Below are 95957 nucleotides of genomic sequence, written 5' to 3'. Positions count from 1 at the left end.
GCCTGAGCAGTGCTTGCCTTATGACCCAGCCCACCCCCTGCTACCACTGCGCCCTGCCCGTCCCCGCCGGCAGCCGCTTTACCGCCGTGGTCCTCGGTGAGCCCCGGCAGTTCTGCTGCCCGGGCTGCCAGGCGGTGGCTGAGGCGATCGTCGCCGGTGGCCTGGAGCACTACTACCAGCACCGCAGTGACAACAGCGCCAACCCCGAGGCCCTGCCCAGGCAGTTGCAAGACGAACTGGCCCTGTACGACCGCAGCGACGTGCAGCAAACCTTCGTCCGCCACCAGGGCGAGCTGGCCGAAACCACCCTGCTGGTCGAAGGCATCAGCTGCGCCGCCTGCGGCTGGCTGATCGAGAAGCACCTGCGCAACCTGCCCGGCGTCGCCGAGGCGCGCCTGAACCTGTCCAACCACCGCCTGCTGCTGAGCTGGGACGACAAGCAACTGCCGCTGTCACGCCTGCTCGCCGAATTGCGCCAGATCGGTTACGCCGCCCACCCTTATCAGCCCGACAAGGCCGCCGAGCAACTGGCCCAAGAGAACCGTAGCGCCCTGCGCCGCTTGGGCGTGGCCGGGCTGCTGTGGTTCCAGGCAATGATGGCGACCATGGCCACCTGGCCGGAATTCAACATCGACCTGTCACCTGAACTGCACACCATCCTGCGCTGGGTGGCACTGTTCCTGACCATCCCCATCGTGTTCTACAGCTGCGCGCCGTTCTTCAAAGGCGCGGCACGCGACCTGCGCACCCGCCACCTGACCATGGACGTTTCGGTGTCGCTGGCCATCGCCCTGGCCTTTGGCGCCGGCATCTGGACCGCCATCACCGGCAGCGGTGAGCTGTATTTCGACACCGTGGGCATGTTCGCCCTGTTCCTGCTGACCGGTCGCTATCTGGAGCGCCGCGCCCGCGAACGCACTGCCGCAGCCACCGCGCAGTTGGTCAACCTGCTGCCCGCCTCGTGCCTGCGCCTGGACGCCTTTGGCCGCAGCGAACGCATCCTGCTCAGCGAGCTGCACTGCGGTGACACGGTGCAGGTGCTGCCCGGCGCAGTGATCCCCGCCGACGGGCGCATCGTCGAAGGCCGCTCCAGCGTCGACGAGTCGCTGCTGACCGGCGAATACCTGCCACAACCGCGCCGCGTTGGCGAGCGGGTCACCGGCGGTACGCTGAACGTCGAAAGCTCCTTGAACGTGGAAGTCGAAGCCCTCGGCCATGATTCGCGGCTCTCGGCCATCGTCCGCCTGCTGGAGCGCGCCCAGACCGAAAAACCGCGCCTGGCCGAAATCGCCGACCGGGCATCGCAGTGGTTCCTGCTGTTCTCGCTGCTGGCTGCCGTGGCCATCGGCCTGTGGTGGTGGTACCTGGACCCTGCACGGGCATTCTGGATCGTGCTGGCCATGCTGGTCGCCACCTGCCCTTGCGCGCTGTCCCTGGCCACGCCAACGGCACTGACCGCCGCCACCGGCACCCTGCACAAGCTGGGCCTGCTGATAACCCGCGGCCATGTCCTGGAAGGCCTGAACCAGATCGACACAGTGATTTTCGACAAGACCGGCACACTGACCGAGGGCCGCCTGACCTTGCGCAGCATCCGCCCGCTCGGCAGCCTGCCCGCTGACCGCTGCCTGGCCCTGGCCGCCGCCCTGGAAAACCGCTCCGAACACCCCATCGCCCGCGCCTTCGGCCGCACCGCCATACCCGCCGACGATGTACAGACCGTGCCAGGCCTGGGCCTGGAAGGACTGGTCGACGGCCACCGCCTGCGCATCGGCCAGGCCACCTTTGTCTGCGGCCTGAGCGGTGCGCAAATCCCCAGCGTGCCGGAACCACGCGGCCAGTGGCTGCTGCTGGGTGGCCGCCAGGGGCCGCTGGCCTGGTTTGGCCTGGACGACCGCCTGCGCGACGACGCCCCGGCCCTGCTCGCCGCCTGCAAGGCCCGTGGCTGGCGCACACTGTTGCTGTCGGGCGACAGCTCGCCGATGGTCGCCGAAGTGGCCGCGCAACTGGGCATCGACCAGGCCATTGGCGGCCTGCGCCCGGACGACAAGCTGGACCGGCTGAAGGCGCTGCAGGCGGCCGGGCGCAAGGTGCTGATGCTCGGCGACGGAGTCAACGACGTGCCGGTGCTGGCCGCCGCCGACATCAGCATCGCCATGGGCAGCGCCACCGACCTTGCCAAGACCAGCGCCGACGCCGTGCTGCTGTCCAATCGCCTGCAGGCACTGGTGCAGGCCTTCGACCTGGCCCGCCGCACGCGCCGCATTATCCTCGAGAACCTGCTGTGGGCCTCGCTGTATAATGGCCTGATGTTGCCGTTTGCCGCGCTTGGCTGGATCACCCCGGTGTGGGCGGCCATCGGCATGTCGGTCAGCTCGCTGATCGTGGTGCTCAATGCCCTGCGCCTGACCCGCATGCCGCTGGCATCGGGCTTGCCGAAAACCGAAGCACCCCTGCCCGGGAGGAAGTCGCCATGCCCGCCCTCTATGTCATGATCCCCGCAGCCCTGCTGCTGGTCGGCGTGGCCGTGTACATCTTCTTCTGGGCGGTGGACAGCGGCCAGTACGACGACCTCGAAGGCCCCGCCCACAGCATTCTGTTCGACGACCAGGACCCGCGCCACCAGGCCGCGGTGAAGCCTGACGACACCCCGGCCGACGCCGACAAGGAACCACCACCCCGTGCCTGACCTGCTTCCCCTGCTGGGCTCGGCGCTGGTCCTTGGCCTGCTTGGCGGCGGCCACTGCCTGGGCATGTGCGGCGGCCTGATGGGCGCGCTGACCCTGGCCATCCCGCCAGAGCAGCGTGGCCGGCGCTTGCGCCTGCTGCTGGCGTACAACCTTGGGCGCATTCTCAGTTATGCCAGCGCCGGCCTGTTGCTCGGCCTGGCCGGCTGGGCCGTGGCCAGCAGCCCGGCAGCATTGGCGCTGCGGGTGGTGGCAGCGCTGCTGTTGATCGCCATGGGGCTGTACCTGGCCGGCTGGTGGAGCGGCCTGACCCGCATCGAAGCCCTGGGGCGCGGGCTGTGGCGGCATATCCAGCCGGTGGCGTCGCGCTTGTTGCCGGTGTCCAGCCTGCCCCGGGCATTGCTGCTGGGCGCCCTGTGGGGGTGGCTGCCGTGCGGGTTGGTGTACAGCACCCTGCTGTGGGCGGCCAGCCAGGGCAACGCCGGGTACAGCGCGGCGTTGATGCTGGCGTTCGGGCTGGGGACCTGGCCGGTGCTGCTGGCCACCGGGTTGGCTGCTGAACGGGTGAATGCCTTGTTGAGGCGGCGCAGCGTGCGAGTGGCTGGCGGCGTGATGGTGATGCTGTTTGGGGTGTGGACCCTGCCCGGGCCGCACCAGCACTGGCTGATGGGGCATTGACGGGAGCCGCACACACCTGTGGGAGCGGCCTTGCGTCGCGATTGGGCCGCACAGCGGCCCCCGCCTACACCCCCGGTGCTCCTTGATGCAAATCAACACCGATTCCTACAGACAGCCATAGACTCCGGAACACTGCTGCTCTTTCCGGGGACCGCCCTCATGCTCGACGACCTTCGTTGGGATACCGACCTGATCCGCCGCTACGATCTGGCCGGGCCACGCTACACCTCCTACCCGACCGCCGTGCAACTGCACAGCGAGGTGGGCTCGTTCGACCTGCTCCACGCCCTGCGCGAGAGCCGTCGTGCCGTGCGCCCGCTGTCGCTGTACGTGCACGTGCCGTTCTGCGCCAACATCTGCTACTACTGCGCCTGCAACAAGGTCATCACCAAGGACCGCGCCCGCGCCGCGCCGTACCTGCAGCGCCTGGAGCAGGAAATCCAGCTGATCGCCTGCCACCTGGGCCCCAAGCAGCGGGTTGAGCAGCTGCATTTCGGCGGCGGCACCCCGACTTTCCTCAGCCATGTGGAACTGCGCCAGCTGATGGCTACCTTGCGCCAGCACTTTCACCTGCTGGACGACGACTCCGGCGACTACGGCATCGAGATCGACCCCCGTGAGGCCGACTGGTCGACCATGGGCCTGCTCCGCGAGCTGGGTTTCAACCGCGTCAGCCTGGGCGTGCAGGACCTCGACCCGGCCGTGCAGCGCGCGGTCAATCGCCTGCAGAGCCTGGAACAGACCCGCACACTGATCGAGGCTGCCCGCACCCTGCAGTTCCGCTCGGTAAACCTGGACCTGATCTACGGCCTGCCCAAGCAAACCCCGGAAGGCTTTGCGCGTACCGTCGAAGAAGTGATCCGCCTGCAGCCCGACCGCCTGTCGGTGTTCAACTACGCCCACCTGCCCGAGCGCTTCATGCCCCAGCGGCGCATCGACAACAACGACCTGCCCAGCCCGGCCGCCAAGCTGGAGATGCTGCACGCCACCATCGACCAGTTGACCGCCGCCGGCTACCGCTACATCGGCATGGACCACTTCGCCCTGCCCGACGATGAACTGGCCGTCGCCCAGGAAGAAGGCACCCTGCAGCGCAACTTCCAGGGCTACACCACGCACGGGCACTGCGACCTGATTGGCCTGGGGGTGTCGGCCATCAGCCAGATCGGCGACCTGTACTGCCAGAACAGCAGCGACCTCAACACCTACCAGGAGAGCCTGGCCAACGCCCAGCTGGCCACCCAACGCGGCCTGGTGTGCAACCACGACGACCGCGTGCGCCGGGCAGTCATCCAGCAACTGATCTGCCATTTCGAGCTGGACTTCGAACCGATCGAACAGGCCTTCACCCTTGATTTTCGCGGCTACTTCAACGACCTCTGGCCAGAGCTGCTGACCTTGCAGCGCGACGGCCTGATCAGCCTGGACGACAAGGGCATCCGCATCCTGCCCGCCGGGCGCCTGCTGGCACGCTCGGTGTGCATGGTGTTCGACGCCTACCTGGCGATGCACAACCGCCAGCGTTTCTCGCGGGTTATCTGAAAACCGAGTCGTTCAACCGCATGGACAAGCCTCCTTCCCAGGGACAATATGGGCACACAAGGACTCCCGGCAGGCCACCTGCCGGGGTTTCGCCAGGGCGCACCAAAAACGCGCACGCTGGCCTACACCCTACGTCGTGAGTTACCCTTACGACTTATGTGTGCTTTCCCACAAGGATCGATTCAAATGTCCGAGCCAGTCAAACTGCGCCCACACAACCAGGCCCATTGCAAGGATTGCAGCCTGGCCCCCCTGTGCCTGCCTCTTTCACTGAACCTGGAAGACATGGATGCACTGGATGAAATCGTCAAGCGTGGCCGGCCGCTGAAAAAAGGCGAGTTCCTGTTCCGCCAGGGTGACAATTTCGGCTCGGTCTACGCCGTACGTTCCGGTGCCCTGAAAACCTTCAGCCTCAGCGACAGCGGCGAAGAGCAGATTACCGGCTTCCACCTGCCCAGCGAGCTGGTCGGCCTGTCAGGCATGGACACCGAAGCGTACCCGGTGTCGGCCCAGGCGCAGGAAACCACTTCGGTGTGCGAAATTCCCTTCGAGCGGCTTGACGAGCTGTCGGTGCAACTGCCGCAGCTACGTCGCCAGCTGATGCGGGTAATGAGCCGGGAAATCCGCGACGACCAGCAAATGATGCTGCTGCTGTCGAAAAAGACCGCAGACGAACGCATTGCCACCTTCCTGGTCAACCTGTCGGCGCGCTTCCGCGCCCGCGGTTATTCGGCCAACCAGTTCCGCCTGAGCATGTCGCGCAACGAAATCGGCAACTACCTGGGCCTGGCGGTGGAAACCGTGTCGCGTGTGTTCACGCGCTTCCAGCAGAACGGCCTGCTGCGCGCCGAAGGCAAGGAAGTGCACATCCTTGACCCGATCCAGCTGTGCGCGCTGGCCGGTGGCGCAATCGAAGCCTGAGGCCGGCGTTTAGCGGGTATACTTGGGCATTCGTTTTCCCAGGATACCCGCACCAATGCACAGCGACGCCTTCGACCTCAAAGCCCTGATCCGCCCGGTAGTGGACTTCCCCAAACCGGGCGTGATCTTTCGCGACATCACCCCGCTGTTCCAATCGCCGCGCGGGCTGCGCTATGTGGCCGACCAGTTCATCGAGCGCTATGTCGAGGCTGAGTTCAGCCACATTGGTGCCATGGACGCGCGGGGCTTTTTGATTGGCTCGATCATCGCCCACCAGCTGAACAAGCCGCTGATCCTGTTCCGCAAGCAGGGCAAGCTGCCGGCTGACGTGCTGAGCGAGGGTTACCAGACCGAATACGGCGAAGCCTTCCTGGAAGTGCATGCCGACAGCCTGTGCGAAGGCGATTCGGTGCTGATCTTCGATGACCTGATTGCCACTGGCGGTACGCTGCTGGCAGCAGCCAACCTGGTGCGCCGCACCGGGGCACAGGTGTTCGAGGCGGCGGCGATCATTGATCTGCCGGAACTGGAAGGGTCGCGCCGGCTGCAGGCCGCGGGTGTACCAACCTTCTGCCTGACCGAATTTACCCTCAGCGAATACTGAGTATCAGGGGGCGCTTTGCGCCCCAATCGCCGGCAAGCCAGCTCCCACAGGTACAGCGCTGCCTTCAGGCCTGAGGTGATCCTGTGGGAGCTGGCTTGCCGGCGATTGGGCTGCAAAGCAGCCCCGGCAATTTCGAGTCAGAGCGAAATTGGCCGGCGCCCTGCAATGGCATGGGCCAAGGTCCCGCCATCCACCATCTCCAGCTCGCCGCCCAGCGGCACGCCATGGGCAATGCGCGACGCCATCAACCCCTTCTCGCTTAGCAGCTGCGCGATGTAATGCGCCGTCGCCTCCCCTTCCACCGTCGGGTTGGTCGCCAGGATCACCTCGGTGAAGGTGCCCTGCTCCTCGATGCGCGCCATCAGCTGCGGAATGCCGATTGCCTCCGGCCCCAGGCCGTCCAGCGGCGACAGGTGGCCCTTGAGCACGAAGTAGCGGCCACGGTAGCCAGTCTGCTCCACCGCATACACATCGGTCGGCCCCTCGACCACGCACAGCTGGGTATCGTCACGGCGCGTGTCGGCGCATTGCGGGCACAGCTCCTGCTCGGTCAGGGTGCGGCACTGGCGGCAATGGCCCACCCCTTCCATGGCCTGGGTCAGGGCCTGGGCCAGGCGCAGGCCACCGCTGCGGTCGCGCTCCAGCAGTTGCAGGGCCATGCGCTGGGCGGTTTTCTGGCCGACACCTGGCAAGATGCGCAGGCCGTCGATCAGTTGGCGGATGAGAGGGCTGAAACTCATGGGGATGGCCTGACAAATCAATAAGAGGCGGTTTATACCCAGCGGGGGCAGTGGCGTCAAATCACATCACCCAAAGCCTGCACGGTCCCTGTGGGAGCGGGCATGCCCGCGAAAAATCCTGCGCGGTGGATGGCACCGGCTTCGCCGGTGTTCAATCTGGGAAAAAAAAACCGCCGCTGATGTCAGCGGCGGTTTTGGGTATCACAATGCCCTTAGAACGGCATCTTGAAGCCCGGTGGCAGTTGCATGCCGGCGGTCATGCCGCCCATCTTGTCCTGGCTGCTCTGCTCGATCTTGCGCACGGCATCGTTCAGCGCGGCGGCGATCAGGTCTTCCAGCACTTCCTTGTCGTCCTCGTCGGTCGACATCAGGCTTTGGTCGATGCTGACGCGCTTGACGTCGTGACGACCGGTCATCACCACGCTCACCAGGCCGCCACCAGACTGGCCGGTGACTTCGGCGTTGGCCAGCTCTTCCTGCATTTTCTGCATCTTTTCCTGCATCTGCTGGGCCTGCTTCATCAGGCCGGCCATGCCACCTTTCATCATGGGGGTATACCTCGATTGGGTCATGTGATGCGGCCCGGCGCAGGGCCAGCCGCATGGTTATCCGTTACTGGCCCTGTTTGGCCAGGGCCTCTACAGGCTCAATAGTATCCTGCCGCACCTTGGCACCGAACAACTTGATCATCTGCTGGATCAACGGATCCTGCTCGATCGAGGTGACCGCGTCCTGCTGGCGCTCTGCACGCCTGCGCGACGCCGCCTGGGCCGGGGTTTCCTGCTCGGGCAGGATCAGCTCGATACGCAGGTTCAGCGTGCGCCCCAGGTGCTGGTTGAGCGCATCGTTCAGGCGCCGCTGCTGGGTGGTGTTGAACAGCGCGCCCTGGCCAGGGTCCAGGTGCAGCAGCCAATCGTCGCCATCGGCGGCAATCAGCGTACAGTTTGCCGCGATGTTGCCTGTCATCCCGGACACAGGCAACTGTGGGAATAATTCCAGCCATTGCAGGGCCAGCCCGGTGGCCGGCTTGGCTGCTGGCAGCGGTTCGGCGGCCGGTTTGGACACGTCTTCCTGAACATGTTCGGCCAACTCGTCCAGGTAGCTGAAACCGACCGGGTCGCTTTCACCGCCGTAATAGTCTTCGTCCAGCGGCGGCTCATCGTCGCGGTCCATGCCGACGTCGGCGTAGGCAGATGGGTCGAAGGGCGGCGCGTCGTCGTGCGCCGGCGCAGCCTGTGGGGCTGCAGAAACTGGCACGGGCACGGGCGCTGGCGCCGGCTCAGGCTCGGCCACCGCCACGGCAGGCGCTGCTGCGGGTTCTTCCCATGGCAGGTCGATAACCGGCGCAGCGGGCTCCGGCTCTGGCTCGATTACAGGGGCAGGCTCAGGCTCAACTGCCACAACTGGCTCGGCTACAGGCTGGGGTGGTGTTTCGACCGGCGCAGGGGCCTGTGGCGCGGCAATGGCTGCAGCAGGCTCCACGACAGGCGCTGATGGCGCCATGGCAACCGCGGGCGCTGCCACCGGCGTTGCAGGATCAGCTGTGGCCTGGCTGATCCCCACTGGCTTTAGCACCGGTTTCGGCGCATCGTCGGTATCGGCCGGGCGGAACGCCAGCATGCGCAGCAGGACCATCTCGAAGCCACCACGCGGGTCCGGCGCCAACGGCAGGTCCCGACGGCCGATCAAGCCCATCTGGTAATAGAACTGCACGTCCTCTGCCGGCAAGGCCGAAGCCAGCGCCAGCACGCGCTCACGGTCGCCCTGGCCGTTGTCCACCGCCTCAGGCAGCGCCTGGGCAATGGCCACACGGTGCAGCACGTTAAGCATTTCGGCCAGCACACCAGCCCAGTCCGGGCCCTGCTCGGCCAGGTTGCGCACCGCCTCCAGCAAAGCCCGGGCATCGCCTTCGAGCAACGCCTGCAACACGCCGTAGACCTGGCCGTGATCAAGGCTGCCAAGCATGGCCCGCACATCAGCGGCCAGTACCTTGCCTTCACCAAAGGCAATGGCCTGGTCGGTAAGGCTCATGGCGTCACGCATCGAGCCATCGGCCGCGCGACCCAGCAGCCACAGGGCATCCGGCTCGAAAGGCACGTTTTCGGCAGCCAGTACGTGGCTGAGGTGTTCAACCACCCGCTCCGGGCTCATGTTCTTCAGCGAGAACTGCAGGCAGCGGGACAGGATGGTGGCCGGCAGCTTCTGCGGGTCGGTGGTGGCGAGGATGAACTTGACGTAGGGCGGCGGCTCTTCCAGCGTCTTGAGCAAGGCGTTGAACGAGTGGGTCGAGAGCATGTGCACTTCGTCGATCAGGTAGACCTTGAAGCGCCCACGGCTCGGGGCGTACTGCACGTTGTCCAGCAGTTCGCGGGTGTCCTCGACCTTGGTGCGGCTGGCGGCGTCGATCTCGATCAGGTCGACGAAGCGGCCTTCGTCGATTTCACGGCACACCGAACAGGTGCCACACGGCGTCGATGTGATGCCGGTCTCGCAGTTCAGGCACTTGGCGATAATACGGGCGATGGTCGTCTTGCCCACGCCCCGGGTACCGGTGAACAGGTAGGCGTGGTGCAGGCGCTGATTGTCCAAGGCATTGATCAAGGCCTTCAGCACATGGGCCTGGCCGACCATTTCGCGGAACGAGCGCGGACGCCATTTACGTGCAAGAACCTGATAACTCATCGAAAAACCATCGTAGCCTGATAGAGCGGAAGATCGCTAATGCTAGCGGAGCGGGGGCAAAATTGCACCCTGCGCGAGTCGTCTAAGCTGTGAGGCAGGCGCGTTGTTCAGGGAGGATACGCCTTTGCGAAGATTGCTGGCCCTGCTATTGCTCTGGAGCACCCACGGCGTGGCTGAACAGCCGGTACTGCGCTTTTCCGTGGCCGAGAGCTGGGGCATGCCACTGGTGCGCCTGGAAGGCGACCAGCCGGTAGAGGGGTTGCTGTATGACCTGATGCAGGCGATGGCCAAGGAAGTGGGCGCACGCCCCCAGTACCAGGTCATGGCCCGCCTACGCCTGGAAGAGGCCATGAACAGCGGCGATATCGATGTGCGCTGCTATGTCAGCACCCGCTGGTTGAACGACCGGCCGGGAGATTTTGTGTGGAGCATTCCGCTGATTCACCAGCGCGACGTGCTGGTTGGCCGCGTGAGCGACAGCACCCCTATGCCCCCGGAGCAACTGCCGCCCCAGCCTATCGGCACGGTGCTGGGCTACACCTACTCAACCCTGCAGCCGCTAATGGACCAGGGCCGGTTGCACCGGGAGGACAGCCGCAGCCAGTTGCTGGTGCTGCAGAAGCTGCATGCCGGGCGGTATCGGCATGCGGTGAGCAACCAGCTGTCGTTGCAGTGGTTCAACCAGGGCTTGCCCGCTGAGCAGCAATTACAGTCGCTGGCGGTGCTGGAGGAGCAGGACCTGGGGTGCATGGTGCGCAACGACCCGGCGATACCGACACAAGGGCTGTTGCGGGCGCTGGTAAGGATGAAGCAGTCGGGGGAGATCGAGCGTATCTTGCAGCGATATGGGGGAGCGGGCGACCCGGACAATCTGTCTGTGGCCCACCCCTGATCCGGTACACATGATGGAAGGCAAATAGCTCGCGAAGCCTGCGCGTCCCCTGTGGGAGCGGGTTCACCCGCGAACACCGGCAAAGCCGGTGCCATCCACCGCGTTGCCTTCTTCGCGGGTGAACCCGCTCCCACAGGGTTACTCGATATCCCTGATATCTCCACTTACTCCAAGGCAGAAATCACTCGCCTCTACGCTCAAAAGCCAAGCTGACAGCATCCGCCTGCCCCCAGGCAATCTGCATGGCCCGCAGCCCATGCTCCAATAACTGCCTGGTTTCTTCGTCCTGAATACGCTCAAGCGCCCGACGGCTGTCGCTGTAGGCGAACATCAGATAGTGGGAAACATTCATCAGCGCGAACTCCATCGGCACGATGCCTTCGCTGATGGCGCGGGAAAGGGATTTACCCTGGGGCAGATCGAAGACGTGGGGTGGATCGGGGACCAGTTTTTTCATGAATTCACCATACCGGGCTGAGAACACCCTTTCGCTTCCACACGTAGGGTGACAGTTGTACGCGGGGTGGAAGACCAGGGGTATGGCGAACCCGGCAGGCCCGAAGGCCTCCCACGCACAACTGTCATATCGACAGCCGCCAAACCACCCGGGCTTCCACACCCGATCGCTGAACCGACAGCGACCGCAAAAGCCTAGTGGGCGAGGTTGACCGGGACAATCAGACGGGAGTCGACGGAGATCGTAGGATAATTCGCTGCACTTATACGGGCCGTAGGAGTTTTCTCAGGCTGATGTCAGATCCATCTAAAAACACACCATGCCTGCGATTGCCAAGGTTATTGCAGGCATCATTCCCCTAGTCATCCACCCGCAAGGAAGCGCAAATGCGCCGCACCACCCAAGTACCCGCTGAGAACATGAAGAGCGAAGCCGAGATACTCGACGAGGAATTGCGCAAGCTCAGAGCATATTCGCCCTGGATGGACGTGCTCCTATTCTGCATCGGCGCAGTTTCTACAGTGGGAATGCTGTTTGCGGGGATATTCATTGCAAGATGGCTCTGACCAAATTGGTCGCACTCACACCAATGCCAGCAAACCCGCACTCAAGAACATCCCCACCCCAAACACAAAATGCGTAACCAGGCTCTTCAGGCAGTTCCGCGCAGGCGTCGGCGTTCTGGACGCAAAGAACCCCGCCCCCATCACCGGCTGCATGAAGCACAGCGGCGCCACGACCGTACCTACGCCAACAACTACTGCAGGTAACAAAGTAGGCGACAGCAACCACCCCTCTCCTACGACCGCAACCAGCAGCATCGCGAACAGCACGCCGATGGCGTAATGAATTCCCCATCCCCACGCCAGCTCATTTCGTACCGGTTCGGCCTTGGCAATCGCTTGATGCCGTACGCGCCCGTTGAGCAAATGCCCCGCCCAACGCCCGACCATGGCGAAGTTCAGTGTGGCGACACCCAGCCGCCTCAGCAGTAACCCCCAAAGATCCATCACCACAGTGGCACCGATGCCAATCGGCAATGCAGCTAAAAACATCGCAGTAAACGTCATTGAACAAGCCCTCGAAGGTTGACGGTCATCACCATGCAGCGCAGCATAGAAGTTGAAGTCAACTTCAAGTCAAGGGCCCGAAATGGATATTGCCGACGTCGCCAAACGCACAGGCGTACCCGCATCGACACTGCGTTACTACGAAAAGAAAGGCTTGCTCAAGTCACTCGCCGGCCGCGGCCAGCGGCGGCAGTTTGCAGCCGATGTGGCGGACAGGCTGGCATTGATCGCCTTGGGGCAAGCTGCGGGGTTTTCGCTGGATGAAGTGGGGGCGATGCTGGTGGACCTACAGGTCGACCGGCAAATGCTGATCGCCAAGGCGGACGAGCTCGATGCGCGGATCAAGCGCTTGCAGGCGATGAGCAAGGGCTTGCGGCACGCAGCGCAATGTCCCGAAGAGGATCATTTGGCATGCCCGAAATTCCAGAGGCTGATGAAGCTCTCCGCGGCGGGGCTTGGGAAAAACAGGGGGGACATCGCCCCAGTCAGATGATGGCACAATGATTCTAATGCGCCACTACTAAGTGTAAAGTTACGCGCCTCGACGCCCAACCGTGCGCGAGAACAGCACTTACACTTAGGAAATGTTGCATGTCCACAATTAGAAATCTGACCGCTGCCACCCTGATAACGTTGAGCGCTGGCTGCGCTACCGGCCTCAATTCGGCCCAAGAGTCGGAACTTGCCAGCTACCGCGCCAAAAACCTCGCGGTTGAAGAAAAAAGCCCTGGGCTTGCTGCCGGCCTTGGGCTACTTCCGGGTGGCGGTTCGTTCTATGGCCGCGCCTACGGTTTTGGCGTGGTAAACCTGCTGTTCTGGCCGCTTTCCATTCTCTGGGACCCAGTAAGCGGGCATGACGCGGCAGAGTTCATCAACTACCAAGCCACCAAAGCTCACGTTGCAACGCTGAAAAAGCACGACATGGACGAACTTGATACCAAGTTGGAGTCTGACGCGATCGACCTCAAGCGCTACACGCTCGACAAACGCAGGGTCGATGAAAAGTACAACCTGTAAAGGCTCTGCCAATCGGCGCAACGCTCGGCATGAGGCATACACGTTTCAATGATGCTGCCCAAGGCGGGCGTTGAAACCACTGAGGCCATACAAGAGGTATGGCTTCTGTCTTGTGTGACTGACATACCATTCAAGGATTATTCGAGTGACCTACTTCCGTCTGTTTCTAGCCTCGGCATTTATTGCGCTTTGCACAGGGTGTGCTTCACCTGCCCAGATCTCCGGGATGTCCGTAACATCCGATCAAACCGATGCGCAATTCTATGACCACCGCCTGCACAGCAACATCCAAGTGACCGAGGTAAATGGCGGAGACACCACCAACCCTCTCTGGACTTCGGAAATTGACGGCCCCGACTTCGGCGCCGCACTCAAGCAATCACTTGCCAATGCCGGCCTGCTGAGTGAAAAGCCCGCTGCTTACACCCTGCGGGCCAGCCTGCTACGCGTCGACCAACCCCTATTTGGTCTGGACTTTGAAGTGACTTGCGAGGCCGAGTACACACTGACCGAGTCGAGCTCAAACACGGTTGTCTTTCGAGAAGTTGTTCGAACTCCATTTACTGCTGGCGTCGGTGACTCCCTTATCGCGATCAAGCGACTTCGCCTGGCCAATGAGGGCTCAGCGCGTACCAATATAAGCACACTGCTGAAGCGTCTCAAGGCGCTAAATCCAGAGGCCAAGCAAGTTTCTTTACAACAATGAGTGCCTGCTGAGGTCGCGGTGGGGCGGCAGCTAGCTGCCGTTCCAACCGCGACCGGCGACCCTACCTATTTCTCTGACTCGCTGAATACCCATGCCGAGGCCACCTACCTGCCCCGGCACGATGAGCAAGCCTTCTTACTCGTACAAGGAGATGGCGCCTTTCAATTGCTCCGCGAACCCATAAATTTCATCCAGCGAGGCGATAGGATGTCGAGTCTCGTTCTTGTCAGCATCGAATAGACCGATATACTTTTGGCTCCGATTGAAGTGCAACCGGCAAATCGGCTTACGGTTATTGTCATCGAGTAAAATACCAAAATAACTCTTGGTATCACGGTGAACGATTCGCTTCGCATCAACAACCGCCCTAACGATTGCCTTGACCATATGAAACCCTTCCAGTTCCTCAAGCGTCGTCTGGATCTGGTCTTCAGCACTGTCTTCAGCAGGCTCCGAAACCGTGCTACTTTCGACAGCCTCCATAGCATACGAAGGCTCCACTGCACCGCTCATGGCAGACTTCAGGCGGTCATTGATCTGATCCCCCAAGAACTGGATCGCAGCTTTACGGGTCAGGGTCGTGAACTGCTCCCTAACCTTCTGAGTGATGATCCCATCGTAGACCCGAGTAGCGAAGAACTTAACGAAGTCATCGCTTGGCTGACTGAATTGGGAAGCCATCTCTTTTTTAATCTGCCCAACGTACTTCAGCTCACCCGCGGCACTGATAATCGAGTCTACATCAAATGCGGACTTGGTTAGCTTCTGCAGCTCAGGGAGAGCGTGTTCATCTATATCTAGAAGATCCAGCTCCAAGAATGGCTTCTCATCCATCTTGTTAGGGGCATCAAGATCAGTAAAGAACCGATAAACCTGACCGTTGGTAAGGATCGAGATACGGGCTGTAGTGACGTGGAAGTACCGGAAAAGCTGACTTGCATGATTGATGTGCAGTGGCTCACCAATCTTCTTGCACTCAATCAGAATCTGGATTTCGCCATTTTTCATGATGGCGTAGTCGATCTTCTCTCCCTTTTTTGTTCCAACGTCGCAGACGTACTCTGGGGTCACCTCCGAGGGATCAAAGACGTCGTAGCCCAAGACGGAGTTGATGAAAGGCATGACAAAGGCAATTTTGGTTGCCTCCTCAGTCTGGATAGCAGGACCCTGCTGGCGGATTTTGGCTGATAACGCGTTCAGTCGCTCTACGAATTCCATCTCTAGCTCCTCGCTCAGATGCCACATCCTAGTAGCACTGCGCCATGCTGGCAATTACCAATCATAACGAAGCGAAGTAAACGAGCTAAGCAAGATAAAGCGTGGAAAGCACTGGAGAGAAGGCAAGACGGAACAACAGTTCTCGGTATGATGGACCGGTAAGGCACACCCAAGCACTGTTCAACTGCGAGTTCATTAAGCGAGAAATCCTTGAGAATTCAAGGACCTGAAATGGAGGCGGCCCCACCAGCCACACCCCGGCACTCGATGTTCCCGCTATGGCTGCTCCCTTCCGGGCCTGACCAGGTTAACGGGTAATCAATGCGGGGGGACCGATGGGGCCACCACTACATACCTCGCTGAGCAGCGAGTGGCGCCATTGTACCGGTCTTGGGAGCAGATACAACCTCTGAGGGAGAAAAAGTCATCATTTCTCAATGACTTGTCAGGGATGAGGTGGCCTGGGCCGGCCTCTTCGCGGGTGAACCCGCTCCTACAGGGGTAGCGTTGATGGCAAGGCCTGCGCATGACCTGTGGGAGCGGGCATGCCCGCGAACACCGGCGCAGCCGGTGCCATTTATCGCGTCGCCTGCTTCGCGGGCATGCCCGCTCCCACAGTGATGGCATCTGCCTTTAGCTTTTGTGCAAGACAGTGCCCCACAAGGATTGCGCATGCCTCCGGAGGCTGGCTTCAGCCTCTAGACTGCGATGCCCTGCTCGGCCAGGAATGTGACGAAGGCATCTTCGTCCAACACCTTCACACCCAGCTCAGCAGCCTTGGCCAGCTTGGACCCTGCCCCTGGCCCTGCCACCACGCAGTGGGTCTTGCCAGACACCGAGCCGGCCACCTTGGCCCCCAGGCTTTCCAGCTTGTCCTTGGCGATGTCGCGGCTCATGCGCTCCAGGGTGCCGGTCAGCACCCAGGTCTGGCCGGCCAGCGGCAAGCCTTCGGCTACTTTCTTCTCGCTGTTCCAATGCATGCCGAACGCCAGCAACTGGGCTTCGATGTCTCGCGCCAGCTTTTGATTCGCTTCATCCTTGAAGAACTCACGGACTGCGTCGGCCTGCTTGGCCGCCAAGGCCTGGCGCAGGTCGATGCCGTCGGCGGCGATGATCTTGTCCAGGCTGTCGAGCTTGGCCACCAGCTTCTCGGCACCGGTCGGGCCGACCGAGGCGATGTCGAGCTTGGCGATCATGCCGGCCAAGGTGGTGCTGGCGGCGAATTCGGCAGCCAGTTCGCCTTCGTCCTGTAATTGCATGCCGCTGGCCAGAAGCTGTTCAATGACCTTCTGGTTGTGCTCGTCTTCGAAGAAGTTGTGAATCTCGTAGGCCACTTCCAGGCCGATGTCCGGCAGGTAAGTGAGCACCTGCGGCAGCGCCTGCTGCACGCGCGCCAGGCTGCCCAGCGAGCGGGCCAGCACCTTGGCGGTCTCTTCGCCTACGTCGGGAATGCCCAGGGCGTAGATGAAGCGCGCCAGGCTCGGGCGCTTGCTGGCTTCGATGGCGTCCAGCAGCTTCTTGCTGGACACCTCGGCAAAGCCTTCAAGGCCGACGATCTGCTCGAACTCCAGCTTGTACAGGTCCGCCGGTGAGCGGATCAGGCCTTCGTCGACCAGTTGCTCGACGCTCTTCTCGCCCAGGCCGTCGATGTCCATGGCACGGCGCGACACGTAGTGAATGATCGCCTGCTTGAGCTGGGCGCCACAGGCCAGGCGGCCGACACAGCGGTACACCGCACCTTCGCTGGTGGTTTCCTTGCCTTTGCTGCGCTTGACTAGCTGGGTACGCTCGACCTGCGAGCCACACACCGGGCACTCGCTCGGCACTGCTACCGGGCGGGCATCTTCCGGGCGGCGCTCCAGCACCACCTGCATCACCTGCGGGATCACGTCACCGGCACGTCGGATGATCACCGTGTCGCCAATACGCAGGCCCAGGCGGGCGATTTCGTCCATGTTGTGCAAGGTGGCGTTGGACACGGTCACACCGGCAACCTTGACTGGCTTCAGGCGCGCTACAGGCGTTACCGCGCCCGTGCGGCCAACCTGAAACTCGACGTCCAGCACCTCGGTCAGCTCTTCCATGGCCGGGAACTTGTGGGCGATCGCCCAGCGTGGCTCGCGGGCACGGAAGCCCAGCTCGCGCTGGGCCGCCAGGTTGTTCACCTTGAAGACTACACCGTCGATTTCATACGGAAGGCTGTTGCGCCGCTCGCCGATGTCGCGGTAGTAGGCCAGGCATTCATCGATGCCAGCAGCATGCTTGAGCTCGTGACTGATCGGCAGGCCCCAAGCCTTGAGCTGCTCAAGGATGCCGATGTGGCTGTCGCCAATGCTCTGGGACACCTGGCCGACGCCATAGCAGCAGAACTCCAGCGGGCGGCTGGCGGTAATCTTCGAATCCAGCTGACGCAGGCTGCCGGCGGCGGCGTTGCGCGGGTTGGCGAAGGTCTTGCCGCCGGCTTCGGCCTGGGCAGCATTGAGCCGGTCGAAACCGGCCTTGCTCATGTACACCTCGCCGCGCACTTCCAGCACTGCGGGCCAGCCTTCGCCCTGCAGTTTGAGCGGGATGTTGCGCACGGTGCGCACGTTGGCGCTGATATCCTCGCCGGTGGTGCCGTCACCCCGGGTGGCGCCCTGCACCAGCTGGCCATCGCGATACAGCAGGCTCACTGCCAAGCCGTCGAGCTTGGGTTCGCAGCTGTAGTCGACCGCACCGGGCTGGTCCAGGCCTTCTACCACGCGGCGGCCGAATTCACGCAGGTCAGTTTCTTCGAAGGCGTTGCCCAGGCTGAGCATGGGCACTTCGTGGCGCACCTGGCTGAATGCGGACAAAGCCTCGCCACCGACGCGCTGGGTTGGCGAATCGGGGGTTACCAGGTGGGGGTGTTCAGCCTCAAGCGCCTTGAGCTCGTTGAACAGGCGGTCGTATTCGGCATCGGGCACGCTGGGCTCGTCGAGCACGTAGTAGCGGTAGTTGTGCTGGTCGAGTTCGGCACGCAGTTCGTGGATACGGGTTTCGGCAGTCATTTTCAGGTTCTCTTGCAAAGCAAAAAGAGCAGCCTGGTGATGTCTGGGGTTCAAGGCCTTGATTGCCTGTACCGGCCTCTTCGCGGGCAAGCCCGCTCCCACAGGAACTGCACACCTCTCAAGGGCGGTGCAGTACCTGTGGGAGCGGGCTTGCCCGCGAAGAGGCCGGTACAGGTAACAACGATACCCGAACCGACCAGCACGCCCTCAGGCTGCTCTTTCGTCTGGATCTGTCAGCGCTTCTGGGTCAGCGCGCGGCGCTCGAACTCGACGATACGCTGGCGGTAGTGCTCGATGGTCTGGGCGGTCAGCACGCTGCGCTGGTCGTCCTTGAGCTCGCCGTTGAGTTCGTGGGCCAGCTTGCGTGCTGCGGCCACCATCACGTCGAAGGCCTGCTTCGGATGACGCGGGCCCGGCAGGCCAAGGAAGAAGCTCACTGCACGGGTGCTGAAGTGGTCGATGTCATCCAGGTCGAACACGCCAGGCTTGACCGCGTTGGCCATGGAGAACAGCACTTCGCCGTGGCCGGCCATGCTCTCGTGGCGGTGGAAGATGTCCATTTCGCCAAAGCGCAGGCCGCTTTCCAGAATGTTCTGCAGCAATGCCGGGCCCTTGAAGCCGCCTTCGTCACGGGAGATCACGCTGATCACCAGTACTTCCTCGGCCGGTGGCAGCTCCTTGAGGCTGGTGGCAGGCGCGGGTCCACTGCTGCGGGTGTTGTCGGCAGCAAAGTCGTCATCGCTGTCGGCAAACAGGTCGGGCTCGCGCGGGTCGGCACTCAGGTTCAGGTCACCCTGCTGCACGTCAGCCGCTGCGGTGGCGCGCTTGTTGCGCTTGCTGGCCTTGGCCGGCTTGGGCTCGCGTTCGCGATCACGCGAAGAAGCACTGAGCGACGGCAGGTCGCTTTCGTCAAGCTCAGGCTCTTTGTGGGCATCCAGCACCCGCGACGGGCCGAGCACTTCGGCGCTGCCACCCTCTTCGTCCGGCGGGTTGGTATAACTGCGATCCAGACGGAATTTCAACTTGCCTTTCCCGCCGCGCATGCGGCGCCAGCCGTCGAAAAGAATCCCGGCAATGACAATGATGCCGATGACGATCAGCCACTCGCGCAGACCGATTTCCATGTAATCCCGTGCCTCTATAAAAATATGCTTGAAAACAAAGGGTTCAAAGCCCTTTAACACGTGGCGCCAACTCTATGTTCTGACAGGCGTTTTACCCACGCAAAAAACGAGTGACATTAAGCTAGCACGACCAAAGACAACTTTACACCGTCTGTCGCACATGACGGGGGCATTTCGCTACAGAATGTGCCCCCATCTTCGCGCATCAAGCGTCGACCATGGCCATGGCCGCCTCCACATCAACTGCAACAAGACGTGAACAACCCGGTTCATGCATGGTCACCCCCATCAATTGGTCCGCCATCTCCATGGCAATCTTGTTATGCGTGATGTAGATGAACTGCACGCTTTCACTCATTTCCTTGACCAGGCGCGCGTAGCGCCCGACGTTGGCATCGTCCAGCGGTGCATCGACTTCGTCGAGCATGCAGAACGGTGCGGGGTTCAACTTGAAGATGGCAAACACCAGCGCCAACGCGGTCAGTGCCTTCTCGCCGCCGGACAGCAGATGGATGGTGCTGTTCTTCTTGCCCGGTGGTCGCGCCATGATCGTCACCCCAGTATCGAGTAGATCTTCGCCCGTCAGTTCCAGATAAGCGCTGCCACCACCGAAAACTTTTGGGAAAAGTGCCTGTAATCCGGCATTTATCTGATCAAAGGTATCCTTGAAGCGGTTGCGCGTTTCCTTGTCGATCTTGCGGATGACGTTTTCCAGGGTCTCCAGGGCTTCGACCAGGTCGGCGTCCTGCGCGTCCAGGTAGCGCTTGCGCTCGGACTGCTGCTCGTATTCCTCGATGGCGGCCAGGTTGATCGCGCCCAGGCGCTGGATGCGGGCTTCAAGCTGCTCCAGCTCCTGTTCGGTGCCCTGCTCGCTGGCTTCGGCCTCCAGGGTGGCGAGGACGCCTTGCAGGTCGTAGCCATCGGCCAGCAACTGCTCCTGCAGGGTTTTGCGTCGCACATCCAGGCCCTGGCACTCCAGGCGCAGTGTTTCCAGCTGGCCGCGCAGCAGTTGGGCTTGCTGCTCGGCCTGGGTGCGGCGTTTTTCGGCATCACGCAGTTCGCGGTCGGCTTCGTCCATGTGCAGGCGGGCCTTGCGCATTTCCTCGTCGACGCTCATGCGCCGCTCCAGCAGCTCTTCAAGCTTCAGGCGCAGTTCTTCCTGTGGGGCCTCGCCCTCTTCCAGGTTCAGACTCAGTTGCTCCTGGCGCTCGGTCAGGCGCGCGGCCTGCTGCTCCAGGCGCTCCAGGGCCTGATGGGTGGAGTCGTGCTGGGCGCGCAGCGAACCCAGGCGCACGGCCAGCTGGTGGGCGTGGTCCTTGTGCTGGCGAGCCTCCTGGCGCACCCGGTCGAGGCCTTCGCGCAGGGTGTCGCGGCGGGCCATCAACTGCTCCCGCTGCTCAGTGTCCTGGGCCATCAGCTCCAGGGCCTCCTGCAGCAGCAAGCGCGCTTCACCTAACTGCTCATGCTCCAGAGCGCGCTGCTCTTCCAGCTCGGCCAGCTCTTCAAGCAGGCGTCGACGGCGTAACTCCACCTGCTCGGCACGGGCACGGCTGGCCGACAGGCTGGCGTTCAGTTCGCCATGCAGACGGTTTTCTTCCTGGGTGCGGCGGCGCAGCTGTTCGCGCTGCTCTTCCTGGTCCAGCTGCTGCTCGCGCAGGGCCTGCAGCTGTTGCTCCAACTGCTCCAGTGCCGCTTCCTGCTCATGTTGTTCCTGGCCCAGGCGCTCAATCTCCTGGCCGCGCGCCAGCACGCCGCCTTCGGCTTCACCGCCACGGCGCACCCGCAGGAAGTGCCGGCCAACCCAGTAGCCATCGCGGCTGACCAGGCTCTGCCCTTCGCCAAGCGACGCGCGCTGCGCCAACGCCTGGGCCAGGTCTTCCACCGGTTTTACCTGGCCCAGCCAGGGCGCCAGGTCGATACGGCCCTCGACCTTTTCCAGCAGGCTGCCGGGCAACGACGAGCCATTGCCGCTGGCCTGCAGCAAGCGCAGCTCACCTTGCTCCAGGCCGTTGAAATCGAGCGTGTTGAAATCGTCCACCAGCACGGCCTGCAGATCGGCGCCAAGCACCGTTTCTACCGCCAGCTCCCAACCCGGCTCTACCCGCAAGCCCTCAGCCAGGCGTGGCTGGTGCTCCAGACCTTGGCCTTGCAGCCAGCCTGCAGCGCCAGCGCCCGGTTCCAGGGCGGCCTGCTGCAAGGCTTCGAGCGAGGCCAGACGGCCACCCAGGCGCTGCAGGTCGCCCTGCGCCTGCTGCTGGGCCTGGGTGGCCTGTTGCAGTTGCTCGCGCGCGCTTTCCAGGCGCTCGACTACCTGTTCCTCAGACAGTCGGAATTCTTCCAGCAGCATTTCACTGCTGGCCAGCTGCTCGGCCAGTTCGAGCATGGCCGCGTCCTGCGGGTCGCTACCCAGTTGCTCGCGCTCCTCGCCCAGCTTGCGATGGCGCTCGGCCAAACGCTCCAGGCTGGCTTCCAGCTGTTGCAGGCGCGCCTGTTGTACTTCGGCCTGGCGGCGTGGTTCGGCGGAGCGGCTGTTGAAGCTGTCCCACTGTTCCTGCCAGCCGTGCATGCCCGACTCGGCCTCTTCAAGGGCTGCGGCGGCCTCTTCGGCGGCGGCCAGGGTCATTTCCTGCTCGGGTTCGAGCATGGCCAGCTCTTCGCCCAGGGTGGCCAGCAAGGTGCGGTCGTGGCCCAGGTGCGACTCGGTCTCCAGGCGCGTGCGCTCGGCCTCTTTGAAGTCGTCCTGCAACTGGCGCAGGCGCTGCTGGCCGTGCTGGATACTCTGCTCGACCCGGGCGATGTCACCGGCTACCGAGTAGAAGCGGCCCTGCACCTGGTTGAAGCGTTCGGACAGTTCATGGTGGCCATCGCGCAGGCGTTCGATGCTGGCATCGGCATTGCGCTGCTCGGCCACCAGTGCCTCATGGGACACACCCTGGTCGCCAATCACCGACTCGCGCTGGCGCACCTGCTCGTCCAGGCCGCGCCAGCGCAAAGCCGACAGGCGTGCCTTCGACTGGCGCTCCTGGGCTTTGTACTCGCGGTACTTCTCGGCCGCCTGGGCCTGGCGGTGCAGGCGCTCCAGCTGGCGCTCCAGCTCTTCGCGCAGGTCGGTCAGGCGCGCCAGGTTTTCCTGGGTGCGGCGGATGCGGTTTTCGGTTTCACGGCGGCGCTCCTTGTACTTGGAGATGCCGGCAGCTTCTTCGATGAAGTTGCGCAGTTCCTCGGGCTTGGCTTCGATCAGCTTGGAGATCATGCCCTGCTCGATGATCGAATAGCTGCGCGGCCCCAGGCCGGTGCCGAGGAAAATATCGGTGATGTCGCGCCGGCGGCACTTGGTGCCGTTGAGGTAATAGCTGTTCTGCCCGTCGCGGGTGACCTTGCGGCGGATCGAAATTTCGGCGTAGGCGGCGTACTCGCCGACCAGAGTGGTTTCGCTGTTGTCGAACACCAGCTCGATGCTGGCCTGGCTGACCGGCTTGCGGCCGCTGGAGCCGTTGAAGATGACGTCGGTCATCGACTCGCCGCGCAGGTTTTTAGCCGAACTCTCGCCCATCACCCAGCGCACCGCGTCGATGATGTTGGACTTGCCACAGCCATTGGGGCCGACCACGGCGGCCATGTTGCTGGGGAAATTGACCGTGGTCGGGTCGACGAACGACTTGAAGCCGGCCAGGCGAATGCACTTCAGGCGCATCGGTCAGCCTCGGGCCAGCGCCGCCAGCACCAGTTCGCAGCTGCGCTGGCCGTAGGCAGTGAGCACCTCGCGAATGCGCGGCAGGTCGCGGGCGACCACGGCGTCGAGCAGGCGGGCGAACAGCTCCAGGTAGTCGATCATGTTGGCCTGGCGCTGGTCCAGCGACAGGTAGTAGGCACGGCTCATGGCCGGCTGCAGGTTTTCCACGGTTTCCTGCAGGAACGGGTTGTCGGCGAACGGATAGGCCGCGCGCATCACCGCGAAGCTGTCGGCGACAAACGTCTTGATGTCGAGCTGGTCATGGGCACGCTGCAGGCGCTGCTGAATATCCAGAAACGGGCGCAGGTCGGCATCGGTGCGCCATTTTTGCGCAACCGCGTTGCCCAGCAGGATGTAGAACTCGCCCATCAAGGAACACAGGCTGCGCACGCTGCGCTCGTCCAGCACAGTCACGTGGGCACCCCGACGCGGCAAGATCGCCACCAGGTGCCGGCGTTCGAGGATCAACAACGCTTCGCGCACCGAGCCACGGCTGACGTTGAGGGCCAAGGTAACCTTCTGCTCCTGGATACGCTCGCCTGGCGCCAGCTCGCCGCGGATGATGCGTTCGGCCAGGTAATCGGCAATCTGCTCGGAGAGGCTGTCCGGGGCCTTGAACGTCATGGTTTTCCTTCAAAATCATTGAACTGGGCACAAGAGGCGGATTGTAGCGTACTTGGGCGGTAATCGCGCAGAGGGGCCAGGCGGTTTATTTGACTTGCCAGACAGCCGCGCGCCCGGCGCGATCTATGCTTGTTATAGAGGCAATGTGTTCGGCCGGGCGTTGATCTGAGCAATTTCCTGACCTTTGAGTCAGAAAAATATTGACCTGATAGACAGGTGTTGCTTAGAGTCCGCCCAACAACAATAAAACCATTGCGAGGCCATCCCCGTGATCCAGTTTCTCGTCAACCAGGAGCTGCGTAATGAGCACGCCCTGGACCCGAACATGACGGTGCTGCAGTACCTGCGCGAGCACCTGGGCAAACCCGGCACCAAGGAGGGCTGCGCCAGTGGTGACTGCGGCGCCTGCACCGTGGTGGTCGGCGAACTGACCCAGGACGAACAAGGCAACGACAGCCTGCGCTACCGCAGCCTCAACTCGTGCCTGACCTTTGTCTCGTCGCTGCACGGCAAGCAACTGATCAGCGTCGAAGGCCTCAAGCATCAGGGCCAACTGCACAGCGTGCAACAAGCCATGGCTGATTGCCATGGCTCGCAATGCGGCTTCTGCACCCCAGGCTTTGTCATGTCGCTGTTCGCCCTGCAAAAGAACAGCAGCGGCCCCGACCTGCATCAGGCCCAGGAAGCCCTGGCCGGCAACCTGTGCCGTTGCACCGGTTACCGCCCGATCCTCGACGCCGCCGAGCAGAGCTGCCGCCAGCCCTGCCGCGACCAGTTCGATGCCCAGCAGGCGCAAACCATCAGCCGCCTCAAGGCCATTACCCCGACCCAGACCGGCGAGCTGAACAGCGGCGACAAGCGTTGCCTGGTGCCACTGACCGTGGCCGACCTGGCCGACCTGTACAGCTCGCACCCCGAAGCCCGCCTGCTGGCTGGTGGTACAGACCTGGCCCTGGAAGTGACCCAGTTCCACAAGACCTTGCCGGTGATGATTTATGTCGGCCACGTGGCCGAGCTCAAGCGCATCGAAAAAACCGCCAGCCACCTGGAAATCGGCGCGGCCACCCCGCTTACCGACTGCTACGGCGCACTCCACGAGGAATACCCGGACTTCGGCGACCTGCTGCACCGCTTCGCCTCGCTGCAGATCCGCAACCAGGGCACCCTGGGCGGCAATATCGGCAACGCCTCGCCCATCGGCGACTCGCCTCCTTTGCTGATTGCCCTGGACGCGCAGATCGTCCTGCGCCAAGGCGAGCGCCAGCGCACCATGGCACTGGAAGACTACTTCATCGACTACCGCATCACTGCCCGCCAGGACAGCGAGTTCATCGAGAAGATCATCGTGCCTCGCGCCACCAGCGACTGGGCGTTCCGCGCCTACAAAGTGTCCAAGCGCCTGGACGACGATATTTCTGCCGTGTGCGCGGCCTTCAACCTCAGCATCGAAGACGGCGTGGTCAGCGGTGTGCGCATCGCCTTCGGCGGCATGGCGGCCATCCCCAAACGCGCCCGCGCCTGCGAAGCAGCGCTGCGCGGCAAGCCGTGGAACCAGGCCGCCATCGAGCGTGCCTGCCAGGCCCTGGCCGAGGACTTCACCCCGCTCAGCGACTTCCGCGCCAGCAAGGAATATCGCCTGCTGACCGCGCAAAACCTGCTGCGCAAGTACTTCATCGAACAGCAAACGCCGCACATCGAAACCCGGGTGACCGCTTATGTCTGACCATCACGTAGCCAAAAGCCAGGCCGAGATGGCCGAGCTGTTCAGCCAGGACCTGACCACCGGGGTCGGCCGCAGCGTCAAACACGACAGCGCCGACAAGCATGTATCCGGCGAGGCGCTGTACATCGACGACCGCCTGGAATTCCCCAATCAGCTGCACGTCTATGCGCGCACCGCCGACCGCGCCCATGCGCGCATCCTGCGCATCGACACCGCGCCGTGCTATGCCTTCGAGGGTGTGCGCATCGCAATTACCCACGAGGACATCCCCGGCCTGAAGGACATCGGCCCGGTAGTGGCCGGTGACCCGCTGCTGGCCATCGACAAGGTCGAGTTCTTCGGCCAGCCGGTGCTTGCCGTGGCCGCCCGCGACTTGGAAACCGCACGCCGCGCCGCCATGGCCGCCATCGTCGAATACGAAGACCTGGAACCGGTGCTGGATGTGGTCGATGCGCTGCGCAAGAAGCACTTCGTGCTCGACAGCCACACCCACCAGCGCGGCGATTCCGCTGCTGCCCTGGCCAGCGCCCCGCACCGCATTCAGGGCACCCTGCACATCGGCGGCCAGGAACACTTCTACCTGGAAACCCAGATTTCCTCGGTGATGCCTACCGAAGACGGCGGCATGATCGTCTACTGCTCCACGCAAAACCCCACCGAAGTGCAGAAGCTGGTCGCCGAAGTGCTCGACGTGCCGATGAACAAGGTGGTGCTGGACATGCGCCGCATGGGTGGCGGTTTTGGTGGCAAGGAAACCCAGGCCGCCAGCCCGGCCTGCCTGTGTGCGGTAGTTGCGCGGCTGACCGGCCAGCCGACCAAGATGCGCCTGCCGCGGGTCGAAGACATGACCATGACCGGCAAGCGCCACCCCTTCTACGTTGAATACGACGTGGGCTTTGACGACACCGGCCGGCTGCACGGCATCAACTTCGACCTGGCCGGCAACTGCGGTTACTCACCCGACCTGTCGGGTTCGATCGTCGACCGCGCCATGTTCCACTCCGACAACGCCTACTACCTGGGCGATGCCACCGTGCATGGCCATCGCTGCAAGACCAACACCGCCTCCAACACCGCCTACCGCGGCTTTGGCGGCCCGCAGGGCATGGTCGCCATCGAGCAGGTGATGGACCATATCGCCCGCCACCTGGGCCGCGACCCGCTGGCGGTGCGCAAGGCCAACTACTACGGCAAGACCGAGCGTAACGTCACCCACTACTACCAGACCGTCGAGCACAACATGCTCGAAGAGATGACCGCCGACCTGGAAGCCAGCAGCGACTATGCCGAGCGCCGCGAGTCGATCCGCCGCTTCAACGCCAACAGCCCGGTGCTGAAGAAGGGCCTGGCGCTGACGCCGGTCAAGTTCGGCATTTCGTTTACCGCCACCTTCCTCAACCAGGCCGGGGCGCTGATCCACATCTATACCGACGGCAGCATTCACCTGAACCACGGTGGCACCGAGATGGGCCAGGGCCTGAACACCAAGGTGGCACAGGTGGTGGCGCAGATCTTCCAGGTGGATTTCAGCCGTATCCAGATCACCGCCACCAACACCGACAAGGTGCCCAACACCTCGCCAACCGCTGCCTCCAGTGGTGCCGACCTGAACGGCAAGGCGGCGCAGAACGCGGCCGAAATTCTCAAGAAGCGTCTGACCGAGTTCGCCGCACGGCACTACAACGTCACCGAGGAAGATGTCGAGTTCCGCAACGGTCATGTGCGCATGCGCGATCAGATCGTCAGCTTCGAGCAACTGGTGCAGCAGGCTTACTTCGCCCAGGTGTCGCTGTCGACCACCGGCTTCTACCGCACGCCAAAAATCTTCTACGACCGCAGCCAGGCACGCGGCCGGCCGTTCTACTACTACGCCTTCGGCGCCGCCTGCGTGGAAGTGATCGTGGACACCCTGACCGGCGAATACAAGATGCTGCGCGCCGACATCCTGCACGACGTGGGCGACTCGCTTAACCCGGCCATCGACATTGGCCAGGTGGAAGGCGGCTTCATCCAGGGCATGGGTTGGCTGACCACCGAAGAACTGGTGTGGAACGCCAAGGGCAAACTGATGACCAACGGCCCGGCCAGCTACAAGATCCCGGCCGTCGCCGACATGCCGCTGGACCTGCGAGTGAAGCTGGTGGAAAACCGCAAGAACCCGGAAGACACCGTGTTCCACTCCAAGGCCGTGGGCGAACCGCCGTTCATGCTCGGCATTGCTGCCTGGTGTGCGATCAAGGATGCCGTGGCCAGCCTTGCCGACTACCGCGTGCAGCCGAACATCGACGCGCCGGCGACACCGGAGCGGGTGCTGTGGGGGTGTGAGCAGATGCGCAAGGTGGTGGCTGAAACCCAACCTGCCGAACAGGAACTGGAAACCGTCACCCAGTAACGCCGCCGCTCCGCGTTTTCTGTGGGAGCGGCCTTGCCGGGGCGCCGGACCGGTCGGAAAGGGTCGCGAAGCGGCCCCAGAATTTGTGAAACAACATAGTTTTTTGGGGCTGCTGCGCAGCCCTATCGCGACACAAGGCCGCTCCCACAAAGAAGCGGACCGCGTTGACCTGAAGAGGAACTGCATCATGCACCAATGGATCAACGCCCTCGCCGACCACCAGTCCCGTGGCGAAGCCTGCGTGCTGGTGACCATCATCGAGGAGCGCGGCTCGACCCCGCGCAACGCAGGCTCGAAGATGGTCGTCAGCGCCAGTGGCCTGTTCGACACCATCGGCGGCGGCCACCTGGAATACAAGGCCCTGCACATCGCCCGGCAAATGCTTGAAGAACAGCGCACCACCCCGCACCTGGAGCGCTTCAGCCTTGGCGCGAGCCTGGGCCAGTGCTGCGGCGGCGTCACCGTGCTGCTGTTCGAGCCGATGGCCGCCGTGCAGGCGCAGATCGCCGTGTTCGGCGCGGGCCATGTCGGCCGGGCTCTGGTACCCTTGCTCGCCGCGCTGCCCTGCCGGGTGCGCTGGATCGACTCGCGCGAACAGGAATTCCCCGAGCTCATCCCCAACGGGGTGACCAAGGTCGTCAGTGAGGAACCGGTCGACGAAGTCGCAGACCTGCCACCAGGCAGCTACTGCATCGTCATGACCCACAACCACCAGCTCGACCTGGAGCTGACCGCCGCCATTCTCAAGCGCAACGACTTCACCTGGTTCGGCCTGATCGGCTCGAAGACCAAACGGGTCAAGTTCGAGCACCGCCTGCGCGAGCGCGGCTACGACGATGCCGTGCTGGCACGCATGCGCTGCCCGATGGGCCTGCCCGAAGTAAAGGGCAAGCTGCCCATCGAAATCGCCGTGTCCATCGCCGGCGAAATCATCGCCACCTACAACGCCTGCTTCGGCCAGCACGATGCTGCTGCCAATGCCGGCCCCATTGCCCAGTTGCTGCCGCCCTCCCGGCGCAGCCAAGCTATTTGACGAGTGTGTTATGACCGTTACCCGCAAAGCCTACCGTGCCGCCATCCTGCACAGCATCGCCGACCCGGCCGAGGTGGGCCTGGAGGCTTCCCATGAGTACTTCGAAGACGGCCTGCTGGTGGTCGACGATGGCCGCATCAGCGCCATCGGCCATGCCAGCGACCTGCTGCCGACCCTGGACGCCGGCATCCCGGTGGAGCACTACCAGGACGCGCTGATCACCCCGGGCTTCATCGACACCCATATCCATTTCCCGCAGACCGGCATGATCGGCTCTTACGGCGAGCAACTGCTGGACTGGCTGAACACCTACACCTTCCCCTGCGAAAAGCAGTTCGCCGACAAAGCGCACGCCGACCAGGTGGCGAAGATCTTCCTCAAGGAACTGCTGCGCAACGGCACCACCACCGCGCTGGTATTCGGTAGCGTGCACCCGGAATCGGTCAATGCGCTGTTCGAAGAGGCCGAGCGCCTGGACCTGCGCCTGATCGCCGGCAAGGTGATGATGGACCGCAACGCCCCGGACTACCTGACCGACACCGCCGAGTCCGGCTATGCCGAGAGCAAGGCGCTGATCGAGCGCTGGCATGGCAAGGGCCGCCTGCACTACGCGGTTACCCCACGCTTCGCCCCGACCAGCACGCCGGAACAGCTGACCCTGGCCGGCCAGTTGCTCAAGGAACACCCGGGCGTGTACATGCACACGCACCTGTCGGAAAACCTCAAGGAAATCGACTGGGTCAAGTCGCTGTTCCCCGAGCAGAAGGGTTACCTGGACGTGTACGACCACTTCGAGCTGCTGGGCGAGCGCTCGGTGTTTGCCCACGGCGTGCACCTGTGCGACGACGAATGCCAGCGCCTGGCCGAAACCGGCTCGGCCGTGGCCTTCTGCCCCACCTCCAACCTGTTCCTGGGCAGCGGCCTGTTCAACCTGCCCCAGGCTGAGCGCTTCAAGGTCAACGTGGGCCTGGGTACCGACGTCGGTGCCGGCACCAGCTTCTCGCTGCTCAACACCCTGAACGAAGCGTACAAGGTGATGCAGCTGCAAGGCGCGCGCCTGCACCCCTACAAGTCGCTGTACCTGGCCACCCTCGGCGGCGCCCGCGCCCTGCGCCTGGACGACCGCATCGGCAGCCTGCGCCCGGGCAACGATGCCGACTTCGTGGTGCTGGACTACAAGGCCACGCCGCTGCTGGACTACCGCATTCAGCAGTCCAACAGCATCGAAGAGACCCTGTTCGTGCTCACCACCCTGGGCGACGACCGCACTGTGCGTGAAACCTACGCCGCAGGGCGTTGCGTGCACCAGCGCTAAGGTTCTTTTGCAAGGCCCCGGTAAAGCGCGCCGCCGATTGCAGCACCGATCAGCGGCGCCACCCAGAACAGCCACAGCTGTTGCAGGGCCCAGCCACCGACGAACAAGGCCGGCCCTGTGCTACGCGCGGGGTTGACCGAGGTATTGGTCACCGGGATGGAGATCAGGTGGATCAGGGTCAGGGCCAGGCCGATGGCAATGGGCGCAAAGCCTGCCGGCGCACGGGAGTCTGTGGCACCCATGATCACCACCAGGAACATCGCCGTCATCACCACTTCACTGATGAAACCCGCACCCAGTGTGTAGCCGCCGGGCGAGTGGTCGGCGTAGCCGTTTGAAGCCAGCCCCGAAGACAACTCGAAACCGGCCTTGCCGCTGGCGATGAGGTAGATCACCCCGGCCGCCAGGATGGCGCCAATCACTTGGGCGATCACGTAGGGCAGCAGCTCTTTGGCAGGAAAACGCCCGCCCACCACCAGCCCGAACGACACGGCAGGGTTAAGGTGGCAGCCAGAGATATGGCCGATGGCGAAGGCCATGGTCAGTACTGTGAGGCCGAAGGCGAAAGCAACACCGAGAACGCCGATACCGAGAGGGGAGCTGGCAGCGAGTACCGCACTGCCACAGCCACCAAGGACCAGCCAGAAGGTGCCGATCAGTTCGGCACCCATGCGTTTACCGAGGGACATGCTCATGAATCCATTCCTCAAGAAGTTGAACGCAACGAATGCGCAAGCCCAACTGCTTGATGAAGGTTTGCTCACAAGAATTTAGCAGACCTTTGGCTGATGGCGAGGAATGGCAATGATCTCTGTGGGAGCGGGCGTGCCCGCGAAGCAAGCACCACGGTGGACGGCACGGGCGCTGCCCGTGTTCGCGGGCACGCCCGCTCCCACAGATTCTGCCCATGCCTGGCTTACGCGGTCGCCCTTCAGTCACCCAGGCAAACGATCAACCTTTGGCCGAAACCTTGGGCTTTTTCAGCAAATGCGAGAACACCGCATGCAGATCGTCCGAGGCACTCTCCTCGTCCAGGTTCAGCTTGCTGTCGATGTGGTCCATGTGGTGCATCATCAGGCTCACGGCCTGCTCGGCATCACGCGCCTCGATGGCATCGATCAGTTGCATGTGCTCGTCATACGAGCAGTGCGAGCGGTTGCCGCTTTCGTACTGGGCAATGATCAGCGAAGTCTGCGACACCAAGCTGCGCTGGAAGCTCACCAGCGGCGCATTGCCAGCAGCTTCGGCCAGCTTGAGGTGGAACTCGCCGGAAAGACGAATACCGGCACCGCGGTCACCGCGCGAGAAACTGTCGCGCTCTTCGCGCACCATCTGCCGCAGTTCGTTGAGCTGATCCAGGGTGGCGTGCTGCACGGCCAGTTCGGTAATGGCCCGCTCCACCATGCGCCGCGAGAAGAACACCTGGCGCGCCTCTTCTACCGTCGGGCTGGCCACCACTGCACCGCGGTTAGGCCGCAGCAGCACCACGCTTTCGTGGGCCAGGCGCGACAGGGCGCGGCGGATGATGGTGCGGCTGACGCCGAAGATTTCGCCCAGCGCTTCCTCGCTCAACTTGGTGCCCGGCGCCAGGCGCTGCTCGAGGATCGCCTCGAAAATGTGCGCGTAGACGATGTCGTCCTGGGTACCACTGCGGCCGGCCTTGCCGACACGTGCAGGTTTCTTCAGAGGTTGCAGCTGTTCGTTCATGGGCTCTCGAGGCACGAAGAGAAAGTATGGCGCCATTGTACACAGGCTGAGGCGATTCCGCAGGGGGCGTTTTACCTATATAGCCGTTGTACGACGCATTGCGCACACAAAACATAAAACATTATTTGCATTCTTTGTACACAAAAGCATAATCCACCGAGCAACTTCTTGACCCGCGAGTCAATAAAACGGTCAGACGTCTGCCTTCCCTCGTGGGGCCACCAAGTGCATCGCTCAGGAAACTGGCCCCAACAACAACAAGAAAGACTTGAGGAGTACTCGCTGTGGAAAGCCGCAAATCCGAAGCCCCTACGCTGGATCTCGCCCCACCGCTCGAAACAAGCTGGCTGGAGCGGATTTTCAAACTCAAGCAACACGGCAGCACCGTCAAGACCGAAATGATCGCCGGGGTGACCACCTTCATCACCATGGCCTACATCATCTTCGTCAACCCCAACATCATGGCCGACGCTGGCATCGACCATGGTGCCGCTTTCGTCGCCACCTGCATCGCCGCCGCGCTGGGCTGCCTGCTGATGGGCCTGTACGCCAACTGGCCGGTGGGCCTGGCACCGGGCATGGGGCTTAACGCCTTCTTCACCTACACCGTGGTCGGCACCATGGGCTACAACTGGGAAACCGCGCTGGGGGCGGTGTTCGTCTCCGGGGTGCTGTTCATGTTCCTGACCTTGTCGAAAGTGCGCGAATGGTTGCTCAACAGCATTCCGGTCAGCCTGCGCCATGCCATGGGGGCCGGCGTCGGATTGTTTCTCGGGCTGATCGGCCTGAAGACGGCTGGCATCATCGTCGACAGCCCGGCCACCCTGATCAAGCTGGGCTCGCTGCATGAGCCAGGCCCGCTGCTGGCGGCAATCTGCTTCCTGCTGATCGCCATCCTCAGTTACAAGCGCGTGTTCGGCGCGATCCTGATCAGCATCATCGGCGTGACCTTGGCGGGCTGGGGCCTGGGGCTGGTCAAGTTTGGCGGGGTGATGTCGATGCCACCAAGCCTGGCACCGACCTGGATGGCCATGGATGTGGCTGGCGTGTTCAACGTCAGCATGATCAGTGTGGTACTGGCGTTCCTGTTCGTGCACATGTTCGACACTGCCGGCACCCTGATGGGTGTGGCGCAGCGGGCCAACCTGGTGGCGCCGGACGGGCGTATCGAAAACCTGTCGAAGGCGTTGAAGGCTGACAGTGCATCGAGCGTGTTCGGTGCGGTGGTGGGTGTGCCGCCGGTCACCAGCTATGTGGAAAGTGCTGCGGGTGTGGCAGCGGGCGGTCGTACTGGCCTGACTGCGGTGGTGGTCGGCTTGCTGTTCATCGCCGCGATGTTCTTCGCCCCGCTGGCCGGGATGATTCCGGCCTACGCAACGGCCGGTGCGTTGATCTACGTGGCAATGCTGATGATGGGTAGCATGGCGCACATCCACTGGGACGAAGCGACCGACAGCATTCCGGCGATTGTCACTGTCATCATGATGCCACTGACCTTCTCGGTAGCGGATGGTATTGCCCTGGGCTTCATCAGCTACGTCGCGCTGAAGGCAGGTACCGGCAAGTACAAGGAAATCTCCGCCAGCCTGTGGGTGCTGTGCGCGATCTTCATTGCCAAGTTTGTGTTCCTGTAACTCTCCCCAGCAAAAAAGGGCGCTTCGGCGCCCTTCGTTGATCGCTCATTTTCTGCAAATACGGCTTCCACACTCAACGCAGCGAACTGATATTTTTGCCAGGTGCAAGGTTCAGCGAGGCCTGATACAAACTTTCAAAACCGCACAGGCGTAATGGCCAGAGGCTGCCCGATGCACATCATGACTCGCCACGTATGCGCCTACACCCCTTATGGCCATGCAGTGGCAGGCAAGAGCCGGATTGGTTTCAATGGCGAGTTACGGGATCCGGTCTCCGGGTTTTACCACCTCGGCAACGGCTACCGCATATACAGCCCAACGCAGGGAAGATTCTGCAGCCCAGATAATTTGAGCCCGTTTGGAAGAGGCGGCATCAATGCATACGCCTACTGCAAGGGAGACCCTATTAACTGGGTCGACCGTGACGGGCATTCTCCTTTCGAAGTGTTCAAGGCCATGGGCCTCACAATCAAGCGCATAGTCACCAAGGGCGAGGTGCCTTATGAGCAATTCTCGCCGATTCGCAAGCGAGTACACGACGAGATCGATACATCAACGGTATATGGCAGAACCGTTCTTGGGATAAACGACGGCCTGGGGGCGCATGGTGACACCAACCTTCCAGGCTGGAAGGGTGATAGCTATATCAAAAGATCGCAAAGCAACCACGAATTCAGTGAGGGCTCCCCCCTCACACCAGACTCCGGGCGCCTGAGTAAGAGCATCAGCGAATCCAGCATGTTCTTCGACACAGTCCCTGAATGGTACAAAGTTGCAAAGCAGGCTCACGACAGCGGCTCAAGCGAACAATTAGGGGCTGCAATCGTAGGTATGGCCGCAAATAGTCTGGGCGCAATAGCTGTCTCACCTCATGACCATGCGCGCTACAAAACGGGGAGAGTATTTCTTTATCCAGGTGATGAAGTGCCAGATATCCGAAACTAAAAAAAGCCCGCCAGTGTGAGAGCGGGCCAAAGGACCTACGAAGATTCTTCTAGCGACCAACTAGCTTCCGCGATAGGTCGAATAGCTGTACGGCGAGATCAGCAGCGGCACGTGGTAGTGCTCTTGCCCCTCGTCGATGCCAAAACGCAGCACGACAACATCCAGGAATGCCTGGGCCGGCAACTGCACGCCACGGGCGCGGTAGTAATCGCCAGCGCTGAACTGCAACTGGTACACACCAGTGCGGTAGTCGTCACCCTGCAGCAACGGCGCGTCGACGCGGCCATCGCTGTTGGTCAGGGCGGTGTTCACCAGCTCCAGCTGCTGGCCTTCGACACGGTACAGCTCGACCTTGATCGAGCTGCCCGGGCAGCCATGCGCGGCATCCAGTACGTGTGTGGTCAAACGTCCCATTGCGTGTCGCCTCTTGTTCAATCTGTGGGCAAAAAATACTCAGCCATCGCACCAGCATAGCGCCTGCGGTAGGCGGGAATGACGTCATTAAGACATTCCACCGCCAGATTGTACACAATTTTTTGAACCCATCCGTCGCACCCAGCGTTTCTTGCCCCTAAACGACCCATCGGTCGCAAATACAGGCGCCGTAACGAGGCAAACGTCATTAGCTGACCAATCAGGCAGGTTTCTTGCACTGTGTTTCCAGGTCGCTGCGCGGCGACAAAAGGAAAGAAATGCGGAAAAACAGGCTTACAAAAGATTTCAGAAGTTGTATACAATCAGCCCATCCGGTGGTGCGACATACCGACGCGGCCCGCCCACCACCCGCACTAACGCACAAGAAGGAAGACTGCAGTGAGCGCTGACTACCCTCGCGACCTGATCGGTTACGGCAACAACCCTCCTCACCCGCAATGGCCGGGCAACGCTCGCATCGCGCTGTCTTTCGTCCTCAATTACGAGGAAGGTGGCGAGCGCAACATCCTGCACGGTGACAAAGAGTCCGAAGCCTTCCTGTCCGAGATGGTCGCTGCCCAGCCGCTGCAGGGCCAGCGCAACATGAGCATGGAGTCGCTGTACGAATACGGCAGCCGTGCTGGCGTGTGGCGCCTGCTGAAGCTGTTCAAGGACAGCGGCGTGCCACTGACCGTGTTCGCCGTGGCCATGGCCGCCCAGCGCCACCCCGACGTGATCCGCGCCATGGCCGAAGCCGGCCACGAGATCTGCAGCCACGGCTACCGCTGGATCGACTACCAGAACATGGACGAGGCCCAGGAGCGCGAGCACATGCTCGAAGCCATCCGCATCCTCACCGAACTCACCGGCGAGCGCCCGGTGGGCTGGTACACCGGCCGCACCGGCCCGAACACCCGCCGCCTGGTGATGGAAGAAGGTGGTTTCCTGTACGACAGCGACACCTACGACGACGACCTGCCCTACTGGGAGCCGAACAACCCGACCGACAAGCCGCACCTGGTGATCCCCTACACCCTGGACACCAACGACATGCGCTTCACCCAGGTGCAGGGTTTCAACTGCGGCGAGCAGTTCTTCCAGTACCTGAAGGACGCGTTCGATGTGCTGTACGCCGAAGGCGCCGAAGCACCGAAGATGCTCTCCATCGGCCTGCACTGCCGCCTGGTCGGCCGCCCTGCGCGCCTGGCCGCACTGAAGCGCTTCGTCGACTACGCCAAGAGCCATGAACAGGTCTGGTTCGCCCGTCGTGCGGACATCGCCCGCCACTGGCACGCCACCCACCCGTACAAGAAAGAGAACGCCTGATGACCGCCTTCAACACCCTCAAGCCCTCCGCCCTGGGCCGCGACGCTTTCGTCGAGGCCTTCGCCGACATCTACGAGCACTCGCCGTGGGTGGCCGAAAAAGCCTATGACCTGGGCCAACTGGGCGAGCTGGACGAGATCGAGGCGCTGCACCAGCGCATGAGCGACATCCTGCTCAGCGCCAACCACGCCGACCAACTGGCACTGATCAACGCTCACCCGGACCTCGCCGGCAAAGCCGCCGTACAGGGCGAGCTGACCGAATCGAGCACCAACGAGCAGGCCGGCGCCGGTATTCACCAGTGCACCGCCGAAGAGTTCGCCCGCTTCACCGAACTGAACGATGCCTACAAGGCCAAGTTCCAGTTCCCGTTCATCATGGCGGTGAAGGGCAGCAACCGGCACCAGATCCTCGCCGCCTTTGAAAAACGCATCCACAACGATGCCGATGCGGAATTCAAGGAAGCCCTGGCGCAGATCAACCTGATCGCCCTGTTCCGCCTGCTGCAGTTGTAAGCGACAGCCGAACCTTTTTCAGTACAACGAACATATAAGAGAGACCCGCATGCGCACCCTGATGATCGAGCCCCTGACCAAAGAAGCCTTCGCCCAGTTTGGAGACGTGATCGAAACCGACGGCAGCGACCACTTCATGATCAACAATGGCTCGACCATGCGCTTCCACAAGCTCGCCGCGGTCGAGACCGCCGAGCCAGAAGACAAGGCGATCATCAGCATCTTCCGCGCCGACGCGCAGGACATGCCGCTGACCGTACGCATGCTGGAACGACATCCGCTGGGCAGCCAGGCTTTCATCCCGCTGCTCGGCAACCCCTTTCTGATCGTGGTCGCGCCCGTTGGCGATGCACCTGTATCAGGCTTGGTCCGTGCCTTCCGTAGTAATGGCAGGCAGGGCGTCAATTACCATCGCGGCGTTTGGCACCACCCGGTGCTCACGATCGAAAAGCGGGATGATTTCCTGGTGGTTGATCGCAGTGGTTCTGGCAACAACTGCGATGAGCATTACTTCACCGAGGAACAGATGCTGATCCTCAATCCCCACCAATAAGAAAAGGTCGATCATCCGGGTTTCAACCTGAACGGTGATCGGCAGAGGTACATACTGTGGAAGCACACCTTCACGAATGGCTGAACCTGAGCATTCGCTGGGTTCACATGATCACCGGTGTCGCCTGGATCGGTGCATCGTTCTACTTCGTCTGGCTGGAGAACCACCTGAACCGAAGCAACCCGCGCGATGGGTTGTCGGGTGATCTCTGGGCAATTCACGGCGGTGGTATCTACCACCTGGAGAAATACAAGCTCGCACCCCCGAAAATGCCCGAGAACCTGCACTGGTTCAAATGGGAAGCCTACTTCACCTGGATGTCCGGTATCGCCCTGCTGTGCGTGGTGTTCTACTGGAACCCGGCGCTGTACCTGCTGGCCCCTGGCAGCACCCTGAGCGGTGCCGAAGGCGTGGCCATCGGTATCGGCTCGCTGGTCGCTGGCTGGTTCATCTACGACTTCCTGTGCGACTCGCCCCTGGGCAAGAAGCCAGCGCTGCTCGGCGGTGTACTGTTCGTGCTGATCATCGCCGCCTGCTGGGGCTTCAGCCTGGTGTTCAGCGGCCGTGGTGCATACCTGCACACCGGCGCGATCATCGGCACCATCATGGTCGGTAACGTGTTCCGCATCATCATGCCGGCCCAGCGCCAGCTGGTGGCGGCGATCGAGAACAACCAGACGCCCGACCCGGTACTGCCGGCCAAGGGCCTGCTGCGCTCGCGCCACAACAACTACTTCACCCTGCCGGTGCTGTTCATCATGATCAGCAACCATTTCCCGAGCACCTACGGTAGCCAGTACAACTGGCTGATCCTGGCCGGTATCGCAGTAGCCGCGGTTCTGATCCGCCACTACTTCAACACCCGCCACGACAGCAACAAGTACGCCTGGACCCTGCCCGTCGGCGCCCTGGCGATGATCTGCCTGGCCTACGTCACCGGCCCGAAACCGATGGCCGTAAGCCCTGAGCAAGCCGCCGCCAAGGTCGAGTACCAGCCGCTGCCTGCGACCGCCGTCGGTGGCAAGACCGCTGCCGAGCAGCGCGCAGAGGACGCCGCCAAGGCTGCCCAAGCGCCGACTGCACCTGCGCAAGCACCGGCCCAGGCCGCTGCCCAGGCCGGTGGTGGCGACTTCGACAAGATCCACAATGTCATCCAGGAACGCTGCACCGTGTGCCACTCGTCCAAACCGACCAGCCCACTGTTCAGCGCCGCGCCTGCCGGCGTGATGTTCGACACCCCGCAGCAGATCCAGGCCCAGGCCGCGCGCATTCAGGCGCAAGCGGTCGCCAGCCAGATCATGCCGCTGGGCAACATCACCCAGATGACCACCGAAGAGCGCAAGCTCGTCGGCGACTGGATCGCCAAAGGCGCCCAGGTCAACTGACAAACCTGTCGGGCCGAAACTGCTCCCTGTGGGAGCGGGTTCACCCGCGAAGAGGCCGGTACTCCCGGCCTCTGTTTCAAGACATACGCAACAAGCAAGCATCGAGCGTTCAACTGCAAGCGGGAACCCCAGGCTCTCTTCATCGAGAAACTGCCGCTTGAAACCGACGCTTGGATCCGAGAATAAAAACAAAACTCGAGGTGCTGCATGTCCGAGTCACGCAAGGCGTATATCCCCATTGCGCCGCCGCGCGAACCCTTGCCCTTGTTCCAACTGATCCTGGTTGGCCTGCAACACGTTCTGCTGATGTACGGTGGCGCGATTGCCGTGCCGTTGATCATCGGCCAGGCCGCTGGATTGTCCCGTGAAGAAGTCGCTTTCCTGATCAACGCCGACCTGCTGGTCGCTGGCGTCGCCACCATCATCCAGTCGTTCGGTATCGGCCCGGTGGGCATCCGCATGCCGGTAATGATGGGTGCCAGTTTCGCTGCCGTCGGCAGCATGGTGGCCATGGCCGGCATGCCCGGCGTGGGCCTGCAGGGGATCTTCGGCGCGACCATCGCCGCCGGGTTCTTCGGCATGCTGATCGCGCCGTTCATGTCCAAGGTCGTCCGCTTCTTCCCGCCGCTGGTCACCGGTACGGTGATCACTTCGATTGGCCTGTCGCTGTTCCCGGTGGCGGTCAACTGGGCCGGTGGCGGCCATGAAGCTGAAGCCTTCGGCTCGCCGATCTACCTGATGGTGGCAGGCCTGGTGCTGGCGGTCATCCTGTTGATCAACCGCTTCATGCGTGGCTTCTGGGTCAACGTGTCGGTGCTGGTGGGCATGGGCCTTGGCTACATCCTGGCCGGCTCCATTGGCATGGTCGACCTGTCTGGCCTGAAAGACGCTCCGTGGTTGCAGGTGGTAACCCCACTGCACTTCGGCATGCCGACCTTCAGCCTGGCGCCGATCCTGTCCATGTGCCTGGTGGTGGTGATCATCTTCGTCGAGTCCACCGGCATGTTCCTGGCCCTGGGCAAGGTGACTGATCGCGAAGTTACGCCAGGGATGCTGCGTCGCGGCCTGCTGTGCGATGCCGGTGCGTCGTTCATTGCCGGCTTCTTCAACACCTTCACCCACTCCTCGTTCGCCCAGAACATCGGCCTGGTGCAGATGACCGGGGTGCGCTGCCGCTTTGTCACCATCGTGGCCGGTGCACTGCTGATTCTGCTCAGCCTGCTGCCCAAGGCGGCCTTCCTGATTGCCTCGATCCCGCCTGCGGTACTGGGCGGCGCATCCATTGCCATGTTTGGCATGGTCACCGCCACCGGGATCAAGATTCTTCAGGAGGCGGACATCGGCGACCGTCGCAACCAGCTGCTGGTGGCGGTGAGCGTCGGCTTCGGGTTGATCCCCGTGGTGCGTCCGGAGTTCTTTGCCCAGATGCCGCAGTGGATGGAACCCATCACCCACAGTGGTATCGCCATGGCCACGGTCAGTGCCCTGGTGTTGAACGTGCTGTTCAACATCCTCGGTGGCGCCGACCGCGCGGTGCACAACGACGCCTGTCACGAGCACTGAGCCAAAAGGGGCGGCGCTTTGCCGCCCCTCACTCACATCTGCAGTAACCGCTACGCCGTCGACCCGCCGGAATGGGTCGCCCGGGGCGCCTGCGCGCCAAAAAAACCGCCAACAAAAACAATAAGTCCGGGAATCACAACATGAAGCGCATCACCACGTCCCTGTTGTTGGGCAGCAGCCTGCTGGCCACCCTACCCTCGCATGCAGGCGAATGGCTGCAATGGCATGGCGAAAGCCTGACGTACCTGTATGGCAAGGACTTCAAGGTCAACCCTGATATCCAGCAGACCATCACGTTCGAGCACGCCAACAAATGGAAGTACGGCGACACCTTCATGTTCGTCGACAAGATCTTCTACAACGGCAAGGCCGACCCCGGCAAAGGCGTGACCACCTACTACGGCGAGTTCAGCCCGCGCCTGTCGTTCGGCAAGATCTTCGACCAGAAGCTTGCCTTCGGTCCGATCAAGGACGTACTGCTGGCCATGACTTACGAGCGTGGCGAAGGCGACAACGCAGCCTACCTGATCGGCCCCGGCTTTGACCTGAACATCCCCGGCTTCAACTATTTCACCCTCAATTTCTACGTGCGCAACACCGAGGGCAGCCGCCCAGGTGACAACGTCTGGCAGATCACCCCTGGCTGGTCGTACACCATTCCCATGGGCAGGTCTGACATTCTGATCGACGGTTACCTGGACTGGGTCACCGACAACGACCAGACCCGTCGTGGCACCTATCACGCCAACCTGCACTTCAACCCACAGGTGAAATACGACCTGGGCAAGGCGCTGAGCCTGGGCGCCAAGCAGCTGTACGTAGGCTTCGAGTACAGCTACTGGAAGGACAAATACGGCATCGACAGCCGCGGCAATCTGGACAGCAACCAGAGCGTCGCCAGTGCCCTGATCAAAGTGCATTTCTAAGAAACTGACCAAGCGCACAAGTTTGATACACACCGCTCCAGGACGGAGCACTTGAGGCGCGGCGCGCAAGCCAGTAATCTGCGCGCCCCCTCGATCAGGGCAGAACGGATTCTGCCTGCGTTTCCTGACCGCTCAGTCAATGAATACGGGCGGTTGGCCAACGTGTTGCCAGCCTGAAAGACCCTTTTCATCCGTTCAGAACGAAGTCGAGCAGGAAGGTTTTGCCAACCCGGAAAAGTTGGCTCAACCCTTGCCAAACAGCTGTGGCCTATCGAAAAAAGCTGACTCGCAAGACAACAAAAAAGCGCCAATACCGAGCGCTGACAACAGATCAATCAAGGGAGCGACACTCGCAATGCGTACCATCAACAGCCTGATCCTCGCCGGCGGCCTGCTGGCCTGCGGCACCACCTACGCCGACGACCTGCTGCAATGGCAAAACAACAGCCTGACCTACCTGTGGGGCAAGAACTTCAAGGTCAACCCGGCGATCCAGCAAACTGTCACGTTCGAGCACGCCGATGGCTGGAAGTACGGCGACAACTTCATCTTTGTCGACAAGATCTTCTACCAGGGCCAGAAAGACGCCGGCAATGGCCCGAATACCTATTACGGTGAGATCAGCCCACGCCTGTCGTTCAACAAGATCTTCGACCAGAAGGTTGAGTTCGGCCCGGTCAAGGACGTGCTGCTGGCGATGACCTACGAGTTTGGCGAGGGTGACACCGAGTCGTACCTGATCGGCCCAGGCTTCGACCTGGCCATCCCCGGCTTCGACTACTTCCAGCTGAACTTCTACAACCGCACCACCGACGGCAGCCGCGCCGGCGACAACGTGTGGCAGATCACCCCGGTGTGGTCGTACACCATTCCGGTCGGCGATTCCGACGTGCTGATCGACGGCTTCATGGACTGGGTGGTGGACAACGACGAAAACCGCCGCGGCACCTACCACGCCAACCTGCACTTCAACCCGCAGATCAAATATGACCTGGGCAAGGCATTGCACCTGGGCGAGAAGCAGCTGTATGTGGGTGTGGAGTACGACTACTGGAAGAACAAGTACGGCATCAAGGACAGCGATGCCTTCACGACTGACCAGAACACCATGAGCTTCCTGGTAAAAGTGCACTTCTGACCTGAGCATGGGCTCTGTGTGGGCGGGCTTGCCCGCTCCCACAGGGTCAGTGCTGTTTCTGAGGTTTGCGCGGTACTTGTGGGAGCGGGCAAGCCCGCGAACCGGGGCAAAGCCCCTGCCATGCAACCTTAGTTAGCAGGCCGGATCGCCCGCCACAATTTGCCGGCAACCGCCACCACCGCCAGTACCACGGCACCAGCCACCACCCCGGCCACGCCATTGAGCAGCGCCCCGGTCAGCGCGCCACCGCGCCCCTCGCTGAACGCTTCGATCGCATGATGCAGCGGCTCGATGCCATGCACCAGAATGCCGCCACCGACCAGAAACATCGCCGCCGTGCCGATCACCGACAGGCTCTTCATCATGTACGGCGCGGTACGCAGGATGCCGTTGCCGACGGCCTGTGCCAGGCTCGATGCCTTTTGGGTCATCCACAACCCCAGGTCATCAAGCTTGACGATGCCCGCCACCAGCCCGTAAACGCCGACGGTCATGACGATGGCAATGCCCGACAGCACGATGATCTGCTGGGTCAGCGGTGCATCGGCCACGGTACCCAAGGTGATGGCGATGATTTCTGCCGACAGGATGAAGTCGGTGCGCACCGCGCCCTTGATCTTGGCCTTCTCGAAGGCCACCAGGTCGACACTGGCGTCAGCCACGGCTTCCTTTCGGGCATTGTGCTGCGCGTCGTCCTCTTCCTTGCTGTGCAAGAACTTGTGCGCCAGCTTCTCGAAGCCCTCGAAGCACAAGTAAGCGCCACCGATCATCAACAACGGCGTAACCGCCCACGGAATGAACGCGCTGATCAGCAGCGCCGCCGGCACCAGGATTGCCTTGTTGACGAACGACCCCTTGGCCACCGCCCAGACCACCGGGATTTCGCGCTCGGCGCGCACGCCGGTAACCTGCTGGGCATTCAGCGCCAGGTCGTCACCCAGCACACCCGCAGTCTTTTTCGCCGCGACTTTGGTCATGAGCGAGACGTCGTCCAGCAGCGTGGCGATGTCGTCGATCAGTACCAGTAGACTGCTTCCTGCCATGTTTGCCTGTTTCCACTGAAATGAATGTGCCGGAGTCTAGCCGAAAGTCGCTGCCTTGAGCGCCCGTCAAGCCCGGTGCTACCATGCCCGATCCCTCATAGAGGTGGCCAGACACGAGGAAGATCCCTGACCATGAGCACCATTCGCGAGCGCAACAAGGAACTGATCCTGCGCGCGGCCAGCGAGGAATTCGCCGACAAGGGCTTCGCCGCCACCAAGACCAGCGATATCGCGGCCAAGGCCGGCCTGCCCAAGCCAAACGTGTATTACTACTTCAAGTCCAAGGACAACCTCTACCGCGAGGTCCTGGAAAGCATCATTGCGCCGATCATGCAGGCATCCACGCCGTTCAATGCCGACGGCGACCCCAAGGAAGTGCTGAGTTCGTACATTCGTTCGAAGATCCGCATTTCGCGCGACCTGCCGCACGCCTCCAAGGTATTCGCCAGCGAGATCATGCACGGCGCCCCGCACCTGTCGCCGAACCAGGTGGAGCAGCTGAACGAGCAGGCCCGGCACAACATCGAGTGCATCCAGCGCTGGATAGACCGCGGGCAAATTGCCCATGTGGACGCGCATCACCTGATGTTCAGCATCTGGGCGGCGACCCAGACCTATGCCGATTTCGACTGGCAGATTTCTGCGGTGACGGGTAAGGCCAAGCTGGCCGACAGCGATTATGACGCGGCCGCCGAGACCATCATTCGCATGGTGTTGAAAGGCTGTGAGCCTGAGGCAGCCTGAACCATACCGGAGAGCCATTCGCGGGCAAGCCCGCTCCCACACGATTACCACATGCCCGAAGACTGTGGTGAACCTGTGGGAGCGGGCTTGCCCGCGAATGGGCCAGAACAGGCAATAGAGATTTAGGCCGCTACCCCGGCATCTGCCCGCAACCCCACCTCCTCGATCGCACTGATCGCACACTGCTCGTCGATATCCGACGTATCGCCGCTGATCCCCACCGCACCCAGCACCTTGCCGTCCTGATCACGAATCAGCACGCCACCCGGTGCCGGCACCACCGGCCGTTCACCCATCCCGTTCAACGCGGCAAAAAACGCCGGACGCTGCTGGGCGTCCAGCGCCAGCAAACGCGAGCCCTTGCCCAGGGCAATCGCCCCCCAGGCTTTGCCAGTGGCCACTTCAGGGCGGATCAGGCTGGCGCCATCCTCACGCTGCAGCGCCAGCAGGTGCCCACCGGCATCCAGCACCGCCACGGTCAGTGGCGCGGCATTGATCTTGCGGCCCGCTGCCAGTGCGGCATTAACCAGGCTGACAGCGACTTTCAGGTTCAAGACGTTCATGGAAAGGTCCTCTTCTTGTTGTGAGAAGCCCTGAGGGCAGTTGAAAACCGATAGGGCAAATAGAACACAACGAAAGGCATTTTTGTATACAATATTTTGAAACGATCGTATGCGATGGCGCAAATAGCCGTTTTCATGGCCGCTCTGACGAAACCTGCCCCACCCGATGAAAACCCATTGACCTGAGCCGTCAGCCGTGAATACACTCTGTCGCAAAGCAAGTTGTATACAATTACAAAATCGATGAGGCACAACCCATGAGCAAAATGAGAGCAATCGATGCAGCCGTTCTGGTCATGCGCCGTGAAGGTGTAGATACCGCGTTCGGCATCCCAGGGGCTGCCATCAACCCGTTGTACTCGGCCCTGAAGAAAGTCGGTGGCATCGATCACGTCCTCGCTCGCCACGTCGAAGGTGCCTCGCACATGGCCGAGGGCTACACCCGCGCCAACCCGGGCAACATCGGCGTGTGCATCGGCACTTCCGGCCCAGCCGGCACCGACATGGTCACCGGCCTGTACAGCGCCTCGGCCGACTCCATCCCGATTCTCTGCATCACCGGCCAGGCCCCGCGTGCACGCCTGCACAAAGAAGACTTCCAGGCCGTCGACATCACCAGCATCGTCAAGCCGGTGACCAAGTGGGCGACCACCGTTCTGGAGCCGGGCCAGGTGCCTTACGCCTTCCAGAAAGCCTTCTTCGAAATGCGCAGCGGCCGCCCAGGCCCGGTACTGATCGACCTGCCGTTCGACGTGCAGATGGCCGAAATCGAATTCGACATCGACGCCTACGAGCCGCTGGCCATCAACAAACCGTCTGCCACTCGCGTACAGGCTGAGAAAGCCCTGGCCCTGCTGAACGACGCCGAGCGCCCACTGCTGGTAGCCGGTGGCGGCATCATCAACGCCGATGCCAGCGACAAGCTGGTCGAGTTCGCCGAACTGACCGGCGTACCGGTAATCCCGACCCTGATGGGCTGGGGCACCATTCCGGACGACCACGCACAAATGGTCGGCATGGTCGGCCTGCAGACTTCGCACCGCTACGGCAACGCCACCCTGCTGAAATCCGACCTGGTGTTCGGTATCGGTAACCGCTGGGCCAACCGCCACACCGGGTCCGTCGACGTCTACACCGAAGGCCGCAAGTTCGTGCACGTCGACATCGAACCGACCCAGATCGGCCGCGTATTCACCCCGGACCTGGGTATCGTTTCCGACGCCGGCAAGGCACTGGACGTGTTCCTGGAAGTGGCCCGCGAGTGGAAAGCCGCTGGCAAGCTGAAGTGCCGCAAGGCCTGGCTGCAAGACTGCCAGGAGCGCAAGGCCACCCTGCAGCGCAAGACCCACTTCGACAACGTGCCGGTCAAGCCGCAGCGCGTGTACGAAGAGATGAACCAGGTATTCGGCAAGGACACCACCTACGTCAGCACCATCGGCCTGTCGCAGATTGCCGGCGCGCAGTTCCTGCACGTGTACAAGCCACGCCACTGGATCAACTGCGGCCAGGCCGGCCCGCTGGGCTGGACCATCCCTGCCGCACTGGGTGTTGTGAAGGCAGACCCGAAACGCAAGGTTGTCGCGCTGTCCGGTGACTACGACTTCCAGTTCATGATCGAAGAACTGGCAGTGGGCGCGCAGTTCAACCTGCCGTACGTCCACGTGCTGGTGAACAACGCTTACCTGGGCCTGATCCGTCAGGCGCAGCGTGGCTTCGACATGGATTACTGTGTACAACTGGCCTTCGAGAACATCAACTCGACTGAAGCTGCCACCTACGGTGTCGACCACGTTGCAGTGGTCGAAGGCCTGGGCTGCAAAGCCATTCGCGTGTTCGAACCGGCCGAGATCGCCCCTGCCCTGCTCAAGGCGCAGAAGATGGCCGAAGAGTTCCGCGTGCCGGTCGTGGTCGAAGTGATTCTCGAGCGTGTGACCAACATTTCCATGGGCACCGAGATCAACGCGGTCAACGAGTTCGAAGACCTGGCGCTGGTCGGCAACGACGCGCCAACCGCCATCTCGATGCTGGACTGATCGCCTGACGCCCCCAGGCACGCCCTGGGGGCCTTCATCGCAAGGAGACAACTCATGCCTCGCTTCGCTGCCAACCTGTCCATGCTGTTCACCGAACAGGACTTCCTGGCCCGCTTCAAGGCTGCCGCCGACGCTGGTTTCAGTGGTGTCGAATACCTGTTCCCGTACGACTTCAGCGCTGCCGAAATCAAGCAGCAGCTGGAAGCCAACGGCCTGACCCAGGTGCTGTTCAACCTGCCTGCCGGCGACTGGGCCAAAGGTGAGCGCGGTATCACCTGCCACCCTGACCGCGTCGAAGAATTCCGTGCCGGTGTCGACAAGGCCATCGAATACGCCAAGGTGCTGGGCAACACCCAGGTCAACGCCCTGGCCGGTATCCGCCCACAAGGCCCGGACTGCGCCACCGTGCGCAAGACCTTCGTCGAAAACCTGCGCTACGCCGCCGACAAGCTCAAGGCCGCCGGTATCCGCCTGGTCATGGAAATGATCAACACCCGCGACATCCCGGGCTTCTACCTGAACACCACCCAGCAGGCCCTGGAAATCCAGGCCGAAGTGGGCAGTGACAACCTGTTCCTGCAGTACGACATCTACCACATGCAGATCATGGAAGGTGACCTGGCTCGCACCATGGAAACCAACCTGCAGCTGATCAACCACATCCAGCTGGCCGACAACCCCGGCCGTAACGAGCCTGGTACTGGCGAGATCAACTACCGCTTCCTGTTCGAGCACCTGGACCGCATTGGCTACCAGGGCTGGATCGGCGCGGAATACAAGCCCAAGACCACCACCGAAGCAGGCCTGGGCTGGCTGAAGACCCATGTGGGAGCGGGCTTGTCCCGCGAAAGCGCCCGCAAAGACACCTCCATTGCCTGACCGACCGCATTCGCGGGGCAAGCCCGCTCCCACAGGGTTTTGTGGCAGCCCCGCGATCAGGCATCAACAAATATAAAGAGGCACATTCTCATGGCTAAAATCGGTTTCATCGGCACCGGCATCATGGGCAAGCCCATGGCCCAAAACCTGCAAAAAGCAGGTCACAGCCTGTTCGTTTCCACCCACCACGACGCCGCGCCAGCCGACCTGATCGCCGCCGGTGCAGTGGCCCTGGCCAACCCGAAAGAGGTTGCCCAGGAAGCCGAGTTCATCATCGTCATGGTGCCGGACACCCCACAGGTAGAAGCCGTATTGTTCGGTGAAAACGGCGTGGCCGAAGGCGTGGGCCCGAACAAGGTCGTGATCGACATGAGCTCGATCTCGCCTACCGCCACAAAAGTGTTCGCCGAAAAAATCAAGGCAACCGGCGCAGCCTACCTGGACGCCCCGGTATCTGGCGGCGAAGTCGGCGCCAAGGCCGCGACCCTGAGCATCATGGTCGGTGGCTGCCCGAAAGCCTTCGAGCGCGCCCTGCCGCTGTTCGAAGCCATGGGCAAGAACATCACCCGCGTGGGTGGCAACGGTGACGGCCAGACCGCCAAGGTCGCCAACCAGATCATCGTCGCCCTGAACATCCAGGCCGTCAGCGAAGCGCTGCTGTTCGCTGCCAAGAACGGCGCGGACCCAGCCAAGGTGCGTGAAGCACTGATGGGCGGCTTTGCTTCGTCGAAAATCCTCGAAGTGCACGCCGAGCGCATGATCAAGGGTACCTTCGACCCAGGCTTCCGCATCAACCTGCACCAGAAAGACCTGAGCCTGGCCCTGCAAGGCGCCAAGGAACTGGGCATCAACCTGCCCAACACCTCCAACGCCCAGCAAGTGTTCAACACCTGCCAGGCCCTGGGTGGCGGCAACTGGGACCACTCGGCGCTGATCAAAGGCCTGGAGCACATGGCCAACTTCTCGATCCGCGGCGACAAGTAATTTGTAAGCCTTACCGGCCTCTTCGCGGGCTCGCCCGCTCCCACAGGTACCCCACAGGCCTGAGGGCCATGAAATTCCTGTGGGAGCGGGCAAGCCCGCGAAGAGGCCAACACGGCTGAACCTGCGACCACAGGTTCAGCGGTAGCACCGAGCAACACCCGCCCCTGGTTCGGCCTGCACGGAGGCAGTTCCAGGGGCGTTTTTGATTCTGCAGAACAACAATAATTGGGAGCCTGCCATGTCGGTCGATCCGCAAAAAATTCTCCGCGAGCTGTTCGACACAGCCATCGCTGCCGCCCACCCTCGCCAAGTCCTCGAACCCTACCTGCCCGCCGACCGTAGCGGCCGGGTCATCGTCATCGGCGCCGGCAAGGCCGCAGCCGCCATGGCCGAAGTGGTCGAAAAAAGCTGGCAGGGCGAAGTCTCGGGCCTGGTCGTCACTCGCTACGGCCATGGCGCCAATTGCCAGAAAATCGAAGTGGTCGAAGCCGCGCACCCGGTCCCGGATGCCGCTGGCCTGGCCGTGGCCAAGCGCGTGCTGGAGCTGGTCAGCAACCTCAATGAAGACGACCGCGTCATCTTCCTGCTGTCTGGCGGTGGTTCTGCGCTGCTGGCGCTGCCGGCCGAGGGCCTGACCCTGGCCGACAAGCAACATATCAACAAGGCACTGCTGAAATCCGGCGCCACCATCGGCGAGATGAACTGCGTGCGCAAGCACCTCTCGGCGATCAAGGGCGGCCGCCTGGCCAAGGCCTGCTGGCCGGCCACGGTCTACACCTATGCCATTTCCGATGTACCAGGCGACCTTGCCACCGTGATCGCCTCCGGCCCCACCGTGGCCGACCCGAGCACGTCGGCTGATGCCCTGGCCATCCTCAAACGCTACAACATCGAAGCACCGAAAGCGGTCATCGACTGGCTGAACAACCCGGCCTCGGAAACCGTCAAGGCCGACGACCCGGCCCTGGCCCGCAGCCACTTCCAGCTCATCGCCAAACCCCAGCAGTCGCTCGAAGCCGCTGCGGTCAAAGCCCGCCAGGCGGGTTTCAGCCCGCTGATCCTCGGCGACCTGGAAGGCGAATCGCGCGAAGTGGCCAAGGTGCACGCCGGTATCGCCCGGCAAATCGTTCAGCACGGCCAGCCATTGAAGGCGCCCTGCGTGATCCTGTCCGGCGGCGAAACCACCGTGACCGTGCGCGGCAATGGCCGTGGCGGGCGCAACGCCGAGTTCCTGCTCAGCCTCACCGAAAGCCTCAAAGGCCTGCCGGGCGTGTATGCCCTGGCCGGTGACACCGACGGCATCGATGGCTCGGAAGAAAACGCCGGTGCCTTCATGACCCCGGCCAGCTACGCCCGCGCCGAGGCCTTGGGCCTGTCGGCCAGCGATGAACTGGACAACAACAACGGCTACGGCTATTTCGCCGCGCTGGATGCGCTGATCGTCACCGAGCCGACCCGCACCAACGTCAACGACTTCCGCGCCATCCTGATCCTCGAGACTGCCCAACCATGACGCCTGATAAAAAAGTAAAGATCCTCGCCACCCTCGGCCCTGCGATCAACGGCATCGACGACATCCGCCAACTGGTCGAAGCCGGCGTGAACATCTTCCGCCTCAACTTCAGCCACGGCGAACACGCTGACCACGCCCTGCGCTACCAGTGGATCCGCGAAGTGGAGCAGCAACTGAACTACCCGCTGGGCATCCTCATGGACCTGCAAGGGCCAAAGCTGCGCGTGGGCCGTTTCGCTGAAGGCAAGGTGCAGCTGCAACGCGGCCAGGCCCTGCGCCTGGACCTGGACAAGACCCCGGGCGACAACAACCGGGTCAACTTGCCTCACCCTGAAATCATCGCAGCCCTTGAACCCGGCATGGACCTGCTGCTGGACGACGGCAAGCTGCGCCTGCGCGTCACCGCCAAGCACAGCGATGCCATCGACACCGAAGTGCTGAACGGTGGCGAGCTGTCGGACCGCAAGGGCGTCAACGTTCCGCAAGCGGTACTCGACCTCTCCCCGCTCACCGAAAAAGACCGCCGCGACCTGGCCTTTGGCCTGGAACTGGGCGTGGACTGGGTGGCCCTGTCGTTTGTACAGCGCCCTGAGGACATCGTTGAAGCGCGCCAGCTGATCGGCGACCGTGCCTACCTGATGGCCAAGATCGAGAAACCCTCGGCGGTCGAACAACTGCAAGCCATCGCCGAACTGGCAGACGCGATCATGGTGGCCCGTGGTGACCTGGGCGTGGAAGTGCCGGCCGAAAGCGTGCCGCAAATCCAGAAGCGCATCATCAACACCTGCCGCCAGCTGGGCAAACCGGTGGTGGTGGCCACGCAGATGCTCGAATCGATGCGTTTCTCGCCAGCACCGACCCGTGCCGAAGTCACCGACGTGGCCAACGCCGTGGCCGAAGGGGCGGACGCGGTGATGTTGTCGGCCGAGACGGCCTCGGGTGACTACCCGCTGGAAGCCGTGCAGATGATGAGCAAGATCATCCGCCAGGTGGAAAACGGCCCGGACTACCAGGCCCAGCTCGACGTTGGCCGGCCAAAGGCCGAGGCTACCGTGTCGGACGCCATCAGCTGCGCCATCCGCCGTATCAGCGGCATCCTGCCGGTAGCGGTGCTGGTCAACTACAGCGAGTCGGGCGCCTCGACCCTGCGTGCTGCGCGCGAGCGGCCACGGGCACCGATCCTCAACCTGACGCCGAACCTGAACACCGCACGCCGGCTGAGCGTGGCCTGGGGCGTGCACTCGGTGGTCAATGACCGCCTGCGCCAGGTCGATGAGGTTGTGTCTACCGCGCTGGAAATTGCCCAGGCGCAAGGCATGGCCAGCCGTGGCGACACGTTGCTGATCACTGCCGGTGTGCCTTTCGGCAAGCCAGGGTCGACTAACACGCTGCGTATCGAGACATTGGTCTAAGCCACTGCACCTCTCCTGTGGGAGCGGGCGTGCCCGCGAATACGTCAGCCCGGACAACATCGTTGCTCCTGCTGGCCCTTTCGCGGGCACGCCCGCTCCCACAGGGTCGGTGTTGTCGCACACAACTGCGGAAAACCGAGGCCCAAAGAGGCCCACCGCCCTCCCATCAACCTCATTGACTGCCCCATGTACACCAAAAATTTCGTCAACCCGTGCCCCGACTGGGCCACGGCGTTACTCAACGGTTTCAGCCAGGTGCTGCTACTGCGCAACCCCCTGTGCGGCCTGTGCTGCCTGCTGGCCATCCTGCTGACCGCGCCCGACCTGGTCGGCGGCGCCCTGCTCGGCGCCCTGGCCGGCCTGCTCACCGCCCAGCGTCGCGGCTACGACCGTGCCGACCGCCAGGCCGGGCTGTACTGCTACAACGGCGTACTCATCGGCCTGCTGATCAGCGCCGTTCTGCCGTGGTCAGCGATTCTGCCGCCACTGATCATCGCGGCCGGCGGCCTGTCCAGCATCATCACCCACCAGTGGCGCAAGCGCGGCGGCAAGCTGCTGATTGCCTACACGGCGCCATTCGTGCTGCTGGGCTGGGGCACGCTGCTGCTCGTCAGCCCTTCACCCAGCGGCTTTGTCGAAGCCGATCCGCTGTATGCCCTGGCGCGCGGCATCGGTCAGATCTTCCTGCTCGACAACCCCTGGGCCGGCCTGTTGATCATCCTCGGCATGTTCATCGCCAGCCCCTATGCCGCCCTGTGGGCCGTGATCGGCTCGGCCATCGGCGGCGGCGTGGCACTGCTCACCGACCAGGCGCAAGCCGCATGGCTGGGCCTGTATGGCTTCAATGCAGCGCTGGCAGCATTGGCCTTTAGCCGGCAAGGTGAAAAGCCCTGGGTGACGCTGCTGGCCATTGCCCTGGCCCTGTTGCTGCAACCGCTGTTCAAACTGCTGCCAGTGCCTGGCCTGACCGCGCCCTTCGTCGCCGCCTGCTGGCTGATGCACCTGGGCAATCACCTGGCCCAGCCCAGGCAGCGCAACGCCAGCCGCTTGCACAGCTGAAACGCAGCCCCTAGGCTCAGCCCACCGCTTTTTTGGAATGAGCCAATGAACAACCCTGCGGGCCTGCGCGAGCGGCTCTTCGTCATCGTCTTCCAGTCCGATACCGTGGCTGGAAGACGCTTCGACAAAATCCTCCTGCTGATCATCCTGGCCAGCCTGGTCACGGTGATCCTCGACAGTATCGACGAGATACACCAGAGCTACGCCGGGTTGCTGGCCGCCATCGAGTGGGGCTTTACCGCGATCTTCCTGGCCGAATACATCACCCGCCTGTACTGCTCGCCCAAGCCCTTACGCTATGCCTTCAGCTTCTACGGCCTGGTCGACTTGCTGGCAATCGTGCCGGGGATCATCGCGTTGTACTACAGCGACGCCCAGTACCTGCTGATCATCCGGGTGATACGGATGCTGCGGATCTTCCGCGTGCTCAAGCTCAGCCCGTACCTCAAGCAGGCCCATTACCTGATGGAGGCGCTGCGCGGCAGCAAGCAGAAAATCATCGTGTTCCTGGTGACGGTATCGACCCTGGTCACGGTGTTCGGCACGCTGATGTATGTGATCGAAGGGCCGGAGCACGGCTTTACCAGCATCCCCAAGGGCATCTACTGGGCCATCGTCACCCTCACCACCGTGGGCTTTGGCGACATCGTGCCGAAGACACCGCTGGGGCAGGTGCTGTCGTCGCTGGTGATGATTACCGGTTACTCGATCATTGCCGTGCCGACCGGCATCTTTACCGCCGAACTGGCCAATGCCATGCGCGGGGAGCAGTTGCAGCATGACTGCCCGACTTGCCATAAGAAGACCCATGAGCATGGGGCGGCGTTCTGTTCCCGGTGTGGGAATGGGTTGTTTCCCAAGCAATGATGCTGCCTGTACCGGCCCTTTCGCGGGCTCGCCCGCTCCCACAGGATCACCACAAGGCTGAACGGTGTGCGGTCCCTGTGGGAGCGGGCGTGCCCGCGAAAGGGCCGGCACAGGCAGCGGCATAACCAAAGTGTTTTTTGTTCTTTAACCCGCCTCAAGCCACCCGCTATAGTCGCTGGCAATGTGCCCCAATAACCTTCAAGAACAAGGAAGCAACGTGAAAAAACTCTTCACCGCCTCGCTGCTCGCCGCAGGCCTGGCCCTGGGCAACCTCGCCCAGGCCGCCCCTACCCTGCTGAACGTTTCCTACGACGTGATGCGCGACTTCTACAAGGACTACAACCCGGCCTTCCAGAAGCACTGGGAAGCCGAGCACAAAGAGAAGGTCAACGTGCAGATGTCCTTCGGCGGTTCGAGCAAGCAGGCGCGTGCAGTGATCGATGGCCTGCCAGCCGATGTCATCACCATGAACATGGCCACCGACATCAACGCCTTGGTCGACCATGGCAAGCTGGTGCCGGACAACTGGGTAACCCGCCTGCCGAACAACAGCGCGCCGTTCACCTCGGCCACTGTGTTCATCGTGCGCAAGGGCAACCCGAAAGCCCTGAAAGACTGGCCAGACCTGCTGAAAGAGGGTGTGCAGGTGATCGTGCCCAACCCGAAGACTTCGGGTAACGGCCGCTACACCTACCTGTCGGCCTGGGGCTATGTGCTCAAGCAAGGCGGCGATGAAACCAAGGCCCGCGATTTCGTCGGCAAGCTGTTCAAGCAGGCGCCGGTGCTGGACACCGGTGGCCGTGCCGCCACTACCACCTTCATGACCAACCAGATTGGTGATGTGCTGGTCACCTTCGAGAACGAAGCCGAGATGATCGCCCGCGAGTTCGGCCGCGACCAGTTCGAAGTGGTTTACCCAAGCGTGTCGGCCGAAGCCGAGCCACCTGTCAGCGTGGTCGACAAGGTCGTGGCGAAGAAAGGTACCCAGGCCGTGGCCGAGGAATACCTGAAGTACCTGTGGTCGCCAGAAGCCCAGGAGATTGCCGCCAACAACTACCTGCGCCCGCGTGACGCGGCGGTACTGGCCAAGTACACCGACCGCTTCCCGAAAGTGGACTTCCTGTCGGTGGAGAAAACCTTTGGTGACTGGCGCACCGTGCAAAAGACCCACTTCAATGATGGTGGGGTGTTTGACCAGATCTATACCGGTCAGTAATTGATATAGGCAGGTCCGGCCCTATCGCCGGCAAGCCAGCTCCCACATGGATCGCACAATGCCCGAGGCGTGTGCAGTACCTGTGGGAGCTGGCTTGCCGGCGATAGGGCCAGTAGCTTTGACACACTTCTTCGAACTTTCTCCATCAACCTGCAATCAGTTCCTTGAGTAACCCTGCCCCGCTCACCCCGGCCCAAGGAGTACTCCAGTGCTGCGTTTTCTCTCTACCCTGCTGCTCGGCTGCCTGCTGAGCACCCACCTGTTGGCCGCTGACCCCGCCCCCACTGAAGAACAACCCGCCGAACCCGAACCGGTATTGCAAGGCGGGCTGCTTGGCGCCCTGGCCGACGGCCTGGACAGCGCCGCCCAAGAGCTGGACCTGGACGCCCACCTGGTGGATGCCTGGCGCCTGCGCACCGACCGCGCCGCCAAGGAAGTCGAGCGTCTGGTCGACCGCCACTCGGCCACCGACTCACTGCAACTGGCCGGCAACTTCATTCTGCTCACCCTGACCTGGGCCGCCAGCTTCGCGGCACTCACCTGCCTCGGCCGCTGGGTCGCCAAACGCACTTCTGGCACGCCCTGGCTACGCGAACGCAAACGCGCCAGCAGCCTGCTCGGCTACCTGCTGCCCTACACCCTGCCGGCGCTGGCCAGCCTGCCGCTGACGCTGTACGCCAGCCGCTTCCTCGACCCGTCAGTGGCCCGCGCCCTGGGCCTGAGCCTGGCCTATGCCACCAGCAGCGGCCTGTTCTCGACTTCGATCATCCTCTGCCTGGTGACCCTGTTCGATGCCGGCCACAAACGCGACGCCGTGGCGGTGATCAAACGCCTGGCCCCCCGCCCGCTGTTCATGATCGGCTTTCTCGCGGCCTGGAGCGACGCCCTGACCAGCCCGCAGATCGCCCGCCAGCTGGGCGGCAACATCACCGCCAGCATCGCCGTGGCCACGGGCCTGATTGCCACTTTCATCTTCGCCAGCCTGGTGATCCGCCTGCGCCGCCCGGTCGCGCACCTGATCCGCAACCGCGCCTTCAAGGACCGCGTGCAGCATCGCGCCGTGCAGGAAACCCTGCGGATCTTTTCGGTGCTGTGGTATTTGCCGATCCTGCTGATGATCCTGGTTTCGGCCATACACCTGATCGGTGCCGGCGAAGAAAGCCAGAAGGCACTGCAGAAGGCCTTGCTGACCACTGTACTGCTGGTCTCGACCGTGTTCCTCAGCACCTTGCTGCAACACTTGCTGGCCCAGCGCGAAACCGACCCTTCGCAACGGGTGCGCCCCTACAAGGAACTGCTGCGCAGCCTCGCCCATGCATTACTGCGCATCGCCATGGCGGTCACCTTCATCGAACTGCTGGGGCGCATCTGGGGCTTCTCGGTGGTCGATTTCGCCCTGAGCAACAGCCTGGGCCAGGCAATCAGCAACTCGCTTTCGAGCATCGGCCTGATCCTGCTGGTCACCTGGCTGCTGTGGGTGGTACTCGACACGGCCATCCAGGAAGCACTCAAGCCACCCGTTGGCCGGCGCAGCGCACGCCAGCCGAGTACCCGGGTACGGACCATCCTGCCGATGCTGCGCAATGCGATCAAAGTGATCCTGATCGTCATCTGCACCATCACCACCATGGCCAACCTGGGCATCAACGTCGCGCCATTGCTGGCCGGTGCCGGGGTGATCGGCCTGGCCATCGGCTTCGGCTCGCAGCAGCTGGTGCAGGATGTGATTACCGGCTTGTTCATCCTGATCGAGGACACCATTTCCATCGGCGACTGGGTAGTGCTCGATTCCGGCCATGCCGGTACTGTGGAAAGCCTGACGATCCGTACCTTGCGCCTGCGCGATGGCAAAGGCTTTGTGCACTCGGTGCCGTTCGGCCAGATCAAGGCGGTAACCAACCAGTCGCGGCAGTTCGCCTATGCGTTCTTCTCGGTGCAGTTCACCTACAACAGTGATGTGGATGCGTCACTGGCGCTGATCCATGAAGTGGGCAAGTCGATCAGCGAAGATCCGCTGCTGCGCATCAACCTGCAAGGGCCGTTGCAGGTATTCGGGGTGGACCGCATGGACTTGAACGGATTTGTGCTGACGGCGCAGTTCCGCACCATTTCCGGCGGGCAGTATGCGGTGAGCCGGGCGTTCAACGAGCGGCTGAAGAAGCGGGTGGACCAGACCGACAAGGTGAGCTTTGCCCAGGTGTATCCGCTGCCGGTGCAGGCTATTGGGGCTTGATGCCACCTGCTCTGGCCCCTTCGCGGGTAAACCCGCTGCCACAAACGGGTGCGTTCCCTGTGGGAGCGGGCATGCCCGCGAAGAGGCCAGCAAGGACAACATCAAACCTGACGGAATACCAAGGCTTTGAGCCCCCCGGCCGGGTCCACATCCGGAAACTCCGGCGGGTTCTCCAGCCGCTCGACAAACGCCAGCGCTGGCGCCTGCTCAGCCATCCCCTCGATCAGAAACTCCGGCCCGATCCCTGGGTCGTTGACACACGCCAGCACCGTCCCACCCGCGCTCAGCAACTCCGGCAAACGGCGCAGGATCTTCGCGTAATCCTGGGTCAGCACAAAGCTGCCACGCTGGAAGGTCGGCGGGTCGATGATGATCAGGTCGTAAGGCCCGTACTTGCGCACCTTGCCCCACGACTTGAACAGCTCGTGCCCCAGATACGCCACCCGCGATGCATCATGGCCATTCAGGCGATGGTTGTCGCGCCCACGGGACAGCGCCGACTTGGCCATGTCCAGGTTCACCACCTGCTCGGCACCCCCGGCAATCGCCGCCACCGAAAAGCCGCAGGTGTAGGCGAACAGGTTCAGCACGCGCTTGCCCGCCGCCTGCTCGCGCACCCAGCGCCGGCCGTAGCGCATGTCCAGGAACAGGCCGTTGTTCTGCCGCACGCCCAGGTCCAGCAGGTAGGTCAGGCCGTCTTCGACCACCTCGCGTTGCTGGCACGGCTCGCCCAGCAGCCACTGGCCAGGGCTGTCGGGCAGGTAGCGGTGCTGGATGAGGATGGCCTGGCCGGTCCATTGCGGGGCCTGGGCCACGTTGCGCAGCATGGCTTCCAGCTCGGCCAACTGGCCCTCTGGCAGCTCGCGGAACAGGGCTACCGACAGCACACCTTGCAACCAGTCGACAGTGACCTGCTCCAGGCCTGCCCAGCAGCGGCCACGGCCATGGAACAGGCGGCGGGTTTCCTGCGGGGCAGGGTCGAGAGCGGCGAGCAGGTGTTGCTCAAGGGTGTGGATCGGGGAAGTCATGGTGGGTCGCAGGCTGGCAAAAGCGGCATTCTACCTTGCTGGCCTCTTCGCGGGCACGCCCGCTCCCACAGGAATATCACAAGGCCAAGACCTGCACCGTACCTGTGGGAGCGGGCGTGCCCGCGAAGAGGCCAGCAAGGTCACCTCAAGGCTTGACTACAACCCGCGCCGGCCGAAACCACCACCCCTGTTGCATCCCTGCCGCTGCCAGCAGTATCAGCCCAACCCCCAACCATTGCAGCGGCGCCAGCCGGTGCCCGAAGGCCACCCAGTCCACCAGAATCGCCGCAATCGGGTATATGAACGACAGCGCCCCCGTCAACGCCGTAGGCAAACGCTGAATGGCGCTGTACAACAGCACGTACATCACGCCGGTATGGACGATGCCCAGCGTCAACAGGCTGGCCAGCGCTGGCACTTCACCCGGCAATCCACCGAGCTTGACCCACGGCGCCAGCAACAGCACGCCCGTCGTTACCTGAATCAACGCAATCAGGTGAGGTGGCGTGCCACTCAGCCGCTTGATGATCAATGCCGCAATGGCATACAAAAACGCCGCGCCAAGTGCCAGGGCGATGCCCAGCAGATAGTCTTCGCCACCGCCCTGCCCCGCGCCATGGGCACTGACGATGGCCAACATGCCGAGGAAGGCGACACTCAGCCAAGTGACCTTGGCCAGGGTGATCTTCTCGCCCAGGAAAAGCGCCGCCAGCCCCACCAGCATGAACGGCTGTACGTTGTACACCGCTGTCCCGATGGCGATTGACGCTCGGGAATACGAGGCAAACAACAGCAGCCAGTTACCGACAATGGCAACGCCGCTGGCAATCGCCAACAGGAACGCCGTGCGGCTGATCACCCCGGGCCGCAGAAAGCCGAAAGCGGCGCAAATCACCAGCAAGGTCACGGCGCCGAACACGCAGCGCCAGAACACCACTTCGAGCACCGGCTGCCCGGACACCAGCACGAACCAGCCGATGGTCCCCGAAATCAGCATGGCGGCGACCATTTCCAGCGAGCCACGGCGCAATGAACTGTCCATCTCACACCTCCCGTTGACGATGGCAACAGTATGCAAAGGTTACCGCTAAGCCTTCCAGCGGATAACAAAGGCAAACTCACAGCCTTGCCTTTACTATCAAGGCAAATAACGCGAACTACCTGACGAGGTGACCATGACCGATGCCATCGACCAACTGTTGATCAATGCACTGATGGAAGACTCGCGCCGCTCGCTCAAAGCCCTGGCCCAAGTCAGCGGGCTGTCCGCGCCCAGCGTCAGCGAGCGCCTGCGCCGCCTGGAAGAGCGTGGCGTGCTGCGCGGTTATACCGTGGAGGTCGACCCGCGTGCCTTCGGTTACCAGTTGCAGGCTATCGTGCGCATCCGCCCACTGCCGGGCCAGTTGCAGGAGGTGGAACGGCAGATCATTGCCATTCCCGAGTTCACCGAGTGCGACAAGGTCACCGGCGAAGACTGTTTCATTGCCCGGTTGCATGTGCGCTCGATGGAGCAGTTGGACACCCTGCTTGACCGCATCAATGTGCTGGCCGAGACCAACACCGCCATCATCAAGAAAAGCCCGGTGAAGCGGCGGTTGCCGCCGATGGACTGAGTTGGCCTCTTCGCGGGCTCGCCCGCTCCCACAGGGATTGCGCACCGCTTAGGCCTGTCGTGACCCTGTGGGAGCGGGCATGCCCGCGAAGAGGCCGGCGCAGGAAAAGCTGACTATTTTTTGTACACACAAATGTCACCATAAGTGCCATTTTTGTGTGCACTTTTTCCAGTAACGCCCCATTGCGTTACACACTCCCCGCAACTAATTTTGACCATTCGATCAACTAACTAGTCCGTAGAAAATTTAAACCTGTTCATTCGGTCAACTTATACCTTCTTTATTTCATTAACTTATCTTTCAACAAGATAGGTTCGAAATGTCCATCTGTTGAAACTTGCTTTTCCTTGGCATGGAACTCGCTTTTGTGTGCTTGTGTTTTGTATACAACTTAAACAAAACATAAATACACAAGAACCCGCGACGCCGGTCCAAAGCCGGCCGCCGCGCCCAGAACCCTGTGATGCCAAGCTGCACCGACGAGATGGCGAGCCCGTGCGCATGCCCGCTCATCGCAGTCAACGTGCATCAGGAGCCCGCCGGAATGAGTAGCAGCCTCGACCTTGCCCCTGAACTATCCGTCGCCAGCACCCACCCCGCTTCCAACCTCGTCGGCAATGCGCCGGAACTGGCCCTGAGCCCGCGCCTGCACAACCGCGACCTTGCCCCGACCCGCGCCGAAGGGCGGCGCTGGGGTGGCTACAGCATCTTCGCCTTGTGGACAAACGATGTGCACAATATTGCCAACTATTCGTTCGCCATGGGCTTGTTCGCCCTCGGTCTGGGTGGCTGGCAGATTCTGCTGTCGCTGGCCATTGGCGCGGCGCTGGTGTACTTCTTCATGAACCTGTCCGGCTACATGGGGCAGAAAACCGGGGTGCCGTTCCCGGTCATCAGCCGCATTGCCTTCGGCATCCATGGTGCACAGATACCCGCGCTGATCCGCGCAGTCATTGCCATCGCCTGGTTTGGCATCCAGACCTACCTGGCCTCGGTGGTGCTGCGCGTGCTGCTTACCGCCGTGTGGCCGCAAATGGCAGCCTACGACCATGACAGCATCCTTGGCCTGTCGAGCCTGGGCTGGGTGTGTTTCGTGTCGATCTGGCTGGTGCAGCTGGTGATCCTGGCCTACGGCATGGAGATGGTGCGCCGCTACGAGGCCTTCGCCGGCCCGGTGATCCTGCTGACCGTGGCCGCCCTGGCAGTGTTCATGTACTTCAAGGCCGACGCACGCATCGCCTGGTCGGTCGCCGAGCCCCTGACCGGCGTTGACATGTGGCGCAACATCTTTGCCGGCGGCGCATTGTGGCTGGCCATCTACGGCACCCTGGTGCTGAACTTCTGTGACTTCGCCCGCTCCTCGCCGTGCCGCAAGACCATCCGCGTCGGCAACTTCTGGGGCCTGCCGGTGAACATCCTGGTGTTTGCCGTGATCACCGTGGTGCTGTGCGGCGCGCAGTTCCAGATCAACGGCCAGATCATCGACAGCCCGACCCAGATCGTCGCCGCCATCCCTAGCACGTTGTTCCTGGTACTGGGCTGCGTGGCCTTCCTGATTGTCACCGTGGCGGTGAACATCATGGCCAACTTCGTCGCCCCGGCCTTCGTGCTCAGCAACCTGGCGCCACGCCACCTGAACTTCCGCCGCGCCGGGCTGATCAGCGCCACCCTGGCGGTGCTGATCCTGCCGTGGAACCTGTACAACAGCCCGCTGGTGATCGTGTACTTCCTGTCCGGCCTGGGCGCCCTGCTCGGCCCGCTGTACGGGGTGATCATGTCCGACTACTGGTTGCTGCGCAAAGGCTGCATCAACGTGCCGGAGCTGTACACCGAGCACCCGACCGGCGCCTACCACTACAGCAAAGGCATCAACCTGCGCGCCGTGGCCGCCTTCGTGCCGGCTGCGTTGCTGGCCATCGTGCTGGCCCTGGTACCCAATTTCCACAGCGTGGCGCCGTTCTCCTGGCTGATCGGTGCCGGCATCGCCGCCGTCCTGTACCTGCTGATCGCACCGCGCAACCGCCACTACGTTGATGCCAGCGGCGAGTGCATCGCCGTCGACCACAGCAGCCATTAATCAGGGAGGACTGCCCATGCGTATTCTGATCGCCAACGTCAACACCACCGAAGCCATCACCGAAGCCATTGCCCAGCAAGCCCGAGCCGTAGCAGCGCCCGGTACCGAAATCATCGGCCTTACCCCTTGGTTTGGCGCCGAGTCGGTAGAAGGCAACTTCGAAAGCTATCTGGCTGCCATCGCCGTAATGGACCGGGTGCTGGCCTACGAGGGCCCCTACGACGCCGTCATCCAGGCCGGATACGGCGAACACGGCCGCGAAGGCCTGCAGGAATTGCTGAACGTGCCGGTGGTGGACATTACCGATGCAGCCGCCAGCACCGCGATGTACCTGGGCCATGCCTATTCGGTGGTCACCACGCTGGACCGCACCGTGCCACTGATCGAAGACCGTCTGAAGCTTTCTGGCCTATATGACCGCTGTGCGTCGGTGCGGGCCAGCGGGCTGGCGGTGCTGGAGCTGGAAGCTGATCCGCAACGGGCTGTTGAGGCGATTGTCGAGCAGGCGGAACGCGCCGTGCGTGACGACAAGGCCGAAGTGATCTGCCTGGGTTGCGGTGGCATGGCCGGGCTGGACGAGCAGATCCGCCAGCGCACCGGCGTGCCGGTGGTGGACGGTGTGAGCGCAGCGGTGACCATTGCCGAATCACTGGTACGCATGGGCTTGAGCACCTCCAAGGTGCGCACCTATGCCACGCCGCGGGTGAAAAAGGTGGTGGGCTGGCCGGTGCGGTACGGGCGTTAACCTTTTATTTGCCTGTTCCGGTGCATTGCCGGAACAGGCCCCGCAGATCAGGTCGGGCAGCTATGTGTACCGCCATTCAGGCCCTGTCGCACGTTGCGGCTGAGCAGGCTGGCCTTGCCGTCGTGCCAGGTCAGGGTCAGTACATAGAGGGTGTCGAAGTCGTCGCCGCTCCAGTCCTCGGTGATCACCCGTTCTTCACCCAGGGCCTTGCCGGCCACAGTGTTGATCAATTCAGGCAGGTAGCCGTGGGACCAGGCGGTGTAGATGGTCGCATTGCGGTATTTGTCGCTCAGCAGCTCATCGGCCAGATCTTCGGTGTCGTTGGCGCCGTAGTCGATGTTCACCGGCAAGCCGAGGCGGATGGCGCTGGGGGTGATGGTCATCAGCGGGCGGATGTAGCTGTAGCTTTCGTCCTTGCTGCCTTCTTCGACATGCCGCGAAGGGTTGGCGGCAAACACGTAGTCGGCATTGCCGAAGCGCTCCGGCAGCAAGGTTGCCAGGTCCAGTGCACGGTTGAGGCCCTGGCAGTTCAACTGGCCCAGCCCCTCACCCGGCTTCTCGGCATGGCGCAGGAACACCAGGGTCTGGGTGCCATCCACCGGTTCAGCCCGGCTTTCGACAGCCTCCAGCGCCAACGGTACGGCGACGGCCGTGAGTACCAGGCTCAGCAGCAAATGGCGACGACGGCGGAAGAATGTTGGCAACTTCATCAAGGCAGGCTCGTGTGGCAGAGAAAATCGGGTTGACCCGCCACATCGCCCTGCCAGCTGCAGGGCGCCCTTGTAGTGAATGCCATCCTTGGCAACGAGTGAGGGTCAGAGTGCCCTGAACCCGTTTGGTTCCTCCCTGGAGGTGGATGCCGTTCCCTAGGCAAGGCCTAGGTTAGGGGATGGGTGTTGCTAAATTATGTCCGGTCTCAGCTAATCACTCCGGGAGTGGCCGTCACAGCGCCCCCGCAGCTTCGCTCGCAGAGACCGAGTCGAGAATGGTGACATCAAACACCTGTTCGATGACCTGTTTCGGGCCTTGATTCAAACTCCAGGTGAAAAACACCAGAAAACCTAGCAAGAATACAAATAGGACTGAGCCCACGATACTTTGTGCCACACCCAGCCAGAACCCAGGTTTGGCTTGCCTGATTTCACTGCTTGCCTTATCTGAGTAGTACTGTTCAAGCTCAACGGCCTGCGCCGCGATCGAGGCGTCAAGAAAGCCCTGAGCAAGCTGACTGGCCTGATTTCGATAACTCTCGATCTGCGTGGCACTGTTGCTGACATCGTGGAAAGGAGCCAAGTCTTCATCTTTAGGCTCCCGATCATGCTTTGTCTTGAAAGCCTGGATGAACTCGATTTTTTGCCGCTTGTACAACGAATAGGCAATGATACCGAGAGTATCTTGCTCATTTTCCACAAGCACGGAGTAAATGTGGTTGTAACAGCCGTCGGCCATAAGGCTCTCACCCCTTGCGCAGGCGGAAATACGCGGCCGTAAATGCTGCCTTCAGTTCCGAACGGGTCTTTCGCGGATTAGTGATCACACTGGCCAATTCGCGCGGTAGAGAAATTTCCATTCGCGCACCTGATGCCACTAGCAAAGCGTTAGCTTCGCGTACCACCCTTGAGGAAAAATGCGATTTCATGGAACTGCTCCCCTCTCGCTTGTTGAGTCGGCAAGCTTAGCGGCCTCTGAATCTCATCTCAATCAGACACCAGCCGACAGCGCGTGTAGTCCTTTTCCTCAATCATCCCGCGTCAGCACTTCCAGCAATTCGATCTCAAAGGTCAAATCCGAGCCAGGCGGTATCGCCCCCACACTGCGCTCGCCATAACCCAGGTGCGCGGGAACCTGCAGTTTGCGTTTGCCGCCAACGCGCATCCCCATCAGGCCCTGGTCGCAACTATTTCAAATGTGAGTACGACGGGAGTCTCCGAAATCAGGGCTCCAGCACCGCCCATCAAAATAATTAATAAAGTACTTGCATGTTTGAGAGAATTGTGTTGACAAATTCGTAGGTTCTGCTATACTAGACGCTTCTTTTGAGATGTTCTGTCTCAAGCTCTCGTAACACTATTTCCTAAGTTGTTAACACGCACTGGCAGAACTTACAGGCAATGCTTGTGCGTGTTGCATCCTGTTATCAGTCCAGGCAAATGACTGTAATTTCATTGGGACAGTTGTACTGGTTAGTGGGCGCCCTCTGCTCCGCTCACTTCAAGGTATTCCCCGGCCAGGGGAGCAACGATTCTGGCCACTAACATTCAAATTTGCTCGCAACGAGTAATGCTTACACTTCCTATATAAGTGTGATCGCAGCACCCAGGCCCGCGCCTCATCCAGAGAACGGGCCTTTTTCATATCCAATCTAAACAACCAAACATACCAAGGTAATAACTCAATGGCCCAACGCCCACTCCGCAGGCATAGCTGCGAATACTGCTCTCGCATTTTCTTCTCCAGATCTAGCCTCTCTCGCTTCTGCTGTGTCGCCCACCAAGTAGCCACATGGAGAAAGAACAATGCCACTAAAACCCAGGCTGAACTTGAAATCGAATATGAACTTCAAGAAGCTCAGAAGACAACAGGCCAAGAGGCTGCTTAAATGAAACTGTACCATCAAATTGACCGCTCATCCGGCGAAGTTCTTGGGCTGACTTCAGCCCGCTATGACCTGGAAACCTTCGACTACCTTCTAGACCATGACGAAGACTGGAAGTTTCTAGACGCCTGGCGTAAGTCCTGGCCAGATGTTAAGCCGCTGGCGTCAGAGCTAAAACTTTTCCGTAAGTGGACGAACATTCAGCGTCAGTTCAAAGCTCTCCACCTTCGCCCTGAAGGGATCGCACAATGACCGATACCAACGTGTGGCTAGAGGCCAATAAAAGCAACGGTGCTCTTCTAAGCTACTTCCTGGACCGCCCAACTACTCAATCCGCAGCAGTGGATTACATTGAAGCGACTCAGGATGAACTTCTGTACTTGAACACCCTAGAGGACTACATTCTCCCTGCTGGCACAGTAGTAACTCTGAGTGACCTACAAGAGCACAGGGAGCGCCTACAAGAGGCGAAAATAGCAAAGGCAGCCCAACATATCAGGGCAGCCCAGAAACCCCCTCAGAAGCCCTCCCAGGACGCTACAGTGGCAAGTAATAAGCACTCCCCGACCAACACAACTAAATTCAAAGCCGGGTTCAAGCCGGTTCGCCAACCACGGAAGTAATTATGACCGCGAAATATAAATACGGCATCGACGTTGCGGAGTTCTTCACACACGACGCCGACGAACTTCAGAAGTTAGTAGACCAACGCACCGCGCAGTATTACCGCCACTCTCAGTCTCCAGCCCGGCCTCAGCTAGGTGCTCACGTTGATTGGTTTAGTGACAAGCCTCTCGCCTACGCCCTTCAAGATATGCTTGAGTGGACTAATAAAGGGTACGCTATCGCTGCTGCTTTCCATGAGCCGCTATATCTGAAGATTCAACTCAAGAAGCCCCAGGAGATGATTGACGCTGATCTAGTTGGACTGGCAAAAGAAGTAGCAGAGGCATATGCCGAAAGCCGCTATGCCCGCAACGTTGCAGAGACTGCCCGCCAAGTTGAAATCACCCTAGCCCGCGAAATTCGGGAGCAAGAGGCGGCAGCAGCGAAAGCCCTGGCTGATAAAGTGGAAGCAGCACGCCAGAAAGCACACGCCGCCTTGATCGCTGAATACAACAAGCCTGCCAAGGGTAAGGCCAAGGTAGAGGCAGCAGCGTGAGTAGCGAGTACGAACACACCAAAGCCCTGGGGGTCAGCTTCAATGCTGCTGACTTCCACACACTGAATCACTACGCCCGCAAACACAAGATGCCAGTTCGAGAGTTCATCGAATGGATGGTCACTTGTTACATTACCTCTATGCGGGCAGAGGAACAAAAGGCTAAAGCCAAGCAACTCTAGCCTCAAGGATTATATATGGCAGCAGGATTACAGATTTTCGATGCTAGCGGGAACCTAGTGCTCGACGGCACTCGGAGGATTGGCAAGATCGTCAGCACATTTGCAAGTGGCCTAGCAAACTCCTCTCGGGTAATTCCAGGGCTATTAGACTCGGGAACGCCCTTTCACTACATCACTACAGATGCTGACTATTTCAGCGAGCACATTGCATACCCAGACATAACGATTAGTGGCAACACTGTTAGCTGGACTTTCCTAGACTATGCAATCCCCGTAAGCCCTTATGGCCCTGCACCTAGACGCAGTGTTGAAATCAGCGTGGGAGTGTTCTAATGGCGGTTGGACTCAAGGTATATACAGATGAAGGGATCTTGCAAATAGACTCTGACTTCAAAACTATCTCACCAACGTTCAAACAGACATTTACAGGCCCATATAGCAATGACGGCAATACAGCCTTCATCGGCACCTGGTATCAGTTCACTATGTATATCCCTGCTGACGTTAAGTTCCTGTTCTTCGGCTCTTCTACAGATCGAAGCATCGCCCTTTTCAAGAAGTCTGGAACGTCTCACACCTTCCGAACTTCAGCACAGGGCACCATAGAGATATATGGCTTCAGAGAGGCACCACCAGTAGCCTCAACTGGTAGCTATGGAATGCAGCTATTCAATGAGAGCGGAGAATTGACCTTCGACTCTAATAGTAACTTCATGAAAATCTCTAACGCCTTCAGCGTGCCTACATCCGGGCTGCAAGTGCAATCCTACCCAGTACCTGGGCGGACATATGCCGTTGGCCTAGGCGTCTACCCCAAGCAATGGAGGGGGGCTTCACAGGCTGGCGTGCCTTGGGGCGTGTTGATGTCCTATTGCTTACAGGTAGGACCTACATCAGGTGGCGGCGGACTAACAGCAATCGCTTCACGCCCTTGGGGCAGTGCTGGCGACCCGCCCCCCGGCCAGATGCCATTGGCGCCAGCTCCCACAGTGCTGACAGTGGATGTCACCGGCCTGTAGTCATCAAGCCCGGCTATCAACTTGATGCAAACATACGATTGGCAATTGCCACCCGCCTTCTAATAATAGCGTCCCTCCCCAAATAACCGCCCAGACAATCAAGCCGATATGGCCGCTGATTTCATCGGGTTCCTGCTGCCTGGAGAAGGGTAAAAAGGTGCACGCCAGGTAGGTACGTATTTGTCGCAATATCTGGCTGTAGCCCTAGTGCCACGCGGCCTCGCCATTTTTAACTTTTCATTTTTTGGAGTTTCACCATGCGGATTTCACTCAACGAAAACGCTACTGCCAGCCTGCTTGCCTTCATGGCCTCGCGTGGCATTTCAAACCCTACACACGGCCTGAACGTGCTCCTCACCCTGGCCAGCCAACTTAACTTGATCCCTGCAAGCGTGGACGCCAATGGCAACAGCCGAGAACAAAAAGCATCCTGAGTACCCTTGCACCAAGTGCGGGATGATGTTTCGGCGTCGTCCTGGGGGATCATCCACTTGCAGCAGAGCTTGTGCCAAGGCAGTGGAGCGCCAGCAGAAGGCGCCAACCCTAACCGCCAGGCAAAAGAAGATCGAACGTCGCAAACTTCGCCTACTGGAGTGTGCCTTCGGATATTGGTTCCTAGATCAAGCCAAGCGAGCGGGGACGGTCCAGACCTACCAGGGCATCATGGCCACTGGCCTACACCTACTCTACGAATTGCACGTTTACCGCAAGCAACGCTACGGCTGGGTAACAGGTGGCCACGGCAAAGACTTGTTCCAGCTTTGCCACGTCCAGCCCCTTGTTGGTCGCGATGGCAGCACCGGCCTCACCACTCCAGAGAACTTGTTCACCGGCATTGCAAAGCTCAACCAGCAGCAGAGCAACAAGCCAGTCAACTCTTGGGCTGGCGCCTCTATCCCTGTATCTGCCCGTAAACGGAAGTGGAACATCACTGAGGATATGCCTCGGGATCAGGTGCTACAGAAGATCGCTGATTTCCTAGGCCCCGAGCTGGACACCTTCCTAGATGAACTAGACAAGATTCCCCAGCGAACAGTAAAGCTCCGCCTGGCCGGGACAGTCTTCAAACACCAGGGCGACGAACTATACGAACCACTCGACCGCCGATACACCAAGGCAGAGCTTGAAGCCTTGGATGTGGAAGTGTTGCAGCAACTTGATGCTATCCAGAATGGCAGGACAGGCAGTAAGAAGTTCACTGCCGCCAATTGCCCAGTAGACTCTGAGCTGGGCGTGCTCCGCGACGAACTTGCCCGTTTCTCTGACCTGCTCCCTGGGGGGCAGCAGAGGGATAATTGCCGCCATATGCTGAAGCTGGTGCAAGTGTTGGGTATCTACCTTACGCAGACCAACGATAAGCAGGGTACAGCCCGTAGCCGATTCCTACAGATTGGCAACGCTACATGGTCGCCACTCCGCTACTACTGCCCAAGCAACCCTTGGAAGCCGTCCGTTGCAGCACTGGATGCAGACAAGGCGATGTTGATTAAGTCGATGATCGAAGCCGCACAGGCAGCACTACAGGGTCTCGACATTCCCGCTCAAATGCTTGAAGCACGGTTGCTGAAGCGGATGCACTTGAACATCCTTTCTCCCGCTATCCCTGCCCCGGATCAGTGGAGCTGGGAAGCCTGCGGATCAGACCAGCAAAGCTACATTGAAAACTTGTACGTCTCCCTTGAACCAACGTGGCAAGCCTTGCTCGACGTTGGCCTATGCACAACAGTAGCGGTTGTAGATGCTCGGGTAGCCGTACTGGCAAATCTTGATGATGCAATTGAGAAGGCACGCCAGGACTACCGGAGCCAGCCCCGCTATACGAAGTGGAACGTACCTTTTGAAGGCTACCCACAGTGGCTGGAACGCCTACCAGGGGTAGAGGACAGGTACAGAGCCGCAGCCTGATACCCCGATAACTAATTGCCGATCTAACCAGTATCTAATTGCCCTCGGGCGTCTGTTCTGGCTCTCTCGCACCCTCACACCCCTACAGGCCCCTATTAACAGGGCCCTGCATCGCAGGGGGTTAAGAACTTATCCCTTGAGTCAGATTTTCAACAGTTTCTGTGCGGAGTTACCGCTACAGGGCGTGCCCTCAGAAAATCAATGTTTTGCACCTCTCTCCAGCCCGCCACCGTGCGGGCATTTTTGTGCCTGGAGGAAAGCCACGCTTGTATTCAGATGAGTACACCCTTGAGAACACAAAGAAGTGAATACAGGGCACACCTAGAATCCGTATTCATTAGCGTTGCTTTTGATTTTGAATACAGCCATACTCTCTGTATCTAGAGGCAAATGAATACAGAGGGCAAGGAAATGGCAAAGGTCGGATACATTCGCGTTAGCTCGGTTGACCAGAACACAGACCGCCAGCTTGACGGCATCACCCTGGACAAGGTTTTCACTGAGAAAGTGAGCGGGGCTACCACAGAGCGCCCCCAGCTCCAGGCGATGCTTGAGTATGTCCGCGAAGGGGACTCTATCGTAGTCCACTCCATCGACCGCCTAGCCCGCTCCCTGGCCGACCTGCTGAAACTGGTAGAGGACCTGAACAAACGTGGAATCCATATCCGCTTCAACAAGGAACAGCTTGAGTTCACTGGTGAAGACAACCCGATGCAGAAGCTGATGCTCTCGATGATGGGCAGCTTTGCTGAGTTTGAGCGGTCAATGATTAGAGAGCGCCAGCGGGAAGGCATCGCCAAGGCTAAGGAGAAAGGCGTCTACAAGGGCCGCACCAAGACAGTGGATGATGATGCTATCCGTACCGCTATCGCTGAGGGGCAATCGTTCCGCAAGGCTGCCGAGAGCCTGGGAGTGAGCCTGAGCACCGTACAGCGTGCAATGAAAGCGGCTGTGTAACGCTATAGGGAGCGATTACAGAAAAAATCCCGGATGGCCTGTGTCACCCAGAGGATATTTCAAAAAGACGATTACCGGTCCCCTGGCGAGCCGCAAAGGGTATTAAGCACCGCTTGCCATCTGACTAAGTTTCAGCCGCTTTCCCCGATACCCTATCTGATATTTTACTGCCTGGATCACAGGCCATATTCCGAACAGGGCAGGTACCGTAGAAAAAATTTTAGGTGGCAGCCGCCCTGGAAAAATTGCCCCCCACTCAGCTTAAATTCCAGCCCAGAGCCCTGCCAGCAAGCCTTACCGTCATGTAATATCCCAGAACTGTGCATCACCGCCGGGATAAGGAAATCAACGATATGGACGACAAGGCCGCTGCAACCGCTGATGCCCTAGAACTACTGATGATGAACCAGACAGCCCTGAGAGCCGCCATCGAGGAAGTGAGCACCTGGATACGCCAGCGTGGCTCTGTGAACGTCCACGACAATGCAATGGTAGCTTTGCAGGCCCTCGACACAAACGCGGATGCTATCGCTTCAGCGATTGAACGCATCCGATATTGATGCACTGCGAGCCACCATCGACTGAGCCACTTTTCAAACCTATCGTGCCTACTGAAGATTTGAGGGAACAATGAGCAATCAAGCATTAGACCTATTGATAGAGTGCGAATTACTCAAGCCTAATGGTGGCGTTGTAGACTTGGAGCGTGTACCAAAACACGAACTGAGCCGCCGCCTCACATATTTCGTCAAGGCTAGGCAGAGCGGCATTTTTAAGGAAGTTGAAGCTCACCCTAAGGATGCTCGACTTAACGCCCAATTCAGCACATGGTCAGCCCAGTTCTCAAGAGAAAGCACTCTCTCGTCTCTGCTGGTATACAATCGCGTAGTATTGAACGATCCGTTAGTATCGGCTGACTCGAACATCAGTTATGAAAAGCTGCTTGCAGGACTACAATTTTATAGCTGGCTGCACCCGTTGATAAGGGCTGGATTTGTCGCCATATACCCGATTGACTACTATGACAAACCTAGCGAAGAAATTCCCTTACTCATTTCGGAGGATGCTTTCAGGTCCTCAATTTCTCCCGCAATCCATGACTTCGCGCACTCGAATGCAATCCTCAAGTCAGCCATAGCGGGCGATAATAATGACATGTACATATTAAGAGAGGAGGCTCACGTCAAACGGCGCTCAGCTCTTGTTGTAACATTCAACAATGACCACCTGTATTCAGGAGTGTCTCTCTTTAAGCACTCCACAACGGACAACTTCAGGCGCGAAGGCGGCAGAATCTATTACAGGGAAACCTGGGATAAGAACGAAATACTATCCGAGGAGAAGTTTAAGCACTGGGCTTACCAGGCCACAAACCAGGCGATCATCGCTCGCTTAAAAGCCATATGCAACCAGGCAGCACTTGCACAAGAGCTGGGCAATACTTACTTAACCGAGTCCCAGTTTGAATCAACCTTACTCTCGCTTTCAAACACTACGGGAACTGACACTATTTCACCGTGCGTCAAGTTCCTGGAATTGAATAATAGCTTTATCAATATTGAATCCCCTGACACTATAGTCACGCTAAGAGACAAGCACGCAGGCGCCTTTGAGCGCTTCAATAGTTCATTACTTTCCGTAAGTGATGAGCTTTATGGCACAGATGCAAACGCATTTGACCGAAAGTGTGAGGCACTTTTCCACAGGGACATTATGCCTCAGGTAGATGAGATACGCGGAGCGGTAGGGCAAATAGGCGCCGGCTTCCTGAAGGGGACGCTTCTATCGCTTGGTGGTATTGGCTTGGCAATCGGCACTGGCTCAGCAGTTGCGTTAGTACCTTCACTCCTAGCGTCGGTATCAACAGGACTGACTGAAACACTGCCAGCAATCCGGCAACTTCAGTCGTACAAAAAACGTCCAGGTTACATATGGCATCGACTAGTTAAGCGATAAAGACCTTGGAGCGCTAGGGACTGCCTTCAGCCCCCACAGCTTTGTCATCAAGGCTGGTGCTGGTTGTGCCTTCTAAGTAGTTGCTGCAACGGGTTCAACTGGTCGAGTTGATCGGCTGTCCGTTCTGGCTTGGGCACAAGGTGCGGCTTCGGGAACACCTTTATCAGTTCATCCAGTGGCTTAAATTTCAACCCAAGCGGGTTCGCTGCTGGCTCATCCTGGACGGTAGTCTCGTAGTGGCGAAGCAGGTAATAGCCTGTGGACCGCTCAGTACCTTTGTACGCCCATTCAAGCCCCTCCTCGCCCGGCCAGTTGACCGTCATCCTTGCGTCACTTCTGACAGTGATGGAGTAGCCGACGCCCTTCAGCAATGCCGCCAGCTTAATGGAATCATCCTCCAGTAGTTCACCCTCAACACGGACGGCGCCAAAGGTATCGAGCGGGCTTTCCGTGCGTTCCAACACTACCAGTTCGGCATTGAGTGCTTCCCGCTCAGCTTGCCGGGCTGTTAGCTGGCTGATGACTTCAGGGATAGCTCCAACCGTTTCGATGGCCTTGGCCAGGTCAGAGAGTTTCCGTGCAACGTCTTCAAGCTCGCCCTGGATGGCGAGTATCCGTTTCTGGTTGACGGTTAGTTGCTGGCGCTGGAATGCAGTCTCCACCGCACCGAGGGAGGTGTTAACGCGGATGTAGTCAAGGACAGGCTTCGGGATGGTGCGTGTGTTGTCGCACCCTGCATCCTTGAGCCGCTGACGATTGAGGCACCGCATACTGTGCGGGTGGCCGTCCTTGTTCTGCATTATGTAGTTCCCGCCGCAGTGGCCACACTTCACCAGGCCGACAAGGAAGTGCTTTGCAGTCTTTGCCGGGCGAGTCGTCTTTGCTTCCTTGCCCCGCTGCTGGGCACGGACGAACAGGTCCGGCTCAATGATCGCCTCGTAGACGTTAGGGATGTCGTTCCAGTACCCGATGACGGTCCTGTTTCGTAACCAGCCTTCGACGGTAGGCCCCGAGCACTTAGCAAGCTCCGGCTCGCCAGTTTCCCGCATACGCACAGAGATAGTGGCCTTCCCAACGCCAGCCGCGTACAGCTCAAAGGCGGCTTTGACGTGCTTGGCAATCCGCTCGATGACAACGCCTTCAACGGTCAACCAGACGGGCGTGTGCCGTTTTACCTTCGGCCCCGTGCTTTCCGTACTTTGATCCGATAGCGCCAGCGCCCTGGCACGGCGGATGTCGTAAGACTGGATGGTCACACGGGACAGGTTCACCGAGTACAGGTTGGCAGCCTGAATCTTGCCTATCAGCAGGTGGATATATGAGCCGTTGGCGTTTGCTCGGTTGTAGACGTTCCCGTCATCCAGGGTGACAATTGATACACCGGCCTTCAGGATGGGCGTGAGCAAGTCGAGCATGTCTACAGTATCCAGGCGCCCCGTTCGGTCGATAGCCTCAACCAGAACAACGTCACCCTCTCTGATCACTCCAGCCTTGACCGTATCGAGGAGCTTGCCGAAGCCCCCGCCCTTCCCGACGTGCTCCCCCTTGAAGCCGGATTTCGCCAGGTCCTCAAACCTTAGGTCGCTCAACCTGTAGTCAGGATTCTTTTCCAGCCACTTGGCTATCTCACGCTGCTGGCGCTCTACAGAGTTAGAGCTGTACTGCCGAAAGCTGGAAAAGCGAACGTAAGATATGGCCTGTTTCATTGCGGTCTCCTAAGGGCGGGCGAGCATACCAGCCCATAGGGTCACATTTAAAGAACGTGGTCCCAGCCCTTGATCACCCGACCGGTGCCGATCACGCACTGGAACGGCTTGCCGCGTGACCAGGATGAGTCGAGCTCGCTGCCGTCGGCCAGCCAGCCGGTGTACTGGGTGGTGATCAGGGCGCCTTTGACGGCGGCTTTGCCTTCACCCTCGACCAGGTCGATGATCTGTAGTTCTTGGCTCATGGGCACACTCCAACGCTTAAAAACAAAGCCGCCTTTTTCTCAGGAATGCACCGGCTTGGCAAGCTCACGTGGCGTTTCATGCTGGCGCATCGACCACAGCACACCGCCCACCACCAGCACGATCGCCGTGGCTTCCAGCAGGCTCGGCCCGGTCTGACGCCAAACAAAGGCATACAACAGCGCGAACAGGGTTTCGAACACGATCAGTTGCCCGCTCAAGGTCAACGGCAGGCGTTTGGATGCGGCGTTCCACAGCGCCATGGCCAGCCACGAACCCAAAACCGCGCAAGCCAGGCTGGCGGCCCAGAACAACCACCAACGCGACATTGGCGCCTCCACCTGCAACTGTTGTGGCTGCCATAGCGCAAGGCCTGCAACCATCAACAGGCTGGCCAGGCCCGTCATCACCCCGCACAGCACCGACCACTGATGGCTGTCGAAATGGCCGCACTGTTTCAGGTAGCGGCTGTTCTGCACTGCGTACCAGGTCCAGCAGGCCAGGGCAGCCAGCGCGTAGAACAGGCCCATCAGCTTGTCACCGATATCGCCGGGGGCAAACGCGAAGGTTTCGAGGTTGATGCACAGCATGCCAGCAAGAATCAGCGCCAGCGGGCCGACCAGCCGCGCCAGGGGCACCGCGCCGCTGTCGTTGCGGCCGTACAGGGTGATGGTCAGCGGCAATACACCAACGATCAGCGAGGCCGGGGCTACACCCAGCCGCTGGATCGCCGCCACCAGAAAGACGAAGTACACCAGGTTGCCGATCACTGCCAAGCGCAGCAGCATCCACGCATCGCTTGCGGTGAGCTGGCGCAACTGGCGCGCCATGGGCAGCGCCAGCAGCAGCGAGATCCCCCCGACCATCAGGTAGCGCACGCTGCTCAGCAGCATCGGGTTGAACTCGGGCAGCAGCTCTGGAACCATCAGCACCATGCCCCATAACGCACCGGCCATGCCGGCGTACATCACACCGCGTTTCACGTGTCTGCTCCTGTTTCAAGATGGGCGCAGGCTACCTGCATGCGGCGTGTCGGGCAAAAGATGAATGCGCATGGTGGCATTCCCGGGAGGAATGAGCCCTACACGTATCGACAGACGGCTATCAGCTGTTCTGCTCGAACACCTCTTGGCCGGTCAGCTCTTTGGTCTGGTTGGCGAAGCAGTACCAGGCGGGCTTCTGCTCGACAAAAATCTGCAGATCGAAATCCCATGCCTGGTCCCCATCCAGCAGGCCGACCGGCACCGCATGGAAGTCGTTGGCCTTCAGCCGGTAATACAGGTGGGTGCCGCATTGGCCGCAGAAGCCTCGCTGGGCCCAGTCGGACGAGTCGTAGACGCTGGGAGCACACCCTTCGATCACCGGTGGCTGGCTGCAATGCACCACCAGCAACGGCCCGCCGGTCCACTTGCGGCACATGCTGCAATGGCAGGCGCTGATATGGGTGTTGTCGACGGTGACCTTGAGCGTGGTGGCGCCGCACAGACAGGTGCCTTGTTTTTCCATGGCCATGGCTGGCTCCTTTAGCGAGGATTGGGCCAGCAATTATAGATGCCAGCTCTTTGTGGGAGCGGCCTTGCGTCGCGATTGGGCCGCAAAGCGGCCCCCGAATATCGCGCTGTTGCTGAATCCGGGGGGCTGCTTTGCAGCCCAATCGCGACGCAAGGCCGCTCCCACAGATATCCGTGCACTCCCTTAGATGTATGCGGTACCGCGCAGGTACAACGCCGCTCGCCCGCTGATGATCACCCGGCCATTGCCCGGTACTTCACACAGCAGCTGGCCTTTGCGTGCCCCGCCCTGCTCGCAGCTCAGCACCTGCTTGCCCAGGCGCTCAGCCCACACTGGCGCCAGCGAGGTGTGTGCCGAGCCGGTGACCGGGTCTTCGTTCACACCAACCCGTGGGCCGAACCAGCGGGTGACGAAATCAAAGCCACGCCCTGCCGCCGTCACGGCAATGCCGCGCACGTCGAAGGCCGACAGCGCCACAAAATCCGGCTTCAGTGTGTCGAGCAACAGGGCGTCATCGATCACGACTACATAGTCATCGCTGCGGTACACCGCCTGTGCCTGGCTCAGGCCCAGCGCTTGCAGCAGGCCCGCCGGGGTTTCCACTGTGGCCGGTTGCTTGGCCGGGAAGTCCATGGCCAGCAGCCCGTCGGTGCCACGGCTGACGCGCAATTCGCCGCTGCGAGTGTTGAAGCGCAGCACCTGCACCTGCTCTCCCAGCTGCTCGAACAGCACATAAGCCGACGCCAGGGTGGCGTGGCCGCACAGGTCAACTTCCACGGTCGGGGTGAACCAGCGCAGGTCGAAGGTTTCGCCCTTGCGCACGAAGTAGGCGGTTTCCGACAGGTTGTTTTCTTCGGCAATGCGCTGCAGCACATCGTCGGGCAGCCAGGCTTCAAGCGGGATTACCGCCGCCGGGTTGCCACCGAACGGTTCAGCGGAAAATGCATCGACCTGGAAGATTTCGAGTTGCATGCACACACTCCTTGTTGCCCAGGCGTTGCCAGGCAGATATCTGGAAAGGGGTTACTGGCGCACCGGGGTCAGTACTGGCTCACCGGCAAAGAACGCCTGCAGGTTTTGCAGCACCAGGGTCACGGTATCGCGCGCAGCCTCCGGCGATTGGCCGGCCACATGGGGCGTGAGCACGGTGTTGGCCAAGGCCTTGAGGGCATCAGGCACCGCCGGTTCGTCGTCGAACACGTCGAGCGCGGCGCCGGCCAGCTTGCCTTGCTGCAGGGCGGCCACCAAGGCGGCGGTGTCGACCACGCTGGCCCGGGCGATATTCACCAGATAGCCCTTGCCGCCCAGCGCCTCCAGTACCTTGGCATCGACCAGATGCTGGGTATTGGCGCCACCGGGGGTGGCCACGACCAAGATGTCGACGGCAGCGGCCAGGTGCAGCGGGCTGTCGTACCAGGTGTAAGGCACACCTTCGCGCGGGGTGCGGCTGTGGTAGCTGACGGGCATGTCGAAGCCCAGGTTGGCGCGCGTGGCAATGGCCTGCCCCACCGCCCCCAGGCCAAGAATGCCCAGGCGCTTGCCACTCACCGACGGGCTGATTACCCGGTTCCACTCGCCGCGGCGGGTGCTGGCGTCAGCACGGGGAATATCGCGCAGCAGCGCCAGCAACAGCGCCAGGGTGTGGTCGGCGACTGCGCTGGCATTGGCACCCGCGCCGTTGGTAACGGTGATGCCGCGGGCGGCGGCGGCAACCAGGTCGACCTGCTCGTAGCCAGCACCGATCACGCAGATGATCTGCAGGTTGGGCAACGCGTCGATTTCGGCGGCTGTCAGGCCCAGCGGGCCGCGCGTGAGCACGGCATCGATTTCGCTGGCGTGGCGCTGGATGGCGTCGGCGCGCAGTTGTGGCGAGGGGGCGCGGATCAGAAGGTAACCGGCCTGTTCTAGCAGCGGCAGGTAATCATTGACGGTTTCCACCAGCACCAGGACTGTCTTGCGCATGCCACCTCCGGGTCAATTCGAGGCGCCATTATGCGGAGTCACCAGCCAGTACAGTCAATTGAAATTACAAGGCAAAACTGTACTGTGCTGCTCCGCTCCGCTGTAGCCGTTGATCTTGATCTTGATCTTGATCGTCGCGACTTCAGGAGGCCGAACGCAGGCCTCCTGAAGTCGCAATCTGCGTCGCCTGAGCTTCCGCGCGCTTAAAAGCAAAAGCAAAAGCCGATGCCGATGCCGATGCAGCGTTACTGGGCGAACGCTCGCCCTAACCCACCCGGCACACCACTGCTGTCAGTATCCTGCCAAGGCCCATTCGGGCTCAGCGACCAGCTCCAGCCGTTATCAAACCGATAGTACGTACGCTGCCGGTAGAAGGTATTGGGCTGCTTCTCCAGTACATACACACCCAGCTTGGGGTCCCAGTGGCTCGCCCCGCCAGGTGGTGGCGCAAAGCTGGCCGAGGTGCGCGGCATCGGCTTGGGTATCGCCGCCGGTTTGCTCGGCTGGGTGGACGGCTGCCCACCCGGCAACGGCTTGACCACCGGCCCTTGCGGCGGCACGCGCTCGATCGGGGGTGCCGGCTGTTCATACGGCTGATGCACCGTACACGCAGACAAACCCAGGGCCAGGGTGATCAGGGTCAGGCGGACGGTGCTGTGCATGGCTGTGCTCTCTTACGGGTCTGGGCTGTCGATGGTCAGGTGCTGGGTCGCCTGGGTGGCGCTGGGCAACGGCGCGCCCTGGCCAATCCACTCGCCGCGGGTAGGCTGGCCAGCGCGGGAAACACGTGCAACCAGTTGGACTTCGGCAAATTGCGACAGTTTCATCTGCGGCATCATCGCGTCAGCATCGGACAACTCCACTTCGATCGGCAACTGCGCCACCGTCACCCGCTTGGCTGCCAGCGGCATCGGCGGGCCATTGCTGGCGCGCGCGAAGATGAACACCGTGTCGTCCGGCTTGACCTTGTCCTTCAGTGCCGCCGCCAGTTCCACCCGCACTTTCAGCCGCGCAGCCACCGGCGCGGGCTCTGCGGCCTGCCCTGCCGGCCCACCCAGGCGTTCGGCAGCGCGGTCGATGCCGCCTTGCAGGGCATCACGCGATGCATCGCCTTCCGGCAACTGCGCCAGCAGGCGCTTCCAGTAGTCGATGGCTTCCTGGTAACGCTCGCCCTCGAAGGCGGCAATACCGCGCAGGCCCAGGCTGGTCACCTCATTGGGGTCGGCCTTCAGCGCTTCATCCGTCAGTGCCTGCACCTGCAGGCTCCACTGCTTGTCGGCGGCAAAGTACAGGGCCTGGGCCCACTGGCCCAGCAACTCGGGCTGGCGGTCAGCCAGGGCTACCGCCCGCTCGAACGTGCGCGCAGCATCGGCCGGGCGCTGCTCGGCCATGTAGGCACGGCCCAGGAAGTACAGGGCCTCTGCCGACTCCGGCTGGGCCTGCACCACACGCTCCAGGCGCGTGGTCATTTCTTCCATCGATTTGGGCGCCTCGGCGAACTCCTGGGTCAGCGCCACCTTGTCGGCCGCACCAAAATGCAGGTACAGCCCCAGCGCCATCAGCGGTACCAGCACGGCAGCCAGCAGCGGCAGGGCTTTGCCCAGATGGCCCTGGCGCGGAGCCTCGGCGCCTTCGGTATCGGCCAGCAGCTCGCGGGCAGCCTCGTCACGGCCCTTGGTCAACTGCGCCTCGTCGAGTACACCGGCAGCCTGCTGGGCGGCCAGTTCGGCGACGCGCTCCTGGTACAGGGCCACGTTCAGGGCGGTGCGGTCTTCTTCCTGCTGGCGGCCACGGCCACGCAGGATCGGGATCAGCAGGAAACTGAGGGCGGCGAGCAGCAGCAGGCCCGCGCTAAGCCAGAATTCAATCATGGGTCTGTTCTTTTTCCAGCAGTTTGGCGAGTCGCTCGCGTTCTTCGGCAGAAAGCTCGTTGTTGCCCGGCAAAGCCATACCACGGCGTCGGCGCACGATCACCGCCAGCGCCACGAAACCACCAGCCAACAAGATGCCTGGGCCGAACCACAACAGCCAGGTACGCCCGCTGAGCGCCGGTTTGTAGCGCACAAAGTCACCATAGCGGTCCACCATGAAGTCGACGATCTGCTGGTTGCTCTTGCCTTCGCCAAGCATGCGGAAGATCTCTCGGCGCAGGTCGGCAGCAATCGGCGCGTTGGAGTCGGCAATGTCCTGGTTCTGGCACTTGGGGCAACGCAGTTCCTTGGTCAGCTGCTGGTAGCGCTCGCGCTCGGCGTCGTCGCGGAACTGGTAAGTGTCAATGGCCGCGTTGGCCACGCCGGCCAGGCTCGTGCCCAGCACGGCAGCTGCCAGCCAGCGCCTCATGGCCTGGCCTCGTCGACCAGGCCCTGGTACAGCGGCGCCAGCTGCTCACGCCAGACAGTGGCATCGACAATGCCCACGTGCTTGTAGCGGATGATGCCCTTGGCGTCGATCAGGAAGGTTTCCGGCGCGCCGTACACCCCCAGGTCCAGGCCGAGGCTGCCCTGCTCGTCACGGATGTCCAGCTGGTAGGGGTTGTGGAACTCGGCCAGCCATTTCTGCGCGGCGGCATTGTCGTCCTTGTAGTTGACACCGTGGATCACCACGCCCTGCTGCGCCAGCTGGTTCAGGTACGGGTGCTCGACCTTGCACGACGGGCACCAGGTGGCCCACACGTTGACCAGGGCCGGGCGGCCCTGCAAGTCGGCCTGGGTCAGGGTGCGGTCGCCCTGGGTCGAAGCCAGGGAAAACACCGGGAACGGTTTGCCGATCATTGCCGAGGGCAGCTCGTCGGGCTTGAGAAACAGCCCCTTGTAGAGGAACACCGCCACCAGCAGGAACACTGCCAGGGGGACTACCATGATCCAACGCTTCATGCAGCTGCTCCAGACACGCCCAGGGCATCACGCACCCGGGTCTTGACCTTGACGCGGTAGCGCCGGTCGAGTGCCGCCAGCAACCCGCCCAGGCCGGTCAGCAGACCGCCCAGCCAGATCCAGCGAACGTAAGGCTTGATATGTACGCGCACGGCCCAGGCGCCGTTTTCCAGCGGCTCGCCCAGGGCAACGTACAGGTCGCGGGTAAAGCCGGCGTCAATGCCGGCTTCGGTCATCATCGACTGCTGCACGGTGTACAGGCGCTTTTCCGGGTGCAGGGTGGTTATTTCACGGCCATCACGGCTGACCACCACGGTACCCTTGTCGGAGATGAAGTTCGGCCCCTCGAAGTGCTTGGCGCCCTGGAACAGGAAGTGATACCCCCCCAGCTCCACGCTTTCGCCCGGGGCCATGCGCAGGTCGCGTTCGGCGCTGTTGTTGCTCGACAGCACCACGCCCAGCGCACACACCGCCAGGCCCAGGTGCGCCAGTTGCATGCCCCAGTAGCTGCGGCCCAGGCCAGGCAGGCCCTTGAGCAGGCCTTTGTGACGGGTCTTGTCGAGAATGTCACGCAGCCCGCCGAGCACCACCCAGGCCGCCAGGGCGAAGGCGGTGAGGGTTGGCCAGTCGAAGTCGTCAACGATAAACCCGGCGACCGGGGCAAGGATGGCACTGCCGATCAGCACCGGGGTCATCATGCTGACCAGCCATTTGCCCGGGGTGTCCTTCCAGCGCACCAGCACGCCCACACTCATGACCACCATCAGCAGAGCCATCAGCGGCAGGAACAAGGCATCGAAATACGGCGGCCCCACCGACAGCTTGGCCCCGGTCAGCGCATCAAGCACCAGCGGGTACAGCGTGCCGAGCAGAATCATCGACGCGGCCACCACCAGTACCAGGTTGTTGGCCAGCAGCAGCGTCTCGCGCGACCACAGGGCGAAGCCGACCTGGCTCTTTACCACCGGAGCGCGCAGGGCGAACAGGGTGAGCGAACCACCCACCACGAACAGCAGGAAGAACAGGATGAAAATGCCCCGCGACGGGTCGGCGGCAAAGGCGTGCACCGAGGTGAGCACGCCCGAGCGCACCAGGAAGGTACCCAGCAGGCTCAGCGAGAAGGCGGCAATTGCCAGCAGCACGGTCCAGCTCTTGAACACCCCACGCTTTTCGGTCACCGCCAGCGAGTGGATCAGCGCCGTGCCCACCAGCCAGGGCATGAACGAGGCGTTTTCCACCGGGTCCCAGAACCACCAGCCACCCCAGCCCAGCTCGTAGTAGGCCCACCACGAGCCCAGGGTGATACCGACCCCCAGGAAGGCCCAGGCGACGATGGTCCAGGGCCGCGACCAGCGCGCCCAGGCAGCGTCCAGGCGGCCGCCGAGCAAGGCGGCAATGGCGAAGGCGAAGGCCACCGAGAAGCCCACGTAGCCCACATCGGCGGGTGAACGATCAGGCCAAAGTCCTGCAGCAACGGGTTGAGGTCGCGGCCGTCGGTGGGCACTTGCGGCAGCAGGCGCTGGAACGGGTTGGAGGTGATGATCAGGAAGCTCAGGAAGCCGACGCTGATCATGCCCATCACCGCCAGCACGCGGGCCAGCATCACCTGCGGCAACTGACGCGAGAACACCGACACGGCAAAGGTCCAGCCACCCAGGATAAACGCCCACAGCAGCAACGAACCTTCGTGGGCGCCCCACACGGCGCTGAACTTGTAGTACCAGGGCAAGGCGCTGTTGGAGTTGCTGGCCACATAGGCCACCGAGAAGTTGTCGGTCATGAAGGCATGGGTCAAACAGGCGAAGGCAAAGGCCAGGAAGGCGAATTGCCCCCACGCCGCCGGCCGCGCCAGGCTCATCCACAGGCTGTCGCCACGCCAGGCGCCGAGCAGCGGCACACTGGCCTGCACGGCGGCAAAGCAGATGGCCAGGATCATCGCCAGTTGGCCGAGTTCGGGGATTACCAGCGCTGCGTTCATGGCTTGCCCTCCGTGCCGGTAGCGGCCTGGCCGCTTTCCTTCAGGGCCTTGGTCACCTCGGGCGGCATGTACTTCTCGTCGTGCTTGGCCAGCACTTCATCGGCCACCACCACGCCTTCGGCGTTGACCTTGCCCAGGGCGACGATGCCCTGCCCTTCGCGGAACAGGTCGGGCAGGATGCCGCGGTAGGTGATCGGCACCGACTTGTTGAAGTCGGTGACCACAAAGCGCACGTCCAGCGAGTCGGAAGAGCGCTGCACGGAGCCTTTCTCGACCATGCCGCCAGCACGGATGCGGGTGTCCTGCGGTGCTTCGCCATTGGCGATCTGGGTGGGCGTGTAGAACAGGTTGATGTTCTGCTGCAATGCGCTCAAGGCAAAGCCGACGGCAACCCCGACACCGACCAGCAGGCCGACGATGAGCAACAGGCGTTTCTTGCGCTGCGGATTCACTGGTTGTTCTCCCGGCGCAAACGGCGCGCCTCTTCTTGCAGGTAGCGACGACGGGCCAGCAGCGGCGCGGCGACATTCAGCGCCAGCACCGCCAGGCAGATGCCATAGGCCGACCACACGTACAGGCCATGGTGGCCCATGGCGAGAAAATCACCGAAGGTGGCAAAGCTCATTGTGCGGCCCTCCGCCCCAGGCTGTTCAACACTTCGTCCTTGACCCAACTGGCGCGCGCCTCGCGCTTGAGCACTTCAAGGCGCATGCGTAGCAACAGCACGGCGCCGAAGAAACAGTAGAAACCCAACGCCGTGCACAGCAACGGCAGCCACATTTCGGCGGGCATCGCCGGCTTTTCGGTGAGGGTGAAGGTGGCGCCCTGGTGCAGGGTGTTCCACCACTCCACCGAGTACTTGATGATCGGGATGTTGACCACGCCGACAATCGCCAGCACCGCACAGGCCTTGGACGCACTGTCACGATTACTGATTGCCTGGCCCAGCGCAATAATGCCGAAGTACAGGAACAGCAGGATGAGCATGGACGTAAGGCGGGCGTCCCACACCCACCAGCTGCCCCACGTCGGCTTGCCCCAGATGGCGCCGGTAACCAGCGCCACGGCGGTCATCCAGGCGCCAATGGGCGCGGCACATTGCAGGGCGACGTCGGCCAGTTTCATCTTCCACACCAGCCCAACTACCCCGGCGACTGCCAGCAGCACGTAGCAGGACTGCGCCAGCATTGCCGCCGGCACATGAATGTAGATGATGCGGAAGCTGTTGCCTTGCTGGTAGTCCTGGGGGGCGAACGCCAGGCCCCAGGTGATACCGACCAGCAACAGAAGCACGGCAGCGCCGGCCAGCCATGGCAGCATGCGGCCGCTGATGGCATAGAACCATTTCGGGGAGCCCAGCTTGTGGAACCACGTCCAGCTTATTTTCATCAGGGTACATCCAGGGTATTTGCCGGGCTTGAAAGCCCGGGACTCGTTATTCACCGACGCTGATCTTCAGGCCGGCCGCTATCGCAAAGGGTGCCAGGGTAACGGCCAGGGCCGTCAGGCTGGCGAGCCAGAGCAGGTGGCCGGTTGCGGGCATATTTTGCAACGCCGCTTGCAACGCACCACTGCCCAGGATCAATACAGGGATATACAACGGCAGAATCAGCAACGCCAGTAACAAACCACCGCGCTTCAGACCGACCGTCAGTGCTGCGCCCACCGCACCGAGCAAGCTCAATATCGGTGTGCCCAATAGCAGGGAGCCGAGCAGCACCGGCAGGCAATGGCTCGGCAGCCCCAGCATCAACGCCAGTAGCGGCGCCAACAATACCAGCGCCAGCCCGGAAAAGATCCAGTGCGCCAGCACCTTGGCCAGCACCAGCAGCGCCAGCGGGTGCGGCGACAGCACCCACTGTTCCAGCGAGCCATCCTCGAAATCGCTGCGGAACAAGCCGTCCAGCGACAGCAGCACTGCCAGCAGTGCCGCTACCCAGACCAAGCCCGGCGACAAGGTTTGCAACAATTGGCTTTCCGGGCCGACTGCCAGCGGGAACATGGCCACGACGATGGCAAAGAACACCAACGGGTTGGCCAGCTCGGCAGGACGACGGAACAGCAGGCGCGCTTCGCGGCGCAACAACAGGATGAATACGCTCATGCCGCCCATTGCCCCAGGTTCAGTTCACGGTAACCGGAGGGCTTGCGTTCCAGCGTATGGTGGGTGGTCAGCACCACCGTGCCGCCCTGCTCGCAGTGGGCCGCCAGGTGCGCTTCGAGCTGCGCTACGCCTTGCTTGTCCAGGGCAGTGAACGGCTCGTCGAGAATCCACAGCGGCGGGCTGGCCAGGTGCAGACGGGCCAGGGCCACGCGACGCTGCTGGCCGGCCGACAGGGTATGGCAGGGTACGTCTTCGAAACCGCGCAAGCCGACGGCCTCCAGCGCCGCCCAGATCGCCTCGCGACTGGCCGGCTGGTGCAAAGCGCACAGCCAGGTGAGGTTTTCCTCGGCGGTGAGCAGGTCCTTGATGCCCGCGGCGTGACCGATCCACAGCAGAATGCTGGCCAGGGCATGGCGCTGCTCGGCCAATGGCTTGCCGCCCAGCAAAATCTGCCCGGCGGTCGGCTGCATCAACCCGGCCAGCAGCCGCAGCAGGCTGGTCTTGCCGCTGCCGTTGGGGCCGCTGATCTGCAGCATGTCGCCGGCGCCCAGCTCGAAATCGAGCTGCTCGAACAGCAGGCGCCAGTCGCGCTCGCAGGCCAGGCCTGCGGCTTGGAGGTGAAGGGTCACGGTTTCGCCTTATCTTTGTAGGGCTTCGGGCCGGCGTCGCCTGTTTCGCGGGCCTGCCCGCTCCCACAAGGTCTCGTGCAGTTGCTGAAAGCTGCGCTGAACCTGTGGGAGCGGGCAAGCCCGCGAAGCAGGCGACGCCGCTCCAGAACCCTTGTGTCTCAAGTCGCCCCGCGCGCTGCCGTTATACTGGCAACCACGGGCGGTCGGCATTATTACACGCGCCACCGCGCTGCCAAGAGGCCGGGTTCGACAGGTTGTATACAATCATGACTGAAATCAATAGTCTCGGCGCACAAACCGCGATCAACAGCCAAGCCATGAAGGCTGGCATGACCGGCGAACTGCTGCGCCTGATCCAGGCGCAGCCCGGCCTGCTGGCGCCCGGCGAGACCGCGCAGGTCGAAGTCGTGTCGTTGCGCCAGACGGGCCAGGAGTTTCAGCTGGTGCTGCGCCTGATACAGGCCAACGGCGTGCAGACCCAACTGCAGGCCAACGCCAGCCAGCCCCTGCCCCAAGGCAGCCAGATCACCGTCAGCCAGACCGAAAGCAATCGCCTGGCGATCATGCTGCAGCAAGCCAATGCCAGCCAGATCTCCACCCTCACTCGCCTGGACACCAGCAAAGTGCCCGTAGGGACCCTGCTGCAAGGCAAAGTACTGACCAACCAGGCATTACCCCAAGCGCCCGGCCAACCTGCGGCCTACCGGGCATTGGTCAGCCTGCTCAACAGTGCCCAGGCCGGCGCCACCCTGAGCATCGACAGCCCGCGCCCACTGGCCATTGGCAGCCTGCTCAGCGCGCTGGTGCAGGGCGACCAGTCGCTGCGCTTCGTGCCGCTTAGCGGCAGGCAGGACCAGCTCAACATTGCCCAGCAACTGCTGACCCAGCAAAACCGCCAGGCCTCGCTCCCCGGCGTGCTCAACGCCCTGCAACAGCTCACCCGCGACCCGGGCGTCGATGGCGACCTGCGCGCCAGCGCCGAGCGCCTGCTGGCCGGCCTGCCAGACGCCCGCCAACTGGGCGACGCCAAGGCCGTGGCCCAGGCCCTGAACAACAGCGGCACCTTCCTGGAAGCGAAACTGCTGGGCGGCTTTCCTGCCAGCGTGGCCACTGACCTGAAGGCACACCTGCTGCGCCTGATCACCCAGGCCCCGGCCAGCGCGCCCGGCACGCCCAACCTGGCGCCTGCCAGCCTTGCGGTGACCATGCCGGCACTGGCCCGCAGCGCGCTGGGCATGCTCGAACGGGTCAGCCCCAAACCGCAGCCAGGGGCGTTCCCCCTGCCCTCGCGCCTGCTCAAGGCCATGGAGGACGAAGGCGACCTGCAACAACTGCTGCGCCTGGCCGCTGCGGCCATCTCGCGGCTGCAAAGCCATGCCATGAGCAGTCTGCAACAAACCGGCACGCTGGAAAACGGCAACCTGCAGACCACCTGGCAGACCGAAGTGCCGATCCGTCACGGCCAGGAGTTCATCCCGCTGCAGGTCAAACTCCAGCGCGAAGAAACCCCACGACAGCAGGCCGACCGCCAGCACGAGGCGCAAGACCCGCTGCAAGCCCTGTGGCGCATCGAGCTGGCCTTCGATCTGTCGCCCCTCGGCCCGTTGCAAGTGCAGGCACAGTTCAGCCAAGGCCGCCTGAGCGGGCATCTGTGGGCAGAGCGCGAACAGACCGCCAGGCTGATCGACAGCCAGCTCGGTGCCTTGCGCCAGCGCCTGCTGGATCGCGGCCTGGACGTTGGCGACCTGGAATGCCACCCGGGCATTCCCCCTCAAGGCCCGCGCACACGGGTGGAGCAACGCTGGGTAGACGAAAACGCATGACACAGAAACCACCGCGTCAGGCCATTGCCCTGACCTACGACGGCCAACAGGCCCCTACCCTCAGCGCCAAGGGTGACGATGCGCTGGCCGAGGCGATCCTGGCCCTGGCCCGCGAGCATGAGGTGCCGATCTACGAAAACGCCGAGCTGGTGCGCCTGTTGGCACGCCTGGAGTTGGGCGAACAGATTCCCGAAGCGCTGTACCTCACCATCGCCGAGATCATCGCCTTCGCCTGGCAACTGCGGGGCAAGGTGCCCGCTGGTTTCAGCGACGAAGCCCAGGCGCCGCGCGACATCACTCCGGTAACCCCGCTGCTGCCACCCGCCAACCACCGGTAGTTATCTACCACCGCAGTCGGCGTCAGCCGTTCAGCCTTGCCATTCCCGTCAATGAGCAAGGTAAACACCATGTCCACAAGCCGCATCAACACCGCGGGCGTGCAATACGTTCGCGACCACCTGAGCCATATCCCCCGCCCTGACCGCGAAGCCAGCCGTGAAATCCACCAATGGCTGGCGCAGCGGGGCCATGACCTTGACCCCGACCAGATCGACGTAGTCACCCTGCACTACCGCGGCAATCAGGCAGTCATCGTTCAGCGCCTTTCACTTACCCAAGCGATGCTTTCAGACTGGCAGGGTGAAACAGCCAACAACCTGATCGGCCAGTTGCTGCCGGGCCACTGGGCAGGCACTTTGCCAGATGGCCCGATCGCTATCGTAGAGCGCCTGCCGGAGCTGGGGGAGCTTGACAACAGCGCCCGGTTCTCGGTGTTCAACGGTCTGTTTCGCCGGACTACGCCGGCCCGCTACGACAGCAGCACACATCTGCCGGTCGACGTCGAGGCCATGCAGCAGTTCATCTGGGATCTGGACTTTCACACCCGCTTCGTCGGCATGCTCGACGATTACTGGCAACACGCTACACAGACGCACCGCCAGTCGCTGCAAATCAGCTTCATGGCCGCCTGCAACAAGCAGGTTGAGGAAGGCTCATTGAGCGATGCAGGCCGCCAGATGGCCTGGCAAGTTGCGGGGCTGATGGCGAAAGCACCCGGCTTGCAGGCAAGGCCTTTGAACGTTTACGGCTACGCTGCCACCGACCTGATCTGCATCACTGACCAGGCACAGCCAGAAGTACTCCTGTACCTGCCAGGCAATGCATCGCCCTTGCATGAATTCGACCGCATGGCAGCCATGCAAGACTGGTTCGCCGAACAGTGCCGCGACAACGAAAAACGCCTGCGCCTGCGCCAGTTTTTCCAGCTGGTCGACACCCCCGATGGCCTGGATTTCAGTGGGCTGGATACCGCGCTGGACGGCCTTGGCGCCTACCCGGGGATTCACCATCGATCGCCCAATCGTTCTGGCTTCACCGTCGACAGCCCCTGGCACCCCCGCGAGTACATCAACTACAAGGCCGAGCAGTACAGCCCGTTACTCGAAGGTGATCTGTTCGCAGCCCTCACACAACGTCAACGCGAACGCAGCTATGCCGATGCCGACTTCATCATCACCAGCAATGCACAGGTGACCAAGGCTCGCTGGCGCGGCTACCTGGTGGCGTCGATCAACCTGCTGGCACCGCTGGCCCTGGTGGTTCCCGAGCTGATTCCGCTGCTGGCAGCGGGCGGTGTCGCGCAGTTTGGCCTGGGAATCGATCAGGCGATCAACGGCAAGACGCTAGAAGACAAAGCCTACGGCGTGAGCAACATCGCCTTCGGCCTGCTTAATGCCGCGCCGTTGGCCTCGCTGCCCGCAAGTCGCCCCCGCATGCTCTTCCCAGGCAAAAGTTCGCGCTTCGTCCTGCCCACGCGCCTGAACGATCAGTGGGGCTACCCGCTGAGCCCCAACAGCCCTCCCCGGCTACCTGAAGAAATACTGGCAGACTTTTTCGTGCCAGCCGAGCCACCTGTGGAAGCAACGCGGATCGCCAGGGGCCCGTTGAATCGCGCAACGGGTACCAATCCGCTGCTGGCGCTCAACGACGGCAACGAAGTCGAAGTAGTGTATGACACAGAAAACGATGCCTTCATCCTCCAGGAGGATGCCAACGAAGTACTGCCCAACTACTACCAGGTAACCGCGGGCACGCGCGAACTGTATGAGGTCAACCCGGCCACGCGTGGCGCCAGCAATGCAATGCGCATGTACACGCTGCGCAACCTGGACGTTGACCTGCAACTGCCGCTGAGTGTGCCTGTGGTCAACAGCTCGGAAGCAGCCCCACTGCCGAAGAAAATTCTCAGCATCTGGGTCGGCAATAAAAGCATCCCCGATGAGCTGGTGGAGAACATCGCGAGCAATGCCAACCGCCTTGAGGGTACGGGCTTTACCTATGAGTTCTACCTGTCGAAGTCCAACCCTAAAGCCTTCATGAAAAACCGCGCAAAGCTGACCGCTGCTTCGAACGTTCAGATCAAAACCCTGGAAGAGCAGCCCTTCTACGAGGCCTTCGAGCAAACTGACTTCTACCATCAGTACCGCCAGGCACTGGATAGCAACGGGGCAAACTTCGCGTCTGCCTCCGACATACTGCGCTACCCGTTACTCCATTCGGAGGGCGGAATCTACATGGACGTCGACGACACACTGCGCAGCTTCGAAGACAACCCCGACAACTTCGCAATGATCAGCTCGGTAACCTTGAAAACCACGCCTGAAGGCCTGGTCCTCGGCAGCCCTGTGAACAACGAGCTGCTGGGCATGCACTGTGACTACAACAGCAACATGATCGGCAGCCATGCCAACAACCCGACCCTGCTCGCAATTTCTGCAGAGATGGACGCACGCTACCGCAGCAATCTGTCGTTCTACGACATCAGGCCGCTGGAAGGCACCCACGGTTACGCAGCCTACGCCAGGGAAATGAGCAGGATGACCGGGCCAGGCTTGCTAAACGATATAGTTGCTCGGCATCTACCCAGGCTGCAGTTCCTGCGGCAACTAAGCAAGCTGGAGTCGATTCCGCAGACCACTTATCGCGCGCTCACGGAAAACCTGGCCTTGCCCATTTCCCAGGCGCGCAACAGCGACCAGGCACTGAGTAGCGTGGTGACAATCGGCAACTACCACTCCTGGGGCAAACCCTGAGGTCGGCGTCCTGCAGTGCCAGGCCATCGGCCCAAGCACTTACGGCCAATAGGCGGTAGCACTATCTAACACCTTTGGCAGTACCGTTATCGCGCCCTGTGGCCCCTCCATCTTCACAAGGGGTCACCGCATGCGCCACATCCCACCAGATAATCTCGGCCTGGTTCGCCAGGCCCTGCAGGACTCCCCCGCCCCGACCAGATGGCCGAGCAGACGCTACGCAAGTGGCTAGAGCCGCAAGGCATCGCGCAATCGCCGCTGGAGATCGACGTGCTCACCTTCCACTATCAGCTCGACCCCCTGGGAGAGGGCCGTACCCGGTTTCGGGAAAATGCGGTCATCAGCCAGCAGATGAACCTGGTCGAGGCCCCGGCACGCTCAATGACGTGATCGACGAGCGGCTGCCGTTGCTTAGGCAACTGCGCGAAATCTGCCACCTGCTGGTCTCGCCGGTCTACGACCTGCACGCCACGTTGAACCTGCGCCAGTTCAGCGAGGTACTTCGCGACCAGGTCCCCCTGGACCGCATCGCCCACATGGGTCAGCAACATAGTTGGGCATTGCCTGATCCGCAGCCCGATACATAGTTAGCCCCTTGCGTGGCTGCCCTGGGACCACCTTTGTCGGCCTTCGACCGACAAAGGTGCAGACAGCATGAATACCCGCTACCTCAATGACAAAGGCGTGCAGTATGTGCGTGATAGCCTGGCGGCGTTCCCGCGCCCGGACCGGGCTGCCGCAGACGCCATCCGCCGCTGGGCCGACGCGCGCGGCCTGACGCTGGACCCGGACGCCACCGACGCAGTCACCCTGCATTACCAGTTCGACCCGGACCGCGGCTGGGTGGGTGTAGTCACAGAAAAGATGACCCTGACCCAGGCCGTGCTGGCCAACTGGCAGGGTGAGTCCAGCAACAACCTGATCGGCGCAGCGCTGGGTGCGCCCTGGGGCGGCCATTTTCCCGAGGGCCCGTTGACCATCGTCGGCGCCCTGCATGGCAAGGGCCTTATTCACTACGGCGCCGAGTACTCGGTGTACAACGGCCTGTTCCGACAGACCGAAAACGCCGACTACAGTGCCCGCACCCACGTGCAACTGCCTGCCGAAGACTTCCAGGCGTTCATCTGGCAGCTGGATTTCCACAACCATTACAAAGCCACCCTGGACCGTTACTGGGCCGAAGGCCTGGACACCTACCGCAAGGCAGCGAAGATCAGCTTCATCACCGCCTGCAACAAACAGGTAAGCGAAGGCAGCCTCAGCGATGCCGGGCGCAGGCTGGCCTGGCAAGCTGCCGGGCTGGAACGGCCAGGCCCGGCGCTGCGTGCCAACGGCAAACCCAGCCGCAAGCCGCGGATTCGCGCCAGCCTGCTCAATGTCTATGGTTACGTCAGCACAGACCTGCTGTGCCTGCATGACACCGTCAGCGCGCTGACCCTGCTGTACATCCCCGGCAATGCCTCGCCCTTGCATGAGTTCAGCGATGAAGCACAGATGCAGGACTGGCTCGCCAAGCAGTGCCAGGACCCGGGCAAGCGCGAAGCCGTGCAAGCGCACTTCGCCCTCGCTGACCGCGAGGACGGGTTGAGCTACAGCGGCCTGCACACGGCCCTGAGCGGCCTGGGCTGCTATCCACAGCCCTACCATCTGGACAGCAACCGCCCAGGCTTCACCACCGAGGGCATTTGGTCGCCCCGCGATTACATCAACTACAAGCCTGGTACCTACAGCCCGCCGCTCAGTGAAGAGCTGTTCCAGGCCTTGGCCAGGCGCCACAAACAGCGCAGCTACCGCGATGCCGACTTCATCGTCACTGGCGACAGCGAAGTGACCAAAGCGAAGTGGCGTGGTTACCTGAACGCCTCGATCAACCTGCTGGCGCCGCTGGCGCTGGCGGTACCCGAGCTCGCGCCATTGTTTGCCGCCGCTGGCGCCGCGCAGTTCGGGCTGGGCCTGGATCAGGCCATCAATGCAAAGCATGCCCAGGCCAAGGCCGAAGGTGTGGGCACCGCGGTGTTCGGCCTGCTCAACGCCGCACCGCTGATCCACGCCGGGGTAACCCGGGCACCCGCGCTGTTCCGCTTCAAATATGACGGTTTCGTCGTACCCAGCCGGATCAACGAGCAAGTTGGCTACCCCTTGAGCCCACTAGACCCGCCAAAGCTGCCCTTGGCGGCGGCTGCAGAGGTGGAGCAATACTTTCACCTTCCGGTGCCTGCGGCAGCCTTGCCCGGCGCAGATTCGCTGGTCGCCGGCGCAGTCCTCAGAACCCCCAGCTACGACGGCATGGCCGACACGCTGAGCGCGTCGATCGGCGGCTATTTCGACGATGTGGTCTACGACGTTGAAGCGGACGCGTTCATGCGCGCAAGCGACCTCAATGAAGTCGACCCGACGTATTTCCAGGCGGCCCCCGGCTCGCGCGATCTGGTGCCGGTGACCGTTGGCAGCCGCCCGGTGAGCAACGATATGCGCACGAACACCCTGCGGGCGCTGGGTATCGACCTGCAGCTGCCCGTGCAGTTACCCTTGCCTGCGGCCGCCACGCTGCGCCCCATCCCCAGGCAGATACTGAGCATCTGGGTCGGCGACCGAGTAATCGACGACACCTTGCTGGCCAACCTCGCGCGCAACGCCGAACACATTCGCGGCAGCGACTACACGCTGCGCCTCTACCTCTCCACCAGTACGCCAACGGCCTACCAGGAAAACCTGCGTCTGCTGGCCGAACGCGCCCCCCAAGTGCGTGTGCTGCCGCTGGAGCAGCAGCCCTTCTATGCCCGCTTCAAGGCCGGCGACAACTACACGCAGTATGCAGCCGCGATTGATGGCAATGGCGGGGTGGCCCGTAACTACGCTTCGGCGTCGGATATCCTGCGCTACGCGTTGCTGGATGCCGAGGGTGGTCTGTACATGGACATCGACGATAGCCTGCTGGCCGCTGGCGAGCACCCCGCCGCTCCTGAAGGTGCAGCGCAGGGCGAGCCCGCAGAGGCGTTGGGGGACGTTGACCTGAGCACCACCGATGACGGCCTGCTGCTGTTCCCGCCCATGGCCAACGAGACCATGGACATGCGCTGCCTGTACAACAACAGCATGATCGGCAGTCACCCGGGTAACCCCACCCTGCGGGCCATCCTTGAAGAAATGCACGCCCGCTACCTTGGCGAACCCGGCTTCTATGACAGCAAGCCCTCGCGTGAAACCGATCGGGCGGGGTTCTACCGCTACGCCACCACGCTCAGCCGCCTCACCGGGCCGCAACTGCTCAGCGACCTGGTCGATCAGCGTTTGCCCGTGCTAAGGGTAATGCGCCAGGTAACCAACCTGTATGCCATGCCACGGGTCAACGCCTATCAGTTCGTGGACCTGCCGGCGATACAGGCGGCGCAACGGCAATTGCTGCCATTGAACCGGGTTGCCCGCGTGGGCTCATATGGCTCGTGGGCCAGGCCCTGAGGCAGGCTTGTAAACCAGGTTACCCACTGCGGTGCAGCTTGCTCATCAGCTCCGCCTCGGCCTGGGTCAGGCCACAGCTTTCAGTCAACTCGGCCACGCTGGCGCCCATGCCGACCAGCTTGGCCGCCTGGGAGAAGGTGACGTTGTTGGGGTCGCGCTGCTCCAGCTGCTGGAGCCTGTCGGGCAGCGGGGCCATCGTCACGCTCAGTTCGTGCAGCGCCTCGCCCATGCGCACGGTACCGTTCTGGTAGTCGTCCAGGCGCTTGGCCAGGTCCTTGATGCGCTGGTCACGCAGCGCATCGCCCTCAGCCTGCTGCGCAGCCAGCTCGCGCTGGCGCTTGCTGTAGTTGAGGAAAAACCACAGGCTCAGCGCCCAGACCAGCGCCAGGAAGATGACAGCAACCTGTAGGATCAACTCAGATATTCTCCAGCTCGGACCACTCTTCCTCGGTCATCATCTTGTCCAGCTCGACCAGGATCAGCAGTTCGCCATTCTTGTTGCATACGCCCTGGATGAACTTGGCGGACTCTTCGTTACCCACGTTCGGTGCGGTTTCGATTTCGGACTGGCGCAGGTAAACCACTTCGGCCACGCTGTCGACCAGAATGCCTACCACTTGCTTGTCGGCTTCGATGATGACGATACGGGTGTTGTCGGTGACTTCGGTCGGCATCAGGCCAAAACGCTGACGGGTGTCGATCACGGTCACCACATTGCCGCGCAGGTTGATGATGCCCAACACGTAGCTTGGCGCACCCGGCACCGGGGCGATCTCGGTGTAGCGCAGCACTTCCTGTACCTGCATCACGTTGATGCCGTAGGACTCGTTGTCCAGACGGAAGGTAACCCACTGCAGGATCGGATCTTCGGAACCTTGTGCAGACGACTTTTTCATTCCCCTACCCTCAAAATCCGCTGTTTGGCGGTTGTGTTCTGTGTCATTTCTGTTTGGCGTGCAGCTGCTTTACCGCGCCGCTGGCGATCAGCTCGGCCAGTGCGGCGACGTCGAGCAGTGCACACATGTGTTCAATCACCGTGCCGGCCAGCCATGGGCGCTGGCCTCGCTGGCTACGCCACTTGATCTCGGACGGGTCCAGGCGCAACGAGCGGCTGACCTGGTGCACGGCCAGCCCCCATTCGTAGCCCTGCACGGAAATCACGTAATTCAGGCCTTGACGAAAATCGTCGCGGTAGCGGTCGGGCATTACCCAACGCGCAGTGTCCAGCACCTTCAGGTTGCCGGCCTGGCAGGTCAAGATACCCAGGAACCACTCAGGCTGGCCGAACAGCGGTGTCAGCTCCTGGCCGGCCAGGTTGTAGATCGAGCCCAGGCACACCAGCGGCACCGCCAGGGTCAGGCCGGCGACGTCGAACAGCAGGCATTCGAACGGCTCGGCCGCCCACGCCGGGCGACCGTCGACGGTGGTCGGGGGCACCGGCAGGTTGGGCGCCGGCAGGTGCACATCGACCAGCGGCACTGCGGGTTCCACGGTTTGTTCTTCGACCAGCACCGGGATGGCAGCCTCGGCGATCACCTCCTGCTCGACCACCGTCACCACTGGCGCTTCTACCGGCATGACGCTGGGCAGCACCGCCAGTTTGGGTTCGGCGAACGGCCGTGGGGCAAGGCTGGCGGGGGCTTCGGCTGGCACCGGCCGGGCCGGTTTGAGGGCATCACGCGCCTGCTCCTCGCGCACTGCCTCGGCGAACGCGTCCGGCGCGACTGGCGGCTCAAACAGGTCTTCGGCTTCGGTGGCCTCCTGCAGCAGGCCATCGAGGTACGACTGCAGGGCCATCTGCGGCCGGGTGCTGGTTTGTCGGGTCTGGGTCATCAGGCCACCTGCACTGCAGTCTTGTACGTCAGCATGTGTTTGAGCAACGCCCGGTAGGCAATCAGCCCGCGGCTCTTGCTGTCGAACTGCGAGGGCGTGACGCCTTTGCGGCTGGCATCGCGCAGGCGCGTATCCACCGGAATGTAGCCCTGCCACACCTGTTGGCCGTAGGTATCACGCAGCAGCTTGAGTGTGCCCAGGGAGGCCTGGGTGCGGCGGTCGAACAGGGTTGGCACGATCTGGTACGGCAGCGCCTGCTTGCGCGAACGGTTGATCATGGCCAGGGTGCCGACCATGCGTTCCAGGCCCTTCACCGCCAAAAATTCAGTCTGCACCGGGATCACGAGTTGCTGGCTGGCGGCCAGCGCGTTGACCATCAGCACACCCAGCAAGGGCGGGCTGTCGATCACGGCATAGTCGAAATCCTGCCACAGCTGCGCCAGACTCTTGGCGATCACCAGGCCCAGGCCATTCTGCCCCGGCGACTGGCGCTCCAGCACGGCCAGTGCAGTGCTCGACGGCAACAGCGAAATGCGCTGGTCGCTGGTGGGCAGCAGCAACTGCCCGGGCAGGCCGTCTGGCACTGCGCCCTTGTGCAGGAACAGGTCGTAGCAGCTGTGCTCCAGCGCATCGGGGTTGTGCCCGAAATAGCTGGTCATCGAGC

Annotated in this window: 89 protein-coding genes, 1 other RNA gene and 4 pseudogenes (1 of these 94 only partly in view); 52 read left to right on the top strand and 42 right to left on the bottom strand. The window is 61.8% G+C overall.

Annotated elements, in window-relative coordinates; translation table 11 throughout:
* The first annotated feature begins 20 nt into the window (after nucleotides 1–20).
* The 6 genes from AK81_RS05350 to AK81_RS05325 all read left to right on the top strand — a co-directional run bounded on the left by AK81_RS05350 (nucleotide 21) and on the right by AK81_RS05325 (nucleotide 6432).
* Nucleotides 21–2495 (top strand): heavy metal translocating P-type ATPase, encoded by a 2475-nt coding sequence (locus AK81_RS05350; RefSeq protein ID WP_043197275.1) that lies wholly within the window; start codon nucleotides 21–23, stop codon nucleotides 2493–2495.
* Nucleotides 2474–2689, top strand: coding sequence for a cbb3-type cytochrome oxidase assembly protein CcoS (gene ccoS, locus AK81_RS05345; RefSeq protein WP_016498640.1), 216 nt, complete (start codon nucleotides 2474–2476; stop codon nucleotides 2687–2689). The genes AK81_RS05350 and ccoS overlap by 22 nt, the downstream gene beginning before the upstream one ends.
* Complete coding sequence (locus AK81_RS05340) at nucleotides 2682–3365, top strand: sulfite exporter TauE/SafE family protein (protein ID WP_043197273.1); 684 nt, start codon at nucleotides 2682–2684, stop codon at nucleotides 3363–3365. Before ccoS ends, AK81_RS05340 begins: the two co-directional genes overlap by 8 nt.
* Nucleotides 3366–3524: 159 nt before the next feature.
* The gene (gene hemN / locus AK81_RS05335; protein WP_043197272.1) at nucleotides 3525–4907 is read left to right on the top strand and encodes an oxygen-independent coproporphyrinogen III oxidase; all 1383 of its coding nucleotides are present in this window, start codon (nucleotides 3525–3527) and stop codon (nucleotides 4905–4907) included.
* A 186-nt stretch (nucleotides 4908–5093) separates the two neighbouring features.
* A complete protein-coding gene (fnrA, locus tag AK81_RS05330) occupies nucleotides 5094–5828 on the top strand; it encodes a Crp/Fnr family transcriptional regulator FnrA (RefSeq protein ID WP_012273416.1) in 735 nt (244 codons plus the stop codon).
* 55 nt (nucleotides 5829–5883) lie between these two features.
* Entirely contained in the window at nucleotides 5884–6432 is a 549-nt protein-coding gene (locus AK81_RS05325; RefSeq protein ID WP_019473383.1) for an adenine phosphoribosyltransferase, read from the top strand.
* A gap of 137 nt (nucleotides 6433–6569) precedes the next feature.
* On the opposite strand, the gene recR is transcribed toward AK81_RS05325, so the two are convergent.
* The 3 genes from recR to dnaX all read right to left on the bottom strand — a co-directional run bounded on the left by recR (nucleotide 6570) and on the right by dnaX (nucleotide 9854).
* Nucleotides 6570–7172 (bottom strand): recombination mediator RecR, encoded by a 603-nt coding sequence (recR, locus tag AK81_RS05320; RefSeq protein ID WP_043197271.1) that lies wholly within the window; start codon nucleotides 7170–7172, stop codon nucleotides 6570–6572.
* 212 nt (nucleotides 7173–7384) lie between these two features.
* Entirely contained in the window at nucleotides 7385–7720 is a 336-nt protein-coding gene (locus AK81_RS05315; protein ID WP_041167979.1) for a YbaB/EbfC family nucleoid-associated protein, read from the bottom strand.
* Between the two features lie 64 nt (nucleotides 7721–7784).
* Nucleotides 7785–9854 (bottom strand): DNA polymerase III subunit gamma/tau, encoded by a 2070-nt coding sequence (gene dnaX, locus AK81_RS05310; protein WP_043197270.1) that lies wholly within the window; start codon nucleotides 9852–9854, stop codon nucleotides 7785–7787.
* A gap of 124 nt (nucleotides 9855–9978) precedes the next feature.
* Between dnaX and AK81_RS05305 the strand changes: the two genes are divergently transcribed.
* Nucleotides 9979–10746, top strand: coding sequence for a substrate-binding periplasmic protein (locus tag AK81_RS05305; RefSeq protein WP_043197269.1), 768 nt, complete (start codon nucleotides 9979–9981; stop codon nucleotides 10744–10746).
* Between the two features lie 181 nt (nucleotides 10747–10927).
* Here the strand turns inward: AK81_RS05305 and AK81_RS05300 are convergent, their stop codons facing one another.
* Entirely contained in the window at nucleotides 10928–11203 is a 276-nt protein-coding gene (locus AK81_RS05300; protein ID WP_043197267.1) for a hypothetical protein, read from the bottom strand.
* Between the two features lie 386 nt (nucleotides 11204–11589).
* Here AK81_RS05300 and AK81_RS05295 point away from each other — a divergent pair, with 386 nt between their 5' ends.
* Nucleotides 11590–11769: a hypothetical protein gene (locus tag AK81_RS05295; protein WP_043197265.1), complete on the top strand. Its 180-nt coding sequence runs from the start codon at nucleotides 11590–11592 to the stop codon at nucleotides 11767–11769.
* 15 nt (nucleotides 11770–11784) lie between these two features.
* Here AK81_RS05295 and AK81_RS05290 read toward each other — a convergent pair whose 3' ends face one another.
* Nucleotides 11785–12273, bottom strand: a complete 489-nt coding sequence (locus tag AK81_RS05290) for a DUF2938 domain-containing protein (protein WP_043197263.1) — start codon at nucleotides 12271–12273, stop codon at nucleotides 11785–11787.
* Between the two features lie 82 nt (nucleotides 12274–12355).
* Here AK81_RS05290 and AK81_RS05285 point away from each other — a divergent pair, with 82 nt between their 5' ends.
* From AK81_RS05285 to AK81_RS05275, 3 genes are all read left to right on the top strand, one after another.
* Entirely contained in the window at nucleotides 12356–12766 is a 411-nt protein-coding gene (locus AK81_RS05285; RefSeq protein ID WP_043197262.1) for a helix-turn-helix domain-containing protein, read from the top strand.
* Between the two features lie 98 nt (nucleotides 12767–12864).
* Nucleotides 12865–13290, top strand: a complete 426-nt coding sequence (locus tag AK81_RS05280) for a hypothetical protein (RefSeq protein WP_050491840.1) — start codon at nucleotides 12865–12867, stop codon at nucleotides 13288–13290.
* Between the two features lie 145 nt (nucleotides 13291–13435).
* Nucleotides 13436–13996 (top strand): hypothetical protein, encoded by a 561-nt coding sequence (locus AK81_RS05275; RefSeq protein ID WP_241496059.1) that lies wholly within the window; start codon nucleotides 13436–13438, stop codon nucleotides 13994–13996.
* Nucleotides 13997–14131: 135 nt separating this feature from the next.
* On the opposite strand, the gene AK81_RS05270 is transcribed toward AK81_RS05275, so the two are convergent.
* The 6 genes from AK81_RS05270 to AK81_RS05245 form a co-directional block, all read right to left on the bottom strand.
* Nucleotides 14132–15214 carry a type I restriction endonuclease gene (locus tag AK81_RS05270; protein WP_043197260.1) on the bottom strand — a complete coding sequence of 361 codons (1083 nt, stop codon included), beginning with the start codon at nucleotides 15212–15214 and terminating at the stop codon, nucleotides 14132–14134.
* A 241-nt stretch (nucleotides 15215–15455) separates the two neighbouring features.
* Nucleotides 15456–15552: signal recognition particle sRNA small type (gene ffs, locus AK81_RS05265), an RNA gene on the bottom strand.
* A 360-nt stretch (nucleotides 15553–15912) separates the two neighbouring features.
* Nucleotides 15913–18243, bottom strand: a complete 2331-nt coding sequence (gene ligA / locus AK81_RS05260; RefSeq protein ID WP_043197259.1) for an NAD-dependent DNA ligase LigA — start codon at nucleotides 18241–18243, stop codon at nucleotides 15913–15915.
* Between the two features lie 233 nt (nucleotides 18244–18476).
* A complete protein-coding gene (gene zipA / locus AK81_RS05255) occupies nucleotides 18477–19367 on the bottom strand; it encodes a cell division protein ZipA (RefSeq protein ID WP_043197258.1) in 891 nt (296 codons plus the stop codon).
* Between the two features lie 205 nt (nucleotides 19368–19572).
* Nucleotides 19573–23061 (bottom strand): chromosome segregation protein SMC, encoded by a 3489-nt coding sequence (gene smc / locus AK81_RS05250; protein WP_043197257.1) that lies wholly within the window; start codon nucleotides 23059–23061, stop codon nucleotides 19573–19575.
* Nucleotides 23062–23064: 3 nt separating this feature from the next.
* Complete coding sequence (locus tag AK81_RS05245; protein ID WP_043197256.1) at nucleotides 23065–23724, bottom strand: GntR family transcriptional regulator; 660 nt, start codon at nucleotides 23722–23724, stop codon at nucleotides 23065–23067.
* A gap of 268 nt (nucleotides 23725–23992) precedes the next feature.
* Here AK81_RS05245 and xdhA point away from each other — a divergent pair, with 268 nt between their 5' ends.
* The 4 genes from xdhA (at nucleotide 23993) to guaD (ending at nucleotide 30187) form a co-directional block, all read left to right on the top strand.
* Entirely contained in the window at nucleotides 23993–25447 is a 1455-nt protein-coding gene (xdhA, locus tag AK81_RS05240; RefSeq protein ID WP_043197254.1) for a xanthine dehydrogenase small subunit, read from the top strand.
* Nucleotides 25440–27839 carry a xanthine dehydrogenase molybdopterin binding subunit gene (gene xdhB / locus AK81_RS05235; RefSeq protein WP_043197251.1) on the top strand — a complete coding sequence of 800 codons (2400 nt, stop codon included), beginning with the start codon at nucleotides 25440–25442 and terminating at the stop codon, nucleotides 27837–27839. The genes xdhA and xdhB overlap by 8 nt, the downstream gene beginning before the upstream one ends.
* A gap of 187 nt (nucleotides 27840–28026) precedes the next feature.
* On the top strand, nucleotides 28027–28872 hold the full coding sequence (gene xdhC / locus AK81_RS05230) for a xanthine dehydrogenase accessory protein XdhC (RefSeq protein ID WP_043197250.1): 846 nt from the start codon (nucleotides 28027–28029) through the stop codon (nucleotides 28870–28872).
* Nucleotides 28873–28882: 10 nt separating this feature from the next.
* Entirely contained in the window at nucleotides 28883–30187 is a 1305-nt protein-coding gene (guaD, locus tag AK81_RS05225) for a guanine deaminase (protein ID WP_043197248.1), read from the top strand.
* On the opposite strand, the gene aqpZ is transcribed toward guaD, so the two are convergent.
* Both aqpZ and AK81_RS05215 read right to left on the bottom strand, forming a co-directional pair.
* Nucleotides 30184–30882, bottom strand: a complete 699-nt coding sequence (aqpZ, locus tag AK81_RS05220; RefSeq protein WP_019472843.1) for an aquaporin Z — start codon at nucleotides 30880–30882, stop codon at nucleotides 30184–30186. The two genes, guaD and aqpZ, sit on opposite strands and share 4 nt — an antisense overlap.
* Nucleotides 30883–31138: 256 nt before the next feature.
* Nucleotides 31139–31894 carry a GntR family transcriptional regulator gene (locus AK81_RS05215; protein WP_012273431.1) on the bottom strand — a complete coding sequence of 252 codons (756 nt, stop codon included), beginning with the start codon at nucleotides 31892–31894 and terminating at the stop codon, nucleotides 31139–31141.
* Nucleotides 31895–32178: 284 nt separating this feature from the next.
* Here AK81_RS05215 and AK81_RS05210 point away from each other — a divergent pair, with 284 nt between their 5' ends.
* Together AK81_RS05210 and AK81_RS30375 are read left to right on the top strand one after the other, a co-directional pair.
* Nucleotides 32179–33528 (top strand): NCS2 family permease, encoded by a 1350-nt coding sequence (locus AK81_RS05210; RefSeq protein ID WP_019471483.1) that lies wholly within the window; start codon nucleotides 32179–32181, stop codon nucleotides 33526–33528.
* A 186-nt stretch (nucleotides 33529–33714) separates the two neighbouring features.
* Nucleotides 33715–33963 (top strand): annotated as a pseudogene (locus AK81_RS30375) (RHS repeat-associated core domain-containing protein); the annotation flags it as partial.
* A 570-nt stretch (nucleotides 33964–34533) separates the two neighbouring features.
* On the opposite strand, the gene uraH reads toward AK81_RS30375, so the two are convergent.
* The gene (uraH, locus tag AK81_RS05200; protein ID WP_043197247.1) at nucleotides 34534–34887 is read right to left on the bottom strand and encodes a hydroxyisourate hydrolase; all 354 of its coding nucleotides are present in this window, start codon (nucleotides 34885–34887) and stop codon (nucleotides 34534–34536) included.
* A gap of 399 nt (nucleotides 34888–35286) precedes the next feature.
* Between uraH and puuE the strand changes: the two genes are divergently transcribed.
* From puuE to AK81_RS05165, 7 genes are all read left to right on the top strand, one after another.
* Nucleotides 35287–36213, top strand: coding sequence for an allantoinase PuuE (puuE, locus tag AK81_RS05195; RefSeq protein WP_043197246.1), 927 nt, complete (start codon nucleotides 35287–35289; stop codon nucleotides 36211–36213).
* Entirely contained in the window at nucleotides 36213–36728 is a 516-nt protein-coding gene (gene uraD / locus AK81_RS05190) for a 2-oxo-4-hydroxy-4-carboxy-5-ureidoimidazoline decarboxylase (protein WP_043197245.1), read from the top strand. The genes puuE and uraD overlap by 1 nt, the downstream gene beginning before the upstream one ends.
* Nucleotides 36729–36777: 49 nt before the next feature.
* Entirely contained in the window at nucleotides 36778–37281 is a 504-nt protein-coding gene (locus AK81_RS05185) for an ureidoglycolate lyase (protein ID WP_008091644.1), read from the top strand.
* A gap of 56 nt (nucleotides 37282–37337) precedes the next feature.
* The gene (locus tag AK81_RS05180) at nucleotides 37338–38666 is read left to right on the top strand and encodes a urate hydroxylase PuuD (RefSeq protein ID WP_043197241.1); all 1329 of its coding nucleotides are present in this window, start codon (nucleotides 37338–37340) and stop codon (nucleotides 38664–38666) included.
* Nucleotides 38667–38873: 207 nt separating this feature from the next.
* Nucleotides 38874–40229 carry a nucleobase:cation symporter-2 family protein gene (locus AK81_RS05175; protein WP_043197240.1) on the top strand — a complete coding sequence of 452 codons (1356 nt, stop codon included), beginning with the start codon at nucleotides 38874–38876 and terminating at the stop codon, nucleotides 40227–40229.
* A 140-nt stretch (nucleotides 40230–40369) separates the two neighbouring features.
* Nucleotides 40370–41155: an outer membrane protein OmpK gene (locus tag AK81_RS05170; protein WP_043197238.1), complete on the top strand. Its 786-nt coding sequence runs from the start codon at nucleotides 40370–40372 to the stop codon at nucleotides 41153–41155.
* A 355-nt stretch (nucleotides 41156–41510) separates the two neighbouring features.
* A complete protein-coding gene (locus AK81_RS05165; RefSeq protein WP_016498611.1) occupies nucleotides 41511–42293 on the top strand; it encodes an outer membrane protein OmpK in 783 nt (260 codons plus the stop codon).
* 128 nt (nucleotides 42294–42421) lie between these two features.
* On the opposite strand, the gene AK81_RS05160 is transcribed toward AK81_RS05165, so the two are convergent.
* Nucleotides 42422–43336, bottom strand: a complete 915-nt coding sequence (locus AK81_RS05160) for a DUF808 domain-containing protein (RefSeq protein ID WP_043197237.1) — start codon at nucleotides 43334–43336, stop codon at nucleotides 42422–42424.
* A gap of 132 nt (nucleotides 43337–43468) precedes the next feature.
* Here AK81_RS05160 and AK81_RS05155 point away from each other — a divergent pair, with 132 nt between their 5' ends.
* Nucleotides 43469–44080, top strand: a complete 612-nt coding sequence (locus AK81_RS05155) for a TetR/AcrR family transcriptional regulator (protein ID WP_019099536.1) — start codon at nucleotides 43469–43471, stop codon at nucleotides 44078–44080.
* A gap of 122 nt (nucleotides 44081–44202) precedes the next feature.
* Here the strand turns inward: AK81_RS05155 and AK81_RS05150 are convergent, their stop codons facing one another.
* Nucleotides 44203–44643, bottom strand: a complete 441-nt coding sequence (locus tag AK81_RS05150) for a GlcG/HbpS family heme-binding protein (RefSeq protein WP_043197231.1) — start codon at nucleotides 44641–44643, stop codon at nucleotides 44203–44205.
* 257 nt (nucleotides 44644–44900) lie between these two features.
* On the opposite strand from AK81_RS05150, the gene gcl reads away from it, so the two are divergent.
* From gcl to AK81_RS05105, 9 genes are all read left to right on the top strand, one after another.
* Nucleotides 44901–46676, top strand: a complete 1776-nt coding sequence (gene gcl, locus AK81_RS05145) for a glyoxylate carboligase (RefSeq protein ID WP_043197228.1) — start codon at nucleotides 44901–44903, stop codon at nucleotides 46674–46676.
* A 54-nt stretch (nucleotides 46677–46730) separates the two neighbouring features.
* Nucleotides 46731–47555: a hydroxypyruvate isomerase gene (gene hyi / locus AK81_RS05140; protein WP_043197227.1), complete on the top strand. Its 825-nt coding sequence runs from the start codon at nucleotides 46731–46733 to the stop codon at nucleotides 47553–47555.
* Nucleotides 47556–47645: 90 nt separating this feature from the next.
* Nucleotides 47646–48539 (top strand): 2-hydroxy-3-oxopropionate reductase, encoded by an 894-nt coding sequence (locus AK81_RS05135; RefSeq protein ID WP_043197225.1) that lies wholly within the window; start codon nucleotides 47646–47648, stop codon nucleotides 48537–48539.
* A gap of 238 nt (nucleotides 48540–48777) precedes the next feature.
* Nucleotides 48778–50052, top strand: coding sequence for a glycerate kinase type-2 family protein (locus tag AK81_RS05130; protein WP_043197223.1), 1275 nt, complete (start codon nucleotides 48778–48780; stop codon nucleotides 50050–50052).
* Entirely contained in the window at nucleotides 50049–51464 is a 1416-nt protein-coding gene (pyk, locus tag AK81_RS05125; RefSeq protein WP_043197221.1) for a pyruvate kinase, read from the top strand. The genes AK81_RS05130 and pyk overlap by 4 nt, the downstream gene beginning before the upstream one ends.
* 186 nt (nucleotides 51465–51650) lie before the next feature.
* Nucleotides 51651–52523 (top strand): urea transporter, encoded by an 873-nt coding sequence (locus AK81_RS05120; protein ID WP_043197220.1) that lies wholly within the window; start codon nucleotides 51651–51653, stop codon nucleotides 52521–52523.
* 45 nt (nucleotides 52524–52568) lie between these two features.
* Entirely contained in the window at nucleotides 52569–53390 is an 822-nt protein-coding gene (locus AK81_RS05115) for an ion transporter (protein ID WP_043197217.1), read from the top strand.
* A gap of 217 nt (nucleotides 53391–53607) precedes the next feature.
* Nucleotides 53608–54606 carry a sulfate ABC transporter substrate-binding protein gene (locus AK81_RS05110; protein ID WP_043197215.1) on the top strand — a complete coding sequence of 333 codons (999 nt, stop codon included), beginning with the start codon at nucleotides 53608–53610 and terminating at the stop codon, nucleotides 54604–54606.
* 208 nt (nucleotides 54607–54814) lie between these two features.
* Entirely contained in the window at nucleotides 54815–56839 is a 2025-nt protein-coding gene (locus AK81_RS05105; protein ID WP_043197214.1) for a mechanosensitive ion channel family protein, read from the top strand.
* A gap of 101 nt (nucleotides 56840–56940) precedes the next feature.
* Here AK81_RS05105 and AK81_RS05100 read toward each other — a convergent pair whose 3' ends face one another.
* Together AK81_RS05100 and AK81_RS05095 are read right to left on the bottom strand one after the other, a co-directional pair.
* Complete coding sequence (locus AK81_RS05100; protein ID WP_043197213.1) at nucleotides 56941–57867, bottom strand: class I SAM-dependent methyltransferase; 927 nt, start codon at nucleotides 57865–57867, stop codon at nucleotides 56941–56943.
* A 145-nt stretch (nucleotides 57868–58012) separates the two neighbouring features.
* Nucleotides 58013–58909, bottom strand: coding sequence for a DMT family transporter (locus AK81_RS05095; RefSeq protein WP_043197212.1), 897 nt, complete (start codon nucleotides 58907–58909; stop codon nucleotides 58013–58015).
* 133 nt (nucleotides 58910–59042) lie between these two features.
* Between AK81_RS05095 and AK81_RS05090 the strand changes: the two genes are divergently transcribed.
* The 3 genes from AK81_RS05090 to AK81_RS05080 all read left to right on the top strand — a co-directional run bounded on the left by AK81_RS05090 (nucleotide 59043) and on the right by AK81_RS05080 (nucleotide 62302).
* Nucleotides 59043–59480 carry an Lrp/AsnC family transcriptional regulator gene (locus tag AK81_RS05090; protein WP_043197208.1) on the top strand — a complete coding sequence of 146 codons (438 nt, stop codon included), beginning with the start codon at nucleotides 59043–59045 and terminating at the stop codon, nucleotides 59478–59480.
* A gap of 544 nt (nucleotides 59481–60024) precedes the next feature.
* The gene (locus AK81_RS05085; RefSeq protein ID WP_043197205.1) at nucleotides 60025–61557 is read left to right on the top strand and encodes an NCS1 family nucleobase:cation symporter-1; all 1533 of its coding nucleotides are present in this window, start codon (nucleotides 60025–60027) and stop codon (nucleotides 61555–61557) included.
* Between the two features lie 16 nt (nucleotides 61558–61573).
* On the top strand, nucleotides 61574–62302 hold the full coding sequence (locus AK81_RS05080) for an aspartate/glutamate racemase family protein (RefSeq protein ID WP_043197203.1): 729 nt from the start codon (nucleotides 61574–61576) through the stop codon (nucleotides 62300–62302).
* 47 nt (nucleotides 62303–62349) lie between these two features.
* On the opposite strand, the gene AK81_RS05075 is transcribed toward AK81_RS05080, so the two are convergent.
* The 4 genes and pseudogenes from AK81_RS05075 to AK81_RS05065 form a co-directional block, all read right to left on the bottom strand.
* A complete protein-coding gene (locus AK81_RS05075; protein ID WP_043197201.1) occupies nucleotides 62350–63012 on the bottom strand; it encodes a hypothetical protein in 663 nt (220 codons plus the stop codon).
* A gap of 232 nt (nucleotides 63013–63244) precedes the next feature.
* Nucleotides 63245–63751 (bottom strand): hypothetical protein, encoded by a 507-nt coding sequence (locus AK81_RS05070; RefSeq protein ID WP_043197200.1) that lies wholly within the window; start codon nucleotides 63749–63751, stop codon nucleotides 63245–63247.
* Nucleotides 63752–63758: 7 nt separating this feature from the next.
* Nucleotides 63759–63941: a hypothetical protein gene (locus AK81_RS29110; RefSeq protein WP_016498589.1), complete on the bottom strand. Its 183-nt coding sequence runs from the start codon at nucleotides 63939–63941 to the stop codon at nucleotides 63759–63761.
* Between the two features lie 98 nt (nucleotides 63942–64039).
* Nucleotides 64040–64195, bottom strand: a pseudogene (locus tag AK81_RS05065) (FKBP-type peptidyl-prolyl cis-trans isomerase); the annotation flags it as partial.
* 706 nt (nucleotides 64196–64901) lie between these two features.
* Here AK81_RS05065 and AK81_RS05060 point away from each other — a divergent pair.
* From AK81_RS05060 to AK81_RS29100, 9 genes are all read left to right on the top strand, one after another.
* Nucleotides 64902–65150 carry a hypothetical protein gene (locus tag AK81_RS05060; RefSeq protein WP_043197198.1) on the top strand — a complete coding sequence of 83 codons (249 nt, stop codon included), beginning with the start codon at nucleotides 64902–64904 and terminating at the stop codon, nucleotides 65148–65150.
* On the top strand, nucleotides 65147–65521 hold the full coding sequence (locus AK81_RS05055; RefSeq protein WP_043197196.1) for a hypothetical protein: 375 nt from the start codon (nucleotides 65147–65149) through the stop codon (nucleotides 65519–65521). Before AK81_RS05060 ends, AK81_RS05055 begins: the two co-directional genes overlap by 4 nt.
* Before the next feature lie 2 nt (nucleotides 65522–65523).
* A complete protein-coding gene (locus AK81_RS05050) occupies nucleotides 65524–66060 on the top strand; it encodes a hypothetical protein (RefSeq protein WP_043197194.1) in 537 nt (178 codons plus the stop codon).
* 514 nt (nucleotides 66061–66574) lie between these two features.
* Entirely contained in the window at nucleotides 66575–67261 is a 687-nt protein-coding gene (locus tag AK81_RS29105; RefSeq protein WP_154100733.1) for a hypothetical protein, read from the top strand.
* Between the two features lie 257 nt (nucleotides 67262–67518).
* On the top strand, nucleotides 67519–67695 hold the full coding sequence (locus AK81_RS30125; protein ID WP_160325557.1) for a hypothetical protein: 177 nt from the start codon (nucleotides 67519–67521) through the stop codon (nucleotides 67693–67695).
* 82 nt (nucleotides 67696–67777) lie between these two features.
* Entirely contained in the window at nucleotides 67778–69166 is a 1389-nt protein-coding gene (locus AK81_RS05040) for a hypothetical protein (protein ID WP_043197190.1), read from the top strand.
* 411 nt (nucleotides 69167–69577) lie between these two features.
* Nucleotides 69578–70123: a recombinase family protein gene (locus AK81_RS05035; RefSeq protein WP_043197283.1), complete on the top strand. Its 546-nt coding sequence runs from the start codon at nucleotides 69578–69580 to the stop codon at nucleotides 70121–70123.
* A gap of 353 nt (nucleotides 70124–70476) precedes the next feature.
* On the top strand, nucleotides 70477–70683 hold the full coding sequence (locus tag AK81_RS05030) for a hypothetical protein (protein ID WP_043197187.1): 207 nt from the start codon (nucleotides 70477–70479) through the stop codon (nucleotides 70681–70683).
* A 70-nt stretch (nucleotides 70684–70753) separates the two neighbouring features.
* Nucleotides 70754–72079: a hypothetical protein gene (locus tag AK81_RS29100; RefSeq protein WP_154100732.1), complete on the top strand. Its 1326-nt coding sequence runs from the start codon at nucleotides 70754–70756 to the stop codon at nucleotides 72077–72079.
* A gap of 47 nt (nucleotides 72080–72126) precedes the next feature.
* Here the strand turns inward: AK81_RS29100 and AK81_RS05025 are convergent, their stop codons facing one another.
* From AK81_RS05025 to ccmA, 16 genes and pseudogenes are all read right to left on the bottom strand, one after another.
* Nucleotides 72127–73785 carry a recombinase family protein gene (locus AK81_RS05025; protein ID WP_050491838.1) on the bottom strand — a complete coding sequence of 553 codons (1659 nt, stop codon included), beginning with the start codon at nucleotides 73783–73785 and terminating at the stop codon, nucleotides 72127–72129.
* A gap of 50 nt (nucleotides 73786–73835) precedes the next feature.
* A pseudogene (locus tag AK81_RS05020) lies at nucleotides 73836–74030 on the bottom strand (FKBP-type peptidyl-prolyl cis-trans isomerase); the annotation flags it as partial.
* A 39-nt stretch (nucleotides 74031–74069) separates the two neighbouring features.
* Complete coding sequence (locus AK81_RS05015; protein WP_043197186.1) at nucleotides 74070–75011, bottom strand: DMT family transporter; 942 nt, start codon at nucleotides 75009–75011, stop codon at nucleotides 74070–74072.
* Between the two features lie 121 nt (nucleotides 75012–75132).
* A complete protein-coding gene (locus AK81_RS05010; RefSeq protein WP_043197185.1) occupies nucleotides 75133–75540 on the bottom strand; it encodes a GFA family protein in 408 nt (135 codons plus the stop codon).
* Between the two features lie 183 nt (nucleotides 75541–75723).
* Nucleotides 75724–76512, bottom strand: a complete 789-nt coding sequence (locus AK81_RS05005) for a PhzF family phenazine biosynthesis protein (protein WP_043197183.1) — start codon at nucleotides 76510–76512, stop codon at nucleotides 75724–75726.
* Between the two features lie 51 nt (nucleotides 76513–76563).
* Nucleotides 76564–77502, bottom strand: a complete 939-nt coding sequence (locus tag AK81_RS05000; protein WP_043197181.1) for a 2-hydroxyacid dehydrogenase — start codon at nucleotides 77500–77502, stop codon at nucleotides 76564–76566.
* Between the two features lie 245 nt (nucleotides 77503–77747).
* Nucleotides 77748–78164 carry a hypothetical protein gene (locus tag AK81_RS04995; RefSeq protein ID WP_016488394.1) on the bottom strand — a complete coding sequence of 139 codons (417 nt, stop codon included), beginning with the start codon at nucleotides 78162–78164 and terminating at the stop codon, nucleotides 77748–77750.
* A gap of 12 nt (nucleotides 78165–78176) precedes the next feature.
* Entirely contained in the window at nucleotides 78177–79373 is a 1197-nt protein-coding gene (gene ccmI / locus AK81_RS04990) for a c-type cytochrome biogenesis protein CcmI (RefSeq protein WP_043197177.1), read from the bottom strand.
* A complete protein-coding gene (locus AK81_RS04985) occupies nucleotides 79366–79842 on the bottom strand; it encodes a cytochrome c-type biogenesis protein (RefSeq protein WP_043197175.1) in 477 nt (158 codons plus the stop codon). The genes ccmI and AK81_RS04985 overlap by 8 nt, the downstream gene beginning before the upstream one ends.
* Nucleotides 79839–80375, bottom strand: coding sequence for a DsbE family thiol:disulfide interchange protein (locus AK81_RS04980; protein WP_016498582.1), 537 nt, complete (start codon nucleotides 80373–80375; stop codon nucleotides 79839–79841). Before AK81_RS04980 ends, AK81_RS04985 begins: the two co-directional genes overlap by 4 nt.
* Nucleotides 80372–82353: pseudogene (locus AK81_RS04975) on the bottom strand (heme lyase CcmF/NrfE family subunit). The gene AK81_RS04980 and the pseudogene AK81_RS04975 overlap by 4 nt, the downstream one beginning before the upstream one ends.
* On the bottom strand, nucleotides 82350–82805 hold the full coding sequence (ccmE, locus tag AK81_RS04970; RefSeq protein WP_043197174.1) for a cytochrome c maturation protein CcmE: 456 nt from the start codon (nucleotides 82803–82805) through the stop codon (nucleotides 82350–82352). Before ccmE ends, AK81_RS04975 begins: the two are co-directional and overlap by 4 nt.
* Complete coding sequence (ccmD, locus tag AK81_RS04965) at nucleotides 82802–82978, bottom strand: heme exporter protein CcmD (protein ID WP_012273475.1); 177 nt, start codon at nucleotides 82976–82978, stop codon at nucleotides 82802–82804. The genes ccmE and ccmD overlap by 4 nt, the downstream gene beginning before the upstream one ends.
* Entirely contained in the window at nucleotides 82975–83742 is a 768-nt protein-coding gene (locus AK81_RS04960; protein WP_043197173.1) for a heme ABC transporter permease, read from the bottom strand. Before AK81_RS04960 ends, ccmD begins: the two co-directional genes overlap by 4 nt.
* A gap of 46 nt (nucleotides 83743–83788) precedes the next feature.
* Nucleotides 83789–84457, bottom strand: coding sequence for a heme exporter protein CcmB (ccmB, locus tag AK81_RS04955; RefSeq protein WP_043197280.1), 669 nt, complete (start codon nucleotides 84455–84457; stop codon nucleotides 83789–83791).
* Nucleotides 84454–85086: a cytochrome c biogenesis heme-transporting ATPase CcmA gene (ccmA, locus tag AK81_RS04950; protein ID WP_043197171.1), complete on the bottom strand. Its 633-nt coding sequence runs from the start codon at nucleotides 85084–85086 to the stop codon at nucleotides 84454–84456. Before ccmA ends, ccmB begins: the two co-directional genes overlap by 4 nt.
* 266 nt (nucleotides 85087–85352) lie before the next feature.
* On the opposite strand from ccmA, the gene AK81_RS04945 reads away from it, so the two are divergent.
* From AK81_RS04945 to AK81_RS04920, 6 genes are all read left to right on the top strand, one after another.
* Nucleotides 85353–86909 carry a flagellar hook-length control protein FliK gene (locus tag AK81_RS04945; RefSeq protein ID WP_043197169.1) on the top strand — a complete coding sequence of 519 codons (1557 nt, stop codon included), beginning with the start codon at nucleotides 85353–85355 and terminating at the stop codon, nucleotides 86907–86909.
* Complete coding sequence (locus tag AK81_RS04940; RefSeq protein ID WP_043197166.1) at nucleotides 86906–87247, top strand: EscU/YscU/HrcU family type III secretion system export apparatus switch protein; 342 nt, start codon at nucleotides 86906–86908, stop codon at nucleotides 87245–87247. The genes AK81_RS04945 and AK81_RS04940 overlap by 4 nt, the downstream gene beginning before the upstream one ends.
* Before the next feature lie 69 nt (nucleotides 87248–87316).
* Nucleotides 87317–90001 (top strand): dermonecrotic toxin domain-containing protein, encoded by a 2685-nt coding sequence (locus AK81_RS04935; RefSeq protein ID WP_043197165.1) that lies wholly within the window; start codon nucleotides 87317–87319, stop codon nucleotides 89999–90001.
* A gap of 201 nt (nucleotides 90002–90202) precedes the next feature.
* Nucleotides 90203–90391 (top strand): hypothetical protein, encoded by a 189-nt coding sequence (locus AK81_RS30155; RefSeq protein WP_043197164.1) that lies wholly within the window; start codon nucleotides 90203–90205, stop codon nucleotides 90389–90391.
* Nucleotides 90388–90588, top strand: coding sequence for a hypothetical protein (locus tag AK81_RS04925; RefSeq protein WP_043197162.1), 201 nt, complete (start codon nucleotides 90388–90390; stop codon nucleotides 90586–90588). Before AK81_RS30155 ends, AK81_RS04925 begins: the two co-directional genes overlap by 4 nt.
* A 67-nt stretch (nucleotides 90589–90655) precedes the next feature.
* The gene (locus AK81_RS04920; RefSeq protein WP_043197160.1) at nucleotides 90656–93460 is read left to right on the top strand and encodes a dermonecrotic toxin domain-containing protein; all 2805 of its coding nucleotides are present in this window, start codon (nucleotides 90656–90658) and stop codon (nucleotides 93458–93460) included.
* 19 nt (nucleotides 93461–93479) lie between these two features.
* Here AK81_RS04920 and AK81_RS04915 read toward each other — a convergent pair whose 3' ends face one another.
* The 4 genes in view from AK81_RS04915 to AK81_RS04900 are tightly spaced (at most 43 nt apart) and all read right to left on the bottom strand, a layout consistent with a single transcriptional unit that may run on beyond the window.
* Nucleotides 93480–93875: a DUF2802 domain-containing protein gene (locus tag AK81_RS04915; RefSeq protein ID WP_016498573.1), complete on the bottom strand. Its 396-nt coding sequence runs from the start codon at nucleotides 93873–93875 to the stop codon at nucleotides 93480–93482.
* Between the two features lies 1 nt (nucleotide 93876).
* Nucleotides 93877–94356 carry a chemotaxis protein CheW gene (locus AK81_RS04910; RefSeq protein WP_003254393.1) on the bottom strand — a complete coding sequence of 160 codons (480 nt, stop codon included), beginning with the start codon at nucleotides 94354–94356 and terminating at the stop codon, nucleotides 93877–93879.
* Between the two features lie 43 nt (nucleotides 94357–94399).
* Nucleotides 94400–95293 (bottom strand): CheW domain-containing protein, encoded by an 894-nt coding sequence (locus AK81_RS04905; RefSeq protein WP_043197159.1) that lies wholly within the window; start codon nucleotides 95291–95293, stop codon nucleotides 94400–94402.
* Nucleotides 95293–95957 carry the 3' portion of a ParA family protein gene (locus AK81_RS04900; RefSeq protein ID WP_043197157.1) on the bottom strand. It continues 124 nt past the right edge of the window, so the window shows 665 of its 789 coding nt (coding positions 125–789); the start codon falls outside the window, past its right edge — the gene reads right to left on this strand; the stop codon is at nucleotides 95293–95295. The genes AK81_RS04905 and AK81_RS04900 overlap by 1 nt, the downstream gene beginning before the upstream one ends.

It is taken from the genome of Pseudomonas putida W15Oct28 (assembly GCF_000708715.2).
Classification (GTDB): domain Bacteria; phylum Pseudomonadota; class Gammaproteobacteria; order Pseudomonadales; family Pseudomonadaceae; genus Aquipseudomonas; species Aquipseudomonas putida_R.
The sequence above is the reverse complement of the archived record's forward strand: the minus strand, read 5'-3'. Positions and strand labels throughout refer to the sequence as shown.

Coding starts and splice junctions, on each gene's coding strand:
- AK81_RS05350 (WP_043197275.1), top strand. CDS start 21: ATGACCCAGCCCACCCCCTGCTACCACTGCGCCCTGCCCGTCCCCGCC.
- ccoS (WP_016498640.1), top strand. CDS start 2,474: ATGCCCGCCCTCTATGTCATGATCCCCGCAGCCCTGCTGCTGGTCGGC.
- hemN (WP_043197272.1), top strand. CDS start 3,525: ATGCTCGACGACCTTCGTTGGGATACCGACCTGATCCGCCGCTACGAT.
- fnrA (WP_012273416.1), top strand. CDS start 5,094: ATGTCCGAGCCAGTCAAACTGCGCCCACACAACCAGGCCCATTGCAAG.
- AK81_RS05325 (WP_019473383.1), top strand. CDS start 5,884: ATGCACAGCGACGCCTTCGACCTCAAAGCCCTGATCCGCCCGGTAGTG.
- recR (WP_043197271.1), bottom strand. CDS start 7,172: ATGAGTTTCAGCCCTCTCATCCGCCAACTGATCGACGGCCTGCGCATC.
- AK81_RS05315 (WP_041167979.1), bottom strand. CDS start 7,720: ATGATGAAAGGTGGCATGGCCGGCCTGATGAAGCAGGCCCAGCAGATG.
- dnaX (WP_043197270.1), bottom strand. CDS start 9,854: ATGAGTTATCAGGTTCTTGCACGTAAATGGCGTCCGCGCTCGTTCCGC.
- AK81_RS05300 (WP_043197267.1), bottom strand. CDS start 11,203: ATGAAAAAACTGGTCCCCGATCCACCCCACGTCTTCGATCTGCCCCAG.
- AK81_RS05295 (WP_043197265.1), top strand. CDS start 11,590: ATGCGCCGCACCACCCAAGTACCCGCTGAGAACATGAAGAGCGAAGCC.
- AK81_RS05290 (WP_043197263.1), bottom strand. CDS start 12,273: ATGACGTTTACTGCGATGTTTTTAGCTGCATTGCCGATTGGCATCGGT.
- AK81_RS05285 (WP_043197262.1), top strand. CDS start 12,356: ATGGATATTGCCGACGTCGCCAAACGCACAGGCGTACCCGCATCGACA.
- AK81_RS05280 (WP_050491840.1), top strand. CDS start 12,865: ATGTCCACAATTAGAAATCTGACCGCTGCCACCCTGATAACGTTGAGC.
- AK81_RS05270 (WP_043197260.1), bottom strand. CDS start 15,214: ATGGAATTCGTAGAGCGACTGAACGCGTTATCAGCCAAAATCCGCCAG.
- ligA (WP_043197259.1), bottom strand. CDS start 18,243: ATGACTGCCGAAACCCGTATCCACGAACTGCGTGCCGAACTCGACCAG.
- zipA (WP_043197258.1), bottom strand. CDS start 19,367: ATGGAAATCGGTCTGCGCGAGTGGCTGATCGTCATCGGCATCATTGTC.
- smc (WP_043197257.1), bottom strand. CDS start 23,061: ATGCGCCTGAAGTGCATTCGCCTGGCCGGCTTCAAGTCGTTCGTCGAC.
- AK81_RS05245 (WP_043197256.1), bottom strand. CDS start 23,724: ATGACGTTCAAGGCCCCGGACAGCCTCTCCGAGCAGATTGCCGATTAC.
- xdhB (WP_043197251.1), top strand. CDS start 25,440: ATGTCTGACCATCACGTAGCCAAAAGCCAGGCCGAGATGGCCGAGCTG.
- xdhC (WP_043197250.1), top strand. CDS start 28,027: ATGCACCAATGGATCAACGCCCTCGCCGACCACCAGTCCCGTGGCGAA.
- guaD (WP_043197248.1), top strand. CDS start 28,883: ATGACCGTTACCCGCAAAGCCTACCGTGCCGCCATCCTGCACAGCATC.
- aqpZ (WP_019472843.1), bottom strand. CDS start 30,882: ATGAGCATGTCCCTCGGTAAACGCATGGGTGCCGAACTGATCGGCACC.
- AK81_RS05215 (WP_012273431.1), bottom strand. CDS start 31,894: ATGAACGAACAGCTGCAACCTCTGAAGAAACCTGCACGTGTCGGCAAG.
- uraH (WP_043197247.1), bottom strand. CDS start 34,887: ATGGGACGTTTGACCACACACGTACTGGATGCCGCGCATGGCTGCCCG.
- uraD (WP_043197245.1), top strand. CDS start 36,213: ATGACCGCCTTCAACACCCTCAAGCCCTCCGCCCTGGGCCGCGACGCT.
- AK81_RS05185 (WP_008091644.1), top strand. CDS start 36,778: ATGCGCACCCTGATGATCGAGCCCCTGACCAAAGAAGCCTTCGCCCAG.
- AK81_RS05175 (WP_043197240.1), top strand. CDS start 38,874: ATGTCCGAGTCACGCAAGGCGTATATCCCCATTGCGCCGCCGCGCGAA.
- AK81_RS05170 (WP_043197238.1), top strand. CDS start 40,370: ATGAAGCGCATCACCACGTCCCTGTTGTTGGGCAGCAGCCTGCTGGCC.
- AK81_RS05165 (WP_016498611.1), top strand. CDS start 41,511: ATGCGTACCATCAACAGCCTGATCCTCGCCGGCGGCCTGCTGGCCTGC.
- AK81_RS05160 (WP_043197237.1), bottom strand. CDS start 43,336: ATGGCAGGAAGCAGTCTACTGGTACTGATCGACGACATCGCCACGCTG.
- AK81_RS05155 (WP_019099536.1), top strand. CDS start 43,469: ATGAGCACCATTCGCGAGCGCAACAAGGAACTGATCCTGCGCGCGGCC.
- AK81_RS05150 (WP_043197231.1), bottom strand. CDS start 44,643: ATGAACGTCTTGAACCTGAAAGTCGCTGTCAGCCTGGTTAATGCCGCA.
- gcl (WP_043197228.1), top strand. CDS start 44,901: ATGAGCAAAATGAGAGCAATCGATGCAGCCGTTCTGGTCATGCGCCGT.
- hyi (WP_043197227.1), top strand. CDS start 46,731: ATGCCTCGCTTCGCTGCCAACCTGTCCATGCTGTTCACCGAACAGGAC.
- AK81_RS05135 (WP_043197225.1), top strand. CDS start 47,646: ATGGCTAAAATCGGTTTCATCGGCACCGGCATCATGGGCAAGCCCATG.
- AK81_RS05130 (WP_043197223.1), top strand. CDS start 48,778: ATGTCGGTCGATCCGCAAAAAATTCTCCGCGAGCTGTTCGACACAGCC.
- pyk (WP_043197221.1), top strand. CDS start 50,049: ATGACGCCTGATAAAAAAGTAAAGATCCTCGCCACCCTCGGCCCTGCG.
- AK81_RS05120 (WP_043197220.1), top strand. CDS start 51,651: ATGTACACCAAAAATTTCGTCAACCCGTGCCCCGACTGGGCCACGGCG.
- AK81_RS05115 (WP_043197217.1), top strand. CDS start 52,569: ATGAACAACCCTGCGGGCCTGCGCGAGCGGCTCTTCGTCATCGTCTTC.
- AK81_RS05100 (WP_043197213.1), bottom strand. CDS start 57,867: ATGACTTCCCCGATCCACACCCTTGAGCAACACCTGCTCGCCGCTCTC.
- AK81_RS05095 (WP_043197212.1), bottom strand. CDS start 58,909: ATGGACAGTTCATTGCGCCGTGGCTCGCTGGAAATGGTCGCCGCCATG.
- AK81_RS05090 (WP_043197208.1), top strand. CDS start 59,043: ATGACCGATGCCATCGACCAACTGTTGATCAATGCACTGATGGAAGAC.
- AK81_RS05085 (WP_043197205.1), top strand. CDS start 60,025: ATGAGTAGCAGCCTCGACCTTGCCCCTGAACTATCCGTCGCCAGCACC.
- AK81_RS05080 (WP_043197203.1), top strand. CDS start 61,574: ATGCGTATTCTGATCGCCAACGTCAACACCACCGAAGCCATCACCGAA.
- AK81_RS05075 (WP_043197201.1), bottom strand. CDS start 63,012: ATGAAGTTGCCAACATTCTTCCGCCGTCGTCGCCATTTGCTGCTGAGC.
- AK81_RS05070 (WP_043197200.1), bottom strand. CDS start 63,751: ATGGCCGACGGCTGTTACAACCACATTTACTCCGTGCTTGTGGAAAAT.
- AK81_RS29110 (WP_016498589.1), bottom strand. CDS start 63,941: ATGAAATCGCATTTTTCCTCAAGGGTGGTACGCGAAGCTAACGCTTTG.
- AK81_RS05060 (WP_043197198.1), top strand. CDS start 64,902: ATGAAACTGTACCATCAAATTGACCGCTCATCCGGCGAAGTTCTTGGG.
- AK81_RS05055 (WP_043197196.1), top strand. CDS start 65,147: ATGACCGATACCAACGTGTGGCTAGAGGCCAATAAAAGCAACGGTGCT.
- AK81_RS05050 (WP_043197194.1), top strand. CDS start 65,524: ATGACCGCGAAATATAAATACGGCATCGACGTTGCGGAGTTCTTCACA.
- AK81_RS29105 (WP_154100733.1), top strand. CDS start 66,575: ATGGCGGTTGGACTCAAGGTATATACAGATGAAGGGATCTTGCAAATA.
- AK81_RS30125 (WP_160325557.1), top strand. CDS start 67,519: ATGCGGATTTCACTCAACGAAAACGCTACTGCCAGCCTGCTTGCCTTC.
- AK81_RS05035 (WP_043197283.1), top strand. CDS start 69,578: ATGGCAAAGGTCGGATACATTCGCGTTAGCTCGGTTGACCAGAACACA.
- AK81_RS05030 (WP_043197187.1), top strand. CDS start 70,477: ATGGACGACAAGGCCGCTGCAACCGCTGATGCCCTAGAACTACTGATG.
- AK81_RS29100 (WP_154100732.1), top strand. CDS start 70,754: ATGAGCAATCAAGCATTAGACCTATTGATAGAGTGCGAATTACTCAAG.
- AK81_RS05025 (WP_050491838.1), bottom strand. CDS start 73,785: ATGAAACAGGCCATATCTTACGTTCGCTTTTCCAGCTTTCGGCAGTAC.
- AK81_RS05010 (WP_043197185.1), bottom strand. CDS start 75,540: ATGGCCATGGAAAAACAAGGCACCTGTCTGTGCGGCGCCACCACGCTC.
- AK81_RS05005 (WP_043197183.1), bottom strand. CDS start 76,512: ATGCAACTCGAAATCTTCCAGGTCGATGCATTTTCCGCTGAACCGTTC.
- AK81_RS05000 (WP_043197181.1), bottom strand. CDS start 77,502: ATGCGCAAGACAGTCCTGGTGCTGGTGGAAACCGTCAATGATTACCTG.
- AK81_RS04995 (WP_016488394.1), bottom strand. CDS start 78,164: ATGCACAGCACCGTCCGCCTGACCCTGATCACCCTGGCCCTGGGTTTG.
- ccmI (WP_043197177.1), bottom strand. CDS start 79,373: ATGATTGAATTCTGGCTTAGCGCGGGCCTGCTGCTGCTCGCCGCCCTC.
- AK81_RS04985 (WP_043197175.1), bottom strand. CDS start 79,842: ATGAGGCGCTGGCTGGCAGCTGCCGTGCTGGGCACGAGCCTGGCCGGC.
- AK81_RS04980 (WP_016498582.1), bottom strand. CDS start 80,375: ATGAAGCGTTGGATCATGGTAGTCCCCCTGGCAGTGTTCCTGCTGGTG.
- ccmD (WP_012273475.1), bottom strand. CDS start 82,978: ATGAGCTTTGCCACCTTCGGTGATTTTCTCGCCATGGGCCACCATGGC.
- AK81_RS04960 (WP_043197173.1), bottom strand. CDS start 83,742: ATGAAAATAAGCTGGACGTGGTTCCACAAGCTGGGCTCCCCGAAATGG.
- ccmB (WP_043197280.1), bottom strand. CDS start 84,457: ATGAGCGTATTCATCCTGTTGTTGCGCCGCGAAGCGCGCCTGCTGTTC.
- AK81_RS04945 (WP_043197169.1), top strand. CDS start 85,353: ATGACTGAAATCAATAGTCTCGGCGCACAAACCGCGATCAACAGCCAA.
- AK81_RS04940 (WP_043197166.1), top strand. CDS start 86,906: ATGACACAGAAACCACCGCGTCAGGCCATTGCCCTGACCTACGACGGC.
- AK81_RS04935 (WP_043197165.1), top strand. CDS start 87,317: ATGTCCACAAGCCGCATCAACACCGCGGGCGTGCAATACGTTCGCGAC.
- AK81_RS30155 (WP_043197164.1), top strand. CDS start 90,203: ATGGCCGAGCAGACGCTACGCAAGTGGCTAGAGCCGCAAGGCATCGCG.
- AK81_RS04920 (WP_043197160.1), top strand. CDS start 90,656: ATGAATACCCGCTACCTCAATGACAAAGGCGTGCAGTATGTGCGTGAT.
- AK81_RS04910 (WP_003254393.1), bottom strand. CDS start 94,356: ATGAAAAAGTCGTCTGCACAAGGTTCCGAAGATCCGATCCTGCAGTGG.
- AK81_RS04905 (WP_043197159.1), bottom strand. CDS start 95,293: ATGACCCAGACCCGACAAACCAGCACCCGGCCGCAGATGGCCCTGCAG.